Source organism: Nocardioides halotolerans DSM 19273 (assembly GCF_000422805.1).
GTDB classification, from domain to species: Bacteria; Actinomycetota; Actinomycetes; order Propionibacteriales; family Nocardioidaceae; genus Nocardioides; species Nocardioides halotolerans.
This window is the reverse complement of the sequence record NZ_AUGT01000009.1, coordinates 72,727-185,995: the sequence shown is the minus strand read 5'-3', so window position 1 is coordinate 185,995 and position 113,269 is coordinate 72,727. Positions and strand designations below refer to the sequence as shown.

The window sequence follows — 113,269 nt, the reverse complement described above, 5'->3', positions numbered from 1 at the left end:
TGTCCGATTCACACTTGACTGCACGGACGCTAGGCTCTAGTTTTCGTACATGACCTTTGACAATCTGATTCACATGTTCCGTGGTGCTACGCTCTCGTCCACCGACCCATCCCACGACGTGGCCACTCGCCCGCCCCGCCACACCCACCGCACGCACGCTGCGACCATCAACCGCCGCCGCTACACGACCGGACGACGACTCGTTGTCGTCGACATCGAGAACCTGATCGGAGGTGCCGTGCTCCACCACACCGAAGCCCTATGGGCTCGCCGTCGCCTCACCCAGGTACGGGCGGTCACCGAGACCGACCAGGTCGTGATCGGCACCAGCCACATCGGCCTCATCCACGTCGGCACCGCTTGGACCCACCAGCGGTACGTCGTCGGGTCCGGCCCGGACGGCGCCGACCTCGCACTCCTCGAGGTACTGGCCGAAGACCTGCCCACCAAGTACGACGAGGTCGTCCTCGCCTCGGGCGACGGGATCTTCACCGACGCCGTGGCTGCCCTGTGCGCGGCCGGAGTCCGGGTCCATGTCGTGGCCGTCCGCAACAGGCTCTCGCGCCGCCTGCGCTTGGTCGCCAGCCAGATCACACTCCTCGACCAGCCCTACGATGCCGCCGCCATCTCGGCGTCGGCCTGACCAAGGAACAACTTGACTAACCCCGCCCAGCCCACCCCTGACCCAAACGCTCACCCGGACGCTCACTCGGCCACTCAGTCCGCGGCGCTCGTGGCTACCTCCGACATCGCCGAGATGGCCGACGTGTCCCGAGGCGCCGTCTCCAACTGGCGCAAGCGAAGCCCGGACTTCCCTGCCCCGGTCGCCGGAACCCCGACCAAGCCGCTGTTCGACCGCGCCCAGGTCGAGTCGTGGCTCAAGGCCACCGGCAAGACCGTGGCTACGGACGACAACCTGGACACCTGGTCCCTGCTCAACACCTTGCGCGAGGATCTGGCCTATGCAGACATCGGCCAGCTCGCGTTGGACCTTGCGTGTCTGCGCCGGATCCATGAGACCCACGAGGCCGGCGACTCCGCCTGGGCGGCGATCCACCACGCGAGCGTGGACACGCTTATGGACACACTTCGCGCGGGCGTCGAAGAGCTCCGTGAGGTGCTCGACCTCCCCTACGTCCCGCGGCCATACCTGGACATCCGCCCAGAGAAACTGGTGCTCGTCCTGCTGCCGTTCCAGGCGATCGACCTCGACGACCTTCCCGCCGTGACCGACTACGTCCTGGCCCGCGCCGCGAACGCGCAAGTGCGGGCCGGGGTCGAACACGGCTTCGTCGACTCACGCATCTCCCGCATCCTCGGCACACTCGCCGGCCCCGACGCAGGCGGCACGATCTACGACCCGGCCTGCGGCATCGGCGAAGCGTTGAGAGAGGTCATGCGCACCCACCGAGCGGAGCACGACCAGCTCATGGGCCCGATCACTCGGATCGTCGGTCATGACATCAACCCGGCCGCGACCACGATCGCCCGACAGCGCGCCTACCTGCGCGGCGAGGCCTGGGAGCTCACCACCACCGACGTCATCGCCCGCGACCCAGACCCCGCATTGCAGGCCGACATCATCGTCTGCGAGCCCCCGTTCGGACAGCGCCTGGACCACGCCGAGCTCTCCGACCCCCGCTGGGTCTACGGCATGCCGCCTCGCAACTCCACTGAGCTCGCCTGGGTCCAACACGCCGTCGCCCACCTCGCCCCCGGTGGCCGCGCGTTCGTCGTCACCACCATGGGACCCCTGTTCCGCGGCGGCCCCGAGAGCGCGATCCGCCGGAGTCTGGTGGAGAACCACAGGGTCGAAGCGATCATCGGACTCCCGGGGAAGCTGCTCCCGCACGTGGCGATGCCGCTCGCGGTGTGGGTGCTTCGACCCGGAAACAGCGACGGAAGCCCCGCCGGAGTACTCATGGTCGACGGCTCCCAGAGCAGCAACCCCGAAGCCGAGGCTCGCCGCTGGTATCCCGAGCCGCCCAACGGCGTGCCGGCAGAGCTCGTCGCACCGAGGGAACTGGCAACCGCCGCCTACGACCTCACCCCTACCCGCTGGACCGGGGCCCCATCGCTCGACTCCCAAGCAGCGTTCACCAGCTACACGCAGAACCTGGACAGGCTCAACCGCGCCCTCGACCAGGTGGCTGGACTCGACCGCCCTCTGCGCGGATTCGACCCTCTCGACCGTCCCCGGATCGTCACCGTCGGCGACCTCGTCGAAGGCGGCGTCGTCCAGCTCAAGACCGGACGGCTCCGACCCGAGGACGCCGCACCGCACCTCGCAGGGAACATCATCCGGCCCCGCCACCTCCGAGACGGCGAGCTGCCGAACCAGCCACCTGGGGAGGTCTTGGGCGCCACCTCGGACCTCGTCATGGACAACTGGTTCCACGAGGTCGAGAACCACACCGACCGACCCAGGCCCGGCGACGTCCTGGTCTCCACGACCAACCCGATCACCACATTGGTCTACGGAGGCGAGTGGGCCATCCTCGGCGCAGGTGTCCAGTCGCTTCGCATCCTCACCGACCAGATCTCACCGGACTACCTCGCCGCAGTACTGCTCGGGCCGTGGAACAAGCGGTTCCTAGCGGGCGGCACCATCGGCCGCGCCAAGGTCCAAGACCTCGAGGTGCCCCTCATCGCATTGGCCGAGCAACACCTGTATCTCGAGGGATACGACCGCCTCGCCGAAGTCGCTGAACAGGCCCGGTTGCTTGCGCAGTGGGCGGAGGAGACCCGCGTCGCGGTTCTTGACCTCCTGCGCGCCGGCGCCCCCGAGAAGGCGGCCGACTGAGCGGGCCTCCGCCGGTGGCCAGACCGTGCTGAGAGCGGCGTCGACTCGTCCCCTGCTGCCTCACGGCATCAGACACTGGCGGTGGTCCACGACTGGCATGACAATCATTGGATGACCGAGCGGCCGACGACCTGGCTCGGATTCGAACGTCACGTGGCGGACCTGTTCCGCCGCACAGGCGCATACGAGGTGCAACACGACTATCGCGTCGGCGGTGCCCAAGTTGACGTCCTCGTGACGGAGGAGACGTCGACGCGTCGACGTGTCATCACCGTCGTCGATTGCAAGTACTACGAACGCGCGGTCGGGGTCGAGCGCGTGCGCAAGTTCGAGTTGTTGAGCCGACCGCTGTTGTCGACCGGCCGGGCCGACAGAGCGCTGATGGTTTCCGCGAAGGGGTTCACCAAGGAGGCCAAGTCCGAAGCCAGGGATCTAGGCATCGTTCTGTGGGAGGTGAAGGATCTAGAAGCCCTTGCCGAATCATCCTCGTCCGCGTCGATCAGTCTTGACCTGCAGCGGCTCCTGCTCGACGCAGCGAACGGATGCCGTGCAATCCGCGAGCAGCTGAGGGCCTCAGAGCCACCGTCGACGTTCGACATCGAAGGGATCCATCAAGACCTCGCGAAGATGCTTGATGAGATCGGCGGAGTCTTGACCCTGTATCCGCTCACTGGCCCGCTCTCGCCGGGCCAACGACGCGTTCGCCATCTCGCGTCGAGGGTCGAGGACCAGCTTGAGCGGGTTCTCGACGCAGCCACGTACTGGACGAGGATCGCCCGCGAGCTGGACGCCGGCGCTGACGACTTCCCGTCGGAGCAAGCCAGCGCTGATCGCACGTCTGCTCGACTGATGCTCTTCCGCGAGCACGAGCAGGCCCGTCAGCATCTGAGGAACAGGCTCAGAGCCGTCGAGGAGAGCTGCGCCCGGATCAGTATCGAGCCAGCGTTCGAGTCCGGAGCCTAGCTGGCGCGCAGGCTCGAGCCAGGAGAGATCGGGATGCTCGATGCCGGCGGAGGGCCGTCGGTTCGGGGGCACCGAATGTCGATGAAGCTTCCCGTTGCCGTCGAGGTCTCTAGTCGGTGGGGCCGGGCATGGCGCGACCCCAGGCCCAGTAGAGCCGCTCGACTACGCGCTCGATCTGCGTGCCCCACACCACCGATGCCAGTGCCATCGGAGCCGACTCCACGAGATGGAAGGTCATCATCGACTCGGGCTGTGAGAAGAGCCAGTAGGCCGGTTCTTGCGCCCATTCGGTATGGGCGCCGTAGGTGTCGTAGACGTCCTGCAGCTTGTCGTGATGAAGCGAGGCGAACTCACGCAGGCTGGCGCCGTACGCCTCAGGTGGCGGCAGGTCAGCTGGCGCGCCGAGGAGCACCTCGAGAACCTCCAGCGAGAGCAGGTCGTTGCCTGGCTCCGCGACGAACCGAAGGTATTCGGCCTCGACGACCTGCAGGTATCGGGCGACCTCATAGGCCGGGTCAGCTGCCAGCTCCTTCATCGCCGTCCCCACCTCCTGATCGAACATCTCAGTCAACACCGACAGCCGAAGGATTCGACGGCGGGTATGGCGGGCCGGCTTCACCGCGCCCTTGTAGTCGAGCTTGTGGGAGACCACCGCCCACAGGTCTTGGGCGCGGGTCCGCAGCTGAAGCTCGGCCTCGATCGGCTGCCCATCGCTGGTGGTGACCCCTGGCACGGCGATCTGAGCATGGATGCCCGGGTAGTGGAGACGGTCCTCCGAGGCTTCCTCCGACTTGTCGACGATCTCGTGAGCGGCGAATGCCCTCGCCGACTCGTCCTGCTCGAGGGCCGCCCGAAGCCGCTCGAGGTCTCGGGTGTTCTCGACGATGATCCGGGCGCCGACCTTGTCGGTGATCTCGCGCCAGGGGTCGATGTAGTCGTTGAGGAAGATCTTCTTGACGAAGCTCCCGACTCCCTTCTCGCGGGCGTCAACCACCGCCCCGACGCGCAACTCCGTGCACCAGGCCCGCAGCAACGCTTCGATGGCGAGCGCAGCCTCGGCGTACCGCGGATGCTCTTCCGCGAACCGTTGTCGAGCCTGGTCCGGTGTCATGAGCTGGTCACTCAGAGGTCTCGGCTCGCTTGGGTCCGCTCGCTCCGGTGACCGAGGAGATCTTGTCTGTGATGGTGATCGTCGATGTCTCCTCGCCTTCGACGTCTTCGACGGCCACGGACCCGTCTTCGTACATGGGTGGGGGAACCAGGACGGTGGCGCCGCGGCCGGTCTGGAACTTCACCCGGCGGATGCTGCTGGTGATGAGTCCGTTGTCCTTAGTGAACCCCTTGACCGGGAGACCGGACGCGGTGATGCGGGCCAGGTAGTCGTCGCGGTGCTCAGGACGGAGGTGCCGCAGCGCGAACTGCTCGGGCGAGAGTCGGGTCGAGCGGTTCTGCAGCTCGGACAGCAGTGCGATCTCATACTCGGCGGTGGCCTCTGGGTCACCCTTGGTGGCCCGCGCGATGAAGCTCTGTGTGGTCTTGAAGAAAGCCTCGGTCTGCACGTCCGAGCGCTGCACGAACCGGCAGCCGAGGAACTCGACGAAGTACTCCGCGACCCCGCCACCGCCTTGCTGCACGTCAACGACGTGTCCGGCGAGCGTCTCACCGGCCTTGGCGCCGCTTGCCGTGAACACCCCGACCTTGAACACCTGGGTGCCCTCGCCGAGGATGAGGTCGCGCAGGTACTCGGCCCTGTAAGTGCGCTTGCCGTTCACCGTGGTCTGTTGGACCCGCATCCCTTCCTCGTGCTCCATCTTGGCGATGATGAGGCAGCCTTCCTTCTCGAGCGTGCCCCGGATCACCATGACCAGCCCGACGGAGCTCATCCACTTCTGCTTCCGGTGCAGACCTTGGGCGAGCTGAGCAGAGTCACCCACGATGTCGCCGCTGCCCGCGAGCAGCCCCCGGATCAGGTCGGGCGAGGTCGAGGCCTCCTCGGGGTCCTCGACGACCGGCCGAGCCATCCCGCCCAGCGTCGTGCGAAGCCGCAGCTGGATGAAGTCGCGGTCGCGGGTGCCCAGTTCGATCGTCGCTTCGCTGTACTCGATCTGGTCCGGACCATCTTCATCCCGGCGCCCGGCCGGAACCCGGTGGAGGATCACCTCGGAGATGGTGAGAGTGCCGAAGTCGGGCATGAGAGCTCCTGATAGAAGGCGGCGGGCGCAGACTAGCCGACGCGACCGGGCTCTCCTGACAGTTCATGCGCCAATCGCCACAGATCGTGTCGCGAGAGGTGAGCCGAGACGGGCGGTGAGCCCGAGCCGCCCTCGTCCCAACGGCGAGACCGGTGTTAGGTCTCCTCGACACCCGTGTCGCAGCTGGGCTCCCGCGTGACCGGTGGTGGTGACACCTGTGTCGCGGTTTGTGGCGCCTTCGCCAGGGACGAGGGCTCGCTGTGTTCTTGTTGGACTGCGCTGAGTTGCTCGTGATCGGCGCGCCGTCGACGCGACACCCACGAGAAGGATTCGGAACACGCATGAACGATGCAGTCTTGGCCGGTGGCTTCGCCCTCGCCGGGGTCATCACCCAGCAGGTGCTGGCGATGGTCCACGAGGGCCGTAAGCACACTCGGGATCGGACCGCGCAGCTTGCTCGAGAGCAACATGAGGCCCTCGTGCAGTTGGTCACCGCTGGACGACGTGTGCAACGAGCGCTCGTTGACCGCGATCGCTCCGCGGACGACGCATCGGCCAACCAGCGACTCGCCGTCGAGGTGGATCGACTCACAGAAGCGGCCGTCGTGGTGCGTCTTGTCGTGCCGGACAAGTCACTGGTCTCGGCAGTGGAGCAGTTCGAGGACCGGGCGAAGAGGCTTGAAGACAACACCCATGCCCGCGCTGAGCGGCTTGAGCTCACCCAACTGCTCGAGGAGATCAGCCGCTTCGAGGGCCGCGCGAACCAGTCGTAGAACGGTCTTCGCTGATCATCGGGGCGGAGGCGCACCGGGGCGACGCTTGGACAGGCCCGCGTGCGTCTTCCGCGACGACGCCGTACGCGCCGGTAGGGCTTGCGCGCCGGACGACCGACCGACGAAGCGTCGATGCTGTTCAGGGTTCGTCGTACTGGAGGTAGGGGTTGAGGAACTCCCGTCCCCACATCGCCTCACGGTCCGCGGCGCTGACGCGAGCTTGCTCGCACGCCTCGCTGTAGCCGAGCCGGATGCCGGTGGTGACGTGGTCGATGATGTCGGCTGCCTCGGCGTCGTCGAGTGCGAAGTCGGGTGCTGCGGCGCGGGCCAGGTGCAGTTGGCTGGCGTTGCGGCCGTCGCGCGTGATGCCGAGTGCGTGGGACAGCGGGCCGGCGGCGCGGGGGCTGGGTGCGATGTCGTAGGCCGGGGTGAGCTCGAGTATGTGCCCCTCCCAGAACGCTGCGTGGTTGCGCAGGTGGTCGTCGCAGTTGCCGACGCAGATGTTGAAAACCATCCGGGTGTAGAGCTCGCGCAGTGTGTCGTCGGGGTGTGTGAAGGAGGTGCGGACCGCGTCAGCGAACTCTGGGTAGGTGGCATGCCGGGAGGCGAGCTCGCCGTACCCGAGGACGGTCAGCGCGGAGACCATCATCCGGCGGGTCCGGGCTCCGGGCCGGTCGAACCGTTCGACGAGCAGCACGTCGCGACCCTTGACCGGGACCATCTCCACCGTTGCCGCCCGGATCCCCACCCGCCGGGCGAGGAGCATCGCGACCGCTTCGGCGTGCAGCGCCGACCGGGTCTGGGCGATCGAGGGGAACTTCGCGATCAGTGACCGATCTCCGTCGGCCAGGAGGGCCTTGGGTTGTGCGCCGCCCGCTCCGGTGAGGTGTCGGGCTGCGTGCTGCAGCTCGGCCGGGACGTGCTCGTCTCGCTCGATGTGCGCGCTCACCTCCAGCAGCTGGTCCAGGGTCGCCGGCGTCCCAGGCCGGGGGTGGTAGGCCGTGGGCGAGGTGGTGACGTCAAGGGCGCCGACCCGGTCGCTGCCGGCACCCAACAGGTAGGTCAGCTCCGACAACTCGACCGTCCGGTCCTCTGCGAGTTGGGTGTTCAGGACGCGACGTCCCCAAGCGTCGGGGGCTGCGTCTCGCAGGCAGGACGCGATCGGGAGCCGATCCCTCAACGGTGGGTCTTCGGGCTGGGTCGGGTCGAAGACTCCCGGGCGCAAGGGCAGTTCAGGGGTGAACAGCGAGACCGCATCGGGTCGGGACAGGTAGGTGCGGTCGTAGGTGAAGGTGCACACGGCGGCGTTGTCGTAGCGGTGCGTGGTTCGGGTGATGGTCCCGGCGACGACGGGGTCGGTGGCGCCCGGCAGCCACACCCACACGAACCCTTCAGCCGGGTCTGCCGCGATCGGGTCCACCCGGTCAGCCTCGCGCTGAAGACGGCGGTCGGGTTCGCGGCGATCCTGGGGCGGAGGCCCGTGGGCAGGTGTAGGAGTCGGCTTCATCGTCTACCTTCCCGGTGATGCTCGGGTCAGGAACCGCTCGAGCCGTGTCATCTGGGCCGGGGTGATGCCGACCGAGGTGCGGGGGGCCAGGAGCAGGGGCTCGATGCCGTGCCCTGCCAAGGTCATCCTGATGGTGGATATGCCGTACGCCGTGTGGTCGCCCTGGCTGCTTGTCAGGCCCGAGGCGTCGTCGAGCTCGTCGAGCTCGGTGGTTTCGGCGAGGTGGGTGTCGGTGAGGTGGTCATCGCACCAGGCGAGCCGGTTGACTGCCCTTTGCTGGTCGAGCCAGCGCATCAGGGCTGTCCATTTCCACCAGTCGGGGTGGGGGTTGCCGGGGTCGTCGAGCTGGCTCGTGATCTGGGGCCAGGTCCGGCCGGGGAACGGGTCCATGCGGTCGCGGAGCTGGGCGGGCCAGGAGGTCAGCCACCAGGTGGTCAGGTCGGGCCGCGCGGCGAGCTGGTCGAGGCGCCTGCACAGGGTGGGTGAGACCAGGACGGGTCCGAAGACCTCGCCTGCGACGACGTCGTCGCCCCACGCGGTGTGGCCGTGGACCGGCGAGACGACGCCGTCGACGTCGACGATGAGCGCGCGTGCCGGCCGGGGGGATCGATGGGTGGTCGGCATGGCTACGGGGCCGGCCGTGTCTGGGCGTGTTCGGTGTCTGTGATGCGGCTGATCTCGACGACAGCCGTGGAGACCTTGAAGCCGCCGCGCCCGGGGTCGGGGCCGGCTGCTTCGCCACCGTGGTCGGTGACCACGAGCCAGGCACCGATGCGGCATCGGATCAGGCAGTCCAGGTAGGTCCACTCATTGTCATAGGGCAGGGACCGGCTGCCCGGGCCGGGGTGCTCGTCGTCGGTGGTCGAGGGCGGTCGGGGTCGGCGTTGGATGCGGCGGCGGTCCAGGTCGATGAGGTGGTGGGTGCCGCTGTGGGTGGTCACCTGCCACAGGCCGGTGTCGCTGTCGCGGAGCACCTGTGGGTGGTCGGTCTGGTCGGGGCCGAGCAGTGCAGGTGGGGGCCTCAGTGGCTGGGGGCGGGTGTGGTTGAGAACGTGGAGACGTTGACCCAGCGGCGTGTGGTCGGTCCAACCCTCGGTGAGCAGGTCGAGGAGCTCCAGGTGCTGGGCGGTCTCGGCTCCGGAGATGTCGCCGAGGATCGTGGCGGCGACTTCTTCGACGACGGCGTCGCCGATCCACTGCGTAGCTTGTGTGCGGAGGAGGGCGAGGACGTTCGCGCGGTGCTCCTGACTCATCTGCTCGACCCGGTGGGAGCGAGCGTGGCGGTCGACCCAGATCTCGGTCTGGAGGATCACCCGCTTGTCGATCATCTCTACGGCGCGGGTCGGGGGGTCCCCGAACGGCGGGGCGTTCGGGACAGCTCGGTCGCCGGCCACGAGCCGCAGGGCGAGGTGGAAGGAGTCGGAGGGCGGGATCGTGCCGTCTGGTTCGTCTTCCTGGGTGGTCATGGGGGTCCCCTCGGATCATGCAGGGCGTCTTCCTCGCCCAAGCTGTCGTCCCGTTCTGGTGTGGTTGTCGCTGGTCAGCGCGACCGGGCCGCGCTTCCCGGAGGCCGGAGACACGTGAGCGTGGTTGGGTTCACCTCCTGTCGGCTCGGGTTGTGTCTGCGGCGCTCCGGGTGCGGCGGGAGGGCGCGGTGCCCGGGGTTGCTGTTGGTCCGCTGTTGAGTTGTTGGGATCGGTGCCCGTGGTGGGCTGTGGCCGTCCGCCTCCCTTTCGTGAGGCTGTTCAGTCATGGTTCGGCCCGCCGCTGACGGCGCAATCGATCCGGTCGGCACCCGCGACCGCGGCGACTGCAACGGATCCACTGACTCCGGCGGCGGCCTGGTCTGCGTCGTCTAGGTCCTCTGGGACCTCCGGGTTGTCTGGGTCGTCTCGGTCCTCCGCGTCGGTGCCGGACGGGCGCATTGCCCCGTCACCTGAGCCCTCCTCGCGTCGGGTCTCGTCGCGTGGAGCGTCGTCGGGGTTGGTATGTAGGGGGCAGTCGGTGTGGACCGGGACCTGGGCGCGTTGCCAGGTGATCGGCTGACGGCCGCCGGCGGGGGTCCGCAGGTGGGCGACGTAGAGGTTGCCGCCGAGCCCGGGTCCGTCGGTGAGGTGGTCGATGGCTACCTGGGAGGCGTGGTGGGCGATCAGGGCGAGGTCGGGGTTGTTGCCGGTGAAGGTGGGGTCGGCGCACCCGGTGGGTGTGACGGGGCCTGCGGGGTCGGTGGTCGGGACCGGCACCGTGTGGTCGTGGCGGTGGTGTTGGAGGCATGCCCAGCAGGCGGTCTGGGCGGTGGTGAGGAGGACGCAGCCGCCCCACGCGCCGGCGGTGGCGCTGACGTGAAGGAACGGCAATTGGTGGACGTGCCGCACGGCCGCGAGGTATCGGGTCACGGCGGGGTTGGCGGTGGCGTCGATGACGAGGTCGGCGCTGCGCAGCAGCCGGGCGAAGGTGCGTCGCTTCCGCTCGACCACCTCGAAGTCGGAGGAGTCGCCGATGCGCAGCTGCAGCCCGACCAGGTCGGTGTCGGGGCGGGTCAGCCGCAGCTGGCTGAGCATCGCTTCGGCCTTGGGGCGCCCGGCCGCGTAGATGGGGGCGTGCTGGCGGGTGGCGGTGGCTACATCGACGACGTCGCCGTCGACCAGGCTGAGGTGGCCGACGCCGGTGCGAGCCAGGTCGAGGGCGATGTGGCTGCCGATGGCGCCAACGCCGACGAGCACGACGCGACGGTCGATGAGCGTTCGGCTTTCGGGGGTCCGGGTCGCATAGGTCTCCGGGCCGAGGCATTGGACGGGCAGGTGGTCGTAGCGGGTGCCGCCGTCCTCGTCGGTGACCTGACGGACCGCGACCCAGCTCTCCCCGAGCTGCCGGTAGGTGTCCTCGCTGGGCACCAGGAGACAGAGGGTCTCGACCTGGTCGAGCGGCACCTCGAGGCCGCACCGGTCCTCGTCGGCCTCGGCCATCTCGACTTCGAGCGGCTGCAGCCGGCCGGTCACCCGCTGCCAGGTCTCTTCGGGGGTGTGGGCAGGGTCGAAGCCCGGGTCACGCGCCCAGCGTCCGAAGGTGACGATCTGGAAGACCGGTTCCAGTTCGGGTGCCGGCCCCGCGATGTCGAGGCCGTCGCCGAGGATCCGTTCGGCCAGTCCAGCACCGATGACCCGGCCCCGGTTCAGGGTGTAGCGGATGATCACCGCACCCTGGTCTATGCGGGCGGGGATCGGGTGCGTGGGCATGATCAGCGCCTGCTGGCCCGAGATGTGCGATACGAGGCCACCGACGGGCTCGGGCGCCGGCACCTCGAGGCCCTCCGCCGGTCGGATGGTGCTCCGTCCGGCCGCGACCAGGTTCGGCAGCTGCCTGGTCAGCAGGGCCGCGATGGTGGTGTCGGGGTGCCAGTCGGTCTCCTCGACCAGGCACAGCACTCCGTCCGGGGTGCGGTGCCGGCCCAGCTCGAGCTGGTTGTCGCGGTCGAAGACCCGCGGCGGAAAGAAGGGGTACTCCGGCGGGAACCACACCTCGAGCCGCGCCGAGCGATCCCGGCGAGGATCCCGGCACTTGCCCTGGCGGTGACCGGGACCTTGGTCGTGGGTCGGTTCTTGGGTCGACCTGGGGCTCTCAGGCGTCGACTGCTGGATCAGGCCCGGTTGTTCTGTTGCCTCCGGCACGCGTGAGGGTTCGCCGGTGGGCATGGGCCAGTCGATCTCGATGACCACAGTGTTGACACGGGTGGTGATCCGGTGCGGCCATCGGCTGGCGTGGAGCTCGTCGAGCTCGCGCCGCCAGCGGTCGGGGTAGCGGGTTGCCCAGGGCGGGTGCGGGTCGTTCATCGTCGGCTGCCTCGCGTTCTCAGCCGACCGGCGAGGGGTCGGCAGGAGAAGGTGGCGCGTACGGCGAGGGGACGACCGGGTAGGTCTCCTCGATCGTCTCCTGGGTGTCCTCGGTGACCTCGGTTCGGTGCACGGTGCGTCGGGTGACGCGGTGGCCCTCGGCGGTGCGCTCGTAGCTGGTGGTCACCCCCACCGTGCCCTCGACCGCACCACCGGCAGGGGCTTCTGCTCCAGCGTCCCCGTCCCCGTCCCCGTCCCTGTCCCTGTCCCTGTCCCTGTCCCTGTCCCTGTCCCTGTCGCGGTCATGGTCGGACTCGTCGTCGGTCGCCTCACCGGGCTGTTGGTCCTCGAGCTGATCCGGGTTGCCTGCGGTGGCTGCGATGCCGTGCGTGGCGGCAGGGGCCTCGGGCTCGGTGTTCTCGGGTTCGGTGTTCTCGGGCATGGCGGTGCTCCTCTTGTTGTGGTGTGGGCAGGGCTGCCCTGCCCCTGGTCGGATGGCCGGCTGCGGTGGCCCAGGGGTAGGGCGGGATGGGTGTCGGCAGGGCCGGGTGGGTCGGCTGGAGGTTCGGTTCGGTAGGCCGGGTTAGCCGCTGCGGGCGATGCCCGGGATCGGTCGGGGCGGTCGGGCAGCGGTCGCAACTGGGCCGACGGTGGACGTGGCGCCCGAGCGTTGGGCGTGGTGGTACTCGGTGAGTGCGGTGTTGTAGATGGCGAAGCAGTAGAGGTCGATCAGGCCTCGGTAGGCACCCAGGCTCATCGCGCGGTTGACGATCAGGGTGCGCTTGTAGTGGGAGTGGAAGCTCTCGGCGTCGCTGCGGATGCCTTGGAGGCGTTGGGCGTCGGGGTCGGTGGTGGGGATGATCCGGAGGTTCTCGGGTCGCCGGGCATCGGCGTCCTTGCCGGGGTGGGGGCTGAGCCAGACGGTGAACGGCTCGATGGGGCATTCGATGCGGAAGGCGACGTTGAAGTGGAAGGCGCCGGTGCTGCGGCGCACCCTCTTGACCTGGCCGCGGTCGGGGATGCTGGTCACGACCGGGTCGCCGGCCTCGTCGAGATCGATCTCGACGACCTGTCCTCCGACGGTGGCGAGCTGGTGGTGGCAGGGCCCGGTGGGGAGGTGATGGGTGACCGGACCGAGAGGGTAGGAGCGGGCGCGGCGGCCGGCGGGAGTCATCACCAGCTGGGTGGTCGCCACCTCCTCCCCCTCACCCCTGGCGCCGTCGGCGCCCGCAGTCCCGCTCGTCGCGTCGGTGGTGGTGGCGCTGGTGGCCTGTTTGGCCAGGACGAGGTATCCGTAGTTGCGCATGATCTCGTCGATGTGAACCCCGCGGAAGGCGCCGTCGTAGACGACGGCCTGGATGCCGGCTCCGGCGGCGCGGTGTACTTCGCGGAGCAGGGCGACCGCGGTGGCGGCCTCGGCTCCCGGCGCGGGGACGTGCGCGAGCGCCAGATCGATGCGCTGATAGCGGCCCCGGCCGCGGGCGTGCCAGGCGACGTAGCCGTGGGTGAGGACCGGTCCGAGGCGGCCGTGGTGTTCTTGCAGGTCGGGGTCGAAGCGTCCGGGTGGGTGGTCGAGGAGCTCCCCGGTGCGCGGGTCGGGGTAGGCCACCCGCTGACCTCCGTCCGCGTCGGTGAGGCTGACCGTGGCTGGTGGGTTGTACAGGGGGCGGACCAGGGTGCCGTCGCCGTAGGCGGTGCGGGTGCTGTCGGGGTGGCTGAAGGAGCCGGGCCCGGTCGGCAGCAGCAGCCCGATCCGGTTGGCGGCGGCTACCGCAATGGTGGGGTAGACGCGGGCCAGCTCGGCGACGCCGGTCTCGGTGGCCAGGTGGTGGTCGCGCATCCAGCGCCAGGTCTCCCAGTTGGGCGGCTTGGCCCCCGGGGGTGGGAGGTCCAGGCCGTGGCGGGTGATCGCCTCGCTCATCAGCCGCCGCGCGTAGCTCCAGGTCTCGGGTTCGGCGAGGTCGAGCTGGACCCGGATCGCAGAGCGGGCCAGGCGGGCCAGGACCCCGTAGGCCAGCGTCACGTACGGCGGGTTGCGCAGGGGCCGTCCGACCGGGCTGTCCCACTCCAGCGCGGTGGCGGTGTCATACAGGCTGCGGGAGGACAGAACGGCCCGCATCCGGGTCAGCGTGTTCATGTGTTCACGGCCCATCACTCCCCTCCTCTCGTTCCATAACCGGTCTCTGTGTCGTCTTCTGCGTCGTTCTCTGCGGCCGTCAGCGTCGTCGGGGGTGTCGAGCGGCGGATCGTAAGTTGCGTGTGTGCTGTTTCCGGGTTCCCGGGTTCCCGGAAAGTGGGAACCCGGGAATGGTCGTAATTACCTCTGTGGTGTTCTCGGGCGTGCCACCTGGGTGGGAGCCGCAGGGAGAAGCGGGCCGGTCTAGGTGGGGTCTGGATAGGTCGAGGTGGGGTCTGGGTAGGTCTAGGTGGTGTCGCGCCAGGTCAGGGCGATGTCGGCGGCTGCGGAGTCCAGGCTGCGGGCGCCCAGGCGGCGGGCGACGTGCTCGATGGGCATGCCAGCCTCATAGAGGCGGCGGCCGGCCCAGTTGCGCACGGAGGCCGGCCTCACGTCCCTCTCTTCGGCGAGCCCGGCCAGGGAGAGCACGGCGCCGACGGCGTTGCAGGCCGAGGCCTGGGCGACCGCCTCGCCGGGGATGCCGTTGCCGCGGTAGCTGAGCAGGGTGGCCGGGGTGCTGCGCCGCTCGCGGAGCAGCGCGGTCTGGCGGGCCACGATGGTGGCGCCCCAGTCGGTGAGCTCGCCGAGCCGCGGGTCGTGGCGGCGGGTGCCGGCGAGCCGCACCCAGCGGGGCTGGTCGGGGTTGTCGAGGTCGCCGACCCGGACCGCTGTGATCTCGCTAGTCACCGCGGTGGCCTCGGCGAGGGCCCAGCACACCGCCCGCTGCAGGCTCACCCCGCCAGCCTCGCCCAGCCGGGTGCTGGCCCGGCACAGGGTGACCTCCAGGTCCGTGAGCGGCCGGGCCGTGGTCACCGACCGCACCGGCAGGTGCAGGTCCAAGGTGGGGTCACCGACCGGGTGACCCAGCTCGCGCAGCGTGCGGAACAGCATCCGCAGCGACGTACGGCGGGTGTGCCGGGTGGTCAGCTCGGGCGCCTGGCCCTTCAGCGTGGTGGCATCGACGAACCCCTGGCAGTGCTCCAGGGTGATCTCGGCCGGCGCCGTGACGCCCTGGGCGTCGAGCCGGCGGGCGAACCGGGTCACGGTCTCCCCGCACCGCGCCAGCGTCTGCTCGGTGAACTCCCCCGAAGCGGCCCAGTGCGCGACCACCACGTTCACGATCGCGACCATGACCCCGCCGGTCTGCGGCGACGAGCGCTGTCGCGCGTCGGTCTGCGCGTCAGCCGGGTCGTCCTGCAGGCCGTGCTCTGGGCCGTGGTCTGGGTGGCTGGTTGGTGCGTTCATCAAGGTCTCCTGCCTCGACGGTAGGCCGCCCCCGGGGTGCTGTCAGCGGCCAGACGCCGCCGGAACGCGCGTGGAACGCGGCTGGAACGCCTGTGGCCCAGATCACTCCGTGAGTGGCGGATCCCGACTGCGCTCGCGGTGCCGCGGCGGACGGGTCCGGTGCGTCAGACGCTGACCGCCCTCGCGGCGGCGGCACCAACCAAGCACGAACCGGAGAACTCCCAATGCCCATCAACCCCGACGTCCGCAGCCGCGACAACGCCACCGGCTCATCCCGGATGACCAACTCCGACCAGATCGTGGCCCTTCACGGCTTCATCGGGCTCCACCAGTTGGCCCCGGTCTTCGAGCCGGCCGCCGCCACGAACCCTGTCAAGAGTCGCGGTCGCAAGGCTGCCTACCCTCCCACCGCGATGCTCGCCGCGCTTGCCGCGGGCCGCGTCACCAGCTCACTGACCTCGGCCCTGGCCCTCCTGCACGCCGAAGGGGACCTGTGGCAGCGGTGCCGGGCCGCGTTCGAGCAGCGGTCTGGGATCTGCCTGCCCATGGCCCCACCCACCCGCGACCAGGTGATCTACTTCCGGGACAACCTGGTCAAGAACTCGTCCCTGATGTTGCAGCTCCAGCTGCGGTTCCGGATGCTCGCGATCGGCCAGGCCCGGCACCAGGGCAACCTCGAGGCGGGCGTGCAACCCAACGGCGCGGACCCGCTGTGGACGCACTTCATCTACGGCGACGGCACGGTGATCGCCAAGTACTCCGACGTCCGCGAAGTCATCGACCAGACCACCGGCGAGAAGTTCTTCGTGGGCAGCCGCGCCCAGGACCCGGGCCGCGCCCGGGTCCAGCGCACCAGCAGCGACACCGCCACCGAGGACTACAAGGACACCAACGGGCTCAACATGGTCGCGATGCACACCTGGACCGCCAGTGGGCGCATCACCCTGGGCACCGGGGTCGCGTTGGGCGGCGAGGCCTGGGCCGCGCTGGAGATCATCGAGAGCCTCCAGCAGATCGCCGGGGACGGCATCCACGCGGTCGTCTACGACCGCGCGCTGACCGGGTGGCACATCGTGCACCTCATGGCCAACCACCGCATCCAGGTCATCAGCAAGGCCGTCGCCGCCTCCACCGCGCGGCCCGACGACCAGAGACCTGCCCATCCAGAGGACCCCGTCGTCCGGCGGTTCAGCGACAGCGATCTGAACGACGCCGCCAAGCGTCGGCTCGCCGAGCACCATCTTGCCCCCGCCAGCCCTGCCAAGGCCCTGATGCGCCGCTACGTGCTGCGCGACCGGCTCCACGACCTGGACCGGATGCCGCTGGGGCTGACGGTCTACCCGACCGTCAAGGGCGACTTCGAGCCCGTCAACGGCTGGCACCGTGAGCTCGAGCCGTTCACCCACCAGGGCCCCGACGGCCCTTGTGTCCATCGGGTCGCGCTCGACGACGGCGGCCTGTACGAGGTCGAGGAGGACCCCGACCGCGAGGGCAGCCTCATCAAGGTCCGGGTGCTGCGCTGCCACACCAGCACCCCCTTCACGCGCCCCAACGGCCAGTGGGGCACCCACAACGCCTACACCATCCCCTGCCGGCACGGCGAGGCCGAGTACGTCCGCCCATGGGAGCCCGAGGGCATCCGGCACACCCCGGACAGCAACCCCAGGACCCGTGCCCCCAAGGACCCCATTGGGTGGCGGCTGCGGCCGCTGTCGCGGGCCGACGACATCGCCGCCTGGTACAACACCGAGGCCACCGCGCAGCCCCGAGTCGGTGTCTACGACACTCCCCGGCCCTTCAGCGACATCTTCTCCCGCCGCAACGACTCGGAGTCGTTCAACCAGTGGTACCAGCAGAGCCTGAGCCACCACGGACGCGCCAACAGCCTCAGCACCCAGGCGCAGGAGCTCGACTTCCTCCTGGCAGGCGTGCTCAACAACTGCCTCACCTGGGAGAACCGGCGCTGATCGCGCTGTAGCTGACATCACCGATGGGCTCGTTCCGGCACCAGCCGGAACGAGCCCATCGCGCATCACAGGCGCATGAGCTGCGCCACCGAACGGCACGTCCCAACATCCCGCAAGAAGGCACGGATCCTGCGCGGGCCCGCCCCCTGCGTCGCTGGCGAGTCGCCCGCTTCGCCCCCGGGATGTCGCTCAAGAAGAAGAGTTGAGAGATGCCTGCGCGGTGATTGCGCACCCGCTCAGCCTCCGGACATTCCTTCCCGTCCCACCCAACCAAACAGAAAGACGGGAACCCGACATGGCCACCAAGCAGACCGCCAAGCCGACCATCAAGCAGACCAGCAAGACCACCCAAACGATCACTACGAAGAACGTGTCCGCCAAGATCACGCTCTCCCCGACGCTCGAGCAGGTCGCGGCAAGTGAGGGCATCGACAAGCTCCGCGAGCTACAGCGGGCCTACGGCATCATCCCCGCCGCGGCAGTACCCGACATCGAACCCCGACTCGACCGGCTCGAGACCCTGCTGCGCGAGAACGCCGTCACCGCCGGGGAGCTGGCGACGAACCAGCCCAGGTTCTTGTCCATGCTCACCGGCGTCCCGCTCAAGGACGTCACCGGCTACCACGCCACCGAGGTCGCCGAGGAGCTGCATGCCTACCGCAACCTCGCCCTGGCCGTCGCGGCGCTCGCGGCGAGCACCATCAACGTCGACTCCGAGGCCACCTCCCCGAAGGCCGTCTACACCCACGCGACCAAGCTCGCGCTGCGCAGCATCTACTCCTTCCGGCCGTGCGCCCACGACGAGATCGTCCTGCTTCGGGTGGCCGCCCATCTCGCCGCCATCAAGGACCCGCGCGACCACGCCGCCACCGTCTACACCCTCCTCGACGCGGGCCAGGTCCCCGGTGAGACCACCCACGTCACGATCGAGGACTACGACGACCCGGAGATGCCGCAACTGGTGCTGGCCGCCGGGAACCGCCACCTCGAACCACGCTTCCTCACCCTCGACCAGTTCGCCACCCACACCCTGGGCCGTCACCTCGAGCACGCCCTGCGCGCCGGCTACAGCCGCTCAGCCCCCCTGACCTATCGGCCCCGAGTGCGCAAGGACGCCGAGAGCCACGCACCCGGGTCAACCTCGGCGATCGCATCCGCCCAGCGCATCATCGACCGCCTCATCCAGCAGCTCGGCCTGCCCACCGTCGACATCACCGCCAGCAGCATCACCCAGTGGCGCGTCGCCACCACCCTCGCCACCAGGGGCGCCGAGGCCGCCTGGCAGCTCAGCGGCCGATCCAAGGTCGAGGGCATGTACCGCGCCCTGGGCGGCGCCTACCGCACCACGCCCACGGCCCGCCCCGACGACCACGGCATCTCCTTCGCCGACTGACACCGACCGCCAGACCCGACCCACGATCACCGACCAAGGACCACCGACATGAACCTGACCAAGATCTCCCACACCCTGACCACCGTCCTCTACACACGAGACCTGGAGCCCAACTGGGAGGACCTCATCACCGACGCCGGCGTCGAGTACGCCCACCTCGCACTGCGCCGAATGATCGACAACGACTACGCATGGGCCGAGCTCCTCGAAGACTTCTCCTCCGACTTCGCCAACCTGCACCTGCTCGCCCAACACGCAGTCCACGCAGAACTCACCAACGTCGCCCACCACGCGATCACCGAGGCCGAGTCCCCGATGGACCCAGGCGGCTTGGCGCCCGCTCTGCAGTTGCTCGAGGATGCCGCCATCCTCGATGAGCACCGGGTCCTTCGGTGGCTCGCCGAGCTCATCTGGTCAGGTCCCGGCGGCATCTTCGATATGGCTGCCAGCGCAGAGAGCCCGCAGAGCTCCGCCGAGGTCGCGCTGGTGGTCGCCACTCTCGCCCTCTTCGACCGGTCCAATCCTCACGAGGATCTCGACGCCCACTTCGCTCACGCTTTCGCCCTCTGAGTCACGCCACGCATAGACGCCCCGTCCACCAGGACGGGGCGTCTGTGCGCTCCATCGCGCCCCTGCCATCGACCGGGCTCCCACGTGGTGCACGCTCCGCGCGTGGCATCGACAGGCTCGATCAGACACGAGTTCCGCCGCGGCGACATCACCTCGGCGGCACAACCAACGGGTGACCAGCCTCCCGTCGATGCGGCAGCACGACGCATGATGCGGGCCGTTCGGGTGACCGTCGAAGGCAACGCCTCGCGCTCGGCACCTGAAGCACGCACCCGGCACCACGGCCCGACGACCAAGTAATCCCCCGTGAGGCCCAGACTCCGCCGGGCCGAACCACCCTCCCCGACAAGGACTCGCGATGAACCCTGACGAAGCCTCTCGTTCGACGCCCACCCGTCCCGCTCTCCCTACGTCAGAAGACGAGACAGCTCTCATCGAGGCCGGTCGCAAGTACGCTCGTGACTGGGTCCGGGAGATCGACATGAGCGTCGATCCCCGGCCGGAGATGTTCCGGCTGATCTGGGCGCAGTTCTGGGAGGGCTTCGCCGTCGGGCACCCCATCGCGCGAGAGGCCACCACGGGTGAGCTGCTCGCACTCACTCACGGCCTGATCACGGCGCCACGCGTACGAGCCGACCGCCGGCCGCTCGACCTGGAGTACGTCCAGAGGAGCGGGCTGCTCGGCGAGCATGAACCCGAGTGCCTGACCCGATGGTTGGCCGACCTCATCTGGTTGGGGCCCGATGGAGTGCTGGGTCACCTGTACTCCGACGACCCCGATCCCGAGCGCCACTGCGTCGAGATGGCGCTGCTCGTCAAGTGGCTCACCGTTGAGGAGCCGGATGAAGAGGACTACGACGACGACATGGACGGTTTCTAGGTTCAGCGGACACCGGGGCCTCGTTGACCAGGGTCGGGCGCAGTCCCTCCCGGGTCGATTGCCTTCGGCGGACCGCTGGAAACGGTCTGACCCAGTCCTCCTCACCGGAGCCGCGTACGAGGTTCGAGGCTGGCAAGAACCTTGAGAACTCAACAACGAAGTCACATCGATCACAGCGGCGCCACCTCGCGCCGATCGGCTGCCCGCGGAAAGGAGGTGAATGCCCAGGGTGGCCGATCGACACGTGGCACCCAGCCGGCCCCGGCCCGGCTGCCCGCAGGCCGCGCGGCGTCGGGGCCCTGCCTACTGAGCCCGGACGCCCCGCCGGTGGTTCCACACTGCGTGGTCAAGCTGCCACGGGGTCACACGGAGCTCGGCTGCTGCATCCGACAGCAACGCGGTCGCCTCGGGCGGGGCGACCGCCCGGCCGAGGACCTGGTGAAGCCAGCCGAGCACCATCCGGTCCGGCTTGATGTGGTCGTCGTCCCCGGAGAGCATCCACAGGTACGACATCCGTACGCCGTGTGCCCCGTGACCTGGCACTCGCGACAGCTGGGTCTCCAGAGGCGCGAGCCGGGACGGGTCGGTCAGCAGGGTGGGGACATCTGCCAGCCGTAGCACGCCACAATCGGCCAGTGCCGCGGCGTAGTCGTGCGTCGCCTGGGCCTTGGGCACCCCGCCGCGAGGCGAGGTGCGCTGCCGGTTCTGCACTTGAGCGGCGAACGCATCCGGACCTCCGCGCGCGATCGCGTCTCGCAGGCTGGAGACGGGCTCCTCGGTGTCCGCGTAGACACCGGCGGCCACCTCCGCCGCGGGCTCGAGGACGTGCGGCAGACCCTGTAGGTGGGCGTAGGACCACACGGTCCGGGTGGTCGCCGAGTACCGGGCGCCGATCGAGAAGACCGCGTCGAGCACGCACAGCGACAGGTGAGTCCACCGCCGGTCGCGGGCCGGCAGCTCGCCCAGGGAGCGTGCCGCCTCGACCACACCGCGCACGTCGGCTGGAGCGGTCACGATCCCGGCCGTTCAGCGCGGGTCGCGCGCACCGGTCTCATTCACCAGCACCGGCCTCGAGCGCACGCCCGCCTTCGTCGCGGATCTCCTCCTCGAGGAGCTCGGCGACGTCGATGACATCGGCATCGTTGTCGACGACGGTGTCAGCGGTGTCAGCGGTGTCGACGGTGACCTCGACGGCAGCAGGGTCCAGGCCGTAGCGCTCGCGGAGGAACCGCTCCCGGTAAATGTGGTCGGCGTCGTCAATGACGCTCGAGATCAGGCGGGCGTTCATGCCGGCTCCAATGACCGTGCCCAAGACGGGCACCGCCTGTCCGAGCTTGCGTTGGGTGATCCGGAACCCGAGGCGGGTGAAGACCTTCTCGATGACCCGGGTGACCACGCTCTGGCGAAGCTGGTCCCAGGTCGCACCGCGGACGAGCATCTGGACCAGCTTGTTGATCTCGATGTAGGCCGCCGCCTTGCCGGACTCGGCCGCCGTTCCCATGCTGAGCACCGCCAGCGCGAAGAGGCGCTCCTCCGGTTGGTCGACGTTGTAGCCGTAGTAGGCGGCCGTGTGGGCGACGGCGCGGTTGGCAGCGACCAGCACGGCAGCGGCGTCGCCGGCCATCACACCGACGACCGTGCCGATCCCGGGCGCCGCACCGGCCCCGGCGCCCGCCACCGCTCCGCCGGCGGCCACGATCTCCCCGCCGGAGATCATGAACCCCGCGGCAGCTCCCTCGACGGTCGCCGTCGCGGTGTAGGCCAGCGCCAGGTTCGGCTTCACCTTGTCGATATCACGGAGCTCGACCTCAGCGATGTCCTCGAGCTCCTCGACGGCGTGCCCGTGCTTGCGGAAGCCCTTGAGGACCGCCTTCTCACGCACAGTCGCCATCGCCGCTCGCGAGCCGAAGTCGAGCAGGCCGCCCAGGGCCTTGACGAACAGCGCCTCGAAGTCAGCGGCACCTGGGAGTGCCTCGAATCTCTCCTTAGCGCCGTGACCGAGATCCGAGATCTTGTCGCGCGCCTTCTGGGGAAGCACGCGCCGGGTGCGAGCGGTCAACCGCTTCGCGCGCCACCGTTCGATCTCCGTCCAGGCCCGACGGTCATAGGGCGCCATCTCGCCGCTCTTTGGTGACCCAGGGCTTGCCACGGTTCGAGACATCCTCACTCCGCTATCTAGTACTCGAAGGCTTGGCGCACCAGGCCCATCACGTAGGTGAAGTCGCTGCTCTCGTCGAGGCCGACCTCCACGTTGCCGTTGCCCCAGTGGCCGCGGCCGGTGACGTCCCAGGCGAGGTGGCGTTCGTCGTGGAGCGCCTCGAAGGGCAGGTTCAGGCTCAGCCGGAGCCGGGCGACCTGCGGGACGACGTCGACGAAGTTGGTCTCGGCCTTGTAGGCGACGTAGAGCTTCAGGAACTGCTCGGTGACCGTGGGGTCGAGTGCCATGACCTCGGACCGGAACTTCTCAAACAGTGCACGGCGAGGTGCCGGCAACAGGTTGGGATGGTCCTCGATGGAGAATGCAGTCGCGGCGCGGGGCTCCTGGAACTCGGCGATCAACGGTTCCGGAAGCTGAGGCATCTGCCAGATGTCGAGCGCGTTCTTCGCCAGCCGCTCGGCGCGAGCCCGGATCTCTTCTACGGTCCAGGAGTCCAGCTGCGCGAGTCCCTGGTTGAGCCGCAGCGGGCTGTCCTTGAACCCACCCTCCTTGTCGCGCTTGACCAGGAACGGGTGGTCGCTGTACTCGGCGTTGTAGCCGGTCAGGGTGAGGTTGCCCAGGGTGTGTAGGTACTGGGTCTGGATCTCGGCCCAGTTCTCCCCGAGCGCCTTCTGCCACTCCAGGGAGAGGTTCTCGTTCTGCGGGAGGATGTGCTCGATCGTGTAGTCCTCGATCGTCACGTGTTCCTTGCGGTGGTGGTTCTCCAGATGCCGCAGGAAGTACGAACGGCGCTTGAAGTGGTAGAGGTCGGTTGTCTTCAACGCATCGCCGAACTCGGCGTCGGTGGGGAAGGCGCGGTAGCTCCGCATCGAGAGGAAGTGCGCCTTGACGCTGTCGAGGTAGCGGTCCTTGCGCAACCCTTTGGCGAAGGTGGCGAAGGTGGTGTTCAGGGAGTTGGTTGGGATCCGGCACACCGCGCGTCGGAAGATGTAGGAGGTCACCAGGTCGACGATCTCGGCAACCTCCTGCGTGGTCAGGGTGCCGAGCTCGTAGTCGGTGTAGACCTCGAGCAGGAAGGGGTAGACGACGTCGGCCTTGATCTCGCGGAGGTCCTGGAACGCGGCGGCGAGCCGCTTGTCCTTCTCCTGTCCCAGCGCGACCGCGCAGTACCGGCCCGCGTAGTCCCGTAGCTGGCTCAGCAGCGGCTCAACCGAACCGGTGTCGCTGGTCGCGCTCCGGGCGTGGATCTTGAACGCTTCGTAGATGTCTCCGAGGCGCGGGATGTCTCCGGTGACCACGGTCAGGTAGTGGCGCACGAACTCGTCGAACTGGGCTTCGTAGGCCGCCTGGCCGAAGTCGTTCTCCATGGGCCGCCAGTACTGGGCGTAGAACCGCTCTTGGGTGGACGGCTCGAGGCCCATGAGCACGAAGTTGCGGATCAGGTCTGCCTGGGAGAGCTTGCGGCCCGTCGAGTTCATCGACTCGAAGATCAGCTGCGGGTTGTCCTGTGACCGGTCCAGGCGGATGTCGACCACCACCAACTTCGCCAAGCCACGGCACACGACGCCGAAGTCGACACCTGGATCCGTCAGCCGGGACTGGAAGTAGCCGAAGTTGCTCTCGATGCGCTCCGAGCCGTTCTTGGGGAGTTGCGCGGCACGGACGACGGCCTTGAGGGTGTCGCGATCGGTCTGGGACAGCAGCAGCTTGAAGTAGCGCTCGGCCTCCTCGTCGTTGTTGACCAGGTACCGGTTGCGCACCTTCCGCGGCGAGAACCCATCGAGTGGCTCCCGCTCCTCCTCGGGGAGCTGATCGAGACGCTCTGCCAAAGCCGCCAGCAGGAGGGTGACCGTGGTCAGCCGTTGTTGGCCGTCGATGACCAGGTTCGGCTCCTGCGAGGTCAGGTTCGACAGACCCTTCTCGACGTGCACAATCGAGCCGGTGAAGTGCGCGTTCTGCGCCTCGTCGCCGCCGGCCCTGAGGATGTCGTCCCACAGCTGGGCGCACTCGCCCTCGGTCCAGGAGTAGGTGCGCTGGTAGATCGGGATGACGAACTGGCTTCCCTTGGCCAAGAGGTCCAGCAGCTTGGTCTCCGACGCCTTCACAGTTGCTCATCTTCCGGGACTGGGGCTTCAAGAGAGCTCCGACACCCACTGCCGGTGCCCCCATGGTCGTGGCCGGTGACGTCTCTATCGGTCAACGGTCTGCTCTTCGATCGCAGTCTCGTAGAAGGCGTCGGCCAGGGCGAGGATGACGCCGTTGATGCCGGCGCCATCGCTGAAGAAGTAGTCGGCCATGGTGTTGTGGGCGCCTTGGTTGTCGATGACCGCGTCGGTGACCGCCGTCTGGAAGTCTTGGGACTCCATGAACTGCTTCTTGGAGTTGACCTGGGTCTGCTTGACCAGGTCGGGGTAGGCCAGCAGCCGCTGGACGAGGCCCTGGACGAACTCACGGATCTGGGACTCGGTGAACGACTCGGCACCGAAGAGGTCGTTCATCTTGTCGATGACGACCTGGAGGGCGACGTACTTGGGTTCCTTCTTGGTGCCGGTGCCGGCCCCGCTTATGCCCTTGAGCTGTCCGTCTCCGGTCAGTGAGATGTCGACTGCGGCGCCCTTGGTGTGCTTGACCCCGACCAGGACCACGTCGGAGAGGTCGACCTCCGCGGCCCAGGAGGAGTCGTCGATGACCCGTTCGAGGAGGCGCAGGAAGATCGAGAGCATCTCCAGGTAGGGGTCGCCGTAGTCGACGATCTGGCTCATGAAGTCGTAGAGCCGCACGTAGGTGGAGACGTCCTTGCGGAACAGGTCCAGCTCGTTGAGGGTGACCTTGTCGTCCTCCTCCAGCGCCCGAGCGTAGCGGCGCGCGAAGTCGTGCTGGGCAGGGCTGATCGCGGCGGAGAGGGCGTTGTTGCCCTTGCGGGTCACCCACAGCTCGGCGACCTTGCGGACCTGGTCCTCGGTGTAGATGCCGCTCTGGGCGAGCTTGGTGGCCAGGTGCACCACGACGTAGGGGTCGGTCTCGGTCTCCAGGGTGGCGTTCATGAAGTACGGCTCGAACGCGGCCTTGATGTCCTCTGGCTTGTTGACGAAGTCGATGACGAACGTCTTGCGCTTCTGCTCGCCGGTGGCGGTGCGGTGGGTGCGGTTGAGCCGCGACAGGGTCTGCACCGCGGTCACGCCCGACAGCTTCTTGTCGACGTACATCGCCGAGAGCAGCGGCTGGTCGAAGCCGGTCTGGAACTTGTTGGCGACCAGCATAATCTTGTAGGTGTTGCCCTTGAACGCCGCGGCCAGGTCGGCGCCGGCGCCGGGGTTCATGTTGGCCTCGGTGAACTCGTCATCCTTGGCCGGCGCCGGACCCCAGTCCGCGGCCCAGACCTCGTCCTCGTCCATCCGCACCGCACCGGAGAACGCCACCAGCGTCCGGTAGGTGTAGGAGGCATCCTCGGCGGCCCGCTTGGCGATGTAGGCGTCGATGGCCTTCTTGTACTTCACCGCGGCCTTGCGGGAGTCGGTCACGACCATCGCCTTGGCCTTTCCGTCCAGCAGGTGGGCGACGTTGGTGTGGAAGTGCTCGACGATGATCCGGACCTTCTGGCTGATGTTGGTCGGGTGCAGCCGCACCCATCGCATCAGCCCCTTACGTGCCGCTCCCTCTTCGACCTCGCCCTCGGTGTTGGCGTTGCCGGCGATCTTCAAGGCCGTGTCGTAGGCCTGGTAGCCCTTGAGGACGTCGAGGATGTAGCCCTCCTCGATCGCCTGCTTCATCGAGTACAGGTGGAACTCGCGCGGCCTCCCGTCGGGGCCCTTGCGGCCGAACAACTCCAGGGTCTTGTTCTTCGGGGTGGCGGTGAAGGCGAGGTAGGAGATGTTGGGCGACTCGGCCCGTTCGGTCATCTCAGCGGCCAGTATGGACTCGACGTCGACCTCGCCGCCGTCCTCGATCTCCTGGAGCTCCTCCGCGGTCAGGACATGCTTGAGCTTGGAGGAGATCTGGCCGGACTGCGAGGAGTGCGCCTCGTCGGCGATGACGGCGAAGGTCTTGCCCTTCAGGCCGACGTCGGCGCGGATCTCCTCCAGTGCGAAGGGGAAGGTCTGCACGGTCACCGCGATGATCAGCTCGCCGTTCTTCAACGCGGTCGCCAGGAGGCTGGACTTCGACTTCGCGCCGGCCTTGCGGACGTCCTCGGGGCTGATGGTGGCCACGATCTTGCCAGTGCCGTCGATCTGCCGGATGGCGTCCTGGAGCTGCCCGTCAAGGACGGTGCGGTCCACCACCACGATCACCGAGTCGAAGACCTTCCTGTTGTCGACGTGCAGCCGGGCGAGCCGGTGCGCGGTCCAGGCGATGGTGTTGGTCTTCCCCGACCCGGCCGAGTGCTCGATCAGGTACCGCTGCCCGACGCCCTCCTCGGCGACAGCGGCCACGATGTCGGTGACGGCCTCCCACTGGTGGAACCGGGGGAACAGCATGCTCGTTCGGCGCACCGAGGTGCCGGTGGTGAGGTCCCACTCCTCCTTGGTCTCCACGATCATCAACCGGCCGATGATGGTCAGCCAGGCGTCCTTCTCCCACACCCGCTCCCACAGGTACGCCGTGGCCGACCGGCCCTCCGCCCCGGGCGGGTTCCCCGCGCCGGCGGCGTCACCGGTGTTGAACGGCAGGAACTGGGTCTTCTCCCCCTCCAGCCTGGTCGTCATCGCCGCCAAGTCGTTGGAGACCGCGAAGTGCACCAGCGCGCGGTGCCCGAACGACAACAACGGTTCGGGCCGGCCGTTGGTGACCGGGTTGCGGTCCCGGCGGTACTGCTGGATCGCCTCGTCCAGGGACTGGGTGAAGTGCGTCTTCAGCTCCGCCGTCGCCACAGGCAGGCCGTTGACGAAGAACACCAGGTCGATGCTGCGCTGGTCGGCGGTCGAGAAGTGCACCTGCCGCATCACCCGCACCCGCATGGCCGCGTAGTGCGCGTTCGTCGTCTCGTTCAGCGTCGTCTCGGGCCGGAACTGGGCCATCTTCAGCCGGCCGCCGCCGATGTACTGCACCCCGTTGCGCAAGATGTTCAACGTCCCGCCGCCGTGCTCCAGAGGCTTGTCCAACGCCGTGGTCAGCACGTCGAGGAACTTCGCCGGCGACCCGGCCGCCTTCAACGCCTTCGCGTACGCCGCCGGCTGGCTCTCCTCCAGCCACGCGAACAGGTCCTCCGGAAAGAGCGCACGTTCCCGGTCGTAGCCGGCGTCGCCTGCCGAGTACAGCCACCCGTGTGCCGCGAGGTGTTCGCAGATCTCCGTCTCGAAAACCACCTCGTTGTGGTCGGCCATCACGCCGCCTCACGAACGTCGATCTGCCCGGTGACTGCCGCCGTGATCAACGCCGCCCGTCGCTCTCGGGCTAGTGCGATGAACCGTTCCGTCTCCACGATAAGCCGATCGATCTTCGCGGTCTCACGGTCCAGTCGCGCGACCATGCGGCGCTGCTCGTTGACGGGGGGTAGCGGCATCGGGAGATTCACGATGTCGGACTGGCTGACATTGAGCATCGAGTGGCTCGCACCGGTCGCTTCCAGCTCGATCAGGTCCCGCCATCTGCGACTTCCAAGCACCGCAGCCACAAATCGCGGATCGGCGCGGTCTTCGTCAAGCGAGAACGCGTAAAGCTTGTCGCACAGCATGAGGCGTGGAAAGTCGCCCTCGACCACTGCCGCACTACCGACCAGCTCCCGGGTGTTCGCGCGCGACACAATGAGGTCACCGCGGGCTACGACAATGTCTGGACGTGGTGCCTCGTCCTCTGGCAACTCCTTATTCTCCATCGGACGGAAGCGTCCGCCATTGGCCGCCCCGGCCTTGAGAACGGCCCATGTCTCGACACCATCCGTAGGCCATGCATAGCACTGGGGGCTCCACCCTTGTCGAACCGAGCGGATCAGGTGCTTCAGCCGCGGCCCGTTGGTAGCGACGATCGACACCGCCTCCTCAACCGCTGCCTGGCGGCGCTCGTGGAGCATGGCGATCAGGCGCTGCTGTTCCTTGATGAGGGTGTCGATGCGGGCGGTCTCGCGGTCGAGGTAGTCGGCGATGGCGCGCTGCTCGAGGTAGTCCGGGATATGGGCGTCGATCGTCTTCAGGACCGAAAACGGAACTTCGGTGGTCCGCACGTTGGCCTGGTCGCCGGCCCCGATTCCGCGCTCGCGTTTGATGAGCTCCTCTGTGAACCATGACGACTTCATCAGGTACGCGATGAAGTGCGCGTTAGTCCCGTGACGTGGGCGCATGACCTCGTAGTGATACGTGACCAATCCGTCCTCGGCTGCGACACCCATCGCACCGGACCGAATGCTCATCTTGTTGAAGACGATGTCGTTGGCCCTGCACACCTTGTAGTTGTCGAGGGATTCCGCTCGTTGCGGGGCGTCGGTCAGTTCGCTCCTGCGGATGACGCCTCGTGTCTGAGAGACGGACATCAGCGGGAGGTCGGCACCAGGGATGCGCTCGTCGATCTTCTCCATTGCATGCCCGAAACGCGTCACTGCTCCACCTCTCGAAGGAGCTCGAGGATCTTGGCGACCTGCTTCTCGAGGTCAGCGTCGATCTCGGCGAGGGGTCGGGGTGGGACGTACTTGTAGAAGTGTCGGGTGAACGGGATCTCGTAGCCGGTCTTGGTCTTGGTCCAGTCGATCCAGGCGTCGGGGACGTGGGGCTTCACTTCAGTGTCGAAGTAGGCCTGGATGACATCGGTGTTGCCAGCGGCGCCCGCGGTGGAGCCGCCGTAGGTGAAGGGGACGTTCTCGGTGTCGCGCTTCTTGGCGTCCGGCTTGGGCTTGCCCTTGCGGTCGCCGACCGGGTTGCCGGCCTCGTCGAGGAGTGGACGCTCGATGGTGATGGTCCAGTAGCCGAACTCGTCGTTGGACAGGATCTTGGAGTGGTCAGGGTCGGCGTCGTTGAAGTCGGCGTAAAGCCGGACCACCTGCGCGCGGTCGACGTCACTGATCTCACGGCCCTTGGAGCCCAGGTTCTTGCGCATCTTGGTCCAGAAGGAAGTGCCGTCGACGAGCTGGACTGTGCCCTTGCGGTTGGGATGCTTCGTGTTATCGAGGATCCAAATGTAGGTGGCGATGCCGGTGTTGAAGTACATGTTGGTCGGCAGCGCGACGATGGCCTCGACGAGGTCGTTCTCCAGCAACCACTGGCGGATGTTGGACGCTCCGGAGCCGGCGCCGCCGTTGAACAAGGGCGAGCCGTTCATGACGATGCCGGCCCGACCGCCGCCGTCCTCGGGTGCCCGCATCTTGTGGGCGAGGTGGAGGAGGAAGAGCATCTGCCCGTCGGAGGTGGCGGGGAGACCGGGGGCGAAGCGGCCGTAGGGGCCGGCTTCGTCGCGTTCCTTGGTGATGGCCTTGGCGTACTGCTTCCAATCGACCCCGTACGGCGGATTTGACATGCAATAGTCGAATTGGCGGCCTTTGAAGGCGTCGTCGGTCAGGGTGTTGCCGAAGGCGATGTTGGTGGCGTCGTGGCCCTTGGCTAGCAGGTCGGACTTGCAGATCGCGTAGGACTGGGGGTTGTACTCCTGGCCGTAGAGGCTGAGCCGAGCGTCGGGGTTCTGCGCGAGCAGGTGGTCCTCGGCCAAAGTGAGCATGCCGCCGGTGCCTGCGGTCGGGTCGTACAGCGTGCGGACGATGCCGGCCTCCGTGAGCGCAGCGTCCTTCTCGGCGAAGAGCAGGTCCACCAGCAGCCTGATCGCGTCGCGCGGCGTGTAGTGGTCGCCGGAGGTCTCGTTCGCGGCCTCGTTGAACTTGCGGATGGTGTACTCGAAGGCGTCCCCCATGTCGGAGTTCGAGACCTTGTCCGGGTGCAGGTCGATGGCCCCGAACGCCTTGACGACCTCGCGCAGGAGTCCGGCCTTCTCCAAGGCGAGGATCTCCTTCTTGAACTCGAAGTACTCGAACACGTCGACGTCGGCGGAGAACCGGTCGACGTAGTCGGTGAGGTTGTCCGCGAGCCCGTCGGCGTCGGCCAGGAGGTTGGCGAAGGAGTAGTTCGAGGTGTTGTAGAACGGCCGCCCGGTGGCCTTGGTGACCTCGACCTTGAGCCGGTTCGGGTTGTCGTACTTCGCCGCCAGCTCCCGGACGACGTCACGGTCCGGCTCGAGGATGCAGTCCAGGCGGCGCAGGATCGTAAACGGGAGAATCACGGTGCCGTACTGGTTGGGGCGGTAGGGGCCCCGGAGCTGATCGGCGATCGACCAGATGAAGCTTCCAAGCGTGCTCAAGGAGGTTCCTCACGACAGGCGCCAACAACAACCGGGCACAGTCTGCCCCGACTACGCCGCGTCCGCGTGCAGTCAGGGCGAGTTTGTCACTCTCTTCTGACCAGAGGTCCGGCCGCGGCCGCGTACGCAGGGCCTTGCGCCTGGCTCACGGCGCCTCCCGTACAGCCCTGCTGAGACTGGAGGCGACGCACCGGCCAGCCGGTACATGGGAGGCTGGGCCCCGGTGGCTCGATCCTTCCCCCGCATACTTAGCCCGGATCAAGACACCAGCCCAGCCAGTTAGAATCACACGGAGGTTATCCAGAGGGTTCTCCAGAACTAAACCCTGACCCCCCGGGCCCTTAGCTCAGTTGGTAGAGCATCGGACTTTTAATCCGCTGGTCGTCGGTTCGAGCCCGACAGGGCCTACCACGGGTGTGTTACGTCGCATGAGAGGTGACACACGGCCTTCGGTTGATGGGTTCCACGCTTTCGGGTGATGGCTGACAGCTCCTCCGGTTGATTGGTGACACTCCCGATCATGCGGGAGTTGAGGCCACCCGCACCATCGATCGCTCGACAAAGATCCGGGCGAGGTTGAGTCTGATATCATCTGATATCGAGGGGAGTGGCTGCCGATGACTGACGTACTGATCCGCGACGTTCCCGACTCGGTGATAGCAGGAGTCGATGCACACGCGGCACGGTTGGGGCTCTCGCGTGTCGAGTACATCCGTCGACGCCTGGCCGCGGACGCCGCAACCTCGAGCGTGCAGGTCTCGGCCGATGACCTTCTCGCCTTCGGCGAGCGCTTCGCCGACCTGGCCGACGCGGAGGTGATGGACGGCGCGTGGCGATGACCGACTGGCTCATCGACAAGTCGGCACTAGTGCGTCTGGGAGACAGCCCGGACGCAGAGGAGTGGGCGAACCGCATCGAGCGAGGCCTGGTCAGGATCACCACCGTCACCAGGCTCGAGGTGGGCTACTCGGCGCGGACAGCGGCTCAGGCCCGAACAGCCATCACCCGCCCTCCGATCTCGGCCATGCCCGTGGAGTACCTCACGCCGGCCATCGAGGATCGCGCCGTCGAGGTCCAGCAGCTGCTCGCAGGCAAGAAACAGCATCGTGCCCCGTCGATCCCAGACCTGCTGATCGCCGCGACGGCCGAGCTCGCCGGCCTGACCGTGCTACACCTCGACAAGGACTTCGAGCTGGTCGCGAAGCTCACCGGTCAAACGGTCCAGCGACTTCGCGTCTGAACCACCCGACCGAACCCTCACCACCCGACTCCCTAGTCGGCCGGAGGTCGTCAACTGCGGGCGGCCGTCCTTGGGCCGGCAGAGCCGAGCCACTGTCGAGCGAGAGAGAGCCTGTCGTCAGGCGCTCGGCTGCCAGGACCAACGGAGACCCACCACGAACGTAAAGGTTCGCAGCCGCATGCTCGCTGTCGTGGTTGTCGCAGCGCTGCCCCTTGCCGGTCTGGTCGGCTGCGACAGCGCGCGGCTCCTCGGTGCGGCCTAGCCGCGCGAGCTGCGCGCGGTGGCGTACGCCGGCTCGCGCAGGCGGCGCACGACGGCGTACTGCCGCAGGCCCTCGATCTGGTTCCTGACCGGGTCGAACGAGATCTCCTGGTCGTCGTGGCTGCCGGCCAGGATGAGCACGCCGAACTGCGACCAGTCGCCCAGCGGCGTCGCCCAGGTCAGCGCGAAGGTGTTCTCGCCAGTCGCGAACGCACCCACCAGGAGCGGCCCGGAGGCGGTGTCGTAGGGCAGGAGCGTGGTCATCGGGCGGTCGCGCGAGCCGCGGCTCGGCGTGAGCACGAACCTGCCGATCCTGGTGCGCCCGGTCGTGGCGAAGAGGAGGTCGCCGTACCCGTCCTGGGTGTGCACCCGCACGGCGAGCCCGTGGATGTCGGGCAGCGCGGTGGGCAGCCCGACGGCGCGCGACAGGCGGGCGACGACCTCGTCCTCGCCCGCCTCGTCGAGCCAGGCCACACCGGTCGCGGTCTCGGAGCCCTGGCGGTAGATGCGCCCGGTCACCAGTGAGCCGTCGGGGTGCAGCGGCTTGCGGGCCGGCCGCACCGCTGCGACGCCGCGGGTCGCCGCGGCCAGCACCGCGCCGCCGACCGCCCCGCCGGCGCGGGCGGCCCGCCGCTCGAGCTCCTCCAACGTCGTCATCGCGGCCTCATGCCAGCGCCGTCTCGAACCGCTCCCAGACGCGGTGCGCGCCCAAGGCGGTCTGGACGTCGGCGAGGACCGTCATCGCGTCGTCGTCCGCGAACACGCCGGCCGCCCCGGCGACGCGCGCGAGCTCCAGAGCGCTCACGCCCGCACCCCACGCCCCGATCGCCTTGGCGTGCCGGAAGCACTCCTCGACGAGCAGCAGCACCCGTGGGTCCAGCAGGGGCGCCCCTTCCTCGCCGGCCTTGCTGTCCCGCACGGCCAGCGCGTCTGCTCCCGGGGCCGGGGCGCCCGCCAGCAGCACGGCGTCGAACTCGACCGATCGCGTGGCTGCGAACGTCCGCTGCACGACCGTGCCGTCCGGCAGCTTCCCGCCGTGGGGAGCGACGACCAGCGGCACCATCCCGGCCGCGGAGACGGCCTCGCGCACGGCGTCCAGACCGGACAGGTCGCCCTCGGGGTCGACCACGATCCCGATGATGCGTCCGTCGCTCGGCCATTCGTTCTCGGTGACCTGTGCGAGCGCCGGGCTAGGCATCACGTCCGCCAGCGGCTCGGTCGGGTCCGGCGCGAGCAGCCCCAGACCGGCGGCCACCTGGGCACACAGGTCGGGGTCGACGTTGGCCAGTGCGAGCAGCTGACGCTCCTTGATCGCCTGCTCGAAGCACTTCGAGAGCTCGAAGGTGTACGCCGCGACGATGTGCTCCTTCTCGGGCGGTGTCATGCTGAGCCAGAACTGGCGAGCCTGGCTGAAGTGGTCGTCGTACGACGCGGGGTTCTCCCGGGTCTTCAGCGACTCGGCCACGACCGCGGGGACGTCGACGAACGCGCCGTCGCGGGCGCCGCCCGCGAAGAACGGGCAGCCGCCATCGAGCGAGTTCGGCTTGTACGGAGCCACGCCACCATGCACCGCGTGCTGGTGGAAACCGTCGCGGAGCATGTCATTGACCGGCGCGTGCGGCCGGTTGATCGGGAGCTGGGGAAAGTTCGGGCCGCCCAGGCGGGTCAGCTGCGTGTCGAGGTAGGAGAACAGACGCGCCTGGAGCAGCGGGTCGTTGGTGACGTCGATGCCCGGCACCAGGTTGCCCACGTGGAAAGCCACCTGCTCGGTCTCGGCGAAGAAGTTGGTCGGGTTGCCGGTCAGGGTGAGCAGCCCGATCGCCTGCACCGGTGCGAGTTCCTCGGGCACGAGCTTGGTGGGGTCGAGGAGGTCGATCCCGTCGAAGAGCTCGTCCGGCGTGTCCGGGAAGACCTGGACGCCGAGCTCCCACTGCGGGAACGCCCCTGCCTCGATCGCGTCGTAGAGGTCGCGCCGGTGGAAGTCGGGGTCGGTCCCCGCGAGCAGCTGCGCCTCCTCCCAGGTCAGCGAGTGCACACCGAGGACCGGCTTCCAGTGGAACTTGACCAGCGAGGTCTCCCCGGCGCTGTTCACGCACCGGAAGGTGTGGACGCCGAAGCCCTCCATCATCCGGTAGGAGCGGGGGATGCCGCGGTCCGACATGTTCCAGATCGCGTGATGCTGGGCCTCGGTGTGGAGGGAGACGAAGTCCCAGAACGTGTCGTGGGCGCTCTGCGCCTGCGGGATCTCGCGGTCCGGGTGCGGCTTGCCCGCGTGGATGACGTCGGGGAACTTGATGCCGTCCTGGATGAAGAACACCGGGATGTTGTTGCCCACGAGGTCGAAGGTCCCCTCGTCGGTGTAGAACTTCGTCGCGAAGCCGCGGGTGTCGCGAACGGTGTCCGCCGAGCCGCGCGAGCCCAGCACGGTCGAGAAGCGCACGAACACCGGCGTCTCGACCCCCTTGGCCAGGAAGCCCGCCCTGGTCACCGACCGGGCGTTGCCGTAGCCGATGAACGTGCCGTGGGCACCGGCGCCACGCGCGTGCACCACCCGCTCGGGGATCCGCTCGTGGTCGAAGTGGGTGATCTTCTCCCGCAGGTGGTGGTCCTGGAGCAGCGTTGGCCCGCGCTCGCCCGCCTTGAGCGAGTGGTCACTGTCGCGCAGCCGCGCGCCCTGGGCGGTGGTCAGGAAGCGGCCCTGCTGGCCGACCTCGGTCGCGGCGACGTCGGTGGCCGCGCCCCTCGGCGTCCGCCGGTCCGGCGCGGACTGGTCGGGCTTGGGAGGCAGCGGGTCCCGCGGCTTGGTCGGCTCCGCGACGGTGGGCGTGCCCGACCCGGGCGCGCCGGGCACCGCGGGACGCTCGCGCTCCGACAGGAGCTCCGACACCCGCGCCGCGGCGCTCTCGACGGTCGCCCTGACGGCCTTCCTCACGGCCTTGGCCGGCTTGCTCTCAACCACGCTGCCTCCTGGGTAGGTGCCCGTGGTACCCGCCTCCGGGCCGCTCATCCCACCCTTTCGGGCTCAGCCGGGTACGCCGAGCGCCACGACCGCCACGTCGTCGCGCAGCGTGCCGTCCTGGAACTCGAGCACCGCCGCGGTCAGGGCGTCGACGAGCTCGTGCGGACGAGGGCCGATCCGCGCCGCGGTCGCGAGGAGCCGGTCCTCGCCGTACATCTCGTCGCCGCGCCGGCCCTCGGTGATCCCGTCGGTGTAGAGAAGGAGGGCATCGCCCGGGCCGAGGCGGACCGTGCTCTCCTCGAAGGTCGCGTCGTGGAGCACCCCGAGCAGCGGGCCCCGTCCGGCGCAGGGCTCGGGCGCCGAGCCGCGGCGCAGCAGCAGCGGCCTCGGGTGGCCGCCGATCCCGATGTCGATCGACCACCCGTCGCCCTCGCGACGCAGGCGGAGCAGGACCGCCGTGCAGAAGCGGTCGGTCTCGTGGTGCTGCAGCACCTCGTCGAGCGCGGCGAGCACGGCGCTCGGGCTGCGCTCGGTCACGCAGAGCGCCCGGATCGTGTGCCGCACGAGCGAGGTCACGATCGCGGCCTCGTAGCCCTTGCCGCACACGTCGCCGAGCGTCACGACCCACTCGTCGTCGCCGACCTCGAACACGTCGTAGAAGTCGCCGCCGACGTCGGTGCCGTGGCCGGCCGGGTGGTACGCCGCGGCGACCTCGAGCCCGGCGATCGCCGGGACGGTCGGCGGGATCAGCGTGTGCTGGAGCGTGCGGGCGAGCTCCTCGGCACGCTGCTTCGCCTCCAGGAGCTCGCGCTCGTAGCTGCGGCGCTCGGTGGCGTCGAAGACCGCGATCCGGACCGCGCGCGGGCGGCCGTCGTCGCCCCGGGCCAGCGAGGCGTTGACCAGGACGGGCAGCCGGGTGCCGTCCGGGCGCAGGATGTCGAGGGCCACCTCCTGCACCCGCCCCGCCATCAGCAGGAGCGGGCCGAGGTGGGTGCCGTAGTAGAGCCGGCTGCCCACGGTGAGCAGGTCCACGAAGCTCGTCTCGCCGACGAGGTCGGCCGCCTCGCGCTGGACCCAGGTGCGGAACGTCGCGTTGGTCTTCACGATCACGCCGTCCGGGGTGGTCGTGAGGAACCCGCACGGCGCGGAGTCGTAGAGCGCGACGGGGTCGTCGAGGACGAGCGCGTCGAGGAACGCCGCGCGGGCCCGGTCGGTGTGGACGGCAACGGCGTCGTCGGCGGGGTCCGCCAGGCTCACGCGGCCCCGACCCTGCTGCCGAGGAAGTCGCGCATGGCGGCGATGGTGTCGTCGGGCGCGCTCAGGTGCGGGCAGTGGCCGGTGGCGTCGAGCAGCACCATGCGCGCGTCGGGGATGGCGTCGGCGACGTACTGCCCGACCTCGACCGGAGCGATGACGTCCTCGCGGCACTGGAGCACCAGCGTCGGGATCCTCACCTCGGGGAGCGCGTCGCGGCAGTCGCTGAGGAAGGTGACCCGGGCGAACTGGCGGGCGATCTCGGGGTCCATGCGGCAGAAGCTCGCGGTCAGCTCCTCACCCAGCGCCGGCCGCTCGGCGTTGCCCATGATCACCGGCGCCATGGCGGTCGACCAGCCGAGGTAGTTGCTGTCCAGCGACGCGAGCAGCTCCTCGATGTCCGCCGCGCTGAACCCGCCGCGGTAGCCGTCGTCGTCGATGTAGCGGGGCGAGGGACCGATGAGCACGAGGGCCGCGAACCGGCTCGGCTCGGCGACCGCGGCCAGCAGCCCGGTCATCGCCGAGACGGAGTGCCCGACGAGGACGACGTCGTGGAGGTCGAGCTCGCGCACGACGCCGAGGATGTCGTCCGCGTAGGCGTCGAGGGAGTCGTAGCGACGGGGGTCCCACGCCGCCGGGTCGGACCCGCCCGCGCCGACCAGGTCGAGCGTGACGATCCGGTGCTCGTCCGCGAACGCCGGGGCGACCAGCCGCCACATGTGCTGGTCGCAGCCGAACCCGTGGACGAAGAGCATCGGCTGCCCGTCAGCACGGCCGGAAACCTGAACGTTGAACCTGTCAACCAGCGTCACCGACGAAGACTATCGGCCGGTCGGCGATCCTCCAGCAACCGCGACAGCGGGCTTCTTGCGCCGTCAGCGCTCGCGACGCACCCGGCGCCGCAGCTGCAGGATCCGGAGCAGGCCGGCCAGCAGCGCGAGGAAGAGACCCGCGACCGCCGCGATCATCAGTGCGACCGCGACCGGCACCCGACCGTCCCAGGCCAGGAACGACACCGTGACCTGCCGGGTGTTCTGCGCGATGAAGATGATGAGCAGCAGCAGGACGACGCCGAGGCCGACCGTCGCCGCCCACACGCCGCTGGTGCGTGACCCACGCAGCGGGTCGCCGTCCTTGCGGTCCATCCCCTCGCGGAGGAGCCGCTCGCGGTCGGCCTCGGGGGTCTCAGTCATGGTCGCTCAGTACCCACGCACTCGCTGCGCGGACGGCGGACCGTTGCCACTGGTCGCCCCACCGGGTTGCGGGCTAGATTGAACGGGTGACGAGGTCGCGGACGGTGGCGGGTCGCTTCCGCCTGCCGTCCTACGACTCGTGCGACGACGAGGCCTGACGGGCTGACCGCCGGCGCTCGCGACAGCCGGCCGAACACTCGCCTCCGTCCGCCTTCCGAGTGGAGTCACAGTCATGCCTGCGTTGCCGTCGTCCCGTCCTGTCCTCCTCGTCGTCGCTGCCACCGCCTGCTGGGGGTGTGGCACGGTGCTCAGCAAGCAGGTCCTCGACCGGGGAGTGCCACCCCTGACCCTGCTAGCGATCGAGCTCGGTGCCAGCTGCCTGGTGCTCGCGCTCGTGCATGGCCGCGTGGGGCCCACCACCAGGTCGCCCGCCTTGGGTCGCTTGGCCCTGTTAGGGCTTCTCAACCCGGGCCTCGCTTACGGCCTGGGGCTGCTGGGACTGCTGTCGATCACGGCCAGCATGTCCGTCCTGCTGTGGGCGTCCGAGCCTCTCGCCATCATCGTGCTGGCCCGGGTGCTGTTGGGGGAACGGCTCGGGGCCTTCACGACCGCGGCCGTCGGCGTCGCCATCGTCGGGGTGGTCCTGGTGGTCCACAGCCCTGGGGCGTCCGGTTCGGCCCGCGGGGTCGTGCTTAGCCTGGCGGCGGTCGCCACCTGTGCCGTCTACTCCGTGCTGACCCGGCGGTTCCTGCTCGACGACAGCTCATTGAACGTGGTGCTGGTCCAGCAGCTCGCCGCCCTCGGGTGTGCCGTCCTCGTGACCTTTGCGGCGGTGACGACGCAGAGCGTCGAGCTCGGACTGCCGAAGGACCCGACGACCTGGGCGCTGGCGTGTCTGTCCGGCGCGGTCTACTACTGCTTCGCGTTCTGGTTCTTCGTGGGCGGTCTGCGGCGCCTGCCCGCCGCGACGGCGGGGAGCTTCCTCCCGCTGATCCCGGTCTTCGGCCTCACAGCGAGTCACGGGTTGGGCGAGCGGCTCGAGGCCGCCCAGTGGGCCGGGGCGGCGATCGTCGTCGCTGCCACGGCGGCCGTGGCGGTCAGACACGTCCGGCGTCGGCCGGACGTCGACGCAGCCTGAGCCGCAGCGATCAACGCACGTGCGGGACCACCACGTCCTCGGCCCGCCCACCGGCGTTGGGATAGAGCGCGAGGGTCAGCGCGACGCCGACGACCATCCCGACGAGCTGCATGCCGACGAACGCCGGCGCCGAGGCCGGCGCGATCCCGGCGAAGCTGTCGGAGAAGATCCGCCCGACCGTCACGGCGGGGTTGGCGAATGACGTCGAGCTGGTGAACCAGTACGCCGCGCCGATGTAGGCGCCCACCGCCGGTGCGGCGGCCGCGCCGCGGCCGGTGCGGGCCAGCGCGAACACGAGGGCGACCAGGACCGCGGTCGCCACGACCTCTGCGACCAGGTGGCCGCCGGTCGCGCGGTGCTTGGAGGACAGCCCGAAGTCCACGTCGAACATCAGGTTCGCCAGGAGCGCGCCGGCGACCCCGCCCGCGACCTGCGCCACGGCGTACGCGCCGACCTCGTGCGGGCGCAGCCCGGCACCGGTGCGGAGGCCGAGGAACCAGTCGGCGAGGGAGATCGCGGGGTTGAGGTGCGCGCCCGAGACCGGGCCGAACAGCAGGATCAGCACGGAAAGCCCCAAGGCGGTGGCCGTCGAGTTCTCCAGCAGCTGGAGCCCGACGTCGTCGGGCGACAGCCGCTCCGCGGCGATGCCGGAGCCGACGACGACAGCGACGAGCAGTCCCGTGCCAAGGAGCTCGGCGAGCAGCCGCCGGCGAAGCGGGAGGGCGGTCACCGGAAGATCTTGACGGACGCATTTTACCTCAGTCAAGATTGAGGCAATGGACGTTGAGCCGAACGACGTGGCGCGGCGAGCCGCCGTCTTCGCGGCGCTCGGCGAGCCAGGTCGGCTCCGCGTCGCCGAGCACCTCGCGGTCGGGGACGCGACGCCGACGGAGCTCGCCCAGAGGCTGGGCGTGAGCAGCAACCTGCTCGCCCACCACCTCAACGTCCTCGAGGCCGCCGGGCTGGTGCGCCGGGTCCGGTCGGAGGGCGACCGTCGGCGCATCTACGTGCGGCTCGAGGGCAATTCCACCCCGTACCTGCGGCCGCCCGCGCCGGGGAGGCCCGAGCGCGTGCTCTTCGTCTGCACGGCCAACTCCGCGCGCTCCCAGCTCGCCGCGTCGCTGTGGACGGCGGCCAGCGAGGTGCCTGTCAGCTCGGCCGGGACCCACCCGGCGGCCAGGGTCGACCCGGGCGCGCGGGCCGCGGCTCGCCGCCATGGGCTGCGCATGTCGGCAGAAATCAAGCCGCAGAAGCTCGAGGAGGTGGGGCCGGGTGACCTCGTGGTCACGGTCTGCGACCGCGCGCACGAGGCGCTCGGCGCGGTCAGCACCGTTCACTGGTCGGTGCCTGACCCGGTCCGCATCGGGACGGCGGCCGCCTTCGAAGCCGCCTTCGAGGATCTCGACGACCGTGTCACCGGGCTGGCTCATCGCCTGGCCGCCGTCTGCTGAGGAGCAGAGCCATGCCCGATCACACCGACCCTCCGGTCGTCCTCTTCCTGTGCGTCCACAACGCCGGCCGCTCGCAGATGGCGCTCGGGTTCTTCGAGCACCACGCCGCCGGCCGGGCGGTGGCGCGATCCGGCGGCTCCGAGCCGGCCAGCCAGGTCAACCCCGTGGCGATCGCAGCGATGGCCGAGCGTGGCATCGACATCTCGACGGGGCATCCCAAGCGCTGGACCGACGAGGGCGTCCGCGCGGCCGACGTCGTCGTCACCATGGGCTGCGGGGACGCGTGCCCGTTCTACCCCGGCAAACGCTACGAGGACTGGGCCCTCGACGACCCGGCCGGCCAGGGCGTCGACGCGGTGCGCCCGATCCGCGACGAGATCGAGCGCCTGGTGCTCGCCCTGCTCGACGAGCTCGGCGTCCGGCCCGCCTGATCGGCCCCAGGCCCGTCCGACCGGTCAGTCGGCGCGGCGGCGCTCCAGCAGCACCGTGTCGCGCCACACGCCGTCGAGCCGGGCGATCCGCGGGCGGACGGCGAGGGTGCGGTAGCCGGCCGAGTGGTGCAGGGCGATCGAGGCGCGGTTCTCCGGGAAGATCGAGGTCTGCAGGGTCCAGAGTCCGCCCGCGTCGGCCTCGTTGACCTGACGGTGGAGCAGCGCCTTGCCGACCCCGCGCCCCCGAGCCGGCTCGGTGACGTAGACGCTCGTCTCGCCCACCCCGGCGTAGCAGGCGCGACTCGAGACCGGGTTGACCGCCGTCCAGCCGACCACGCGGGCACTGCCCTCGACCTGCGCCTCGGCCACCCAGCGGTGCCCCGGCAGCCACTTCGCCGCGAGCTCCGACAGCGACGGCACCTCGGTCTCGAAGGTGGCGTTGCGGGTGGCGATGCCCTCGGCGTAGATGTCGCGCACCACAGGCAGGTCGGCGTCGGTCATGGCGCGGGTGGTCACCCCGGCCGGCAGGTCCTCCGGGCAGCACGGGGCGGCGGCGAGCGTGCCCATCACGACGTCGGCGGCGTGCGGCAGGCCCGTGCAGCACGCCGGGTTGACCGAGACCACCGAGGACGTGCCGACCCGGTCGACGGCGACGAACCCGACCTCGGCCAGGCGGCGCACGTGGTGGGAGCAGGTCGACTGGCTGATGCCGAGCTCGGCGGCGAGGTCACCCACCCGCATCGAGCCGGAGCGGGACGACGACACCGCGTGCAGCAGCCGGACCCGCGTGGGGTCGGCGAGGGTCGCGAACCACTCGGCGTACGTCGCCGCCGAGTCGGCGTCGAGCCCGGGGCGCGGAGCGACCGACGAGGCGGGCTCGCAGCAGTCGTCGGCCGCGACAAGAGGGAGGTCGGCCTGCGTCGTGGTCATGCGGTCACCTTAGATCGATCGATATCGATGTTGTATTCATCGATGTTGATCGATAGTGTCCTCCATCGACGCCCATCGATCAAGAGGAGCCCATGCCATGACCGCAGCACGCCAGCCCAGCCCGACCGAGCCCCTGGTCGTCGTCGGTGCCGGTCCGATCGGCCTCGCAGCCGCCGCCCACGCCCACGCGCGCGGGCTGCCCACGGTGGTCCTCGAGGCCGGCGGCGAGGCCGGCGCCTCGGTGCGCGAGTGGGGCCACGTCCGGCTGTTCTCCGCGTGGCGCGAGCTCGTCGACCCCGTCGCGGAGCGGCTCCTCGCCGACACGGGCTGGGTGGCCCCCGACCCCGACACCTACCCGGACGGCGACGAGTGGGTCGACCGCTACCTCGCTCCCCTGGCCGCGGCGCTCGACGCGACCGACCTCGTCGAGGTGCGCCTCGACAGCCGCGTGGTCGGCGTGGCCAAGCAGGGCCGCGACCGGCTCGTCGACTCCGGGCGCGAGGAGGCGGTGTTCACCGTGCACGTCGAGAGCGGCGGCGTCCGGCGCCGGCTCCTGGCCGCTGCCGTCGTCGACGCCTCGGGCACCTGGACCGGCCCCAACCCGCTCGGCACCGACGGCCTGCCCGCGCTCGGCGAGGCCGAGCACGCCGACCGGATCTTCTACGGCATCCCCGACCTCTCCGACCCGCGCGTGCGCGAGCGGTACGCCGGCAAGCACGTGGCCGTCGCCGGGCGCGGCGCCTCCGCCCAGAACACCCTGGTGGGGCTGGCCGGTCTCGCGGACGCAGGCACCACGGTCTCGTGGCTGCTGCGCAGGGCCGGCACCGCCGACGCGTTCGGCGGGGGCGACAACGACCAGCTCGAGGCGCGCGGCGCGCTCGGCAAGCGCGCGGAGCGGGCGGTGGCGGGCGAGCACGTCCGGGTCGTCACGTCGTTCCGCACCGCCGAGGTGGTCGGGGGCGACGACGGCCGCCTGACGCTGGTCGATGCCGACGGCCGCTCCGTCACGGGCGTCGACGAGGTGGTCGTCGTCACCGGCTTCCGCCCGGACCTGACCTGGCTCTCCGAGGTGCGGCTCGACCTCGACCCCGTGCTGTCGTCGCCGACGACGCTCGCTCCCCTCATCGACCCCAACGTGCACTCCTGCGGCACGGTCTACCCCCACGGGGTGGCCGAGCTCGCCCAGCCCGAGCAGGGCCTCTACCTTGCCGGGATGAAGTCCTACGGCCGCGCGCCGTCGTTCCTGGCCCTGACCGGGTTCGAGCAGACCCGCAGCATCGTGGCCGCGATCGCCGGTGACCACGAGGCGGCCGCCCGCGTCGAGCTCGTCCTCCCCGAGTCGGGGGTCTGCGGCGGGTCCGGGCAGTTCGACGGCGTGCCGACCGAGGCGAGCGGGGGGTGCTGCGGGCCGGTCGAGCCGCAGCTGGTCACCATCGGCGCACCGACCCAGGCGACGGGCGGCGGCTGCGGGCCTTCCTGCGGATGACCTCACGCCCGCGCGGGCCGGCGCCGGTGGTCCCGCTGGGCGCCGCCGACCTGCGCCGGGTGGTGACGGTGCTGTGCGTCACCGAGATCCTCTCGTGGGGCGTGCTGTTCTACGCCTTCACCGTCCTGGCCGCCGCGATCGGTGATCGTGAGGGCTGGCCACTCACCCACGTGGTGGCCGCCTTCACGGCCGCGCAGGTCGTCGCGGCGGGCTGCGGCCTGTGGGTCGGCCGGCACCTCGACCGCCACGGGCCGCGACTGGTCATGACCGGCGGGTCCGTGATCGCGGTCGTGTCGGTCGCGCTCGTCGCTCTCGCGCCGTCGCTGCCCGTCTTCGCGGCGGCGTGGGTGCTGGCCGGGGTCGCGATGTCCGCGACGCTCTACGCGCCGGCGTTCGCGACCCTCAACCACTGGGCGGGAGCACAGCGGGTGCGGGCGCTCACCACGGTGACGCTGGTCGCCGGTCTCGCGTCGACGGTCTTCGCGCCACTGACCGCCCTGCTGCTCGCGCACGGGACCTGGCGCAGCACCTACCTCGTGCTCGCCCTCCCGCTCGCCGTCACCATCCCCCTGCACTGGTTCGGCCTCGCCCCCCGGTGGACGACCCGCGACGTGGCGGCGGCCGAGACCGGCGGCGACCAGGTCGACCTCGAGCCGCGCGACGAGCCCGGCCCGCTGGAGTTCTGGCTCCTCGCGGCGGCCTTCACGCTCGGCGGGTTCTGCATCTACGCCGTGGTGGTGACCACCGTTCCCCTGCTCACCGAGGGCGGCCTGAGCGTGAGCCAGGCCGCGATCGCCCTCGGCGTCGGCGGCGCGGGGCAGGTGGCCGGCCGGCTCGTCTACGGCCCGGTCGTCGTGCGGCTGCCCGTCCGCCCGCGCACCATCGCCGTGCTCGCGGCCGGCGGCCTCACGACACTCGCCCTGGCTGCCTCGGCGGGGTCGCTGCTGGTTGCGTGTCTCGGGTCGTTCGCCGCCGGCAGCGCCCGCGGGATCTTCACCCTCGTCCAGGCCACCGCCGTCGCCGACCGGTGGGGCACCCACGCCGTCGGTGCCCGCACCGCCGTGCTGTCCGGCGGCGTGATGGCGGCCTCGGCGTTCGCGCCGTGGCTCGGCACCCTGCTCGCGCGGCTGGTCGGCGGGTTCGACGCGGCGTTCGTGGTGCTGGCTGCCTGCTCCGCGGTGGCGGCGGCGCTGGTGCGCGCGACGCCGGCAGGAGTACGCCGGCCGGAGACCGCCGAGCCTCAGCGCACGAGGTAGGCGGACGGGCCCTGGGGCTCGCGGGCGCCGGACTGGAGCCACGCGGCCATCACCTCGGGCTCGCGGCGCTCGAGCTCGTCGAGCAGCACCCCGCGGGCGGCGGCGACGCTCGCGCGCGCGCCCGGGGTGGGAGCCGCGCGCAGCCCGGCGAGGCTCTTGCGCCACAGGGAGCAGAGCTGGGGCGTGGTCAGCGCAGTGAGGGCGGGCACCACGTCGGGCACCGACAGGTCGGGCACCGCCAGGTCGGGCGTGCGACGACGCAGTCGTCGCAGGCGCAGGCGCCTGAACATGCCGACCACCATCACCTGCCCGAGATCCCGAGACGACGTGCCGCAAGCCGCGACGCCCTCAGCCTACGGAGTCCCGCCTGGTACCCGTCAATCGAGATGCCACACCCCGGACGCACCGAGGGACCCTCGGACAGACCTCGGGCAGAACAGGTGACGATTCGGCCAACCATCCGGGCGAGCCATAGACGAGAACACGTTCTAGTTGGCAGAGTGTCGGCGATCACACGGGCCGCCGCGGCCGCTCGGGTGCTCCGAGGGAAGCAGCATCCGCTTTGGGGAGAGGGATCCGATGACTGACGTGCGCAAGCACACCCGCTGGCTCGCCGCCGCGAGCGCCGTGACCCTGCTGCTGGGCCTGGCGGCCTGCGGCGGCGGGGACGACGACAAGAAGGAGAGCTCCGGGCGGCCCTCCCAGGACCCGGACGTGGAGTTCACCGGCGACCCGGTCACCGTGATGACCATCTCGACGTACGACACCGACACCCTCAACGCCAAGGCGGTCCTCGACATCGCGCAGGGCGCCGTCGTGCAGATCAACAACGACGGCGGCCTCGGCGGCCACGAGCTCAAGCTCATCACCTGCAACGACAGCGCCGACCCCAACAAGGCGGCCGACTGCGCGCGGCAGGCCGTCGACGAGGGCGTGGCGGCGCTGGTCGGGGGCTTCACCGCGAACGGCGACGCGATCACGCCGATCCTCGAGGACGCCGGGATCCCGTGGTTCGCGCCCCCCGGCATCTCGGCCGGCGAGCTCTCCAGCGAGATCAGCTTCCCGATCACGTCCGGCGTGCTCGGCCTCGCCGGGCTCGGTCAGATGGCCGCCGAGGACGGCTGCGGCTCGGTGGCGTCGGTCAACTACGACCTCCCCTCGGCAGGCCAGATCAGCCAGCTCGTCGACCTCGCGCTGACCAACCAGGGCCACGACCCGTCCACGCTCATCAAGGTCCCGCCGACCACCACCGACTTCAGCACCATCGCGCAGGAGACGAGCGACTACGACTGCGCCGTGGTCGGCACGCCGCCCCAGCCGTTCCTCGGGATCGCCGCCGCCGGCGCCCAGCTCGGCAGCGAGACGAAGTACTACCTCGTCCCCGGTGGCCTCACCGACACCGTCGCCGCGAACGGCGGCGAGGCGGTCGAGGGCACCAAGACGCTCTCCAACTTCCCCGACAACGACGACCCGATCTGGGACGACGCGAAGGAGTACGTCGGCGACCTCGCCGACGAGGACAACGGCGGCTGGTCGGCGCTCTACTTCCAGAACACGTGGGTCGGCTTCCGCACCTTCCTCTCGCTGATCAAGAACAACGAGGACTTCAGCGCGGCCGGCGTCAAGGCGACCCTCGACGCGACGACCCAGGTCGACACCGATGGCTTCGCGCCGCCGTTCAGCTTCGCGGAGGACTTCCCCGCGCCCGGCCTGAACAGGGTGTTCAACTACTCCGAGCTGACCTTCGAGATCAAGGACGGCGAGCTCGTCCAGGAGGGCACCGAGACCAAGGACATGCGCCTGGCGCTCGTCCCCGCCTCCTGAGCATGACCACCACTGCCACTCCCGGGCCGGCCGCCGCGCCGGCCCGGGTCGGGGAGACGGTCGTCGAGGCCCGGGGCCTGACCGCGGGGTACGCCGGCACGCCGGCCATCCACGGGATCGACCTCGAGGTCAGAGCGGGCGAGGTGGTGGCGCTGCTGGGTGCCAACGGCGCCGGCAAGACCACCACCCTCCTCGCGCTGGCCGGTGAGGTGGCGCCCCTCGCCGGGACCATCACCTTCCACGGCGACTCCCGGCGCCGACGACTGCACCAGCGCGCGCGGCAGGGCCTCGGGTTCCTCACCGAGGAGCGGTGCGTGTTCATGCAGCTCACCGGCTGGCAGAATCTCAAGCTCGGCCGCGGCCGCCCCGAGCACGCGCTCGAGCTGTTCCCCGAGCTCGAGGAGCACCTCGGCAAGCCGGTCGGCTTGATGTCCGGCGGCCAGCAGCAGATGCTCGCCCTCGGGCGGGTGCTGGCCTCGGAGCCGCGCGTGCTGCTCGCCGACGAGCTCTCGCTCGGGCTCGCCCCGATGGTCGTGGAGCGGCTGCTCACCGCCGTGCGCGCCGCCGCCGACAAGGGCGTGGCCGTGATCCTCGTCGAGCAGCACGTCCGCCAGGCGCTCGGGATCGCCGACCGCGTCCACGTGCTGCGCCGGGGGCGGATCGTCATGTCCGGCGCCGCCGACGACCTTCGATCGCCCGACGGGCACGGCGCCGAGACCATCGCCGCCCACTACCTCACAGGTGACGCCGACCCCTCATGAGCACCCCACGATGACCGACCTCCTCCGCTTCTCGCTGCTCGGCCTCGGGACCGGCGGCATCTACGCCCTCCTCGGCCTCGGGCTCGTCGTGATCTACCGCGGGTCCGGCGTCATCAACTTCGCGCACTCCGGCTTCGCACTGGTCGGCGCGTACCTCGTCTACCGGCTGCACGTCGAGGGCGGCCAGGCGCTCCTCGTCGCGCTCGCCCTCGCCGTGCTCGCCTGCGCGGCGCTCGGCGTGGCCGTGCACTTCCTCGTGATGCGGCCACTGGGCTCGGCCAGCCCGCTGGCACGGGTGATCGCCACGCTGGGCGTGCTCACCGTGCTGAGCCAGGCGATCGTGCTGAAGTTCGGTGCCAACGCGGTGATCTCGAAGTCGCCCGTGCCCACCGACGCGGTCGACCTGCCCGGCGACATCGTCGTGGGTCGCTACGGCTTTTACCTCGTGGCGATCGCCGCCGCGGTGGCCCTGCTGCTGGCGGTCGTCAGCACCCGCACCCGGTTCGGCTACGCGATCTCCGCCGGCGCGGAGAACGCCCGCGCGGCCTCCGCGCTCGGCTGGTCACCCGACGCCCTCGCCAGCGTGACGTGGGGTGTCGGCGGCGGCCTGGCCGCGCTGGCGGGCGCGATGATGCCGGCGACCACGGCGGGGTTCATCTCGCCCGTGACGTTCAGCATCCTGATCATCGGGGCGCTCGCGACGGCGCTCCTCGGCGGCTTCAAGTCCTACCCGCTCGCGCTCCTGGGCGGGATCTTCCTGGGCGTCGCGCAGTCGCTGGCGACCCACTGGAGCAACGACCTGCTCGAGGCCACGCACCGGCCCGGCATCCCCGACGCGGTGCCGTTCCTGGTCATCATCGTCGTGCTCGTCATCCGGGGCCGCGGGCTCCCGCTGCGCGGCACCATCACCGACCGGCTCCCCCGCGTCGGCACCGGCCGGGTCCGCCCCGCGGTGGTCGTCGTGGTCGCCGGAGCGGCGCTGCTGTGGGTGGCCTTCGGCGCCTCGAAGGAGTGGTACGCGCCGACGGTCATCAGCGCGACGTTCGCGATCGTGGGCCTGTCGGTCGTCGTGCTGAGCGGCTACACCGGCCAGCTCTCCCTGGCGCAGTACGCCCTGGCCGGCATCGGGGCGTTCGCGGCCGCCAAGCTCGTCGCGGCGCACGGGTGGCGGTTCGAGCCGGCGCTGCTCGCCGGGGTCGTGGTGGCGATGGTGATCGGTTTCCTCTTCGGGCTCCCGGCCCTGCGCACCCGCGGCGTCAACCTGGCCGTCGTGACCTTCGGGCTCGGCTTCGCGGTGCACCAGCTGGTGTTCAGCAACAGCGCCTACACCGAGAACGCCCGCGTGCAGCCCACGGACCTGACCCTGCTCGGCTGGCCGATCGACCCCGTCGGGCACCCGCGCAACTACGCCGTGCTGTGCGTGGCGTTCCTGGTGCTCGCCTCGCTCGCCGTCGCCAACCTGCGCCGCGGCCGCACCGGGCGGCGGCTGCTCGCCGTACGCACCAACGAGCGCGCGGCGGCCGCGATCGGCGTCAACGTCTTCGAGGCCAAGCTCTACGGCTTCACCCTCTCCGCGGGCATCGCCGGCCTGGGCGGCGTCCTCCTCGGCTTCGGGTACGGCGCAATCCTCTTCCAGTCGGTCTTCCAGCCCGGGGCCTCGATCAGCGTGCTGGTGCTGACCGTGATCGGCAGCGCGGGCTACCTCGCTGGCCCGGTCGTGGGCTCGCTGCTCGCCTCGGGCGGGCTCGTCACGCTGACGTCGTCCAACGGCCCGGTGAACGCCGCGGTCGAGGACAGCTCGACCTGGCAGCAGTACCTCCCCCTCATGACCGGTGTCCTCCTCCTGGTCGTGCTGATCCTCAACCAGAACGGCATCGTCGAGCGCGTCGACGCCCTCACCCGCGGGCTCCGCTCACGGATCCCCGGCCTGCGACCCGGCGACCCCGAGCCGCTGCCCGCGGCGGTCCGCACCACGGTGCCGGCGCGCACGCTCGTGGTCTCCGGGCTCACCCAGCGCTTCGGCGGCTTCACCGCGCTCGAGGACGTCGAGCTGCACGTCGGGCCCGGCGAGGTGGTCGGGCTGCTCGGCCCGAACGGCGCCGGCAAGACGACCCTCATCGACTGCGTGTCCGGCAACAACCGGCTCACCGCGGGCTCGATCACGTGGGACGGCGACGACATCACCCGCTGGGCGCCGTACCGCCGCTCGCGGGCCGGGCTCTCGCGCTCGTTCCAGTCGCTGGAGCTCTTCGACGACCTGACGGTGCGGGAGAACCTTTTGGCCGCGGCCGACCCCCGCGACCGGCTGGCCTACGCCACCGACCTGGTCCTCCCGGGCCACCCGCCGCTGCCGGCGCCGGTGGTCGCTGCCGTCGACGAGCTGGCGCTCGCACCGCTGCTCGACCGCCGCGCCGAGGACCTGTCCTACGGGCAGCGGCGCCTGGTCGCGATCGCCCGGGCCGTGGCCTGCAGCCCGTCGGTGCTGCTGCTCGACGAGCCGGCCGCGGGCCTCGACGAGACCGAGAGCGCCGAGCTCGGGCGGCTCGTGCGGCGCCTGGCCGACGAGTGGGGCATGGGGGTGCTGCTCATCGAGCACGACGTCGCGCTCGTGCTCGAGACCGCCGATCGGGTCGTCGTCCTCGACTTCGGCCACAAGATCGCCGAGGGCTCGCCGGCCGAGGTCCGCGAGGACCCGGCCGTGCGCAAGGCCTACCTCGGCGAGGACACCGGGGCGACGGCCACCTAGGCCGTCACCGCCGCTGGGTCGAGCTCCTTGGCCGGCTTGGAGCGCGGCAGGAACCACGCCGGCACCAGGCACGCGGCCACCAGGATCGTGCCGACCACGAAGCAGAACGCGAACGACTCGGTCATGTCGCTGATGACGCCGGTCGGCGTCGTGGCGTCGGAGTCGTTGAAGCCGTTGGTGAGCAGCACCGAGAACAGCGCGGTGCCGATCGAGGCGGCCACCTGCTGGGTGATGTTCATGAGCGTCGAGGCGCGCGCGATCTCGTGGTCCTGCAGCGTCTGCAGCGCCGCGGTCATGATCGGCATCATCGTGCAGCCCATGCCGAGGCCCATCACGAACAGCGCCGCGATGAGGTAGAGGTAGGACGGCGAGCCGGCGGCGAACGAGTCGCCCGAGGCGGCGACGTCGGACGCACTGACACCGACCTGGGTGAACATGCCCATGCCGATCACGATCACCGCGATGCCGCCGAGCACGATCTTGCCGGGGCCGATCCGGTCGGTGAGGATGCCGGCGGCCGGCATCGTCAGCATCGCGCCGATGCCCTGCGGTGCGAGGAGGAGGCCGGCGCTGAGCGTGGTCTCGTTGCGGGTCAGCAGGAAGTACTGGGGGAAGAGCAGGCTGGCGCCGAAGAACGCGATCGCGAACAGCGCCATCGCGACCACCGCGACGGTCAGCCGCGGGTTGCGGAACAGGTGCAGGTCGATCAGCGGGTGCTCGAGCTTGCGGGCGTAGAAGCGCAGGACGAAGAGCACGATCAGCACCAGGCCGACGGCCGCCGAGACCAGGACGCGGGACGCCCAGATCGTGCCCTCGCCGGGGATCGACGAGACACCGAAGAGGAAGAGCGCGAGGCCCGGCGAGAGCAGCACCATGCCGAGGAAGTCGAAGCTCTCCGACGGCGCGACCTCGTCCTTCGGCAGCACCTTGGCGGCGTAGAGCAGGGCGCCGAGGCCGATCGGGACGTTGATGAGGAAGATCCAGTGCCAGCTGGCGACGTCGATCAGCCAGCCGCCGATGATCGGGCCGAAGATCGGGCCGAGCAGCATCGGGACGCCGAGCACGGCCATCACGCGTCCGACGCGGTCGGGGCCGGCGGCGCGGGTCATGATCGTCATGCCGACCGGCATCAGCATGCCGCCGCCGAGGCCCTGCAGGACGCGGAAGGCGGTGAGCATCTCGACGCTCGTGGCCGCCGCGCAGAGCGCCGAGCCTGCGGCGAAGAGGAGCACGGCCAGCATGTAGAGGCGCTTGGTGCCGAACCGGTCGGCCGCCCAGCCGCTGAGCGGGATCACGGTCGCCAGCGCGAGCGTGTAGCCCGTCATCGTCCAGGCCGCTGCCGCCGGCGAGGCGTCGAACTCCGACTGGAACGTCGGCTGCGCCACCGACACGACCGTGATGTCGAGGATCGACATGATCGCGCCGAGCACCACCACGCCGGCCACGAGGAGCACCCCGCGGTCGAGCCTGTCGCCGCTGCCGTCGTCGTCCGTCGTGGGGGCGGGCCCGATCTCCGTCGTCACCCGTCAACGGTACGTCGGGGCGCCGACCGCCCCACACCGACTTTCGGCGTCCGTGACCACGGTCACCTCGTGCCACCCGACGTCCGGCCCGGCATGATGGCGCGCATGACACCGGTCGAGAAGTCGTTCGCTGGCCTGGGCGGCACCAACATCGTCTACGACGTCTACGAGCCCGACGGCATCGCGCCGGTCGGACTGATCCTCGTCACCCACGGCGTCGCCGAGCACGCCGGCCGCTACGCCCACGTGGCGGAGGTCCTCGTCGGGCTCGGGCTGCGCGTGGTCATCCCCGACCACCGCGGGCACGGCCGGTCGGGCGGCAAGCGTCTCCTGGCCCGCGACCTGTCGGAGTTCTCGACCGACCTCGAGACGTTGCGGACCCGCGAGCTGGTCGACGGACGGCCGACGTACCTCCTCGGCCACAGCATGGGCGGCTGCATCGCGCTCGACTACGCACTCGACCACCAGGACTCGCTCGCGGCTCTGATGCTCTCGGCGCCGGCCGTGCTGCCGGGCGACGACATCAGCCCGCTGCTGATGAAGGTCGCCAAGGTGATCGGCAAGGTCGTGCCGGGCCTCCCCGGCCAGAAGCTGAGCTCCGCCTCGATCTCCCGCGACCCGGCGATCGTGGCGGCGTACGACGCGGACCCGCTCAACTACCGCGGCGCCCTCCCCGCCGGCATCGGCGGAGCGATGCTGCGCACGATGGACACCTTCCCGTCCCGGCTCCCGTCGCTGCGCCTCCCCCTGCTCGTGCTGAGCGGCACCGCCGACAAGATCGTCAACCCCGAGGGCGCCCGCCTCGTCGACCGCCTCGCCGGCTCGACCGACAAGACCCTCAAGGAGTACGACGGCCTCTACCACGAAGTCTTCAACGAGCCCGAGAAGGACCTCGTCCTCGGCGACCTCTCCGACTGGCTGAAGGCGCACCTGGCTGGCTGAGCTGCGACGTGCGGCGGGCGTCTGCTGCAGTCCCGCGGTGGTGCGGTACGACGCGCGTCCTACGGTGGCTGAGGTGCGAGGAGCCCTGGCGACGAGCCTCGAAGCCTCCGCAGAGAAGGCACCTGCTGCACCACACGCTGGTTGAGGAGGTCGCGCTAGCGACCGTCTCGAAACCCCTGAAGCGAAGGCACCTGCTTGCGTGGGGGCGGCATGGCTGCGGTCCGGCGGTGGTACGGCGTCCGCGACTGACGGTGGCTGAGGTGCCAGGAGCCCTGGCGACGAGCCTCGAAACCTCCGCAGCGAAGGCACCGCTGCCCCACCGCTGGTTGAGGAGGTCGCGCTAGCGACCGTCTCGAAACCTCTGAGCGAAGGCACCTGCTCGCTTTAGGTGCGGCAACCCGATTGCCGAGTGTCTGACCCTCGCCGGGGCTGTCAAGCCCGGGTGCCTTTGCTGCGGTCCGATGGGCGGGTTGACAGCCCCGGCGAGGGTCAAAGGCTTGGCTGGCTATCGGGTCGCCGCCGCAGGCATGGCTGCGGTCCGGCGGTGGTACGGCGACCGCCACTGACGGTGGCTGAGGTGCGAGGAGCGCTAGCGACGAGCCTCGAAGCCACCGCAGCGAAGGCACCCGCTGCCCCACCGCCGATCGAGCTCGTCGCGATCACCGCAGCGAAGGCACCCGCCGCGCCACCGCTGATCGAGCTCGTCGAGATCACCGCAGCGAAGGCACCCGCCGCGCCACCGCCGATCGAGCTCGTCGAGATCACCGCAACGAAGGCACCCGCCGCCCCACCGCTGATCGAGCTCGTCGAGATCACCGCAGCGAAGGCACCCGCCGCGCCACCGCCGATCGAGCTCGTCGAGATCACCGCAACGAAGGCACCCGCCGCCCCACCGCTGATCGAGCTTGTCGAGATCACCGCAGCCCGCCCTCCCAGCCGCCCCCGCACACCGACGAACGTCCACCTCACGTCCACAACCACAGCGCCGAAACCCCCTATCCACAACGGGATCCGGCCACCCAGCGAGTGTCGGTGGTCAGTGCTGGAATAGGTGCCATGACAGCGCTCGCCCACCACCCCCACCCGGTCACCCGGGCCGTGGCCGACGCACGCAAAGAACTCTCCGCCGTCGCGGACACTCCGGTGTGGTCGATGAACGCCGACGACACCGTCGCCACCATCGCCGAGGTCCAGTCCGCCAAGGCACAGCTCGCCGAGCTCGAAGCCCGACTGCTCACCCACGCCGGCCGTGTCGACCTCCCCGGCCAGACCGGCGCGACCTCGACCGCGACCTGGCACGCCGCCACCACCCGCACCACGAAGACTCAGGCCCATCGCACCATGCGATTGGCCGACGGCCTCGAGCAGCACGAGGCGACCCGGACCGCGCTCGCGCAGGGTCGGCTGCACGTGGAGCAGGCCGAGGCCATCCTCCGGGCGCTGGCCGACCTGCCCGACGACCTCGACGCGGCCATCAAAGCCGGGGCCGAGCAGCGGCTGCTGGAGTACGCACGCGAGTTCGACGCCAAGCACCTCAAGGTCCTCGGCCGCCGGATCCTCGAAGTCACCTCCCCCGAGACCGCCGACGCCCACGAAGCCGCACTGCTGGACAAAGAAGAGCGCCAGGCTGCGGCAGCGACCCGGCTGACCATCTGGGACGACGGGCACGGCACGACCCACGGCCGCTTCACCCTCGACACCCTCACCGGCGCCATGCTCAAGAAGCACCTGCTCGCCCTCGCCGCCCCCAGACACCAGGCCAGCAAGGGACCGGTCGGGGAGCGGAAGCCCACCCCGCAGCGCCTCGGGCAGGCCTTCGTCGAGCTCATCCAGCGCTACCCCAAGAAGCGCCTGCCCAAGGCCGGCGGCCTCAACGCCACGGTCGTCGTGATGATGACGCTCGACGCGCTGGAGGGCCGGCTGAAGGCCGCGCGGCTCGACACCGGCGAAAGGCTCTCCCCCGGTGCCGCACGCCGGCTCGCCTGCGAAGCCGGAGTCCTCCCCGCAGTCCTCGACGGCAACTCCCACGTCCTCGACCTCGGCCGCAAGCAGCGCTTCGCCTCAGAAGCGCAGAGGATCGCCAAGACCATCGAAGCCGCCGGCTGCGAGATCGACGGCTGCGACTGGCCACCCGGCATGACCCACACCCACCACCAAACCCGCTGGACCGACGGCGGCAAGACCAACCTCCGCGACCTCATCTCACTCTGCCCCCACCACCACGCCCGAGCCCACGACCACCGCTACCACCTCGACCAGCTCCCCACCGGCAAGTACACCTTCCACCGACGCACGTGAGCCGCGAGGGCCAGGCCGCTCAGGCGTGCGAGTCGAGCGCGCGTGCCATCTCCACCCTCGACTGGACGTCGAGCTTCCTGAAGATCTGCCGGAGGTGGTAGTCGACGGTGTGCGGAGAGAGGAAGAGGGTCGCCGCGGCCTCCCGGTTGGTCAGCCCGCGGGCGACCAGCCGCGCGATGGTGCGCTCGGCGTCCGTGAGCGATGCCCAGCGCTGCGCGCGCAGGTCCTCCGACGTCTCCTCGCCGCCCGAGCGGGGGACTGGCGCACCGATCGTCACGAGGCAGCCCGCGAGCGACTCGCCGTCGTAGACCGGCTCGACCCGCGCCAGGCGGGGGCCGCTCGAGAGCGGGAGCACCGCTTCGGGAGAAGGTGACCGGCTCTGCAGCCGGCGCTCGGCCCAGGCCCAGAGGACGGCGCGGTCGGCGTGCAGGGCGAGCGGCGTCCCTGCGGCGGTGTTGAAGAACATCGTGCTGCCGCTGATCGCGACCAGCGGGCCCTTCGTCCTGCGGCGCCGGGCGAGGAACGCCGCGCGGAGGGCGGCCGAGGCCACGCCGTGGTCGGTCAGCAGGCGGGAGCGGGTCTCGGCCAGCACCCGGTCGAGCAGCGCGGGCAGTGCGGGGTGGAAGGTGTCGACCTTGCTCGTGATGTTGACGACGCCGAGCAGGTGACCGGTGGCCGGGTCCGTGACGGCGGCCGACGCGCACGAGACGACGGTGAGGTTGTCGGCGTAGTGCTCGAAGCCGAGCACGACGCTGAGCGAGGAGGAGAGCAGGGCCATCCCGATCGAGTTCGTGCCGACGAGCTCCTCGCGGCAGACGTAGCCCGGAGCCGCGCCGATGTCGTCCATGATGCTCGCGGTCCGGGTCGAGCCCGCGAAGCGCTCGACGACGTGGCCGCGATGGTCGGTGAGCAGCAGCGCGACCGGTTCCTCGGCCAGGGCCTCGCTCACGGCGGTCATCGCGGGGCCGGCTGCCCAGGCGAGCCTGCTGTCCGCGTCGACGTCGGCGTCGAAGGGGACGGCGACGTGGTCGGGGGCCAGGCCGGCGCCGGCCGACCGGGCCCACGAGTGGTGGATGGCGTCCTGGACGGCGGCCGGTGGCCGCCCGCTCTCCTCGACCCGGTCGAGGACGTGCTGGAGCGCGGCGTCGCTCGCCGGTACGTCGACGACCTCCATGCGCGCCCCTGACCGCGCGCGACCGGGCCACCATGACGGCGCTCCGCACGCGCTGCGCAAGGACTCTGCTCCCCGTGGGGTGGGCTGGCAAGAGCCCGGACGGACTACGTGATCACGTGAGGTACGCCGACCCGCCGGCGCCCTAACGTCCCGAGGACGGGCTGGCGGCGGAAGAGGTCACACCATGGAGCTGGGGTTGGACGGCAAGGTCGCCGTCGTCACGGGCGCCAGCAAGGGCATCGGCCTCGCGATCACCCGCTCACTGGCGGAGGAAGGCGCTCACGTCGTCGCCGGCGCGCTGCACGGCAGCGAGGAGCTCGACCTGCTCGGGGAGAGGTTCTCGGTGCAGTCCGTCCGCGTCGACCTCACCGACCCCGCCGGGCCGCACCGGCTCGTCGAGGACGCGGTCGGCCGCCACGGCAGCCTGGACATCCTCGTCAACAACGTCGGAGCCGTGCGCCCGCGCGTCGACGGCTTCCTGTCGGTCACCGACGAGGACTGGCAGGGCACGCTCACGATCAACCTGCTCGCGGCCGTGCGCAGCCTGCGCGCAGCGCTCCCGCACCTGGTGCGCGGCGCGCCGTCGTCCGTGGTGACCGTGAGCTCGGTCAACGCGTTCCTGCCCGACCCGGTCGTCATCGACTACAGCGCGGCCAAGGGAGCGCTCACCAACCTCTGCAAGGCGCTGTCCAAGGAGTATGCCGCGCGCGGCGTCCGCATCAACACCGTCAGCCCCGGGCCGGTGCAGACCGACCTGTGGCTTGGCGACGACGGCGTCGCGGCCACCGTCGCACGCACCGGCGCCGGCACCCCGGCCGAGGTCGCGGCGAACGCCGCAGCCCAGAGCCCGACCGGCCGCTTCACCACCCCGCAGGAGGTGGCCGACCTCGTGCTGTTCCTGGCCAGCGCCCGGGCGGGCAACGTCACTGGCAGCGACTTCGTCGTGGACGGCGGCCTGGTCTCGACCGTTTAGGGCTCGAAGCACCTCCACCACGACCGCCTGCGGTCACCCTCAGAAAGGCACTGCGATGACCAAGACACCTGTCGTCTTCATCCACGGGCTGTGGCTCCACGCCTCGAGCTGGCAGCCGTGGGTCGACCTGTTCCGCGACGCGGGCTACGACCCCGTCGCACCCGGCTGGCCGCACGAGCCCGAGACCGTCGAGGAGGCGCGGGCGCATCCGGAAGCCGTGGCCAACATCGGCATCAACGACGCCGTCGGGCACTACGCCGACATCATCGACGGCCTCGGCGCAGCCCCGGTGGTGATCGGCCACTCGTTCGGCGGCCTGATCGCAGAGAAGCTGCTCGGTCAGGACCTCGCCGCCGCTGCCGTCGCCATCGACCCCGCGCAGATCAAGGGCGTGCTGCCGCTGCCGCTCGCGCAGCTGCGCGCCGGCTTCCCGGCCCTGGGCAACCCCACCAACCTGCACAAGGCGGTCTCGCTCACCCAGAAGGAGTTCCGCTTCGGGTTCGGCAACGCCCTCGACGAGGAGGAGTCCGACGCCCTGTTCGAGAGGTGGACGATCCCGTCGCCCGCGCGCCCGCTCTTCCAGGCCGCGGCGGCGAACTTCGTGATGCACTCGCAGGCGAAGGTCGCCACCGACAACGAGCACCGAGGCCCCCTGCTGCTCATCTCCGGTACGGCGGACCACACCGTCCCGGACGTCGTGACCCGCTCGACGCTCAAGCAGTACCGCGACTCCGCCGCGGTCACCGAGCTCCAGCAGTTCGAGGGCCGCGGCCACTCGCTGACGATCGACCACGGCTGGAAGGACGTCGCCGACGCCGTGCTGGAGTGGCTCGGGCAGCACCTGCCGGACGCGGCCGGCGACGCGGGCCACGACGCGAGCCACGACCTGAGCACGAGCGCTCCGGCCTAGCAGTCGCGCCTCAGTCGACGCCCGCCTCGAGCTCGGGCGCCGGCTCGCCGCGCGCCAGCACCTCGCGCACCTCGTGGACCGGCCGCCAGCGGTCGTGCAGCGTCGTGATCAGCGAGATCAGGCTGAGGAAGAAGATCGTGTCGTAGCCGTCGAGGCGGGCGTTGTGCCGGCCGAGCAGCGGGTCGGCGACGAGCACCAGCCCGACGTTCATCACGAGACGCGCGGCGAACGCGAGGGCCGTCGACCTGATCGTCCAGCGCCGGCGGGCGGCGGCGAGCGTGATGCCGGAGTTGACCACGACGACGGCGGCGACGCCGATGAAGACGTCGGTGGTCGAGCCGGTGAAGTCGGGGAGCATCTGGGAGAAGATCACGGCCACCAGGCCGACGAGCATGACCTTCTCGAGGGTGCCCGTGGAGATGACGGCGTCGAAGCGCATCCGCCAGGCGTCCTGCTCCTCGGGCTCGTCGATCTCCTTCGGCAGCGGCTCGGGCCGGAACCGCCACGACCAGTCCGGCGGCCACAGCCGCGGGCGCACGAGCTTCTGGAAGGCGAGGCCCAGCCCGAGCAGGATGACGATGAGCAGTCCCATCAGCCAGTGGTGCCGGCTCATCTCGTCGGTGACGTCGAGCTGCGCGACGTGCAGCCAGTACTCCTGCGGCAGCTTGACGACCACCCAGATCACGGCGGCCGCGCTGAGCCACCACCCGATCAGCAGGTTCACCGGGCGCCAGCGCGACCGGATCGTCTCGTAGGCGATGAAGAAGTACTCGAACACGTTCGGGAAGACCAGCAGCAGCCACCGCGCGTGCGTCAGCTCGAACGCGAGCGCTCCGACGAGGCGGTAGAAGTAGAGGAACCAGCCGATCCGGAACGCCGGCATGCTCTCCCAGTTGCGCAACGTCGAGAGGTAGGCCATGGACAGGTAGAACACGTCCATCGCCTTGTCGTAGCTCTGGTAGTTGGGCGGGTCGTGGCCGAAGACCTGGAAGATCGTCTGGTCGACGCCGTCGAGGATCAGGCAGGCGACGACGGCGGGCAGCGGGTAGTAGGGGATCAGCAGCGGCAGCAGGAAGCGGCCGCCCACCACGACGACGAAGACCAGCGTCGTCATCGCGTCCATGCGGGGATTCTGGCCCCTCGGTCAGCGACCCTTCCAGACCGGCGCGCGCTTCTCCGCGAAGGCGCGGGCGCCCTCCTGCGCGTCCTCGGACACGAACACGGGCCCCATCAGCTCGCCCTGTCTCTGCCAGCGCTCGGCGAAGCTCCAGTCGGGAGCTGACAGCGCGATCTGCTTGGTGACGGCCACGGCGAGCGGCCCGTTCGCGGCGATCGCGCCCGCGAGCTCGACCGCGGCGTCGACCGCGGTGCCGTCGGGGACGACTCGGTTGACGAGCCCGAGCGCGGCGGCGCGCGGCGCGTCGATCGGGTCGCCGGTCAGCAGCAGCTCGAGGGCGATGGCCGGCGGGATGCGCTGCGGCAGGTGCACGGCCGCGCCGGCACCGGCGACCAGCCCGCGCTTCACCTCCGGTACGCCGAGCCGAGCACCCTCTCCGGCCACGACGAGGTCGCACGCGAGCACGAGCTCGAAGCCACCGGCGACGGCGTACCCCTCGACCGCGGCGATCAGCGGCTTGCGCGGCGGGCGCTCGGTCAGCCCACCCAGGCCGCGGCCCTCCACGACCGGCACGTCGCCCGACAGGAAGCCCTTGAGGTCCATGCCGGAGGAGAAGAACCCGCCAGCGCCCGTGAGCACGCCGACCCGGAGCGCGTCGTCGTCGTCGAGCCGGTCGAGGGCGGCCGCGATGCCGCGCGCCACCGCCCCGTTGATCGCGTTGCGTGCCTCTGGCCGGTTGATCGTCACGACCAGCACGCCGTCGCGCTCCTCGGTCAGGACCGCGTCGGCGGTGGGTTCGGTGCGCTCGGAGAGCTCGTCGGGCATGGGCTTCCTCTCGGTTCAGAACGTGCGGCAGTCGTAGGGTGGCGCGCCCCTGCTGCCGGCGTCGACCCAGGCCTCGAACTTCTCGAGCTTGTCCTCGGTGCAGTCGGTGCTGGAGCGGCCCAGGCCGGCGTACGCCGCCGCGGGCAGCGCGACCGGGGTCAGGAGCAGGACGGCGAGCACCAGCGCCCGCAGCCGGCTGCCGCCCCAGCGCAGCAGGGCGATCGTCGCCAGCACCAGGCCGAGCACCCACCCGCCGGGCACCAGCAGGCCCGCGGCGCCGTGCCCGGACTCGCAGAGCGTGGCGCGCAGCGAATCGTCGGCCACGTGCGCCTTCTCGCGGCTCGTCCGGTCGCAGTCGCCGAACCAGCCGGCGGTCAGCCAGACAGCCAGCGCGAAGCCCCCGACCACCGCGAGCATGAACGCCGCCACGACGTACCAGCGCAGCGGCTCGTCGTCGAGATCCGCCTCGAGGTCCACGTCCGTCCCGAGCTCGCCCACCGGTCCACCCTAGGAGCCCCTGCACGAGGTGGAGATGCAAGGACATCCAACTACTGTGAGGTCATGACCGCGCGACGCGTGCTGCCCAGCGAGGAGACCGCCGAGCTCGTGCGGCTCGTGCGGCGGATCGCCGCCGACGAGCTCGCCGAGCGGTCGACAGCGGCCGAGGCCGACGGGACCTTCCCGCGCGACATCTTCCTCAAGCTCGGTCGGGCCGGACTGCTGGGTCTCCCCTATCCGGAGGAGTACGGCGGCGGCGGGGTGCCCTACGAGGTCTACCTCCAGGTGCTCGAGGAGCTCGGCGCCGTGTGGGCGAGCGTCGGCGTCGGGGTGTCGGTGCACGCCCTGTCCTGCTACGGCCTGGCCACCCGCGGCAGCGAGGAGCAGCGCCGGCGGTGGCTGCCCGACATGCTCGGCGGTGAGCTGCTGGGCGCCTACTGCCTCTCCGAGCCGCACGCCGGCTCCGACCCCGCGGCGATGCGGACGACGGCCCGACGCGACGGCGACGAGTGGGTCATCAAGGGCACCAAGGCCTGGACCACGCACGGCGGGTTCGCGGACTTCTACAAGGTGATGGCCCGCACCGGCGAAGGGCGCAACGGGATCTCCTGCTTCCTGGTTCCGGCCGACGCACCCGGCCTCTCGGCCAACCCGCCGGAGAAGAAGATGGGGATGACCGGCTCCACGACATCCGCGATGAACTTCGACGACGTCCGCGTGCCGGCCGAGCGGCTGATCGGCGAGGAGGGCGAGGGCCTCAAGATCGCCTTCGCGGCGCTCGACTCCGGGCGGCTCGGCATCGCGGCGGTCGCCACCGGCCTCGCCCAGGGCGCCCTCGACGCGGCCGTCGCCTACGCCCAGGACCGCGAGACCTTCGGCAAGCGGATCATCGACCACCAGGGCCTCGCGTTCATCCTCGCCGACATGGAGGCCAACACCCAGGCCGCCCGCGCGATCACCCTGCACGCCGCGCGGCTGCGCGACCGCGGGCTGCCGTTCAGCAGGGAGGCCTCGATCGCGAAGATGGTCGCGACCGACAACGCGATGAAGGTGACGACCGACGCGGTCCAGGTCTTCGGCGGCTACGGCTACACCCGCGACTTCCCCGTCGAGCGCTACATGCGCGAGGCGAAGGTGATGCAGATCTTCGAGGGCACCAACCAGATCCAGCGGATGGTGATCGCCCGCTCCCTCGACACCGCCGAGGCGGGTGCGATCGAGCACCTGGACTGACCCGCCACGCGTGAGGCGCGCCCCGGCTGGGTAGCGGCCTGTGAGGGTTCCGACCGTGGGGGTGTCCCGTGCCACCTGACGTGATCGCCGGCCGCTACCGCGTGGAGCGCGAGGTCGGCCGCGGCGGCATGGGCAGCGTGTGGCTGTGCCACGACGAGCGCCTCGGCCGCCAGGTCGCCGTCAAGCAGGTGGGCGGCCTGCCCGGCGAGTCGAGCATGCACCTCGCCCGTGCGCTCCGCGAGGCGCGCCACTCGGCGGCGCTCAACCACCCGAACGTGGTGGCGATCTTCGACGCCCTCGAGGAGGGCGACCACGTCCTGCTGGTCATGGAGTACGTCCCCTCGCGCACCCTCGACCAGGTCGTCCGCGAGGACGGCCCGCTCGAGCCGCGGCACGTGGCAGCGATCGGAGCGGACGTCGCCGACGGGCTCGCCGCGGCACACGCTCTCGGCACGGTGCACCGCGACGTGAAGCCGAGCAACATCCTGGTGCGCACCGACGACGGCCGGGCCCTGATCGCCGACTTCGGCATCGCCCGCACCGTCGGGCAGGAGCAGCTCACGCGCAGCGGCCTGGTGACGGGCACCCCGGGTTACTTCGCGCCCGAGCTCGCCCGCGGCCAGGAGCCGTCCCCCGCCTCGGACGTGTGGGCGCTCGGCGTCTCGCTCTACACCGCGGTGGAGGGAGCGGCGCCGTACGCCGAGCAGGCCAACGCCATCGCGATGCTCAACACGATCGCGAGCGAGTCGCCGCCGGTGCCGGCGCGTGCGGGCCCGCTGACCCCGGTCATCGAGCACATGCTGGAGCACGACCCCGACGACCGGTGGACCATGGCCCGGGTGGCAGCGTCCCTGCGCGAGCTCGCGACCGACGTGGCCGAGCCGCAACCCGCGCCCGAGACCGCGCCGACCGTGGTCGAGACCGTGCCGGAACCGGTGCCCGAACCCGAGCCCGTGCCGGTCCGCGCGGAGCGGCTGCCGGACACCGTGCCGTCGTCGCCGGCGCCCGAGCCTGAGACGGCTCCGCGCCGTCGGGTGCTGCCGGTCCTCGTCGCGCTCGCCCTCGTCGTGGCCGTGGTCGCGGCGGGCTGGCTGCTGACCCGCGACCCTAGTGACGACGACCGCGCCGACCGGCCGGGCTCGGCCGGGGCGGAGAAGCCGTCACGCGATTCGTCTCCGAAGAGCTCCGGCTCGCCGTCAGGGGGCGCCTCGGACCAGTCGGGAGGGACGTCCGAGGAGCCCTCGACCACCGAGCCGCCCACCTCCGAGAGCAGCGCTCCGGAGCCTCCTCCCGGCGGCGCGGACGCGTCGTCCCCGGCCGGTGTGGTGACCGACTACTACGGCCTGCTGCCGGAGGACACCGACGCCGCCTGGGCGCTCCTCACGCCGGCGCTCCAGGATAAGATCGGCCGGGGCACGTTCGACGGGTTCTGGGCGACGATCGACGACGTCCGCGTCGAGGACGCGAGCGAGGTCGACGACGGACGGGTCGAGGTCACGCTGACCTACGACACCGGCGGTCGGCAGGAGCAGGAGACGCGGCAGCTGGACGTCGAACCGGCCGGTGACGGCTACCTCATCAGCGACGACCTCGGCGCCGTGGCTCCCTCGGAGTGAGGACGGGCTCGGCGGTTACCGGGACCCCATGACCAGCAACCGACCTGGAGTGACCGGCATGGCATCGACGCCGCACCCCCACGACGACCCCGTGGGCCAGCAGAGCGAGGACCTTCCTCCCGAGGAGCACATCGACCCGGCGCGGGTCGACGAGGACCTGCAGGACCCCGAGGAGAAGCACAACGCCACCGACGGCTACGCGCCGGCCGAGGACCCCGACGCGCCGGACACCCTGGAGCTCGACGAAGCCAGCGAGAAGTCAGACGACTGAGCGCGGTCGGGTCCGCGAGGTCCGCTGCGGTGTGTTTCGACGCGCCGGAGCGACTTCGTCCCTCAGTCGCTCCGCTTGCTCAACCCGAGTGCACCCACGGCGCCGGCTCGTTCCTCACCGTCGCCTGTGCACTCGCATATGAGTGCTGGCTCGAGCTCGAGAAGTAGTTGATCCCGATGAAGTTGAACCACAGGGTCAGCGTGCCGACCACGGCCAGGATCGCGGCGTTGCGGCCGCGCCAGCCGGCGGTCGTGCGGGCGTGCAGGTAGGCCGCGTAGACGACCCAGGTGATGAACGCCCAGACCTCCTTGGGGTCCCAGTTCCAGTACGACGACCACGCCTGGTGCGCCCAGATAGGCCCGGTGATCAGCACCGCGAACGTCCAGATCGGGAAGCCGAAGGCGTGGATGCGGTAGGAGATCAGGTCGAGCTTCTCCAGTGACGGGACGCGCGCCCAGATGCCGGTCTCGGGGGCGTCGCCGCGGCGCCGCTTGAGCAGGTAGGCGATCGAGGTCATGCCGCCGAGGGTGAAGGCCCCGGTCGCGGTGATCGCGGAGACGACGTGGATCACCAGCCAGTAGCTGTTGAGCGCCTCCGGCAGCGGCCCGGTCGCGTCGTAGAGCCACACGACGGCGACCATGAGCAGCGCCAGCACGAACGTCACGACGACCGGGCCGAGCCAGTCGAGGGCGTAACGACGGCTCATCACGAGGTAGAACGCCGCGACCACGAAGGTGCCCGCGAGCGTGAACTCGTACATGTTGCCCCACGGCACCCGGTTGGGGTCGGCGCTCATGCCCCGCGCGACCAGCGCGAGGAGGTGGACCGCGGCCGCGAGTCCGGTGAGCAGCAGCGCCAGCCGGCCGAAGACGGCGACGCGGTCCTGCTGCCTCTCGACGTCCGGTCGTGGGGCGGTCGGCCGCGCCGGGACCTCGCCCCCGCCCGGACCGACCACGACCATCGCGCGGTCGGTCTGGCGCAGCGACGACCACTCGACGACGTGCGCGAGCAGCGCCAGGAAGTAGACGACGGCGGCGGCCGCGACCGCCTGGTTGCTCAGCGTGCCCCACGCGGCGTCGGTCATCGGTGCTCCTCCTGCAGGTCAGCGACCAGTCCAGACAGTACGGCGTCGGTGTCGGCGCCCCCCGAGCGGTCCAGCGCGGCCACCTCGACGAGGGTGCCGTCCGACCCCTCGGTGACCCGCACCCAGACCCGGCGCGAGCGGATGAACAGCGACCCCATCAGGCCGAGCAGCGCGAGCACGACACCGAGGAGCGCGACGTTCTTGCCCGGCGTGTGGCTGATCTGGATGCGCTGCCACGAGACGACCTCGTCGAACGTGACGCTGCCGAGCCCGTCGGGCAGCTCGGCGGTCTCGCCGGGCGAGAGGTTGAGGCGCAGCGTCTTGCCGTCGGGGCCCTTGAGCTCGGTCGCCCGGGACGTGTCGAGGGTGTAGACCGACTGCGACGAACCGGAGCCGAGGTTGAGGTCGCCGGTGAAGACGGTCAGCGAGACGAGCGGGTTGACGTCGTTGCCGCCGAGGTTGACCGGGGTGCCGTCGACGTTCGCGAACGTCGGGTAGAAGAAGCCCTGCAGGCCGATCTGGCTCGGCTCGGCGAACGGCGCCTTCACCACGCCGAACGAGAACAGGTCGGGTCCGGTCGGCAGGAACGGCACCGGGCCGGACGCGGCGACGTTGCCGTCGCCGTCGCGGACGGTGATCACCGGCGCGTAGCCGTGCCCGATCAGGAACAGCTCGGTGCCGTCGATCGTGAGCGGGTGGTTGACGCGCAGGTCGTAGGACTTCTCGGGCTCACCCGGCCCCTCGGTGTAGGTGAGGTCGGCACTGAAGCCCCGGGCCATCCCGGCGCGCGGCCCCGACGTGAGCCACTCGACGTCGAAGTCGTCGACGGTGAACGTGAACGGGTCCATGCCGTCGACGTCGAAGAGGGTGCCGGGCACGAAGTCGTCGTACTGCGTGAGGCTGTTGGCGAACGGCAGGCCCTGCACCAGGATCACGCCGCCCTTGAAGCCGAAGAGCGTCCCGGTCGCGAAGCCGACCAGCACCACCAGCACCGCGAGGTGGAAGACCAGGTTGCCCAGCTCGCGGAGGTAGCCGCGCTCGGCGCTGACCGCCGGGCCGTCCGGCTCGCGCCGCAGCCGGTAGCGCTTGCGCCTGAGCAGCCGGCGCGCCCGCTCGAGCACGACGTCGGCCGGCTCGGCCGTGGAGTACGCCGCGTGACTGGGCAGGCGGGACAGGTTGCGCGGGGCGGCGGGCGGCTGGGCGCGCAGCCCGCGAGCGTAGACGAAGGTCCGCGGGACGATGCAGCCGAGCAGCGAGACCACGAGCAGGAGGTAGATCGCAGCGAACCACGCCGACCCGTAGACGTTGAAGATGCCGAGCTTCTCGTAGATCGGCGTGAGCGTCTCGTGCGCGTCCTTCCACTGCGACGCCTTGAGCGAGTCGACGCGCTCCTGCGGGACGAGCGAGCCGGGCACGGCGGCGAGCGCGAGCACCAGCAGCAGGATCAGCGCCGTCCGCATCGAGGTGAGCTGGCGCCACGTCCACCGCAGCAGCTCGCGCAGGGTGAGCTCGCCCGAGCGTCGCTCCGGCGCGGGCCTCGGAGGCCGGGTCTCGGTCGCGGTCATCGGGGCGTCACACGCTGACCTGGAAGTCGGACACGAGGTGGTACTGCACCCACTGCACGGCCTGGTCCCACCAGCCGGTCAGCAGCAGCACCCCCACGACCACGAGCATCCCCCCGCCGGCCCGCGTCACCCACTGCTGGTGGCGGCGTACGACGGAGAGCGCGCCGAGCGCCCGCCGCCAGGCCAGCCCGGCCACGATGAACGGCAGGCCGAGGCCGAGCGAGTAGAACGCGAGGAGCACGCCACCGCGGGAGGGGTTCTCGTAGCCGGCCAGGCCCACGATCACGCCGAGCGTCGGGCCGATGCACGGCGTCCAGCCCAGGCCGAAGAGGAAGCCCAGCAGGGGCGCCGCCGCGAGCCCGACCGCCGGCACCTTGTGGATGCGGACGTCGCGCTGGAACAGCGGCACCAGCCCCATGAACACCAGCCCGAGGACCACCGCCAGCACCCCGAGCACGATGGTGAACGTCCGCGAGTTCTCGAAGAACCAGCGGCTGACGCCGGCCGACAGCACACCGAGGCCGACGAAGACGACCGAGAAGCCGAGCACGAACAGCGTCGAGCCCGCGAGCATCCGGCCGCGGTGGGGCGTCGCCTCGGAGTCGGCGAGGTCCGCGCCGGAGAGCCCGGTCGTGTAGGACAGGTAGCCGGGCAGCAGCGGGATCACGCAGGGAGAGAAGAACGACACCAGCCCGGCCAGCACCGCGACCGGCACCGCCACGAGCATCGAGCCGGAGAACGCCGTCTCGCGCAGCCAGTCATCCATCCTCGGCCGCCACCTCCTCGACCAGGTCGAGCAGCGTCAGCTTCGACGGCAGGACGCCCGACACCACCGCGGCCACGCGGCCCCGGCGGTCGAGGACGAGCGTGCTCGGCGTCGCCCGCGGGTTGAACGGCGCGGGGAACTTCAGCAGCGTCTCGCTGCCGGGGTCGTAGAGCGAGGGGTAGGGCACGCCGAACTTGCGCTCGAAGCCCCGCGGCTGGTCCTTGCCGAGGTCGCGGATGTCGATCCCGAGCATCTCGGTGCCGGCCGGCAGCTCGTCTGCGGCGTCCACCAGTAGCGGCGCCTCCTCCAGGCACTCCGTGCACCACGCGCCCCAGACGTTGACCACGACCACCGAGCCGCGCAGGTCCGCGAGGTCGAGCGGGTCGCCGTCCAGCGTCTCGCCCGACACCTCGACCGGCGGCCGCCGGTCGACGGGGGCGATCTCGCGCACGATGCCGTCACCGGGCACGTAGTCCTTGCCCTCGGTGCCGTTGGCGTCCGTGCACGCCGTCGCCGTGCCTGCCGTCACCGCGAGCGCGGCGACGACCAGGGCCAGGCGACGGGCCACCATCAGGGCTTGTTCTCGTCGGGCGCGTTGCCCGCGGAGAACGGCGCGGAGCGGTCCTTGGCCGGGATCAGGTCGCCGGCGGGCTCGCTGTAGGAGACCTGGGTGATCCGGTCGCCGACGAAGTGGAACGACGTGAGCGAGCAGAGCGTGCACTGTCGCTTGCGCGGGTCGTGGACGAACGACCGCTTCTCGACGTGGAGCCGCGTGATCCAGATCGGCAGCTGGTGGGAGACGACCACGGCCTCGTGGCGCTGCGCCTCCACGCGCGCGTCCTGGACCGCGGACATCATCCGCGCCACGACCTCCTTGTACGGCTCGCCCCACGACGGCTTCCACGGGTTCCAGAGGTGCCGCCACGTCGACGGGTTGCGCAGCACGTTGCTGCCGTCGGCGAAGCGCTCGCCCTCGAAGACGTTGGTCGACTCGATCACCCGCTCGTCGGTCACGATCTCGAGGCCGTGGCTCGCCGCGGTGGGGGCGGCGGTCTCCTGGGCGCGCTCGAGCGGCGAGGAGCGGACATGGGTGATGTCGCGCTCGGTCAGCGCGCCGGCGACCTTCTCGGCCATCTGCCGGCCCAGCTCGGAGAGGTGGTAGCCGTCGCGGCGGCCGTAGAGGACGCCCTCGGGGTTGTGCACCTCGCCGTGGCGGAGCAGGTGGACGACGGTGTCAGGGGTCTGGCTCACGAGGCGGGCTTCTCCTGGGCAGCGGCCGCCGCACGGGCGGCCTCGGGCAGGGCGTCGAGCACGGTCTGGACGGCGCGGTCGTCGTGGGCCGCGGACAGGAACCACGCCTCGTAGGCCGAGGGCGGCAGGTGCACGCCGCGGTCGAGCATGGCGTGGAAGAACGCGGCGTACGCCGCCACGTCGGTGCGCCGGGCGTCGTCGAAGTCGCGCACGAGCGGGGCGCTCGCGCCGAGGTGCGAGCTCGCGAGCCTCGAAGGGTCGGTGAAGAAGACCGAGAACATGGTCCCGGTCGACTGCACGACGTGGGCGACCCCCGCCAGTGACAAGGCGTCGGAGACCGCGGTCTTGAGGACGTCGCCGGTCTTGGTCAGGTGGTCGTAGACCTCGTCGGTGGCCAGCCGCAGCGTGGCCAGCCCGGCGGTCGTGGCGACCGGGTTCCCGGACAGCGTGCCGGCCTGGTAGACCGGCCCCTCCGGGGCGAGGTGGTGCATCACGTCGGCGCGGCCGCCGAACGCCGCCGCCGGGAAGCCCCCGCCCATCACCTTGCCGAAGGTCACCAGGTCGGGCCGCCAGCCCTCGTGGGCGCCGTCGATCCCCCACTGGCCGAGCCGGGACGCCCGGAACCCGGTCATCACCTCGTCGCTGACGAACAGCGCGCCGTGGCTGCGACAGGTCTCGGCGAGGAACTGGTTGAAGCCGGGCCCGGGAGGGACCACCCCCATGTTGCCGGGCGCGGCCTCGGTGATCAGGCACGCGATCCGGTCGCCGTGCTCGGCGAACGCGGCCCCGACGGCGGCGCGGTCGTTGTAGGGCAGCACCAGCGTGAGCTCGGTCGACGACACCGGCACACCCGGCGTGCCGGGGACGGCGAACGTCGCGAGCCCCGACCCCGCCGAGGCGAGGAGCGAGTCGACGTGGCCGTGGTAGCAGCCGGCGAACTTCACCACGACGTCGCGGCCGGTGAAGCCGCGCGCCAGCCGGATGGCCGACATCGTGGCCTCTGTGCCGGAGGAGACGAACCGGACCCGCTCGACCGGCGCCCGGGCCACGATCTCCTCGGCCAGCTCGACCTCGGGCCGGGTGGGGGTGCCGTACGACGTGCCGCGGCCCACCGCCGCGCGCACCGCGGCCTCGACCTCGGGGTGGGCGTGGCCGAGCAGCATCGGCCCCCACGAGCAGATCAGGTCGACGTACTCGTTGCCGTCGACGTCGGTGAGCCACGCTCCCCGGGCCGAGGCGATGAAGCGGGGGGTCCCGCCGACCGCGTCGAAGGCCCGCACCGGCGAGTTGACGCCGCCCGGCGTGACGGCCAGCGCGCGCTCGAACAGCGCAGCCGACTGCGCCGTCTGCTCCACCGGCTGCGGCACCGTCTGATGGGGGGTCTCGCGGGGCACGCCTCATTGTCTCCGAGGCACCTGAGAGGGCCGCATCCGCACCGTCCCACCGGGCGCCGGAGTGGTCTGGACCCTGCCCGGAACTGCCCGGTTTCGCGTCACGTCAGAGGGGAACCGTCGTTCTAGCGGTGACAGGCGTCACTCGGGGGTCGTCGGTTCCGTACCAACGCGTAACTTTTACGTGACACGATTCGTTGGGTGCGCGAGACGTCGGAGGGGACGCCTCGCTGGCCCTTGGGAGAGAGCATCAATGTCTGCTAAGCGATTCGGTCGCCTGCACAAGGCGACGGCGCTCGTGCCGATGGCGCTCCTGTCGGCCGCGTGGACGGCCAACCTGCTGGGGGTCAACGCGCCCGTGGCCTCGGCCGGCGAGCGTCCCGACCCGACGCTCCCCGACGGCACCAGCGTGCCCGCCCAGGCGATCGAGGCGCCCGCGAGCGTCTCCGACGGCAGCCTCCTCGCCCTCGGGGTCGGCGACGCCGACGTCCAGCAGATCGTCGCCACCGCCTCGACCTCCGGCATCCCCTCGGCCGCCCTCGCGGCCTACCAGCGTGCCGAGACCGTCATCAACGCCGCCGACGAGGGCTGCCAGCTCAGCTGGCAGCTCATCGCGGCGATCGGCCGCGTGGAGTCCAACCACGGCCGCGCCAACGGCAACACCCTCGACGACGACGGCCTCGCGACGCCCGGCATCTTCGGCGTGGCCCTCAACGGCGCCAACAACACCAGCGAGATCGTCGACACCGACGCGGGCCAGTTCGACAACGACCCGGCCTACGACCGCGCGGTCGGCCCGATGCAGTTCATCCCCTCGACCTGGTCGGTCGTGGGCGTCGACGCCGACGGCGACGGCGTGCGCAACCCCCAGGACATCGACGACGCCGCGCTCGGCACCGCCGTCTACCTCTGCTCGGGCGCCGACGACCTCGGCACCGACGCGGGCCGGCGGAGCGCGGTGTTCCGCTACAACCACAGCCAGTCCTACGTCGACCTCGTGCTCGACATCATGGACGCCTACCTGCAGGGCGACTTCACGTCGGTCCCCAACGGCACGGTGATGGCCGGCCAGCTCACGAAGACCCCGCCGCCGCTCCACGTGCCCGGCACGCCGGCCCAGCAGGACGAGGCGCACTTCACCAAGCCGCCGACGAGCCACTCGACCGACGACACCTTCGACCCGACGACGACCGACGGCGGCGGCGGCACCACCGACGACGAGGACACCGGCGGCACCACCGGTGGCGGCACCACCGGCGGCAGCGGCGGTGGCGGCGGCGTCCATCTCCCCGGCACCCACGTCTCGGTCCCGCCCCTCCCGACGACCAACCTGCCTCCGGTCGACCAGGCGCTGACCCTCGTGCAGGCGACGCTCCAGTGCACGCTCGACGGCATCAACCAGGTGTTGAACCCGCAGGCCTTCCAGACCTGCCTCAACAACTACATGAACCCCTAGGGAAGCACTGAGCCTTCCGGCCCTCAGCCGGCGGGCGGGCCATGATGTCCGCATGCGACTGGTGCAGGTGGCCCAGCGGGCCGAGGACCTCGAGCGGGCGACCGCGTTCTACACCGACCTGCTGGGCACGCCGCCCAGCGCGACGTACGACCCGCCCGGACTGGTCTTCTTCGACCTCGTCGGCACCCGCCTGATGCTGGAGACCAACGCCCCCTCGGCGGTGGTCTACCTCTCGGTCTCCGACATCGAGGGCACGGTCAAGCGCCTGCGCCGCGACGGCGTGACCATCGAGGGCGACCCGCACGTGATCTTCAGCCACGACGACGACAACCTCGGCCCGGCCGGCACCGAGGAGTGGCAGGCCTTCATCCGCGACAGCGAGGGCAACCTCGTCGGCCTGGTGGAGCAGAAGGGCCGCCCCGTCGACGGGTCAACGTGATGTGAGCAGGCTGGCGGCCTCGGCGGCCCAGTAGGTGAGCACCACGTCCGCGCCGGCGCGGCGGATCGAGGTGAGCGTCTCGAGGATGGCGGGCTCGCGGTCGATCCAGCCCTGGGCGGCGGCGGCCTCGACCATGGCGTACTCGCCCGAGACGTTGTACGCCGCCACCGGGACGTCGACGGCGTCGCGGACCCGACGGACCACGTCGAGGTAGCCGAGCGCGGGCTTGACCATGACGAGGTCGGCGCCCTGCTCGACGTCGAGCAGCGCCTCGCGCACGCCCTCGGTCGCGTTGGCGTAGTCCTGCTGGTAGGTGCGTCGGTCGCCCTCGAGCGAGGACGCGACGGCCTCGCGGAACGGGCCGAAGAACGCCGAGGCGTACTTCGCGGAGTAGGCCAGGATCGAGATGTCGGTGTGCCCCTCGGCGTCGAGCGCGTCGCGGACCACGCGGACCTGCCCGTCCATCATCCCGCTGGGGCCGACCATGTCGACGCCGGCATCGGCATGGGCGCGGGCCATCTCGGCGTACAGCTCCAGCGTCCGGTCGTTGTCGACCCGGCCGTCGGGGGTGAGCACGCCGCAGTGCCCGTGGTCGGTGAACTCGTCGAGGCACAGGTCGCTCATCACCGTGAGCGCGTCGCCGACCTCGCCGACCACGTCGGCGATCGCGAGGTTGAGGATGCCGCCGGGGTCGATCGCACCCGAGCCCGTGGCGTCCTTGCGCTCGGGGATGCCGAACAGCATCACCCCGCCCAGGCCGAGGTCGGCCGCCTCGGCGGCCGCCTTGCGCAGGCTGTCGCGGGTGTGCTGGACGACGCCGGGCATCGAGGCGATCGGCACCGGCTCGCCGATGCCCTCGCGGACGAACACCGGCAGGATCAGCTGCGCCGGGGTGACCACCGTCTCGGCCACCATCCGGCGCAGGCCGGGCGTACGCCGCAGCCGACGCGGCCGGACCAACGGCCCGGTCACCTCGGGGACGACGCCCTCGGCCATCAGCGTGCCTTCGACCGCCGTGCCGCCGGCTTGCGCTCCGAGGGCCGGGTGACCGGCTCGCCGGACTCGATCATCGCCGCACGTCGGGTGGCACCGAAGTCGGCCAGCGCGTCGACCAGCGCGTCGACGTCCGGCTTGGGCGCGAGGACGTCGACCCGCAGGCCGTGCTCCTCGGCGGTCTTGGCGGTCGCCGGCCCGATGACCGCGATCACGGTCGAGGGGTGCGGCTTGCCGGCGATGCCGACCAGGTTGCGCACCGTCGAGGACGACGTGAACACCACCGCGTCGAAGCGACCGGACTTGATCGCGTCGCGCGTGGTCGCCGGTGGCGGTGTGGCGCGGACGGTGCGGTAGGCCGTCACGTCGTCGACCTCCCAGCCCAGGTCGATCAGGCCGGCGACAAGCGTCTCGGTCGCGATGTCGGCGCGCGGCAGGAAGACGCGGTTGATCGGGTCGAGCAGCTCGTCGTACTCCGGCCAGTCGGCGAGGAGCCCGGCGGCCGACTGCTCGCCGGAGGGCACCAGGTCGGCGCGCAGACCCCAGGCGGCGATCGCCTGCGCGGTCTTGTCGCCGACCGCGGCGATCTTGAGACCGGAGAACGCACGCGCGTCGAGGCCGTACTCCTCGAACTTCTCGCGCACCGCCTTCACGGCGTTGACCGAGGTGAACGCGATCCACTCGTAGCGGCCCTCGACCAGACCGCGGACGGCCTTGTCCATCTGCAGCGGGTTGCGCGGCGGCTCGACCGAGATCGTCGGCACCTCGTCGGGCACCGCGCCGTAGCCGCGCAGCCGCGAGACCAGCGGGCCGGCCTGGTCCTTGGTGCGCGGCACCAGCACCCGCCAGCCGAACAGCGGCTTGGTCTCGAACCACGACAGCGTCTCGCGCAGGTCGACGACCTTGCCGATCACGATGACCGCGGGCGGCGTCATCCGGGCGGCGCGGGCCTCGGCGGCGATGCCGGTGAGCGTGGACGTGACCGTGGCCTGCTCGGTGGTGGTGCCGACGCGGGTCATCGCCACGGGCGTCTCGGGGTCGCGGCCCGCGGCCACGAGGGCCTTCGCGATGTCACCGACCATGTTGACGCCGGAGAGGACGACCAGCGTGCGGTCGTCGGCGTACGCCGACCAGTCGACCTTCTCGTGCGCGGTGACGACCGCGACCTCGCGGTGGTCCTTGGTGGTCAGCGGGATGCCGGCGTAGGCGGGCACCGCCGAGACCGACGAGACGCCGGGCACGATGTCGAAGCCGATGCCGGCCTTGGCGCAGGCCTGCGCCTCCTCGGGCCCCGAGGCGTAGAGGAACGGGTCGCCGCTCATCAGGCGGACCACGCGCTGCTTCTTGGCGTGGCGGACCACGACCTTGGCGCGCGCGGCGTGGGTCAGTGGCTGGCCGTCCTCACCGAAGCCGCCGTCGACGAAGACCGGCGTCTCGCACTCGGCCGGCAGCGACAGCAGCCGGCGGACCAGGTCGACGTGCTCGGGTGACTCGGTCACCACGACCTCGGCCTGCTCGAGCAGGGTGACGGCCCGGACGGTCAGCAGCTCGGGGTCACCCGGGCCGCTGCCGACGAAGGACACCCAGCCGCGCTCGGTGGCCGCGGCCGAACGGTCGTTCGTGGTGGTCTTGCCTCGCGTCATGCGTCGTGCACCTTGTCTGCGTCTGGGTGTGCGTCTGGATGTGCGTCTGGGTCTGCGGGGTGTTCTGCGGGTGGTGCGTCGAGCTCGGCCGCGCCGTCGGCGAGCATCTCCTTGGCCAGCCGGGACCCGACCCCGGCCGCGTCGTCCGGGTCGCCGGACGCAGACCTCCGCACCGACAGCCCGCCGTCCGTGGAGAGCGCGATCGCACGCACCCACAGCTCCTCGCCGTCCTCGCCCTCGACGACCTCGGCCAGCGCGCCGATCGGTGCCGAGCACCCGCCCTCGAGGGTGGCGAGCACGGCCCGCTCGGCCTCGACGGCCGCCCGGGTGGCCCGGTCGTCGAGCAGGGCCAGGTCGGTGAGGAGGTCGTCGTCGGCGCGGCACTCCACCGCCAGCGCACCCTGCCCGGGGGCGGGCAGCATCTGCAGTGGGTCGAGCACCTCGGTGACCTCCTCGAGCCGCCCGATCCGGGCGAGCCCGGCACGGGCGAGGAGCACGGCGTCGTACTCCCCGGAACGGACCTTGCCGATCCGGGTGTCGACGTTGCCACGAACGCCCACCACGTCCAAACCGAGGCCGAGGGCGTGCAGCTGCGCGACCCGTCGCGGGGAACCCGTGCCGACCCTGGACCCCGCGGGGAGCTCGCCCAGCGTGAGCCCGTCACGGGCGACCACGACGTCGCGGGGGTCCTCGCGCGCGGGCACGGCGGCGAGCGCGATGCCGTCGGCCGGGCCGGTGGGGAGGTCCTTGAGGGAGTGCACCGCGACGTCGACCTCGCCGCGCAGCAGCGCGTCGCGCAGGGCGCTGGTGAAGACGCCGGTGCCGCCCGACTGCTCGATGGGCGTGCCGGCGGACTGGGTGCGGTCGCCCGGGGTGGAGATCTCGACGAGCTCGCTCTCGCGGCCGAGCCGGTCGCGGATCATCGCGGCCACGAGCTCGGACTGCGTGGTCGCGAGCAGCGAGGAGCGGGTGCCGATGCGGACGGGGGGCCTCATGCCAGGCCCTCCGGTCGGGTCACGGCGTCGACGGCCTCCGGGTCGAGCGCGAACAGCTCGGCCAGGGCGGCGGCGTAGGAGACCGCGCCGGCCTCGTTGGCGAGCTCGCGGACCCGGACGGTCGGCTCGTGGAGGAGCTTGTCGGCGACGCGGCGCACGGAGCGGAGCACCTCGGCGCGGGCCTCGGGGCTGAGCTCGGGGAGCCGGTGGTCGAGGCGCTCCATCTCGGCCTCGACGACCGACGTCGCCATCGAGCGCAGCGCGACCACCGTCGGCGTGACGCTCGCGGAGCGGCGGGCGGCGACGAACGCCGCGACCTCCTCGGTGACGATCCGGCGGACCTCGGCGACCTCGCGGCCGGCGGCGGAGTCCTCGAGCTCCTGGGCCAGGTCGGCCAGGTCGATGCGGGTGATGGCGTCGAGCTCGACCACGGACGGATCGACGTCGTGGGGCAGCGCGAGGTCGAGGAAGACCATCGGACGGCCGTCGGGGCGCGCCGCCTCGACCTGGGCGCGGGTCACGAGGACGCCGGTGGCGCCGGCGCAGGCGATCACCACGTCGGCCTCGGCCAGCACGGCGGGCAGCTCGGCGAGGGCCGCCGACCGGCCGGAGTAGTCGGCCGCGAGGCGCTCGGCGCGCTCGCGGGTGCGGTTGACCACGACGACCTCGGCGGCCCCGCGGCGCGAGACCGTCGCGACGGCCAGGCCGGCCATCGCACCGGCGCCGACGACCGCGACGCGGCGCCCGGCGACGTCGGAGCCGTGCCGCGCGGACCGGTCGATGGCCGCACCGACCAGGGTCGGGGCTGCGCTGTCGATGTCGGTCTCGGCGCGCGAGCGCTTGCCGACCCGCAGCGCCTGCTGGAACAGCACGTTGAGCGCCGGGCCGACGGTGCCGAGCTCCTGGCCCAGCCGCAGCGCCTCGCGGGTCTGGCCGAGGATCTGGCCCTCGCCGACGGCCATCGAGTCGAGGCCGGCGGCGACCTGGAACAGGTGCGAGACCGCGCCGTCGTCGTAGTGGACGTAGAGGTGCGGAAGCATGGTGTCGGTGGACGTGCCCGACGGCTCGATGAGCAGGCGGGAGATCTCCTCCACCGAGCCGTGGAAGCGGTCGACGTCGGCGTAGATCTCGACGCGGTTGCAGGTCGCGATCACGGTCGCCTCGGTGACGTGCTCGCACGCCGCGACCGACTGGACGAGCTTGGACACGGCGTCCGCGTCGGGGCTGACCCGCTCGAGCAGCGAGACAGGGGCGGAGTTGTGGGAGACGCCGACGACGAGGACGCTCACGCGGTCACCTCGCTGGCGACGCGGGTCGTGGCCTCGGCCTGCTTGCGCTGCTCGTGGTAGGCGAGGATCTGCAGCTCGATCGAGAGGTCGACCTTGCGCACGTCGACGCCGTCGGCCACCGAGATCACCGTCGGCGCGAAGTTGAGGATGCTGCTGATGCCGGCCTCGACCATCCGGTCGGCGACGTCCTGGGCGGCCGAGGCGGGCGTCGCGATGACCCCGATGGCGACGCCGTGCTCGCGGACGATCGCGTCGAGGTCGGCGAAGTCGCGCACGTCGACGCCGGCCACCCGCTCACCCCGCCGCTCGGGGTCGGCGTCGAGCAGGGCGACGACCCGGAACCCGCGGCTGCGGAAGCCGGAGAAGTTCGCCAGGGCGTGGCCGAGGTTGCCGATGCCGACGATGACCACGGGCCAGTCCTGGGTCACGCCGATCTCGCGGGCGATCTGGTAGCGCAGGTAGTCGACGTCGTAGCCGACGCCGCGGGTGCCGTAGCTGCCGAGGTAGGAGAGGTCCTTGCGCAGCTTGGCGCTGTTGACACCGGCCGCCGCGGCGAGCTCCTCGCTGGAGCAGGTCGCGGTGCCCTGCTCGACGAGCGTCGTGAGGGCCCGCAGGTAGATGGGCAGGCGCGCGACGGTGGCCTCCGGGATCTCCCGGGAGCTGTCGCTCGTCCTCGCGCTCACCAGCCCTACTTTCCAGCCGCTGGGCGGGGCCCGAGAGGGGCCGCTCGCGCCGGCGGCGACTTCCACTCTAGGAGTTTGTGAACGGGAGAACAAAATCGTTCGCGCGGCCTCCGAGCTCGCTCGGAGGCCGATCAGCGAGCGGGTAGAGGTGGCTCGGCTCAGGCCCGAGCTCGCTCGGGGAGGAGCCAGCCGACGACACCACCCGGGCGGCCTCCGAGCTCGCTCGGAGGCCGCTCAGCGAGCCGGTGGAGGACGGTCGGCGACGCCTGCGCCGGCCGGGGTCCTCAGCCGGCGGTGCCCGCGAGCGCGGTGCGCAGCCGGCCCTCGTCCACGCGCCAGAAGTCGTGCTGGCGGCCGTCGACCAGGGTGACCGGGATCTCCTCGGCGTACCTCTCCAGCAGCGCCGGGTCGTCGAGGATCGACACCTCGTCGTAGGTCTCCCCCAGGGCGGCGCAGACGCGCTCGATCACCGCGCGGGCGTCGTCGCACAGGTGGCAGCCCGGCCGGGAGTAGAGGGTGACGCGCGCGGTCATTCGAGCAGGCCGAGCGCCCGGCGGCGCTCCATGCCCCGCAGCCGGCCCTTCTGCACCTTGCCCGTGACCCCCACCGGGAGCTCGGCGACGACCTCGATCCGTTTGGGCTGCTTGAAGCGGGCGAGGCGCTGCTCGCAGTGGGCGCGGACGTCGTCCGCGAGGGAGCCCTCGTCGCCACTGGCCACGACGTAGGCGACGACCGCCTCGCCGGTCTCGGCGTCGTCGACGCCGATCACGGCCGCCTCGGAGACCCCCGGCACCTCCCGGATGACGTCCTCGACCTCGACGGGGTAGACATTGAATCCGGAGACGATGACCAGCTCCTTGAGCCGGTCGACGAGGAACAGGTCGCCCGTGGCGTCGAGGAAGCCGACATCGCCGGTCGACCACCAGCCGTCGTCGTCGGGGCCCTGCGCCCCGTCGGGCCAGTAGCCGCTGAACAGGTTGGCGCCGCGGATCTGGATCTCGCCGGCGTCCTCGCCCTCCGGCGGCAAGCCGGTCTCGTCGACGAGCCGGATCTCGATGCCGGGCAGCGCGGCCCCGACCGACCCCGGCTGGAGGTCCTGGCTGCACAGCGTGCTGGTGACGACCGGCGAGGCCTCGGTGAGGCCGTAGCCCTGGTGGATGGGCAGCCCGACGAGGTCGCTGAACTCCGCGCCCAGCTCTGGCGACAGCGGCGCCGACCCCGACAGGATCAGCCGGACCGGCCCGAGCCGCTCCTGGAGGCCGTCGACGTCGCGCCAGTAGGCGAAGACGGGCGGGGCCACCGGGATCACGCTGCACGCCTCGTCCTCGATGAGGTCGAGGGTGCCCTGCGGCTCGAAGCGGGTCGTGAGCACGAGCTTGGCGCGGTGCCGCATGACGACGCCGAGCACGGCGTTGAGCCCGTAGACGTGGAACAGCGGCAGCACGCCCAGCACGACGTCGTCGCCGTGGATCATCGGCGGCTGGACCTCGGCGACCTGCTCGATGTTGGCCAGCAGCGCCCGGTGGGTGAGCATCGCGGCGCGCGGGCGGCCCGACGTGCCGCTCGTGTAGAGCAGGGCCGCCAGCTTCTCGGGGTCCTGGAGCGGGGGTACGGCGCGCGCGGTGTCGGCGCGCAGGTGGTCGTACGAGCGCTCGCCGGGCTGGAGGGTCGCGCCCACCACGACGACCCGCGGGATCACCAGGCGCGCGAGGAGGTCGCCCTCGATCGAGCCCGTGGGGTGCTCGGCGTCCCGCGCCTCCTCGAGCGCGCTGACCGCACCGCGCACGGCGGTCACGGTGTCGACGTCCGCGAAGACCATCCGCGAGCCGGAGTCGGCGATCATCCGGGCCAGCTCGCCGGGCTGAGAGGTGGGGTTGACCGGCACCGCGACGGCCTGGGTGCGCAGGACCGCGAGGTAGGTCGTGACGAACTCGATCCGGTTGCCGAGCACGATCATCACGCGGTGCCCGGCGACGACGCCCGAGGCGCTGAGCCCCGTGGCGATCCTGCCGACCTCGTCGTCGAGCTCGCCCCACGTGACCCGCCGGCCGCCCGACTCGACGATCGCGAGGCGGTCGGGGTCCTCGGCCGCGGCCTGGGTGAGCAGGTCCGCGACGTCGGTCGCGGGTCCGGCAGCCATGGACGGATACTTCCACATGGCGGGTCCCGTTAGGTTGGGATCGTGGTGCCCTCCGAGCGGCTGCGAACCCCGCGCACGCCGCGCAACCTGCAGCAGCGGTCCACGCTCGCCGGCGAGGCCGCGGCGGCGGCCGCGGAGGTGGAGTCAGCGCTCGTGCTGCCCCAGGACCCGGAGGCGGCGGCGTTCTTCGACGTCGACAACACCGTCATGCAGGGCGCCAGCATCTTCCACCTGGCCCGCGGGCTGCACCGCCGCGAGTTCTTCACGACCCGCGACATCCTCAACGCCGCGTGGAAGCAGGCCTACTTCCGCGTGGTCGGCGTCGAGGACCCGGAGCACGTCGCGGAGGCGCGGGCGTCGGCGCTGGGCTTCATCGAGGGGCACACGGTCAAGGAGCTCCAGGACCTCGGGGAGGAGATCTTCGACGAGGCGATGGCGCACCGCATCTGGCCGGGCACCCGGGCGCTGGCGCAGCTGCACCTCGACCAGGGCCAGCGGGTCTGGCTGGTGACGGCCGCGCCCATCGAGATCGCCCAGATCATCGCCCGACGGCTGGGCCTCACCGGCGCGATGGGCACCGTCGCCGAGCACGTGGACGGCGTCTACACCGGGCGGCTGGTCGGCGACATGCTGCACGGCCCCGCGAAGTCGGAGGCGATCAGGGCGCTCGCCGCCCGGGAGTCGCTCGATCTGAGCCGGTGCTCGGCGTACTCCGACTCCTTCAACGACCTCCCGATGCTGACGATGGTCGGCGACCCGTGCGCGATCAACCCCGACGCGAAGCTCCGCGCCTACGCCCGCGAGCACGGCTGGCGGGTGCACGACTACCGCACCGGTCGCAAGGCCGCCCGCGCCGGGCTGGTCGTGGGCGCCGTGGCGGGCGCCGTCACCGGCGCCGTCGCAGCCGGGGTCTCCCTGCGCGGCCGCCGTCGCTGACCGCCCGCTCCGGCGGTTCGGTCCAGTGTGTCGAAGGCAACGATTCCTACCCGCGATGTGACGTTCGCCTCTACTGTGGGGTACGGAATCTGGGGGAGCCGAGGGAGGGGACCTGGTGCCCGGAACGGGTCACGACGTCGCGCGAGGGCTGCAAGCCCTGCGTGAGGCGGTCGCGTGCGCCCTGCTCGGCGGCCCGCCCCAGCCCGCTCTCGCCCTGGCCGGCAACCCCTCCCGGCGTACGCCGGCGGCCGCGCCGCACCCCTTCGGCCGGCTCCTGAGCGAGGCCGTCGCCAACGACGAGGTCGGCGCCACACACCGCACCCAGGCCGACGGCGGCGGCTTCGGCGACGCCGACCAGGCCGCCTCGTCGGAGGAGACCGAGGAGGAGCGCACCCGCCTGATCGCGCTGGTCGAGCTCGCCCGCACGGGCGACAGCGACGCCTTCGGGATGCTCTACGACCACTACCAGGGCTCGGTCTACCGCTTCCTCTTCTACCGCACCCGCTCCAGCACCCTGGCCGAGGACCTCACCTCGGAGACGTTCTTCCGGGCGCTGCGCAACATGCAGAACTTCCGCTGGCAGGGCAAGGACTTCGGCGCCTGGCTGATGACCATCGCGCGCAACCTCGCGACCGACCACTTCAAGGCCGGCCGGACCCGCCTCGAGCTCGCCACCGAGGACATGGGCCTCCACGACGACGCGACCGAGGGCCCCGAGCACGCGGTGCTCGCGAGCCTCACCAACGAGCTGCTGCTCAAGGCGCTCACCGAGCTGCCCACCGAGCAGAAGGACTGCCTGATCATGCGGTTCCTGCAGGGCATGAGCATCGCCGAGACCGCGGCGGTCCTCGGCCGGAGCGAGGGCGCGGTCAAGCAGCTGCAGCTCCGCGGGGTGCGCAACCTCGCCAAGCTCATGCCGGAAGGGATCCGGTGAGCGGCCGATGACGACGCAAATCCTGAGGAAGTCTCGTTACCGAGCCGTGGAAGTGCCGCGCGTAACCCGGCCCGCAGCCGTGTCGTTGTGCCTGACGTCGATGTCTCATCACGGGGACGGCATCGACAACCACACGACGGGACAGCAGAGATGACCCCCCTGTTCTTGGCACGACGACGTGCCGAGCGATTCGACTCGCTGGTCGAGGGCGGACGACGAGCTGACGTCGATCGCGCCACCGAGGACCTGCTCGAGCTCGTGGGCGCGCTGCGCTCGGCTCCGGAGCCGCAGGCGCGGCCGGAGTTCGTGGCCGACCTGCGCGAGCGGCTCATGCTCGCAGCCGCCGCCGAGCTGACCCCGGCCACGCCCGCCGATCGGCGCGACACCGTGGACCGGCTGACGGTCAAGCCCGGCCGCACCCGCCGCGAGCGCCGCATCGGCGTCGCCGTCGGTGCCGTCGCCATCATCGGGGCCACCACCTCGATGGCGGTGGCCTCCCAGAGCGCGCTGCCGGGCGACGCCCTCTACCCGGTCAAGCGCGCCATCGAGAACACCCAGGCAGGGTTCGCCGTCGGCGACGACGCCAAGGGCGAGACGGTCCTCGGCAACGCCTCCGAGCGGCTGCAGGAGGCCGACCAGCTCAGCCGCAAGGGCAAGCCGGACGCCAAGCTCGTGAAGCAGACGCTCGAGGCGTACGCCGCGCAGTTCTCCGACGGCAGCGACTCCCTGATCTCCGACTTCGAGGAGCACGGTGACCCGGCCTCGATCGCGCAGGTCCACCAGAACGCCTCCGAGGGGCTCGACGAGCTGACTGCGCTCAACGACGTCATCCCGGCCGCGGCTCACGACGCCCTGGTCAACGCCGCGGGCGTGGTCCTCGCGATCGACGCCCAAGCGCTCAACCTCTGCCCCGACCCCGCGTGCGGCGAGGGCATCCTCGACGTCCCCGGCCAGCTGCTGGCCGGCACCACCCAGGCCCTCGGCGACCTCGCCGACGCGGTCGCTGGTGGCGAGCTGGCGGGCACCGACGCCCCGACCGCGACCCCCTCGAGCGCTCCGCAGCAGCCCCAGCACGGCACGAAGGGCCAGGGCGGCAAGCCGAGCGGGCTCCACCCGCCGGAGACCCCGATCGACCTCCCGACCGCCACGAGCACCGCGACCGACGGGGTCGGCGGGCTGCTCGGCGGTGGTGGCACCGGCACCAACGGGGGCACCGGCGGCAACGAAGGCGGCGGCAACGGCGGCAAGGGCGGCAAGCGCCACCCGATCGACCTCGCCCCGGTCACCGAGACGGTCAACCAGGTCGTGACCGGCGTCGTCGAGGGCGTCAACGGCCTGCTCAGCGGCCTCGTCGGCAAGTAGCAGCCCACCCCCCGCCGCGAAGCGGCTAGCGGAAGACCGACTGCCGCTGCACGAGCAGCGAGTAGAGCGTCGACTGGATCGTCTCGCGCACCTCGTCGGTGACGTTGAAGACGAGCATCGGGTCCTCGGCCGCGCCGGCGTCGTACTCGTCGGTGCGGATCGGCTCGCCGAACTCCAGCAGCCACTTCGACGGCAGCGGGACCATGCCGAGCGGGCCGAGCCACGGGAACAATGGCGTGATCGGCAGGTAGGGCAGCCCCAGGACCCGTGCGAGCGAGGGCAGGTTGGCCACCAGCGGGTAGATCTCCTCGGCGCCGACGACCGAGAGCGGAATGATCGGCACCTGGGTGCGCAGCGCCGCCGACACGAAGCCGCCCCGGCCGAACCGCTGCAGCTTGTAGCGCTCGGCGTACGGCTTGCCGATGCCCTTGAACCCCTCGGGCCAGACCCCGACGAGCTCACCGCCGCGCAGCAGCCGCTCGGCGTCCTCGTTGCAGGCCAGGGTGGTGCCGCCCTTGCGGGCCAGGGTGCTGACCACCGGCGACTTGAAGACCAGGTCGGCGCCGAGCGGGCGCAGGAACCGGCCGGTGTGGTCGTGGATCGTCACCATCGTCATCAGCCCGTCGACCGGGATCGTGCCGGAGTGGTTGGAGACCACCAGCGCGCCGCCCTCGGACGGGATGTTCTCGATGCCGCGCACCTCGATGCGGAACCACTTCTGCGCGATGGGCCGCAGCGCGGTCATGAAGAACCGCTCGGTGATCTCTTGGTCGAAGCCGTACTCGTCGACGACGTAGTCGCCGGTGACCCGGCGCCGGAGGAAGGCGAGGAAGCGGGCCAGCTGGGGCTCCCACTGGTCGCCGAACAGCTCGCGCGACGCGCTCTGGAACGCCGCGAGCCAGTCTCGCGCGGGGATGCCGCTGCCGGGCGTCCGCTCCTCGGTGCGGGCTGGCGGGCGCCGCCGCGCCGCGGCCGGGACCTCGCGGACCTCGGCCGCGGGCGGCTCGGTCGTCGAGGCCGGCTGCGGTCGGGGCGAGTCTGCTGATGGGTCGGCTTCGGCGTCGGCCGGGCGGGCGGCCGGGCGCTCCTTGGCGGGGCCGGTCTTGCGGGTGCCGCCGGCCAGGCTGCGTGACGCCGCGGAGGGGCGGCCGCTCCCCTGGCCGCGGCCGGGACGGCCGCGGGTGCCGATCGGGATGATCTCCGCGTCACCCACGGCGGTCTCCGACCGGGTGGAGCGCAGGCGCGTCGTCCGGGACGGGCGGGAGCTGGTCGAGCGCCGCCGTGAGCGCGCGCTCGACCCGACCGCCGGTGGGCGTCAACCCCACGGCGAAGTCGTCGAAGGCCTCGGTGGTCGTGAAGGCCGGCTCGAAGCCGAGCTGCTCGCGCATCCGGGTGGTGTCCACCCCGCGACCGTAGGTGAGGAAGCTGAGCTGTTCCGGAGAGAAGTCCGCGAGCCGGGCGCTGCGCAGCAGCGAGCCGAGGCCGCCGACGGCGAGGCCGGGCATCGGCACCGACGGCCGCTTCAGCCGGCGCAGCGCCTGGGACAGCATCAGGATGCCGTCGCCGGCGATGTTGAAGGTGCCCGGGAGGTCGTGGCGGACGGCGTGGATGAGCACGTCCATGAGGTCCTGCTCGTGCAGGAACTGCAGCCGCGCGTCGAACCCGAGCACGGTCGGGATGACGGGCAGGCGGAAGTACGACGTGAGCGGGCTGACCACGTGGGGGCCGATCACGTTGGCGCAGCGCAGCGTGGTGACGCGGACGTCGGGCCGCCGCCGGGCGAAGCCGCGGACGTAGCCCTCGATCTCGGCGACGTCCTTGGCGTAGCCCGAGCGGGCGCCGCGGCGCGGCTCCATGTCCTCGGTGAACATCGCCGGGTCACGGTTGCTCGCGCCATACATCGTGGTGGTCGACTTCACGACGAGGTGCTGGACACTCGGCGCCTTCTGGCACGCAGCGAGGAGCTGCATCGTGCCGATGACGTTGAGCTCCTTCATCGTGCCGCGCCCGCCGGCGCTGCCGGGCGTCGAGATGACGCTCATGTGCACGACCGTGTCGACGTTCTCCTTGGCGATGACCTTGGCGATCACCGGGTTGCGGATGTCGGCACGCACGAAGGAGACGTCGCCGACGTCACCGCGCGGCGGGACGACGTCGACGCCGATGACCCGGTCGACGCTCGGGTCGGCCGCGAGCGCGCGCGCCGACCGGCGACCGAGGTCTCGCGAGACCCCCGTCACGAGGACGACGCGCTCGCCGGAAGCCATCAGCTGACCGTGGCAGTGGGGTCGGCGGCTACTTGCCGAGCTTGCGACGCTGCACGCGCGTCTTCTTGAGCAGCTTGCGGTGCTTCTTCTTCGCCATGCGCTTGCGCCGCTTCTTGATGACCGAACCCACGAACAGACCTTTCGACGGACGGCTGAGCCGGCCGTCAGGGCCGGGCCAGCGCCCCGCGGGAAGGCCCGCAGGACCGGGCAAGCCTAGCCGCCGTACGCCGAGGCGCCGAACCCGCGATCAAGGGCGGGCACGGAAGGGTTGCTTGTGGGTGTTCAGCCAGCGTTGTAGAAGCTCTTGCGGAGGTACTCGTTGACGTCCTCCTCGACCACCCGGAACGAGCGGCCCACGCGCACGGCCGGCAGCTCGCCGTTGTGCACCAGGCGATAGACCGTCATCTTCGAGACGCGCATCATCGCCGCGACCTCCGCCACGGTCAGGAACTTCGCGTCAGACATGTCTGCAGAACCAGCCATCGGTGCACCGTTCTTTCCTGTGCAGCACGTCATCGGCTTCCCCACCGATGAGCCCCGTGCCGCCCCTCTAGGGAGAATAGGGGCAGTTGTGACTCGTGGGGAAGTGGTTCTGAAAAGTGCTGTGAGTGGTCTGGCGTGTCACCTTGCGCTCGGAGGCGCGATCACTCCCGCCCGCAGTGGTCCAGACCGCCTCAGGGCAGCGGGTCGAGACCGTGCAACGGGAAGACGGCGGTGCGGGTCGCGTTGATCTCCCGGTCGAGCCAGGTGCCGGGGTCGTAGCCCTCGCGCCAATCACGGAACTCCGGCGGACGACCATCGCTCATCGACCGCGGGGCGGTGACGCCGACCCGCTCCTCGACGTACTCGTGCCACGCGTGGGGCGTCGGCGTCTCGGCATCCAGCGGGGCGCCGGAGACCACCGCCAGCAGGTGGGTCCAGGCGCGCGGCACCACGTCGACCAGCGCGTAGCCGCCGCCGCCGGTCGCGACCCAGCGGCCCGACGCGACCTCGTGGGCGAGCTCGTGGAGGGCGACGTACGCCGCGCGCTGGCCGTCGACGCTGAGCACGAGGTGCGCCAGCGGGTCCTCGGCGTGCGAGTCGCAGCCCTGCTGGGTGACCAGGACGTCGGGCGCGAACTCGCGGACCAGGTCGGGAACGACCGCGTGGAAGGCACGCAGCCAGCCGGCGTCGCCGGTGCCCGGTGGCAGCGAGACGTTGACCGCGGTGCCCTCGGCGCCCTCGCCGCCGACGTCGCCGCTGAAGCCGGTGCCGGGGAACAGGAACTGCCCGGTCTCGTGCAGCGAGATCGTGAGCACCCGGGGGTCGTCCCAGAAGATCGCCTGCACCCCGTCGCCGTGGTGGACGTCGACGTCGACGTACGCCACCCGCTGGGCGCCCTGGTCGAGCAGCCAGCGGATGCCGATCGCGACGTCGTTGTAGACGCAGAACCCGCTTGCCCGGTCGGCCATCGCGTGGTGGAGGCCGCCGGTGATGTTCGCGCTGTGCAGCGACTCCCCCGACCACACCTGGCGGAACGCCTCCAGGCTGGCGCCGACGACGTGCGCGGCGGCCTCGTGCATGCCGAGGAAGACCGGGTTGTCCTCGCTGCCCAGGCCCACCTGCAGCTCGGCGGCGCCGGTGTTGCCGGCCCGCTGGACCGCCTCGATCAGCGCGGGGTCGTGCACGGTGGCGATCTGGTCGAGCGTCGCGACCGGCGCCGGGACGACGCGCAGCGGCCCGCCGGTGGTCACGCCGAGCTCGTGGGCGAGCTGCATCGTCAGGTCGACCCGGACCGGCGCCATCGGGTGGGCCGGGCCGAAGTCGTAGTCGGTGAGCGTCGGGTCGAAGACGACCGTGCTCGGACCGGCGCACCGCATGGCTGGGAAGGTATCCTGATCGCGTGCTGAGCAACCGCTGCGTCCAGTGGTGGCCCGCCTGACGGCGGCCCACCGACCAGCTGACGCTTCAGCACTCCTCTCACCGGCCGCCCACGGGGCGGCCGTTCGCATGTCTGCCGTGCCGTGGGCTCTCATCACAAGGAGCACCACATGACCCGCACGCTCTCCCTGCTGACCCCGTCCGGGCGGCTCACCCTCGGCAGCTACCTGGGCGCCCTGCTGCCGATGTCACGCCGCCAGGAGGACGCGTTCTACGGCGTCTCCGACCTGCACGCCATGACCACCGAGCACGACCCGCGCCTGCTCCGGTCGTACGCCGACGAGACCGCCACGCTGTTCCTCGCGGTGGGCCTGGACCGGGCCACGCTGTTCCGGCAGAGCCACGTGCCGGCGCACGCCCAGCTCGCCTACCTGCTCGAGTGCGTCGCCACGACCGGCGAGCTGAACCGGATGATCCAGTTCAAGGAGAAGGGCCGCGGGGTCGACTCGACGCGCGTCTCCCTGTTCACCTACCCGGCGCTGATGGCGGCCGACATCCTGCTCTACCGGCCCGAGCAGGTGCCGGTGGGCGCCGACCAGCGCCAGCACGTCGAGCTGACCCGCGACCTGGCGCTGCGGTTCAACCGGCGCTACGGACCGGTGTTCACGGTGCCCGAGGTGGTCGTGCCCGAGGGCGGCACCGCCCGCGTCATGGACCTCCTGCACCCGGACCGCAAGATGTCGAAGTCCGCCGAGGCGGCCGGCTCGGTCTACCTGCTGGACCCGCCCGACGTGGTGCGCCGCAAGGTGTCGCGCGCGGTCACCGACTCCGACACCGGTCCGGGCGCCGTACGCCGGTCGGAGGCGAAGCCCGGTGTCACCAACCTCCTCGACGTCCTGGAGGCCTGCGGCGGCTCGGCCGAGGGCCTCGACACCTACGGCGCCCTCAAGCGCGCGGTCACCGACGCGGTGGTCGCGACCCTGGAGCCGATCCAGAAGCGGTACGCCGACCTCGCCGCCGACCCGGTCCACGTGACGCAGGTCTTCGCCGACGGGGCCGCCCGCTGCCGCGAGGTCACCGCCCCCGTCCTCGCCGCGGCCTCCGCCGCCATCGGGCTCTGACCGTCCCCGGGCCGGGATAGTCCCTGACGTACGAGCCCTTCCGCCTCCACAACAGGGGCCCAAACGTCAGGGACTATCCCGACGGGGCGGACATGAACCGCGCGACGACGCTGCCCAGCGCGTCACCGGCGTCCTCCTGGAGGAAGTGGCCGGCGTTCGCGATGGTCGGGTGGCCGAGGCCGTGGGCGCCGGGGACGTGGCGCTGCAGGATCGTCTCCATGCCCCCGGTGATCGGGTCGGAGTCGCTGAACGCCGTGAGGAAGGGCCGGTCCCACTCGCCGAGCGCCGCCCACGCCCGCCGGTTGGCGGGAGTGGCCGGGTCGTCGGGTCGGGTCGGCACGAGCGTCGGCATCGCCCGCGGCCCGGCCTTCGACTGCTCGGTGGGGAACGGCGCGTCGTACGCCGCCCGCACCTCGTCGCTCATGCCGCGCGCGCAGCCGGCCGCGACGAGCCTTCCGATGTCGAGCACCTCCGCCTTGGCCACCGCGTCGTGGAACATCCACCAGATCTCCGGCATGTCGAAGTCGCCCGTCGGCAGTCCGGTGTTCGCGGCTACGACGCGCACGAACCGGTCCGGGTGCTCGGCGACCAGCCGCAGCCCGATGAGCCCGCCCCAGTCCTGGCCGACCAGCGTGACCTCGCGCAGGTCGAGGTGGTCGAACGCGAGCGCCCGCACCCACTCGACGTGCCGCGCGAACGTGTGGTCGCCCGTCGCGAGCGGCTTGTCGGACCGTCCGAACCCCACCAGGTCGAGCGCGACGCAGCGCACCCCGGCACCGGTGAGCCCGGCGATCACGTGCCGGTAGAGGAACGACCACGACGGCTCGCCGTGCAGCAGCAGCGCCACGGGGCCTCCGGCGGGCCCGGCGTCGACGTAGGCCATCCGGAGCGTGCCGCCGTCGCCGTCGGCGACCTCGGCGTACGACGGCTGCCAGGGGAAGTCGGGCAGGTCGGCGAACCGCTCGTCGGGGGTGCGGAAGGTCTCCATCAGGCCAGTCTGGCGGGTGCGGCCGCGCACTACGATGACCCGACCATGGACAAGCCGCGCATCTTCCTCGGGTCGTCGGGCAAGCAGCAGCGGCTGCTCAAGTCGCTCACCGGCGGGCTTGCCGCCGTGGCCGAGGTTCGAGCCGTGGACGGGCGTGTTCAACCCCGGGTCGTCCACGCTCGAGACGCTGGTGCGGCTGACCCACGAGGTGGACTTCGCGGCGTTCGTCTTCGCGCAGGACGACTGGACGACCGCGACGCCCGGCGACCCCGGCACCGCCGTGCCCGGCATGGCCTCGCCGCGCGACAACGTCGTCTTCGAGGCGGGGCTGTTCGGCGGGGCGCTCGGCATGCGCCGCACGTTCATCCTGCACGCGAACGGCGCCAAGCTGCCGACCGACCTGCTCGGGCTGACCAACGTGCGCTACGACCCCGACCTGACCCCGCAGGAGCTCAAGAGCGTCAACCAGAAGCTCCGCAAGGCGATCGAGGACGAGGGGCGGCTCGCGCGCATCGAGGGCGACTGGTGGCAGTACTCGCTGAGCGCGCGCAGCGAGGTCGAGCCCTCCGCGGTGAGCCTGCTGCGGATCTCTCGCCACCGCGGAGGCGGCCTCGAGGTCAGCGGTCGCTCGTGGCAGGCCGACGGGACCCTGTCGGCGCGCTACTGGAGCGAGGCCACCCGGGAGCTGACCGACCCGGCAGGGATCTTCTACTTCCACCGCGGCGAGCGGCCCCGGCACGCGGACGCGCCGCGGTTCGAGGGCACCGGCGAGATCAAGCTCGAGTCTCCGAGCCGTGCCGCCGGCGAGTACACGATCCGCCTCGACGACCACGGGCCCGGCGTCCGCACGTCGGGCGTCTACCTGCGCGCCGACCCCGGCGACTGGGCGGTCCTCGACTCCGGCACCTCGGACGAGCGCAGGGCGCTCATCGCCCAGCGCCTGCAGGACTGGGACGGCCACGCGAACTCCTAGGCCGTGTCTCTCAATTGCTGGTGGATGCCGGCGTCGTCCAGGCGCGCGCTGGCAAGGCGCCGGCACGCGCGCAGACTGGGCGTCTCCGAAGTGTCGGCAACGCCGCCAGCGCGTGATCTGGGCGGCGTCCGGCGCCGCCATGAATTGAGAGACACGGCCTAGAGTCGCGCTCGGCGAGCGCCTTCAGGTTCAGCAGCTGGCGGCGCATCATCACGAGGTCGCCCCACGCGAGCGCGTGGCCGCGGAGGCGGGCGGCCGGCCCGCGGGCGGAGACCGCCAGCCGGCACACGATCCGTGAGCCGGCCCCGTCGGGCTCAGCGGCGTAGGTCATGGCGACCGGGCCGAACATCAGCTGCCCGCGGGGCGTGGTGAGCGCCGTCCACCGGTGTCCCTCGTCGAAGGACCGGAGCGTGAAGACCACGGCCATCGTCTGGCCGAGCTCGAGCCGGTCGGCGCCGGGGGTGAGGGTCTGCGGGCTGCGACGGCCGCGGTTGTCGATCCAGTCGTAGCTGTACGGCGCCAGGGCGATCTGGCAGAGCCAGCGCCAGGTCAGGTCGGCCGGCGCGGCCACGGAGATCGCGCGGGTGAGCAGGCGGGCGCCGGGCAGCAGGTCGTCGGCCGGGTAGTGCCGCGCGACCTCGTCGGGCGTCGCGCCCCACACCGTCGGGAGCCGGAGGTCACCTCGAGAGGTCATGCGACCAGTCTGGTGACGGCAGGCCCCGGCGTCGTCCTACCGGGGTCGGAGTCAGGTGCCCTCGGCGAGCTCGCGCGACCGGTCGCGCGCGGACTCCATGGCGGCGAGGAACGCCGCGCGCACCTTGTGGATCTCGAGCTCGCGCAGCGCCGACGCGGTGGTGCCACCGGGGGAGGTGACCTGCTCGCGCAGCACCGTGGGGTGGGTGCCGGTCTCGCGGAGCATCTTGGCCGAGCCGACGAGGGTCTGGATCACCAGCTCGGACGCCGTGGTGCGCGGCAGGCCGAGGTGGACGCCGGCCTCGATCATCGACTCGACGACGAAGAAGATGTAGGCCGGCCCGGAGCCGGAGATGGCCGTGACGGCGTCCTGCTGCCGCTCGGGGATCCGCAGCACCCTGCCGACCGAGGCCATCAGCTCCTCGGCCTCGCGCAGGTGGTCCTCGGAGCAGTGCGAGCCGGGCGAGACCGCGGCCATGCCCTCGTCGACCAGTGCCGGGGTGTTGGGCATGACCCGGACGACCGCGACGCCCTCGGGGACCCGCGACTCGATGTAGGCGGTGGTGATGCCGGCCGCCAGCGACACCAGCAGCTGGCCCGGCCGCAGCGACGGGCCGATCTCGTCGAGCAGGTCGCCCATGTCCTGGGGCTTGACCACGATCGCGACAGTGTCGGCCTTGGCGGCGGCCTCGACGTTGCCGACGACCGCGACGCCGTACCGCTCCTCGAGCTCGCGCGCCCGCTCGGCGCGCTTCTCGCCGACGAGCAGCTGGTCGACGCGGCGCCCGGCACGGACCAGGCCCGACAGCAGGGTCTCGCCCATGACGCCGGCGCCGAGGATCGCGGTCTGCTTCACGTGGTCATCATCCACCACTCACGAGCGGGGCGCCGTCGAGTTCGCCGCCGCCGGACGCCGGCTCACTTCTTCGAGATCAGCGACTTCAGGAAGAACGACAGGTTCTGCGGGCGCTCGGCGAGCCGGCGCATCAGGTAGCCGTACCACTCCTGGCCGTAGGGGATGTAGACCCGGACCCGCTCGCCGGCCTTCACCAGCCGGCGCTGCTCGTCGGGACGGATGCCGAAGAGCATCTGGAACTCGTAGGACCCCTGGTCGCGGCCGTAGCGCGAGGCCAGCGTGGACGCGATCTCGACGAGGCGGGGGTCGTGGGTCGCGATCATGGGGTAGCCCTGCCCGGCAAGCAGCACCTTGAGGCAGCGCACGTAGGACCGGTCGACGTCCAGGTCGGACTGGAAGGCGACCTCCTCCGGCTCGTTGTAGGCGCCCTTGCACAGCCGCACCCGCGAGCCCTCGTAGGCCAGCGCCCGGCAGTCGGCCTCGGTGCGGTGGAGGTAGGCCTGCAGCACGGCCCCGGTCTCGGGGAAGTCCTTGCGCAGCTCGCGCAGGATCGCCAGCGTCGAGTCGGTGGTGGTGTGGTCCTCCATGTCGAGGGTGACGGTGGTGCCGGCGTTGCGCGCGGCGCGGCAGATGGTGCGGGCGTTCTCGAGTGCGATCTTGTGGCCGCCCCCGGCGACGTCGTCGGGCAGCGCCTGGCCGATGGCGGACAGCTTCACCGAGACCTCGGCCATGCGGGTCAGCCCGCGCGCGGAGAGGGCCTCGAGCACCTCGAGGTAGGCCGCCACGGTCGCCTCGGCCTGCTCGGCGTCGAGGGTGTCCTCGCCGAGGAAGTCGAGGGTCACCCGGATGCCCTCGTCGACCAGCCGCGCGGTCGCCTCGACGACGGCGTCGGTCGTCTCGCCCGGGACGTAGCTGCGCACGATCCCCGCCGAGACCGGCATCGTGCTGACCAGGTTCTTGACCAGGTCGCTGCGGCTCAGGAGGAGCAGCGGCCGGCTCATCAACGCCATGCCAGACAGGCTACGACGCCCGCCGGCCCGGGCCGGGGTCCGGCCTACGGCGTACGCCGCCGCAGCGTCGCCGCCCCGAGCGCCAGCGCCGCCAGGGCGAACGCCGCCACGACCAGCACGTCGAGCCAGACCGTGCCGGTGTCGGCATCGCGGGTCAGGTGGTTCATGGCGTCGACGGCGTAGGACAGCGGGAGCACGTCGCTCGCGGCGTGCAGCACCGTGGGCAGCGAGTCGCGGGGCACGAAGAGCCCGCACAGGAGGATCTGCGGGAACACCACCGCCGGCAGGAACTGCACCGCCTGGAACTCCGTCCGCGCGAACGCGCTGACGAAGAGCCCGAGCGCCGAGCCGAGCACGGCGTCGGCGATCGCGACCACGCAGAGCAGCCAGACCGGACCCTCGACGTCCAGCCCGAGCAGCCCGACCGAGACCGTGACCGCGAGCAGCGACTGCACGGCGGCGACGACGCCGAAGGCCACGGCGTAGCCGAGCAGGAAGTCGAGCTTGCCCATCGGCATCGCGAGCAGCCGTTCGAGGGTGCCGCTGGACCGCTCGCGGAGCGTCGTCACGCTGGTCACGAGGAACATCACCGTGAACGGGAACATCGCGATGAGCGCCGGCCCGACGCGGTCGAACGGGTCGCCCAGCGAGTCCTCGAACATCCACCACAGCAGCGAGATCAGCAGGCACGGCACCACGAGCAGCAGCGCGACGGTGCGGGGGTCGCGGCGCAGCTGGGTCAGGACGCGGACGGCGACGGCCCACGTCACGCGAGGAGTCAACGCCTTTCGGGGTCCCCGCGGAAGGCTGCTCCCACCGCGCGGAGCGCGTCCATCCCCAGCGTTTCGTGGGGTGATCACGAGGCGTCCTCGACGAGGGCGAGGAACGCCGACTCGACGTCCGCCGTTCCGGCCTGCCGCTTGATCGCCTCCGGGGTGTCGTGGGCGAGGATCGCGCCCTCGCGCATCAGCAGGAGCTGGTCGCAGCGCTCGGCCTCGTCCATCACGTGGCTCGAGACCAGCACGGCGGCGCCCTCGTCGGCCAGCCGGTGGAACAGCATCCAGAGGTCGCGCCGGAGCACCGGGTCGAGCCCGACGGTCGGCTCGTCGAGCACGAGCAGGTCGGGTGCGCCGAGCAGCGCCACCGCGAGGCTGGCCCGCGACCGCTGGCCACCGCTCAGCCGGCCCACCCGGGCGTCCGCGTGCGACCCGAGGTCGACGGCGTCGATCGCAGCGTCCACCTCGGCGTCGGCGCAGCCGAGGACGCGGGCGAAGAACCGCAGGTTCTCGACGACCGTGAGGTCGTCGTAGACGCTGGGCTCCTGGGTGACGTAGCCGATCCGGCTGCGCAGGCCCGCGCTCCCCGCCCGCTGCCCGAGCACCGTGACCGTGCCGCCCTGGACCTGCTGGACGCCGACGATCGCGCGCAGCAGCGTCGACTTCCCGCAGCCGCTCGGCCCGAGCAGCCCGGTCACCCCGGACCCGATCGTCACGTCGAGCCCGTCGAGCACCGGCCGGTCGCGGACCACGGTCAGCCCGCGCACCTCGACGAGATTATTCACCACGTGATGAATTGTCGCAGGGGCCGGACGGCCGGGCAATGCGGGTCACCCCAGCACGCCGTCCAGGTAGCGCTGCAGCGTGGGGGCGTACGCCGCCACGAGCTGGTCGTGGGAGGCCGAGGCGAGCGGCTCGACCTGCACGACGTAGCGCGCGAGCACGATGCCCATCAGCTGCGAGCCGACCAGCGACATGCGCAGCTCGACGTCCTCGACGCCGAGGGCCGTGCCGATCGGGCCCAGCACGACCCGCATGTACCCGTCGCGGACCAGCGGCTGCCGCTCGGGGTCGAAGACGCTGCGCACCATGGTGAGCAGCGGCAGCCGGGTCGTCTCGTCGTCCCACACCGAGAGGAAGGTCCGCAGGAGCCGCTCCCCGGCGCCGTCGATCCCGCCCTCCGCCACCGGCGCGAACACCTGGCGCGGGTCGATCGGGGCCTGCAGCGCGGCGAGGAAGAGGTCGTCCTTGGTGCCGAAGTAGTGGTGCACGAGGGCGGCGTCGACGCCCGCGGCGGCGGCGACCGCGCGGACCGACGTGCCGGCGTACCCGGCGGACGCGAAGAGGGTGCGCGCCTCCGCCAGGATCGCGGCGCGGGTGTCCGGGGAGCCCGGTCGGCGCCCCCGGCGCGTGGTCGACATGCGCGAGGAGCCTAGGCCGACTGGAAGAAGTGGTCGCGAGCGAAGTCGAGCGACTCGCGCAGGTCCTTCTCCCGCTCCTCGCGCGAGGACGCCTTCCGGGTGTTGATCTCGACGACGATCTCGCCGCGGAAGCCGGTGCGGGCGACGTGGCGCAGGAACTCCCCGGCACCGACGCTGCCCCGGCCCGGCACGAGGTGCTCGTCCTTGGCGGAGCCGCTGCCGTCGGTCAGGTGGATGTGTCGCAGCCGCGGGCCGAGGCGGTCGGCCATCGCGATCGGGTCGTCGGCGGCGATCGAGGCGTGCGAGAGGTCGATCGTGGTGTTGGCGTAGGGCTCGGCGGACGGGTCCCAGCCGGGGAGGTACATCTCCATGCCGCGCTTCGACGAGGCGCGCCAGGGATACATGTTCTCGACCGCGAACGCGATGCCGGTCGACTCCTCGAGGGCGGCGATACCGTTGACGAAGTCGCGGGCGTACTCCTTCTGCCAGCGGAACGGCGGGTGCACGACGACCACCTCGGCGCCCACCGCCTCGGCCATCTCGGCCGACCGCTCGAGCTTGCCCCACGGCTCCGTGCCCCAGACCCGCTGGGTGAACAGCAGGCACGGCGCGTGGATCGCGGAGACCGGCATCTGGTGGTGCTCGGAGAGCTGCTTGACCGCCGAGATCGACTGGCTGAGCCCGTCGATCACCATCACCTCGACGGCGTCGTAGCCCAGGCTGGCGGCGTACCCGAACGCGTGCGCCGACGACTCGGGATAGACCGAGGAGGTGCTCAGACCGATGCGGCTCACGCGAGCACGTGCCCGGTGTCCGAGCAGAGGTCCGGCACGCCCACGCGCATGGCTCCACGGTACCTGCGTAGCCTTGGCCGGGTGCCCGAGGTCGACCTGGTCTTTCCCCGTGCCTACGTCGAGTTCGTCAACCCCGACGACGAGTCGGAGGTGATGCGCTGCGACCTCACGTGGCTCACCTCGAGCTACCAGTGCATCTTCGGCCAGGGCTGCAAGGGCATCTATGCCGACTCCCCCGACGTGGGCTGCTGCGCGCTGGGCGCGCACTTCGCCGACAAGGACGACGAGAACCGCGTGGCGGAGTACGTCGGCATGCTCGACGAGACCCTGTGGCAGTTCCGCCCGGCCAAGGCGAAGGTGAAGAAGCGCGACTGGGTCGACGTCGACGAGGACGGCGAGCGCAAGACGATGGTCGTGGAGTACGCCGGCCAGTCCGCGTGCATCTTCCACAACCGCACCGATTTTCACCTCGGCGCCGGCTGTGCGCTGCACGCGCTCGCCTACGTGCTCGAGAAGAACCCCCTCGAGACCAAGCCCGACGTCTGCTGGCAGCTGCCGATCCGGCGCACGTTCCGGACCGTCAAGCGCCAGGACGGCACCGACTACACCGAGGTCTCGATCGGCGAGTACGACCGCCGTGGCTGGGGACCCGGCGGCCACGACCTCGACTGGTACTGCACCGGCAACACCGAGGCGCACAACGCGCCCGAGCCGCTCTACATCACCAGCGCGGCCGAGCTGACCGAGCTGATGGGCGCCGCGGCGTACGCCGAGCTCGCCCGGCACTGCGAGGCGCACCTGCTGTCGCGCTCGGCGCTGGCGATCCACCCCGCGGACCCGCGGACCTGACGGGGCTCTGACCTGACCCGCCGTCCGACCTTCCTGGGCGCGGTGGCGTCCGGCGCGCTGGCTGCGGAGGGTTTCGACCCGCGGTCGCGGCTTCGCAGGCTCAGCCGCGCGCTCGCTCAACCCCTTCGCGTCGCGCCGCGCTCGTTCCTCGCGCGACCCGGCTCAGGCGCCGGAATCTCGACATCAAGAGACACCGACCCCGCTTTGGTCGAGCGAACCTTCGCCGTTCACAATCTCTGCATGCGTCTCGACCACCTCTCGTTCGCCGCGGGTCCCGACGGGCTGGCCTCGACGGCCGCGCGCATCGGCGCCCTGCTCGGCACGGAGTTCGTCGACGGTGGCGTGCACCCGCGCTTCGGCACCCGCAACATGGTTCTGCCGCTGGCCGACCACACCTACCTCGAGGTGGTCGAGGTCCTCGACCACCCGGCGTCCGACAAGGCGCCGTTCGGCCAGGCGGTCCGCGCGCGGTCGGCGCTCGGCGGCGGCTGGCTCGGCTGGGTCGTGGCGGTCGACGACATCACGGTCGCGGAGCGCCGCCTCGGTCGCGAGGCCGTGGTCGGCAGCCGGCACCGCCCCGACGGCACCGAGCTGCGCTGGAAGCAGATCGGGGTCAACGGCCTGATCGCCGACCCGCAGCTGCCGTTCTTCATCCAGTGGGACGTGCCCGGTGAGCTGCACCCGAGCTTCGGTGCCGACGAGAGCTTCTCGCTGGCCTGCCTCGAGATCGCCGGCGACTCCCAGCGTGTCAGCGAGTGGCTCGGCGAGACGGTCGAGGCGCCGCTCGAGGACGTGAAGGTCGAGTGGGCGGCCCCCAACGGCATGCCCGGCATCATCGCCGTCCAGGTGCAGACCCCGCACGGCCTGGTCCGGATCTGACGCTCCCCGAGGGCACCCGCCCCAGCCCCAACATCTGGCACCACCCGGCGACCTACGAGGTCGAGAACCGCGCCTGCGACCCCGGCGGTCGGCTCTGGGAGGCGATGAGGTCGCTGGCGGGCGAGGCCGGCTGGGCCGGCCGCGACGTGCTCGACGTCGGCTGCGGCACGGGCTTCCACCTCCCGCGGTTCGCCTCCGAGGCGGCGACCGTGACCGGGGTGGACCCGCACCCCGACCTGGTCGCGCTCGCGCGGCGCCGGACCCGCGCGCTACCGAACGTCACCGTCCACCACGGCACCGCGCAGGACCTGCCCCTCCCCGATGCCTCCGTCGACGTCGTCCACGCGCGGTGGGCCTACTTCTTCGGTCCCGGCTGCGAGCCCGGTCTCGCCGAGCTCGACCGCGTCGTACGCCGCGGCGGCGTGGCCCTGGTCGTCGACAACGACCCGACCCGGTCGACGTTCGGCGGCTGGTTCCGGCGCGGCTACCCGGACGTGCCCGACGCGGACACGGTCGAGCGGTTCTGGTCGACGCACGGCTGGACGCGCACCCCGGTCGACATGGGCTGGCGGTTCTCCTCGCGCGCCGACCTCGAGTCGGTCGTGCGCATCGAGTTCGACGGCGCCACGGCCGAGGCGATCCTCGCCGAGCACGAGGGTCTCGAGGTCGACTACGCGGTCAACCTGTGGTCGCGGGAGTTCTGACCGCCCGTCGCGACCTCGTTGCTCGCGCGGCCTCCGCTAGCTCGACCCACGGACCACGAGGGTGGGCGTGAGCAGCACGCCGGGGGTGACGACCGGGGGCGTGTGGAGCAGTCCTTCGAGGGCCTTCACGACCTCGATGGCGACCTCCTCGAGCGGCAGCCGCACCGAGGTCAGGCCGGGCGGCACGGTCTGGGCGACCTGGGAGTCGTCGAAGCCGGTCACGGCGACGTCCTGGCCGGCGCGCAGACCGCGCTCGGCCAGCGTGTGGAGCACGCCCATCGCGAGGGTGTCGGAGGCGCAGACGAACGCCGAGGGCTGCGCCTCGTCGAGCAGGACGGCGCTCGCCTCCTTGCCGGAGGCGACGGTGTCCTCGACGCGCGAGGCGAGCCCGGCCGTGGGGATGTCGCGCGAGCGCATCGCGCGCGACCAGCCGGCGCGACGGTCCTCGCCGAGCAGGGAGTCCTTGCGCCAGCCGATCCAGGCGATGCGGTGGTGGCCGCGCTCGATCAGGTGGGAGGTCGCCATGTCGGCGCCGGCCGCGCCGTCGACGTCGACCCACGGGTGCCGCGCGGCGTCGTCGTTCCAGGGCCGGCCGAAGGCCACGAACGGCGCGCGCCGCTGGTGCAGCCACGCCGCCTGCGGGTTGCCGAGGTAGGTGTCGGTGACGACGAACGCGTCGACCGCGGTGGAGCGCAGCAGGTCGTCGTAGGCCGGCAGCTCGTCCTCGGCCTTGCCGGTGCGGGTGCCGGAGAAGAGCAGCACGTGGTAGCCGGCCTCGCGCGAGGAGTCGACGAGCGAGTGGACGAAGCGGTCCATCGCGGCGTTGGCCGTGCCCTCCTCGGCCGCCTTGATCGGCAGGCCGATGAGGTGGCTCGCGCGGGTGCGCAGGTTGCGGGCGGCGCGGTTGGGCAGGTAGCCGAGCTCGGCGATCGCCTGCTGCACCCGGCGGAGGGTGTCCTCGCGGAGCAGGTCGGGGTTGTTGACGGCGTTGGAGACGGTCTGGCGCGAGACTCCGGCGCGCTCGGCGACGTCGGCCAGCGTGGGCGGGTTCACCGGCGGACGGCTCATCGTGTGCGGCACCGCCCCTCCCCCCACTGCTCGACTGAATGACCGGGATCCGTGCGCTCTGGATCGTTCCAAGTGAGGATATCGCGAGGCTCACCCGCAAGGGTGCGGTCCCGCAGGATGCCGCCGCGGAGCGGCTCCCGGGCGCTGTCGGCGGGGCCGCCTAGGTTGCTCCCGTGCCCAAGACCACGACGCGTCCCGCCTACCGCTGCACCGAGTGCGGGTGGGAGACCGCCAAGTGGGTCGGCCGCTGCGGCGAGTGCCAGGCCTGGGGCTCGGTCGCCGAGGCGTCCGCCCCCACCTCGCGCGCCTCGGCCGGACCCGTGACCGTGCCGGCCGTCCCCATCGGCACCGTCTCGGTCGAGGAGTCGACGTCCCAGACCTCCGGCGTGCCCGAGCTCGACCGCGTCCTCGGCGGCGGGCTGGTGCCGGGCGCGGCGATCCTGCTGGCCGGCGAGCCCGGCGTCGGCAAGAGCACGCTGCTGCTCGAGGTCGCGGCGCAGACCGCGCGGGTCCGGCGTCGGGTCCTCTACGTCACCGGCGAGGAGTCCGCCTCCCAGGTCCGCCTCCGCGCCGACCGCACCAACGGCGTCCACGACGAGCTCTACCTCGCCGCCGAGACCGACCTCGGGGCGGTGCTCACCCACATCGAGGAGGTCCGGCCGACGCTGCTGGTCGTCGACTCGGTCCAGACGATCGGCGCCTCGGGGCTCGATGGCGTCCCCGGCGGCGTCACCCAGGTCAAGGAGGTCGCGGCCGCGCTGATCCGCGTCGCCAAGACCCGCAACATCACCACCGTCCTCGTCGGCCACGTCACCAAGGACGGCGCGATCGCCGGGCCGCGCGTGCTCGAGCACCTCGTCGACGTGGTGCTCCACTTCGAGGGCGACCGCAACTCGCGGTTCCGCATGGTCCGCGCCATGAAGAACCGCTTCGGACCGGTCGACGAGGTCGGCTGCTTCGACCTCGGGCCCGAGGGCATCACCGCGGTCACCGACCCCACCGGCCTGTTCGTCGAGCACCAGACCGGCCGGGTCGCCGGCACCTGCGTGGCCGTGACGATGGAGGGGCGCCGGCCGCTGCTCGCCGAGGTCCAGGCGCTGGTCACGCCGTCGCCGCTGGAGCGCCCGCGACGCACGACGTCGGGGCTCGACTCCGCGCGCATCGCGATGGTGCTCGCGGTGCTCCAGCAGCACTGCCACATCCGGCTGCACTCCCACGACGTCTTCGCCTCCACGGTCGGCGGCGCGCGCCTGCACGAGCCCGCCAGCGACCTCGCGGTCGCCGTCGCGATCGGCTCGGCCACCCTCGGGGTCGCCCCACCGTCCGGCGTGGTGGCGATGGGCGAGATCGGCCTCGCGGGCGAGCTGCGTCGGGTGCGCGACCTGCCCCAGCGGCTCGCCGAGGCCGCCCGGCTCGGATTCCGGGTCGCGGTCGTCCCGACCGACCGCAGCAAGACCGGCCCGCGCTCGCCGGAGTCGTGGGTCGTCGACGGCATGCGCGTGCTCGACGTCCCCGACGTCGCCTCGGCGCTGCGACTGCTCCAGCTCACCCAGGAGGGCGGGCGCGCTCCCCTGCGCGCCGCCGACGACGACTACCGCTAGGACGTGCTGGTCAGCTGTGCGTCAGGTCGGCCCGGCCGTAGTCGTCCTCGAGGCGCACGATGTCGTCCTCGCCGGTGTAGGAGCCGCGCTGCACCTCGATGATCACCAGCTGCTCGTCGCCCTCATTGGCGATGCGGTGCGCCTGCCCGACCTCGACGTCGACGGTCGCGCCGGGCTTCAGCACCACCGTCGCGTCGTCGACGGTGCAGGTCGCGACGCCCGTGACCACCACCCAGTGCTCAGAGCGGAGCTCGTGGCGCTGGTAGGACAGCCGGCACCCGGGGTCGACCACGATCCGCTTGACCTTCCAGCCGTCACCCTCGTCGAGGACGTGCCAGGAGCCCCAGGGGCGGGTCTCGGAGGTGGTCACGGCCGAAATCCTAACCAGTGCGTCAGCACGCCAAGCCCGGAACTCGACAAGCGGTCGCTCGCGCCGGACGTCGTCGGCCCCCGGACGCCTTAGGCTGCACCCGGAGCCCACGAGGAGGTGCGCCATGGCAGAACGGTCCGACGAGGTGCTGCGCCTGCGCGCGACCCTCCAGGCGATCGCGCCCGGCACGTCGCTGCGTGACGGCCTCGAGCGGATCCTGCGCGGACGCACCGGCGCCCTCATCGTGCTCGGCAACGACCGCACCGTCGACTCGATCGCCACGGGCGGCTTCGACCTCGACGTGCCCTTCACCGCGACCGGGCTGCGCGAGCTGGCCAAGATGGACGGCGCGATCATCGTCGACCGCGACATCACCCGGATCCTCAAGGCCGCCGTGCACCTGATGCCCGACCACACGATCCCCTCGGAGGAGACCGGCACCCGCCACCGCACCGCCGACCGGGTCGCCCGCCAGACCGGGTTCCCGGTCATCTCGGTCTCGCAGTCGATGCAGATCATCGCGGCGTACGTCGCGGAGACCCGCCACGTGCTCGAGGACGGCGGCCAGATCCTCGCGCGCGCCAACCAGGCGCTGGCGACTCTGGAGCGCTACAAGCTGCGGCTCGACGAGGTCTCCAGCACGCTCTCCGCGCTCGAGATCGAGGACCTCGTCACGGTCCGCGACGTCGCGGTCGTCGCGCAGCGGCTGGAGATGGTCACCCGGATCGCGCGCGAGATCGAGGACTACGTGCTCGAGCTCGGCACCGACGGCCGGCTGCTCGCCCTCCAGCTCGAGGAGCTCATCACCGGCGTCGACGTCGAGCGCGAGCTGGTGATCCGCGACTACGTCCCGGGCGGTCGGCGCGGCAAGCGGCCCGAGGTCCTGCTCCAGCGCCTGGAAGCCCTGACCGCCACCGAGCTGGTCGACCCCGCGTCGGCCGCCCGCGTGCTCGGCCTCGGCAGCGTCGAGCACCTCGACGGTGCGGTGGCCCCGCGCGGCTACCGGCTGCTCGCGAAGGTGCCGCGCCTCCCGGGGGCGGTGGTCGACCGGCTCGTCGACCACTTCGGCACCCTCCAGAAGCTGCTGTCGGCGGGCGTGGAGGACCTCCAGGTGGTCGAGGGCGTCGGCGAGCTGCGCGCCCGCAGCGTCCGCGAGGGTCTCTCGCGCCTGGCCGAGTCGACGATCCTCGAACGCTACGTCTGACTGGGGCGGCGGCTGCTACCGGCCGTTGTTGCCCTTGTTGTCGTGCTTGCCGCCCTTCGGGTCGGCCGTCGCGGTGACCGTGGGCGGCGCCGGGGCCAGCAGCTCGAACTGGACGTCGGTCGGCTCGCCGCCGAGGGCCGTCGCCTTCACGTGGTAGTAGCCGGGCAGCGCCCACGCCGTCCGGTCGGAGCAGTCCTCGTCGGAGCGGCGCGAGTTCCACACCACCGGCACCTGCGTCACCGAGGCGAGGCGCACGACGACGTCCTGGGGGACGATGGCGTCGGGACACTGCTCGCTGCGCCAGATCTGGTCGCGGCCCGAGACGATGTGCATGGTCACCGTCTCCGGGGAGACGTGCCAGGTGCAGGCGGCGGTCGTCCTGGTCTGCAGGTTGAGCAGCACCGTGATGTCGGAGCCGCCGATCGGCGTGGGGATCGTCGGCGTGATGAAGACGTCGTCGTCGGCGCACGGCCCGGTCGGGTCGGGCAGCGTCGGGGTCGGCGTGGGGGTGGGGGTCGGCGGGGGCGTCTGGTCGCCCTTGCCGCCGTGCCCCTTGCCACCGTGACCTTTGCCGCCGTGGCCCTTGCCTCCGCGACCCTTCCCGCCCTTCTTCGTGGGCTCGTCGGCGGGGACGGTCGCGGTCGGGCTGGTCAGCGTCGCGGCACCCACCTGCTCGGCCTTGTCGTCGTCCGACGAGCCGTCGCTCCCGTGGTTCAGCACCTTGCCGACGCCGAGGAAGACCACCAGCGCCACGCTGAGCACCGCGAGCCGGCGACGCCAGTAGACCCCCGGGGGCAGGGGACCACGCGTGCTCGCAGCCATGCCCGGCACGGTAGGGCGCGAGCCCGGCCGGGTGGGGTACCCACGCCGCACGGGTTAGCGTCTGGTCCGATGCACCCCCTCCACCGGCCGGTCCTGCAGTGGTACGCCGACCACGCCCGCGACCTGCCGTGGCGCCGCCCGGAGGCCTCGGCCTGGTCGGTCCTCGTCTCCGAGCTGATGCTGCAGCAGACGCCGGTCGCGCGGGTGCTCCCGGTGCACGACGCCTGGATGGAGCGCTGGCCGACGCCGGCGGCGCTCGCCGCGGAACCGGCCGGCGAGGCCGTGCGGGCGTGGGGCCGGCTCGGCTACCCGCGCCGGGCGCTGCGGCTGCACGCGGCCGCCGTCGCCATCGTGGAGCGCCACGGCGGCGAGGTCCCCGACTCCTACGACGACCTCCTGACCCTGCCGGGCGTCGGCGACTACACGGCCGCCGCGGTCGCGTCGTTCGCGTTCGGGCGTCGCCACGTCGTCCTCGACACCAACGTGCGCCGGGTGCTGGCGCGGGTGGTCGCCGGCGTGGAGCTCCCCGGCAGCTCGGTGACCCGGGCCGAGCGCGACCTGGCCGCCTCGCTGCTCCCCGACGACGACGCCACAGCCGCCACCTGGGCCGTGGCGGTCATGGAGCTCGGCGCGCTCGCGTGCACGGCCGCCCGGCCGCGCTGCGCGGACTGCCCGGTGGCGCACCTCTGCGCGTGGCGGGCGGCCGGCCACCCGGCGTACGCCGGCCCGCCCCGGCGCACGCAGGCCTGGGCCGGCACCGACCGCCAGTGCCGCGGGCGGCTGATGGCGGTCCTCCGCGAGGCCGACGGACCGGTGCACGCGAGCGTGCTCGAGGCCGCCTGGCCCCACGACGACGCCCAGCGGTCGCGGTGCCTCGAGACGCTGGTGTCCGACGGTCTCGCCGCGCGGACGGGGCCGTCCTGGGGCCTGCCGGCCTGACCCGGCACAATGGGGGCGATTCGACCGCGCGAACGTCGGTCCGCAGCTACCGTGCTACGAGCCCCCTCGATCTGAAAGTCCTCCCCTTCATGCCCCACCTCCGCTGGCCGACGCTCGTCTCCGGCCTGGCAGCACTGGCCCTGCTCGCGACCGCCGGCAACGGCGCCGCGGCCGAGCCCCACCACCCTCGCGGCCACGACGGGCGCGCCGAGCTGCCCACCTACCTCGCCCGGGACGCCCAGGGAGTGGTGACCTCGCCGCAGGCCAGCGGCAGCTTCCAGGGAGCCGACGGGCTGCTCTACGAGTACGCACCGATGGTCGTGGGCGGCTGGGACGGCCAGGTCTTCTACGGCCCCGACTTCGACACGGCCTGCGCCGATGGCGCCAGGTTCAAGCAGGGCCTGCGGCGTCTGGCCAAGCTGGCCAAGCTCATCGAGAGCACCGGCCGCCGGGTCGTGCTCACCGTCGCCCCCAACAAGACCTCGATCTACGACGACCAGATCGACTGGGTCGGCCTGCCGCACGGTGCGTGCACGCGACTGGGCCTCGAGCGCCAGGACGACCTGCTGGACGACTACGGCAACCGCAACTACCTCCCGCTGCGCAGGGCGCTCTCGAAGGACCCGCGCGAGACCTACTGGAAGACCGACACCCACTGGACGTCGGTCGGGTCGTCGATCTTCGCCGAGCGCCTCGCCGCCAGGCTCGACAAGAAGCTCGCGGGCCGGCAGCGCTACGCCCTGACCCAGGCGGAGTTCCAGGGCGACCTCTTCTCGCTGCTCGGCATCCCGCAGCCGGAGACGGCCCAGGCGGTGGTCCCCACCAACAACGTGTCGGTCCGCATCGGGCCGCCCGACCCCAACGTCGAGCTGCAGCAGACCTGGACCTCGTCGCCGCGCAAGAAGACGCTGCGCGGCAAGACGGTGCTGATCGGCGACTCCTACAGCTTCGTGGGGCTCAGCACGCTGCGGCCGCTGTTCCACAAGGGCCACTTCGTCTGGATCACCCAGGAGAATCTCGACTACATCGCCCAGAGCCTCGTGGCCTCCGACACGGTCGTCATCGAGGTGGTGCAGCGCTTCGTCTCGAGCAGCCTGCTGGGCACCAAGGCGTTCCGCGCCCAGGTACGCCGCACCCTGCGCTGACGACCGCAGGCCGGCCGGGCGGATGCCCGGGCGACACGTCCTCGCCCGACCGGGCGAGGATGTCGCACACCGCCCGTGCCTGAAGTAGTTTGCGCAGCGTCCGTTCTCGCGAAGGTTCCCCCATGTCGCTGCGTCTCCGCGCCCTGATCGCCGCCCTGTGCTGTGGCGTGCTCGTGCCGCTGCTCGTCCTGGACGGCGCGCACGCCGACCCGCGGCCCGACGTCCCGAAGGGTGCGCACGAGACGTCGACAGCGATCCCGGACCCCGACTACCGGCTCACCCGCAGCCCGCGGAGCGGCCAGGTCCTCGGCCTCGACGGCAACAGCTACCCGCTCGCCCCGATCGTCGTCAAGGGCCGCAAGGGCATGCTGTTCTACGGACCCGACTTCGACATGGCCTGCCACTACGGCACCAAGCTGCGCAAGGGCCTCAAGCACCTGGCCCAGCTCGCCCAGGTGATCCGCAAGTCCGGACGCCGCGTGGTGTTCACGGTGGCACCCAACAAGTCGATGGTGGAGAACAGGTACATCCGGCGCGAGACGCTCCCACACGGCGCCTGCGACACGGTCGGGCTCCAGCAGCAGGCCAAGGTCCTCGACCACTACTCCGACCGGCGCTACCTGCCGCTGCGCAAGCTCCTCGTCCGCAGCCCGGTCCAGGCCTACTGGAAGACCGACCCCCACTGGACGACGGTGGGCGGCTCGGTCTACAGCGGACAGCTCGCCGCGGCGCTCGACCCGCGGGTCGCCGCCGCCCAGCGGCTGGTCGCGACCACCCAGACGATCCTCGGCATCTTCAGCGAGTCGATGGCCAGCGACGCGACCGAGACGGCGCCCGCGGTCGAGCCCGGCCGGGGCGTCAAGGTCCGCACCGCACCGGGCAGCACCGAGTGGAGCGGCCTCCCGCAGCTCGTCACCGACCACGAGTGGATCTCCACTCCGGCCCGCAAGACCATCAAGGGCAGGACGCTCCTGATCGGCGACTCGTTCACGCAGTACGCCCTCGGCACGATCCGGCCGATCTTCCGCCACGGCCACTTCATGTGGATCGGCCACTTCACGCGGCCCGACCTGCTGGCGGCCCTCGGCTCCTCGCGCACCGTGGTCATCGAGGTCGCGCAGTTCCTGGTCCAGCGCAGCGAGATGGGTTCGAAGGACCTGCGGCGCGAAGTCCGCCGATACCTGCGCCACCACCCCCTGAAGAGCAGCTGACCCCCGCCGGATCGGCGGGGGCCAGCAGCAGCGGCTGTGACGTCAGTCGTGGTCGGGTGACTTCGGCACGTCCACCGGGCCCGGCTCACCCTCGGCCGGGTCGCCGAGGGCCTCGCCCACGCCGGCCGGCTCGAACGGCGGCAGGTCGGGCAGCTCGCCGACCTTCTGGCCGGAGAACGTGAAGCTCGCCGTCGGGCCCTCGCCCTCCACGTCGACCAGCACGATCTGACCGGGGCCGACCTCGCCGTAGAGCATCTTCTCGGCGAGGATGTCCTCGATCTCGCGCTGGACCGTGCGACGCAGCGGGCGGGCGCCCAGCACCGGGTCGAACCCGCGCTCGGCCAGGAGGTTCTTGGCCGCCTGGGTGAGCTCGATGCGCATGTCGCGGTCACGCATCCGCAGCTCGACCGATGCGATCATGTTGTCGACCATGTGGACGATCTGCTCCTGCGTCAGCGGCGGGAACACGATGATCTCGTCGACGCGGTTGAGGAACTCGGGACGGAAGTGCTGCTTGAGCTCGTCCTGGACCTTGTTCTTCATCCGCTCGTAGGAGCCCGCCGAGTCGCCGCTCTGGTTGAACCCGAGGTGGACGCCCTTGGCGATGTCCTTGGTGCCGAGGTTGGTGGTCATGATGATCACGGTGTTCTTGAAGTCGACCACCCGGCCCTGCGAGTCGGTCAGGCGACCTTCCTCGAGGATCTGCAGCAGGCTGTTGAAGATGTCGGGGTGCGCCTTCTCGACCTCGTCGAACAGGACGACCGAGAACGGCTTGCGTCGCACCTTCTCGGTGAGCTGGCCGCCCTCCTCGTAGCCGACGTAGCCCGGAGGCGACCCGAACAGCCGCGAGACCGTGTGCTTCTCGCCGTACTCGCTCATGTCGAGCTGGATCAGCGCGTCCTCGTCGCCGAACAGGAACTCGGCCAGCGACTTCGAGAGCCACGTCTTGCCGACGCCCGAGGGGCCGGCGAAGATGAACGACCCGCCGGGGCGCTTGGGGTCCTTGAGGCCCGCCCGCGTGCGCCGGATCGCCCGGGAGAGCGCCCTGACGGCCTCCTCCTGGCCGATGACCCGCTTGTGCAGCTCGTCCTCCATCTTGAGCAGCCGGGTCGACTCCTCCTCGGAGAGCTTGACGATCGGGATGCCGGTGGCCACGGCGAGGACCTCGGCGATGAGCTCTTCGTCGACCTCGGCGACCTCGTCCATGTCGCCCGCGCGCCACTGCTTCTCGCGCTCGGACTTCTTGAGGATCAGCTGCTTCTCCTCGTCGCGCAGGCGCGCCGCGGCCTCGAAGTCCTGTCCGTCGATCGCCGCCTCCTTGCGCTGGCGGACGTCGCCGATCTTGTCGTCGTACTCGCGCAGGTCGGCCGGCGCGGTCATCCGGCGGATGCGGAGCCGCGAGCCGGCCTCGTCGATCAGGTCGATGGCCTTGTCGGGAAGGAACCGGTCGGAGATGTAGCGGTCGGCCAGCGTCGCCGCCGAGACCAGCGCCTCGTCGGTGATCGTGACGCGGTGGTGGGCCTCGTAGCGGTCGCGCAGGCCCTTGAGCATCTCGATCGTGTGCGCGATCGAGGGCTCGGCGACCTGGATCGGCTGGAAGCGGCGCTCCAGCGCGGCGTCCTTCTCGAGGTACTTGCGGTACTCGTCGAGGGTGGTGGCGCCGATGGTCTGCAGCTCGCCCCTGGCCAGCATCGGCTTGAGGATGCTGGCGGCGTCGATCGCGCCCTCGGCCGCACCGGCGCCGACGAGGGTGTGGATCTCGTCGATGAACAGCACGATGTCTCCGCGGGTGCGGATCTCCTTGAGGACCTTCTTGAGCCGCTCCTCGAAGTCACCGCGGTAGCGCGAGCCGGCGACCAGCGCACCGAGGTCGAGGGTGTAGATCTGCTTGTCCTTGAGCGTCTCGGGCACGTTGCCCTTGACGATGTCCTGGGCCAGCCCCTCGACGATCGTGGTCTTGCCGACGCCGGGCTCGCCGATGAGGACAGGGTTGTTCTTCGTGCGGCGCGACAGGATCTGCATGACCCGCTCGATCTCCTGCTCGCGCCCGATCACCGGGTCGAGCTTGCCCTCGCGGGCGTCCTGGGTCAGGTTGCGCCCGAACTGGTCGAGCACCAGCGACGACGACGGCGCGTCGCCGCCACCGGCGGCCGCGGCCGCCGAGGCCGTCGACTCCTTGCCCTGGAAGCCGGAGAGCAGCTGGATGACCTGCTGGCGGACCCGGTTGAGGTCGGCGCCGAGCTTCTGCAGCACCTGGGCCGCGACGCCCTCGCCCTCGCGGATCAGGCCGAGCAGGATGTGCTCGGTGCCGATGTAGGAGTGGCCGAGCTGCAGCGCCTCGCGCAGCGAGAGCTCGAGGACCTTCTTGGCACGCGGCGTGAAGGGGATGTGGCCGGACGGGGCCTGCTGGCCCTGGCCGATGATCTCCTCGACCTGGGCGCGGACGGCCTCGAGGGAGATGTCGAGGCTCTCGAGCGCCTTCGCGGCCACACCCTCGCCCTCGTGGATGAGGCCGAGCAGGATGTGCTCGGTCCCGATGTAGTTGTGGGAGAGCATGCGGGCCTCTTCCTGGGCCAGCACGACCACCCGACGGGCTCGGTCCGTGAACCGCTCGAACATGCGTGTCTCCTCGAAAGCGTGTGTGGGGTCGCTCGGGACAACCCCGCTGCCAGCCTACGCGTTCCCGGCAGGCACACGAGAGGATCCGCTATCAGCGAACAAGCGCGGCGACGGCGTTCTCCCGTCGGGGCGCGACCGCGATGACGTACCCTCACATGGCCCGTTCGGGCCTCCTTCCCCCGCTCCCACCCACTCGAGGACTGCATCGTGTCGAGGCCGCTCCCTTCGCTGGCCGCGCTGCTCACCGCGGTGACGCTGGCGCTCGGCGTGGTCGGCGTGGTCGGCGTCGAGGCGACCGGAGCGCCGGCCGCCCCTCGCGACCCCGGGCGGGCGCACGCGCCCGTGCTCGACCACCGGTCCGGGGTGGGCCCGGCGACCGTCGCCCGCGCCCAGGGTCCCTATGGCCGGCTCGTCAGTGGTCGCGGTGCGGCGTACCTCCCGGCACCGATGAGCGTGGAGGGCCGCGACGGCTACCTCTTCTACGGCGAGGACTTCGACTCCGCCTGCCTCGACGGCGAGCAGTTCGACCTGGGGCTGCGCAGGATGCGGGCGTTCGCGCGGATGCTGCGCGCCGCCGGCAAGCGCGTCCTCTTCTCGGTGGCGCCCAACAAGTCCGGAGTCCTGCCCGGCGAGCTCGCCGGTCTCCCCCACGGCTCGTGCGACCGGTCAGGGCTGCGCCACCAGGCAGCCGCCCTCGACGCCTTCAGAGACGCCGATTTCATCGCGATGCGGGCCCGGCTGGCGCGCATGGCCGCCCGTGGGGTCCAGCTCTACTGGCACATGGACACGCACTGGACCACGGTCGCCAGCACCCGCTACGCGTTCCAGGTCGCGCGTCGGCTCGACCTCCGGCTGGCCAAGCGACAGCGGTACGCGCCCGCGCGCCGCACGATCCTCCCCGACCTCATGCAGCTGCAGGGCATCTACGACGTGAGGGAGACCGCCCCGGCCCGACGCACGACGACCCGGGTGCGGGTCGCCGAGGGGCCGTCAGGCGCCGAGGACCCGGCCGCTCCGGGCTGGGCCGACCAGTCGTGGGAGTCGCGGCCGGCGGCGCGGACCTGGCGGGGCAGGTCACTGCTGGTCGGCGACTCGTTCACGTTCACGGCGCTGGAGAGCCTGCGGCCGCTGTTCAGGCACGGCCGGTTCCTGTGGATCGGGCTGGCCAGCCTCGACGAGATCGCCGCAGCGATGGCCGAGGCGGACACCGTGGTGCTGGAGGTCGTCCAGCGCTACGTCGGGCGGAGCGTCCTGTTGCAGCCGTCCTTCCGGAAGACGCTGCAGCAGGCGCTCGCCGAGCGCTCCTGACGAGCGGCCCGTCGTCGCTCAGTGAGCGGCGTCGAAGGCCTCGCGGACCGACGCGGGGATGCGGCCCCGCTCGGGGACGTCGTGCCCGTTGGAGCGGGCCCAGTCGCGGATCTCCTTGGCGCTGTGGCCGCCGTTGCTGGAGGCCGCGGACGAGCGCCGGCCGCGGCGGCCGGCGGTCACCTTGCGGGCGTGGCCGACGTAGGTCGCCATCGCGTCGCGCAGTGCGGAGGCGTTCTTGTCGTTCAGGTCGATCTCGTAGGACGTGCCGTCGAGGGCGAACGAAACGGTCTGGGTGGCGTCACTGCCGTCGAGGTCGTCCTCGAGGACGATGTGCACCTTCTGCGCCATGGAATGCGGCCTCCGGTTCGGGAAATAGGAATGTGCGGGCGTCGCGAATTGCGTCGACGCGAAAAGGACATTGCAAATGCCGGAGCAATGATGACACACAAAGAACGTCGCCCTGAATTGCGCCGCCTTTTATCAAGCAGCGCTTGACGTCAATCGGCGAAACGCAATTCTCGCCACTTCTTCAAATGCGCGTCGAATGCGTCGCCGCGGATATCAGCGGCCGCGGCGCGGCAGCCGGCGCGCCAGCTTGTCGACGAGGCCCGGCTCGGGCGCAGCCTGCTGCTCGCGCAGCTCGGCGATCGTCGAGGTGGCGGCCTTCAGCTCGCTGCGCAGCCTCGCCACCTTCTGGCGCTGCTTGTCCTTGTCGCGGTCGACCTTGACGCGGAGCTGCTCCAGACGGCGCTCGGCCAGCGCCTGGCTGGCCTGGGCGTGCTCCAGCAGCGCCTCGAGGGTCGAGATGCGGTCCTCGAGGGTGTCGGTGCGGTGCCAGCTGGCCTGCTGCTCGACCCACTCGGGACGATCGCCCTCGGCGACGATCTCGCCGGGAAGGTCCTCGACGGTCGCGTCGGCACCCCGGGGGATCCGACGCAGGCGCACCCGGAACTCGATCTCGTCGCGCGGTGTCGGCACGATCGCGTCGACGAACCACTCCGACCGCCCGCTCAACCGCAGCTCGCGGAGCTGGCGCAGGAGGCTGTCGGGGGTGAACAGCCAGACGTGGCTGTCGACGTACTCCCCCGCCAGCGTGCGCTCGAGCTGCTCCTCCGCGATCGCGGCCCCGAACCGCGGGCCGTCGAAGAACGGTCGCTCGCCGCGCCACAGGTTGCCGTGGTTGTAGTCGACCGTGCCGGCGTAGTGGTCGTAGACCGCGCGCGTCGAGGGACGGGTGTCGCCGTCGAGGTGCGCCTGGACCATCTGGCCGACCGTGGTCAGCGGCCGGTAGGCGTCGAAGGTGAAGCGCCGGTCGGGGACGGCCAGCACCACCCGCCCGTCGTCGGCGACGAGCTCGGCCAGCTCGGCCAGCCACCCGATGAGGTCGGGGACGTGCTCCACGACGTGCGAGGCCATCACCCAGTCGAACGGCGCACCCTCGCGCGCCGCCTCCACCATCGTGACGGTGCGGCCGTCCGGCTGGATCAGGACGTAGTCGACCTCGACGATGTCCTCGACGACCACGTCGGGGTCCATCTCGGTGTACCACTCGACGAGACCGGCCCGGTCGCGGACGTCGAGGTAGCGCACGTCCGCCTCGTCGCGGCGGACCAGGGCGCGGTGCAGCGGCCCGATCTCCAGCCCGCGACCCTGGCCGAAATCGCCCAGCTCCCAGTAGAGAGGACGCCGGCGCTCGACCTCCGCCGTCTGGTCGGGCGGGCCGCCCGGCGCCGCGTCGGCCGTCTCGACCCCCGGCTCGACCTCCGGCTCGACGCCGGGCGCCTCGACCTGGCCCGGGGTCTCCGGAGCGTCGGTCATCAGACCCGGCTGTCGAGAACCGAGTCGATGAAGGTGCACAGGCGGCGCACGCCCTCCTCGACCATGACCTGCGGGTGCCAGTCGAGTGCCGCCTCGGCCGCCGAGATGTCGCAGCTGGCAGCGCGGACGTCACCGTTGCGGAACATCCCGTTGACCTGCGGGGCGGGCGCGCCGTAGTTCTCGGCGATCAGCTCGGCGAGCCGCATGATGCTCGTGCCCTCGCCCGAGCCGATGTCGTAGGCGTGCCGGTTGGCACCGGAGTGCAGGACGCCCTGCACGATCGCCCGGGCGACGTCGTCGATGTAGACGAAGTCGCGGATGATCTGGCCGTCCTCGTAGACCGGGATGACCTCGCCGGCCTTCGCGCGCTGGGCGAAGAACGAGACGATGCCGGTGTAGGGGTTGCTCAGCGACTGGCCGGGGCCATAGACGTTCTGGAGCCGGTAGAGCACGGGCGTCACGTTGAGCGCCAGGCACCAGGACGTGAGCACGTTCTCCTGGGCCAGTTTGGTGGAGCCGTAGACGCTGGTCGGCGTCGGCGTCACGCGGGAGGACTCGAACGGCGTGGGCGTGAGCCCCGGGAAGTCCCACTGGCCGGCCTCGAGCATGGCGTCGCTGCGCTGGCCGGGGTAGGTCAGGCTGCCGTCCGCCGCGGCCCAGGCCCCCTCGCCGTAGACCGCGCGCGACGAGGTCAGCACGACCTTCTCCGGCAGCGCGTCGTGACGGACGAGCGCATCGAGCATCTCGGTGGTGCCCACGACGTTGACCAGGGCGTGCCGGGTGGCCTCGGTGAGCGACTGCGCGGTGCCGGTCTCCGCGGCGAGGTGGACCACCACGGTCGGCTTCACATCGGCCAGCAGCGCGTCCCAGTCGGCGGCGGAGGTGACGTCGCCGACGACCAGCTCGACCCGCTCGTCGAGCGCGGCGGGCCGCTCCGGCGACTCGTGCACCTGCGGGTGCATGTTGTCGAGCGCCACCACGCGGTCGAAGTGCTCGGGCAGGACCGAGGACAGGGCGCAGCCGATGAAGCCGGCCCCGCCCGTCACCAGGCAGGTCGTCACGTGGGCCTCCTCAGGACTTCGGCGGGAGGGCGAGGTAGCGCTCGGTCATGACGAACAGAACCACGTCGGGGTGCTCCGCGGCCAGGACCTGCGCCAGGGGGGTCGGCTTGACCGTGGGGAGGTTGCCGATCTCGTGGGCATACTGGACCGTCGTGCCGAACGACCAGCTCCACAGCGGCGAGAGTGCGCTGCCGGTCGAGTCGCGCAGCGCCAGCAGCTTGAGCGGCGACTGCGCGCCGGTGGTCGACGTGCGGATCGGGAGGTCGGTCATGTCGACCGAGTCGTCGGGCCGGAACGGCACCGTGGCGCCGTCGGGGATGTGGGTGACGGTGTAGGACGGGTGCGCCCCCGTGTAGACGGGGTAGGTGCGCCGCGGCTTGCCGTCGGCCACGCCGTCGGCCGCGAACTCGTTGGAGTTGGCCTCGATGCCGACGCCGCTGATCGGGGGAACGGTGACCGCGCCCAGGGCCGGGTCGTTGGCCCGCAGGCACTTGGTGATCGCCTTCCAGGCCACGTAGCCGCCGTAGCGGGTCCAGTGGCTGTTGAGCGGCTCGTAGGTGTCGTGCTTCTTGGCGGCCTTCTGCAGGGCCTTGCGCGTGTCGATCCAGGGCAGCTCGGGGTGGTCCTTCATGAGCTTCTCGAGCGAGGTGGTGCCACGCAGCCGCTGCGCCCAGGTCGGCAGCTTCTGGGGGTAGATGTCCCAGTTGGCCGGCATGACGACGACGTAGTACTTGCCGCCGGCCTTCTTGACCGCCTTGGCCTGCTTCTTGAACAGGTTGGCCCAGGACCGCTCCTGCTTGGGCGTCTGCGTGACCCGGCCGAGCGCCTGGGAGAAGTTCTGCGCCTGGTAGTCGGTGAAGAACAGCCAGCCGTTCTTGCCGCGGACGTAGCCGGGCTTCTCCTTCGCGAGCGCCCTGGCGTAGGTCTTCTCGCTCTTCGCGGCCCGG

104 protein-coding genes and 1 tRNA gene are annotated in these 113,269 nt (G+C 71.2%); 43 read left to right on the top strand and 62 right to left on the bottom strand.

Features of this window, described 5'->3' with window-relative positions:
- Positions 1-118: 118 nt before the first annotated feature.
- From G514_RS24095 to G514_RS0100850, 3 genes are all read left to right on the top strand, one after another.
- Positions 119-643, top strand: a complete 525-nt coding sequence (locus G514_RS24095; RefSeq protein WP_051246566.1) for an NYN domain-containing protein — start codon at positions 119-121, stop codon at positions 641-643.
- Positions 644-733: 90 nt separating this feature from the next.
- Positions 734-2,803 carry an N-6 DNA methylase gene (locus tag G514_RS0100855; protein WP_028650221.1) on the top strand — a complete coding sequence of 690 codons (2,070 nt, stop codon included), beginning with the start codon at positions 734-736 and terminating at the stop codon, positions 2,801-2,803.
- A 111-nt stretch (positions 2,804-2,914) separates the two neighbouring features.
- Entirely contained in the window at positions 2,915-3,766 is an 852-nt protein-coding gene (locus G514_RS0100850; RefSeq protein ID WP_028650220.1) for a restriction endonuclease, read from the top strand.
- A 109-nt stretch (positions 3,767-3,875) separates the two neighbouring features.
- Here the strand turns inward: G514_RS0100850 and G514_RS28805 are convergent, their stop codons facing one another.
- Both G514_RS28805 and G514_RS0100840 read right to left on the bottom strand, forming a co-directional pair.
- On the bottom strand, positions 3,876-4,877 hold the full coding sequence (locus tag G514_RS28805) for a nucleotidyltransferase family protein (protein WP_051246378.1): 1,002 nt from the start codon (positions 4,875-4,877) through the stop codon (positions 3,876-3,878).
- A gap of 7 nt (positions 4,878-4,884) precedes the next feature.
- Entirely contained in the window at positions 4,885-5,958 is a 1,074-nt protein-coding gene (locus tag G514_RS0100840) for a nucleoid-associated protein (RefSeq protein ID WP_028650219.1), read from the bottom strand.
- A 341-nt stretch (positions 5,959-6,299) separates the two neighbouring features.
- Here G514_RS0100840 and G514_RS28800 point away from each other — a divergent pair, with 341 nt between their 5' ends.
- The gene (locus G514_RS28800; RefSeq protein ID WP_028650218.1) at positions 6,300-6,731 is read left to right on the top strand and encodes a hypothetical protein; all 432 of its coding nucleotides are present in this window, start codon (positions 6,300-6,302) and stop codon (positions 6,729-6,731) included.
- A 139-nt stretch (positions 6,732-6,870) separates the two neighbouring features.
- Here G514_RS28800 and G514_RS24080 read toward each other — a convergent pair whose 3' ends face one another.
- From G514_RS24080 to G514_RS0100800, 7 genes are all read right to left on the bottom strand, one after another.
- On the bottom strand, positions 6,871-8,151 hold the full coding sequence (locus tag G514_RS24080) for a type II toxin-antitoxin system HipA family toxin (protein WP_051246375.1): 1,281 nt from the start codon (positions 8,149-8,151) through the stop codon (positions 6,871-6,873).
- Between the two features lie 90 nt (positions 8,152-8,241).
- Complete coding sequence (locus tag G514_RS0100825; RefSeq protein WP_028650217.1) at positions 8,242-8,862, bottom strand: HAD domain-containing protein; 621 nt, start codon at positions 8,860-8,862, stop codon at positions 8,242-8,244.
- 2 nt (positions 8,863-8,864) lie between these two features.
- Positions 8,865-9,704 (bottom strand): hypothetical protein, encoded by an 840-nt coding sequence (locus G514_RS0100820; protein WP_028650216.1) that lies wholly within the window; start codon positions 9,702-9,704, stop codon positions 8,865-8,867.
- Positions 9,705-9,983: 279 nt separating this feature from the next.
- Positions 9,984-12,068 (bottom strand): HesA/MoeB/ThiF family protein, encoded by a 2,085-nt coding sequence (locus G514_RS31250; protein ID WP_084151680.1) that lies wholly within the window; start codon positions 12,066-12,068, stop codon positions 9,984-9,986.
- A 19-nt stretch (positions 12,069-12,087) separates the two neighbouring features.
- Positions 12,088-12,255 (bottom strand): hypothetical protein, encoded by a 168-nt coding sequence (locus tag G514_RS30060; protein ID WP_157544531.1) that lies wholly within the window; start codon positions 12,253-12,255, stop codon positions 12,088-12,090.
- Positions 12,256-12,651: 396 nt separating this feature from the next.
- Positions 12,652-14,220, bottom strand: coding sequence for a hypothetical protein (locus tag G514_RS0100805; protein WP_157544530.1), 1,569 nt, complete (start codon positions 14,218-14,220; stop codon positions 12,652-12,654).
- A gap of 270 nt (positions 14,221-14,490) precedes the next feature.
- Positions 14,491-15,489: a tyrosine-type recombinase/integrase gene (locus tag G514_RS0100800; protein WP_028650213.1), complete on the bottom strand. Its 999-nt coding sequence runs from the start codon at positions 15,487-15,489 to the stop codon at positions 14,491-14,493.
- A 224-nt stretch (positions 15,490-15,713) separates the two neighbouring features.
- Between G514_RS0100800 and G514_RS0100795 the strand changes: the two genes are divergently transcribed.
- The 4 genes from G514_RS0100795 (at position 15,714) to G514_RS0100780 (ending at position 20,299) form a co-directional block, all read left to right on the top strand.
- Entirely contained in the window at positions 15,714-17,456 is a 1,743-nt protein-coding gene (locus G514_RS0100795; protein ID WP_028650212.1) for a hypothetical protein, read from the top strand.
- Between the two features lie 295 nt (positions 17,457-17,751).
- Entirely contained in the window at positions 17,752-18,849 is a 1,098-nt protein-coding gene (locus tag G514_RS0100790; RefSeq protein ID WP_028650211.1) for a hypothetical protein, read from the top strand.
- A 48-nt stretch (positions 18,850-18,897) separates the two neighbouring features.
- Complete coding sequence (locus G514_RS0100785) at positions 18,898-19,419, top strand: hypothetical protein (protein WP_028650210.1); 522 nt, start codon at positions 18,898-18,900, stop codon at positions 19,417-19,419.
- A 358-nt stretch (positions 19,420-19,777) separates the two neighbouring features.
- Positions 19,778-20,299 carry a hypothetical protein gene (locus G514_RS0100780; RefSeq protein WP_157544529.1) on the top strand — a complete coding sequence of 174 codons (522 nt, stop codon included), beginning with the start codon at positions 19,778-19,780 and terminating at the stop codon, positions 20,297-20,299.
- A 303-nt stretch (positions 20,300-20,602) separates the two neighbouring features.
- Here the strand turns inward: G514_RS0100780 and G514_RS0100775 are convergent, their stop codons facing one another.
- The 6 genes from G514_RS0100775 to G514_RS0100750 form a co-directional block, all read right to left on the bottom strand.
- The gene (locus tag G514_RS0100775) at positions 20,603-21,313 is read right to left on the bottom strand and encodes a hypothetical protein (protein WP_051246372.1); all 711 of its coding nucleotides are present in this window, start codon (positions 21,311-21,313) and stop codon (positions 20,603-20,605) included.
- 37 nt (positions 21,314-21,350) lie between these two features.
- Entirely contained in the window at positions 21,351-22,415 is a 1,065-nt protein-coding gene (locus G514_RS24070; RefSeq protein ID WP_169576254.1) for an EcsC family protein, read from the bottom strand.
- Positions 22,416-22,474: 59 nt separating this feature from the next.
- Positions 22,475-24,562: a DUF262 and DUF1524 domain-containing protein gene (locus G514_RS0100765; protein ID WP_028650207.1), complete on the bottom strand. Its 2,088-nt coding sequence runs from the start codon at positions 24,560-24,562 to the stop codon at positions 22,475-22,477.
- A gap of 84 nt (positions 24,563-24,646) precedes the next feature.
- Positions 24,647-27,778, bottom strand: a complete 3,132-nt coding sequence (locus tag G514_RS0100760; RefSeq protein WP_028650206.1) for a type I restriction endonuclease subunit R — start codon at positions 27,776-27,778, stop codon at positions 24,647-24,649.
- Entirely contained in the window at positions 27,778-28,965 is a 1,188-nt protein-coding gene (locus G514_RS28795) for a restriction endonuclease subunit S (protein WP_051246366.1), read from the bottom strand. Before G514_RS28795 ends, G514_RS0100760 begins: the two co-directional genes overlap by 1 nt.
- A 17-nt stretch (positions 28,966-28,982) precedes the next feature.
- Positions 28,983-30,728, bottom strand: coding sequence for a type I restriction-modification system subunit M (locus G514_RS0100750; RefSeq protein WP_028650205.1), 1,746 nt, complete (start codon positions 30,726-30,728; stop codon positions 28,983-28,985).
- Positions 30,729-31,063: 335 nt separating this feature from the next.
- Here G514_RS0100750 and G514_RS0100745 point away from each other — a divergent pair.
- The 3 genes from G514_RS0100745 to G514_RS0100735 all read left to right on the top strand — a co-directional run bounded on the left by G514_RS0100745 (position 31,064) and on the right by G514_RS0100735 (position 31,968).
- Positions 31,064-31,139: transfer RNA gene (locus tag G514_RS0100745), tRNA-Lys, on the top strand.
- A 206-nt stretch (positions 31,140-31,345) separates the two neighbouring features.
- Positions 31,346-31,567 (top strand): type II toxin-antitoxin system VapB family antitoxin, encoded by a 222-nt coding sequence (gene vapB / locus G514_RS0100740; protein ID WP_028650204.1) that lies wholly within the window; start codon positions 31,346-31,348, stop codon positions 31,565-31,567.
- Positions 31,564-31,968 (top strand): PIN domain nuclease, encoded by a 405-nt coding sequence (locus tag G514_RS0100735; protein ID WP_028650203.1) that lies wholly within the window; start codon positions 31,564-31,566, stop codon positions 31,966-31,968. Before vapB ends, G514_RS0100735 begins: the two co-directional genes overlap by 4 nt.
- A gap of 258 nt (positions 31,969-32,226) precedes the next feature.
- On the opposite strand, the gene G514_RS0100730 is transcribed toward G514_RS0100735, so the two are convergent.
- From G514_RS0100730 to G514_RS0100710, 5 genes are all read right to left on the bottom strand, one after another.
- Entirely contained in the window at positions 32,227-32,886 is a 660-nt protein-coding gene (locus G514_RS0100730; RefSeq protein ID WP_051246363.1) for a hypothetical protein, read from the bottom strand.
- Between the two features lie 7 nt (positions 32,887-32,893).
- Entirely contained in the window at positions 32,894-35,188 is a 2,295-nt protein-coding gene (locus G514_RS0100725; RefSeq protein ID WP_028650201.1) for a catalase, read from the bottom strand.
- A 63-nt stretch (positions 35,189-35,251) separates the two neighbouring features.
- On the bottom strand, positions 35,252-36,445 hold the full coding sequence (locus tag G514_RS24060; protein ID WP_169576252.1) for a PP2C family protein-serine/threonine phosphatase: 1,194 nt from the start codon (positions 36,443-36,445) through the stop codon (positions 35,252-35,254).
- Positions 36,442-37,197, bottom strand: coding sequence for an alpha/beta fold hydrolase (locus G514_RS0100715; protein ID WP_211222005.1), 756 nt, complete (start codon positions 37,195-37,197; stop codon positions 36,442-36,444). Before G514_RS0100715 ends, G514_RS24060 begins: the two co-directional genes overlap by 4 nt.
- Positions 37,198-37,317: 120 nt before the next feature.
- The gene (locus G514_RS0100710) at positions 37,318-37,635 is read right to left on the bottom strand and encodes a lipopolysaccharide assembly protein LapA domain-containing protein (RefSeq protein WP_084151678.1); all 318 of its coding nucleotides are present in this window, start codon (positions 37,633-37,635) and stop codon (positions 37,318-37,320) included.
- Between the two features lie 232 nt (positions 37,636-37,867).
- On the opposite strand from G514_RS0100710, the gene G514_RS0100705 reads away from it, so the two are divergent.
- Complete coding sequence (locus tag G514_RS0100705; protein WP_084151677.1) at positions 37,868-38,773, top strand: DMT family transporter; 906 nt, start codon at positions 37,868-37,870, stop codon at positions 38,771-38,773.
- A 10-nt stretch (positions 38,774-38,783) separates the two neighbouring features.
- Here the strand turns inward: G514_RS0100705 and G514_RS0100700 are convergent, their stop codons facing one another.
- Positions 38,784-39,503: an aquaporin gene (locus G514_RS0100700; protein WP_028650197.1), complete on the bottom strand. Its 720-nt coding sequence runs from the start codon at positions 39,501-39,503 to the stop codon at positions 38,784-38,786.
- Positions 39,504-39,549: 46 nt separating this feature from the next.
- Here G514_RS0100700 and G514_RS0100695 point away from each other — a divergent pair, with 46 nt between their 5' ends.
- Together G514_RS0100695 and G514_RS0100690 are read left to right on the top strand one after the other, a co-directional pair.
- Positions 39,550-40,224: an arsenate reductase/protein-tyrosine-phosphatase family protein gene (locus tag G514_RS0100695; protein ID WP_028650196.1), complete on the top strand. Its 675-nt coding sequence runs from the start codon at positions 39,550-39,552 to the stop codon at positions 40,222-40,224.
- Between the two features lie 11 nt (positions 40,225-40,235).
- Positions 40,236-40,655, top strand: a complete 420-nt coding sequence (locus tag G514_RS0100690; protein WP_028650195.1) for an arsenate reductase ArsC — start codon at positions 40,236-40,238, stop codon at positions 40,653-40,655.
- Between the two features lie 24 nt (positions 40,656-40,679).
- Here the strand turns inward: G514_RS0100690 and G514_RS24055 are convergent, their stop codons facing one another.
- On the bottom strand, positions 40,680-41,585 hold the full coding sequence (locus G514_RS24055; protein WP_084151676.1) for a helix-turn-helix domain-containing GNAT family N-acetyltransferase: 906 nt from the start codon (positions 41,583-41,585) through the stop codon (positions 40,680-40,682).
- A 97-nt stretch (positions 41,586-41,682) separates the two neighbouring features.
- Here G514_RS24055 and G514_RS0100680 point away from each other — a divergent pair, with 97 nt between their 5' ends.
- Both G514_RS0100680 and G514_RS24050 read left to right on the top strand, forming a co-directional pair.
- Positions 41,683-43,071: an NAD(P)-binding domain-containing protein gene (locus tag G514_RS0100680; protein WP_028650194.1), complete on the top strand. Its 1,389-nt coding sequence runs from the start codon at positions 41,683-41,685 to the stop codon at positions 43,069-43,071.
- Positions 43,068-44,327 (top strand): MFS transporter, encoded by a 1,260-nt coding sequence (locus tag G514_RS24050; protein WP_051246564.1) that lies wholly within the window; start codon positions 43,068-43,070, stop codon positions 44,325-44,327. The genes G514_RS0100680 and G514_RS24050 overlap by 4 nt, the downstream gene beginning before the upstream one ends.
- On the opposite strand, the gene G514_RS24045 is transcribed toward G514_RS24050, so the two are convergent.
- Positions 44,312-44,617, bottom strand: a complete 306-nt coding sequence (locus G514_RS24045; protein WP_157544526.1) for a hypothetical protein — start codon at positions 44,615-44,617, stop codon at positions 44,312-44,314. The genes G514_RS24050 and G514_RS24045 overlap by 16 nt on opposite strands.
- Positions 44,618-44,906: 289 nt before the next feature.
- Here G514_RS24045 and G514_RS0100665 point away from each other — a divergent pair, with 289 nt between their 5' ends.
- From G514_RS0100665 to G514_RS24035, 3 genes are read left to right on the top strand one after another with little or no spacing between them, the layout of a single operon-like run.
- Positions 44,907-46,151 (top strand): ABC transporter substrate-binding protein, encoded by a 1,245-nt coding sequence (locus tag G514_RS0100665; protein WP_028650192.1) that lies wholly within the window; start codon positions 44,907-44,909, stop codon positions 46,149-46,151.
- A 2-nt stretch (positions 46,152-46,153) separates the two neighbouring features.
- Positions 46,154-46,912 carry an ABC transporter ATP-binding protein gene (locus G514_RS24040; protein ID WP_051246353.1) on the top strand — a complete coding sequence of 253 codons (759 nt, stop codon included), beginning with the start codon at positions 46,154-46,156 and terminating at the stop codon, positions 46,910-46,912.
- Between the two features lie 10 nt (positions 46,913-46,922).
- Positions 46,923-49,658 (top strand): branched-chain amino acid ABC transporter permease/ATP-binding protein, encoded by a 2,736-nt coding sequence (locus G514_RS24035; protein ID WP_036563160.1) that lies wholly within the window; start codon positions 46,923-46,925, stop codon positions 49,656-49,658.
- Here G514_RS24035 and G514_RS0100650 read toward each other — a convergent pair.
- On the bottom strand, positions 49,655-51,181 hold the full coding sequence (locus tag G514_RS0100650) for a DHA2 family efflux MFS transporter permease subunit (RefSeq protein WP_051246350.1): 1,527 nt from the start codon (positions 51,179-51,181) through the stop codon (positions 49,655-49,657). The two genes, G514_RS24035 and G514_RS0100650, sit on opposite strands and share 4 nt — an antisense overlap.
- A gap of 69 nt (positions 51,182-51,250) precedes the next feature.
- Here G514_RS0100650 and G514_RS0100645 point away from each other — a divergent pair, with 69 nt between their 5' ends.
- From G514_RS0100645 to G514_RS0100635, 3 genes are all read left to right on the top strand, one after another.
- Positions 51,251-52,123 (top strand): alpha/beta hydrolase, encoded by an 873-nt coding sequence (locus G514_RS0100645; protein WP_281167587.1) that lies wholly within the window; start codon positions 51,251-51,253, stop codon positions 52,121-52,123.
- Between the two features lie 568 nt (positions 52,124-52,691).
- Complete coding sequence (locus G514_RS0100640) at positions 52,692-53,174, top strand: hypothetical protein (RefSeq protein ID WP_157544525.1); 483 nt, start codon at positions 52,692-52,694, stop codon at positions 53,172-53,174.
- A gap of 5 nt (positions 53,175-53,179) precedes the next feature.
- A complete protein-coding gene (locus tag G514_RS0100635) occupies positions 53,180-54,421 on the top strand; it encodes a DUF222 domain-containing protein (RefSeq protein WP_028650188.1) in 1,242 nt (413 codons plus the stop codon).
- A gap of 19 nt (positions 54,422-54,440) precedes the next feature.
- On the opposite strand, the gene G514_RS0100630 is transcribed toward G514_RS0100635, so the two are convergent.
- Positions 54,441-55,595 (bottom strand): LuxR C-terminal-related transcriptional regulator, encoded by a 1,155-nt coding sequence (locus G514_RS0100630; protein ID WP_028650187.1) that lies wholly within the window; start codon positions 55,593-55,595, stop codon positions 54,441-54,443.
- Between the two features lie 184 nt (positions 55,596-55,779).
- On the opposite strand from G514_RS0100630, the gene G514_RS0100625 reads away from it, so the two are divergent.
- Together G514_RS0100625 and G514_RS24030 are read left to right on the top strand one after the other, a co-directional pair.
- Positions 55,780-56,568, top strand: a complete 789-nt coding sequence (locus G514_RS0100625) for an SDR family NAD(P)-dependent oxidoreductase (protein ID WP_028650186.1) — start codon at positions 55,780-55,782, stop codon at positions 56,566-56,568.
- A gap of 55 nt (positions 56,569-56,623) precedes the next feature.
- A complete protein-coding gene (locus G514_RS24030) occupies positions 56,624-57,478 on the top strand; it encodes an alpha/beta hydrolase (RefSeq protein WP_051246347.1) in 855 nt (284 codons plus the stop codon).
- A 10-nt stretch (positions 57,479-57,488) separates the two neighbouring features.
- On the opposite strand, the gene G514_RS24025 is transcribed toward G514_RS24030, so the two are convergent.
- Genes G514_RS24025 through G514_RS0100605 form a run of 3 tightly spaced genes read right to left on the bottom strand, consistent with a single transcriptional unit; the run spans position 57,489 to position 59,918 of the window.
- The gene (locus G514_RS24025) at positions 57,489-58,601 is read right to left on the bottom strand and encodes a hypothetical protein (protein WP_051246343.1); all 1,113 of its coding nucleotides are present in this window, start codon (positions 58,599-58,601) and stop codon (positions 57,489-57,491) included.
- 21 nt (positions 58,602-58,622) lie between these two features.
- A complete protein-coding gene (locus tag G514_RS0100610; RefSeq protein ID WP_051246341.1) occupies positions 58,623-59,420 on the bottom strand; it encodes a crotonase/enoyl-CoA hydratase family protein in 798 nt (265 codons plus the stop codon).
- Positions 59,421-59,435: 15 nt separating this feature from the next.
- On the bottom strand, positions 59,436-59,918 hold the full coding sequence (locus tag G514_RS0100605) for a hypothetical protein (protein ID WP_028650184.1): 483 nt from the start codon (positions 59,916-59,918) through the stop codon (positions 59,436-59,438).
- A gap of 63 nt (positions 59,919-59,981) precedes the next feature.
- Between G514_RS0100605 and G514_RS0100600 the strand changes: the two genes are divergently transcribed.
- The 3 genes from G514_RS0100600 (at position 59,982) to G514_RS0100590 (ending at position 63,038) form a co-directional block, all read left to right on the top strand.
- Positions 59,982-61,151, top strand: coding sequence for an acyl-CoA dehydrogenase family protein (locus tag G514_RS0100600; protein ID WP_028650183.1), 1,170 nt, complete (start codon positions 59,982-59,984; stop codon positions 61,149-61,151).
- A gap of 68 nt (positions 61,152-61,219) precedes the next feature.
- Positions 61,220-62,767, top strand: a complete 1,548-nt coding sequence (locus G514_RS24020; protein ID WP_157544524.1) for a serine/threonine-protein kinase — start codon at positions 61,220-61,222, stop codon at positions 62,765-62,767.
- 28 nt (positions 62,768-62,795) lie between these two features.
- Positions 62,796-63,038 carry a hypothetical protein gene (locus G514_RS0100590; RefSeq protein WP_157544523.1) on the top strand — a complete coding sequence of 81 codons (243 nt, stop codon included), beginning with the start codon at positions 62,796-62,798 and terminating at the stop codon, positions 63,036-63,038.
- 79 nt (positions 63,039-63,117) lie between these two features.
- On the opposite strand, the gene ccsB is transcribed toward G514_RS0100590, so the two are convergent.
- Genes ccsB through hemL form a run of 6 tightly spaced genes read right to left on the bottom strand, consistent with a single transcriptional unit; the run spans position 63,118 to position 69,098 of the window.
- Positions 63,118-64,122: a c-type cytochrome biogenesis protein CcsB gene (gene ccsB / locus G514_RS24015; protein WP_051246337.1), complete on the bottom strand. Its 1,005-nt coding sequence runs from the start codon at positions 64,120-64,122 to the stop codon at positions 63,118-63,120.
- Positions 64,119-65,687, bottom strand: a complete 1,569-nt coding sequence (gene resB / locus G514_RS0100580; RefSeq protein WP_028650181.1) for a cytochrome c biogenesis protein ResB — start codon at positions 65,685-65,687, stop codon at positions 64,119-64,121. The genes ccsB and resB overlap by 4 nt, the downstream gene beginning before the upstream one ends.
- A gap of 7 nt (positions 65,688-65,694) precedes the next feature.
- Positions 65,695-66,453, bottom strand: a complete 759-nt coding sequence (locus G514_RS0100575) for a cytochrome c biogenesis CcdA family protein (protein ID WP_028650180.1) — start codon at positions 66,451-66,453, stop codon at positions 65,695-65,697.
- Positions 66,446-67,024 carry a TlpA disulfide reductase family protein gene (locus tag G514_RS24010; protein WP_036563159.1) on the bottom strand — a complete coding sequence of 193 codons (579 nt, stop codon included), beginning with the start codon at positions 67,022-67,024 and terminating at the stop codon, positions 66,446-66,448. Before G514_RS24010 ends, G514_RS0100575 begins: the two co-directional genes overlap by 8 nt.
- On the bottom strand, positions 67,024-67,704 hold the full coding sequence (locus G514_RS0100565) for a histidine phosphatase family protein (RefSeq protein WP_028650179.1): 681 nt from the start codon (positions 67,702-67,704) through the stop codon (positions 67,024-67,026). The genes G514_RS24010 and G514_RS0100565 overlap by 1 nt, the downstream gene beginning before the upstream one ends.
- Positions 67,701-69,098: a glutamate-1-semialdehyde 2,1-aminomutase gene (gene hemL / locus G514_RS0100560; protein WP_425411422.1), complete on the bottom strand. Its 1,398-nt coding sequence runs from the start codon at positions 69,096-69,098 to the stop codon at positions 67,701-67,703. Before hemL ends, G514_RS0100565 begins: the two co-directional genes overlap by 4 nt.
- Before the next feature lie 250 nt (positions 69,099-69,348).
- Between hemL and G514_RS28790 the strand changes: the two genes are divergently transcribed.
- Positions 69,349-70,551 (top strand): lytic transglycosylase domain-containing protein, encoded by a 1,203-nt coding sequence (locus G514_RS28790; protein ID WP_051246335.1) that lies wholly within the window; start codon positions 69,349-69,351, stop codon positions 70,549-70,551.
- A gap of 52 nt (positions 70,552-70,603) precedes the next feature.
- Positions 70,604-70,990 (top strand): VOC family protein, encoded by a 387-nt coding sequence (locus G514_RS0100550; protein ID WP_028650177.1) that lies wholly within the window; start codon positions 70,604-70,606, stop codon positions 70,988-70,990.
- Here G514_RS0100550 and hemB read toward each other — a convergent pair.
- The 7 genes from hemB to G514_RS23995 form a co-directional block, all read right to left on the bottom strand.
- On the bottom strand, positions 70,982-71,986 hold the full coding sequence (gene hemB / locus G514_RS0100545; protein ID WP_036563158.1) for a porphobilinogen synthase: 1,005 nt from the start codon (positions 71,984-71,986) through the stop codon (positions 70,982-70,984). The genes G514_RS0100550 and hemB overlap by 9 nt on opposite strands.
- On the bottom strand, positions 71,986-73,626 hold the full coding sequence (locus G514_RS0100540; protein ID WP_028650175.1) for a bifunctional uroporphyrinogen-III C-methyltransferase/uroporphyrinogen-III synthase: 1,641 nt from the start codon (positions 73,624-73,626) through the stop codon (positions 71,986-71,988). The genes hemB and G514_RS0100540 overlap by 1 nt, the downstream gene beginning before the upstream one ends.
- Positions 73,623-74,621: a hydroxymethylbilane synthase gene (hemC, locus tag G514_RS0100535; RefSeq protein WP_028650174.1), complete on the bottom strand. Its 999-nt coding sequence runs from the start codon at positions 74,619-74,621 to the stop codon at positions 73,623-73,625. The genes G514_RS0100540 and hemC overlap by 4 nt, the downstream gene beginning before the upstream one ends.
- A complete protein-coding gene (locus tag G514_RS0100530) occupies positions 74,618-75,910 on the bottom strand; it encodes a glutamyl-tRNA reductase (RefSeq protein ID WP_028650173.1) in 1,293 nt (430 codons plus the stop codon). The genes hemC and G514_RS0100530 overlap by 4 nt, the downstream gene beginning before the upstream one ends.
- Complete coding sequence (locus G514_RS24000) at positions 75,907-76,593, bottom strand: redox-sensing transcriptional repressor Rex (protein WP_157544522.1); 687 nt, start codon at positions 76,591-76,593, stop codon at positions 75,907-75,909. Before G514_RS24000 ends, G514_RS0100530 begins: the two co-directional genes overlap by 4 nt.
- 284 nt (positions 76,594-76,877) lie before the next feature.
- The gene (locus tag G514_RS0100520; protein ID WP_028650172.1) at positions 76,878-77,126 is read right to left on the bottom strand and encodes a glutaredoxin family protein; all 249 of its coding nucleotides are present in this window, start codon (positions 77,124-77,126) and stop codon (positions 76,878-76,880) included.
- Positions 77,123-78,733: a class I adenylate-forming enzyme family protein gene (locus G514_RS23995; RefSeq protein WP_036563157.1), complete on the bottom strand. Its 1,611-nt coding sequence runs from the start codon at positions 78,731-78,733 to the stop codon at positions 77,123-77,125. Before G514_RS23995 ends, G514_RS0100520 begins: the two co-directional genes overlap by 4 nt.
- Positions 78,734-78,775: 42 nt before the next feature.
- On the opposite strand from G514_RS23995, the gene G514_RS0100510 reads away from it, so the two are divergent.
- From G514_RS0100510 to G514_RS28785, 3 genes are all read left to right on the top strand, one after another.
- Positions 78,776-79,669 carry an HAD family hydrolase gene (locus G514_RS0100510; RefSeq protein WP_245582057.1) on the top strand — a complete coding sequence of 298 codons (894 nt, stop codon included), beginning with the start codon at positions 78,776-78,778 and terminating at the stop codon, positions 79,667-79,669.
- A gap of 115 nt (positions 79,670-79,784) precedes the next feature.
- On the top strand, positions 79,785-80,603 hold the full coding sequence (locus G514_RS0100505) for a sigma-70 family RNA polymerase sigma factor (RefSeq protein ID WP_028650170.1): 819 nt from the start codon (positions 79,785-79,787) through the stop codon (positions 80,601-80,603).
- 150 nt (positions 80,604-80,753) lie between these two features.
- Positions 80,754-81,965 (top strand): DUF5667 domain-containing protein, encoded by a 1,212-nt coding sequence (locus tag G514_RS28785; protein WP_028650169.1) that lies wholly within the window; start codon positions 80,754-80,756, stop codon positions 81,963-81,965.
- 25 nt (positions 81,966-81,990) lie between these two features.
- On the opposite strand, the gene G514_RS0100495 is transcribed toward G514_RS28785, so the two are convergent.
- The 5 genes from G514_RS0100495 to G514_RS0100475 form a co-directional block, all read right to left on the bottom strand.
- Positions 81,991-83,178 (bottom strand): lysophospholipid acyltransferase family protein, encoded by a 1,188-nt coding sequence (locus G514_RS0100495; RefSeq protein WP_028650168.1) that lies wholly within the window; start codon positions 83,176-83,178, stop codon positions 81,991-81,993.
- On the bottom strand, positions 83,171-84,232 hold the full coding sequence (locus tag G514_RS23985) for an NAD-dependent epimerase/dehydratase family protein (protein WP_051246333.1): 1,062 nt from the start codon (positions 84,230-84,232) through the stop codon (positions 83,171-83,173). Before G514_RS23985 ends, G514_RS0100495 begins: the two co-directional genes overlap by 8 nt.
- 28 nt (positions 84,233-84,260) lie before the next feature.
- A complete protein-coding gene (locus G514_RS29660) occupies positions 84,261-84,362 on the bottom strand; it encodes a 30S ribosomal protein bS22 (RefSeq protein ID WP_008356322.1) in 102 nt (33 codons plus the stop codon).
- Between the two features lie 152 nt (positions 84,363-84,514).
- Positions 84,515-84,697, bottom strand: a complete 183-nt coding sequence (locus G514_RS0100480; RefSeq protein ID WP_245582056.1) for a helix-turn-helix domain-containing protein — start codon at positions 84,695-84,697, stop codon at positions 84,515-84,517.
- 209 nt (positions 84,698-84,906) lie between these two features.
- Positions 84,907-86,091: an acetoin utilization protein AcuC gene (locus G514_RS0100475; RefSeq protein ID WP_028650166.1), complete on the bottom strand. Its 1,185-nt coding sequence runs from the start codon at positions 86,089-86,091 to the stop codon at positions 84,907-84,909.
- Between the two features lie 171 nt (positions 86,092-86,262).
- On the opposite strand from G514_RS0100475, the gene trpS reads away from it, so the two are divergent.
- Positions 86,263-87,213, top strand: coding sequence for a tryptophan--tRNA ligase (gene trpS / locus G514_RS0100470; protein ID WP_028650165.1), 951 nt, complete (start codon positions 86,263-86,265; stop codon positions 87,211-87,213).
- A gap of 73 nt (positions 87,214-87,286) precedes the next feature.
- Here the strand turns inward: trpS and G514_RS0100465 are convergent, their stop codons facing one another.
- Entirely contained in the window at positions 87,287-88,201 is a 915-nt protein-coding gene (locus G514_RS0100465; RefSeq protein WP_028650164.1) for a haloalkane dehalogenase, read from the bottom strand.
- Positions 88,202-88,355: 154 nt separating this feature from the next.
- Here G514_RS0100465 and G514_RS0100460 point away from each other — a divergent pair, with 154 nt between their 5' ends.
- Positions 88,356-89,174, top strand: a complete 819-nt coding sequence (locus G514_RS0100460; RefSeq protein ID WP_028650163.1) for a TIR domain-containing protein — start codon at positions 88,356-88,358, stop codon at positions 89,172-89,174.
- Positions 89,175-89,184: 10 nt separating this feature from the next.
- On the opposite strand, the gene G514_RS23980 is transcribed toward G514_RS0100460, so the two are convergent.
- The 7 genes from G514_RS23980 to G514_RS0100425 form a co-directional block, all read right to left on the bottom strand.
- The gene (locus G514_RS23980; RefSeq protein WP_051246330.1) at positions 89,185-89,868 is read right to left on the bottom strand and encodes an SRPBCC family protein; all 684 of its coding nucleotides are present in this window, start codon (positions 89,866-89,868) and stop codon (positions 89,185-89,187) included.
- 51 nt (positions 89,869-89,919) lie between these two features.
- Positions 89,920-90,723 carry a pyrroline-5-carboxylate reductase gene (gene proC, locus G514_RS0100450; protein ID WP_028650162.1) on the bottom strand — a complete coding sequence of 268 codons (804 nt, stop codon included), beginning with the start codon at positions 90,721-90,723 and terminating at the stop codon, positions 89,920-89,922.
- A gap of 62 nt (positions 90,724-90,785) precedes the next feature.
- Positions 90,786-91,733: a proline dehydrogenase family protein gene (locus G514_RS0100445; protein ID WP_245582055.1), complete on the bottom strand. Its 948-nt coding sequence runs from the start codon at positions 91,731-91,733 to the stop codon at positions 90,786-90,788.
- Positions 91,734-91,777: 44 nt separating this feature from the next.
- A complete protein-coding gene (locus tag G514_RS0100440; RefSeq protein WP_245582054.1) occupies positions 91,778-92,503 on the bottom strand; it encodes an ABC transporter permease in 726 nt (241 codons plus the stop codon).
- Positions 92,504-92,589: 86 nt separating this feature from the next.
- Complete coding sequence (locus tag G514_RS0100435) at positions 92,590-93,297, bottom strand: ABC transporter ATP-binding protein (protein WP_036563156.1); 708 nt, start codon at positions 93,295-93,297, stop codon at positions 92,590-92,592.
- Positions 93,298-93,339: 42 nt separating this feature from the next.
- Positions 93,340-93,930, bottom strand: coding sequence for a TetR/AcrR family transcriptional regulator (locus G514_RS0100430; RefSeq protein WP_028650158.1), 591 nt, complete (start codon positions 93,928-93,930; stop codon positions 93,340-93,342).
- 11 nt (positions 93,931-93,941) lie between these two features.
- On the bottom strand, positions 93,942-94,724 hold the full coding sequence (locus G514_RS0100425) for a sugar phosphate isomerase/epimerase family protein (protein ID WP_028650157.1): 783 nt from the start codon (positions 94,722-94,724) through the stop codon (positions 93,942-93,944).
- 81 nt (positions 94,725-94,805) lie between these two features.
- Between G514_RS0100425 and G514_RS0100420 the strand changes: the two genes are divergently transcribed.
- From G514_RS0100420 to G514_RS0100410, 3 genes are all read left to right on the top strand, one after another.
- The gene (locus G514_RS0100420) at positions 94,806-95,573 is read left to right on the top strand and encodes a DUF3109 family protein (protein WP_028650156.1); all 768 of its coding nucleotides are present in this window, start codon (positions 94,806-94,808) and stop codon (positions 95,571-95,573) included.
- Between the two features lie 240 nt (positions 95,574-95,813).
- Positions 95,814-96,452 (top strand): VOC family protein, encoded by a 639-nt coding sequence (locus tag G514_RS0100415; RefSeq protein WP_028650155.1) that lies wholly within the window; start codon positions 95,814-95,816, stop codon positions 96,450-96,452.
- Positions 96,453-96,556: 104 nt separating this feature from the next.
- Positions 96,557-97,156: a methyltransferase domain-containing protein gene (locus tag G514_RS0100410; protein ID WP_157544521.1), complete on the top strand. Its 600-nt coding sequence runs from the start codon at positions 96,557-96,559 to the stop codon at positions 97,154-97,156.
- Positions 97,157-97,192: 36 nt separating this feature from the next.
- Here G514_RS0100410 and G514_RS0100405 read toward each other — a convergent pair whose 3' ends face one another.
- A complete protein-coding gene (locus G514_RS0100405; protein ID WP_245582053.1) occupies positions 97,193-98,209 on the bottom strand; it encodes a LacI family DNA-binding transcriptional regulator in 1,017 nt (338 codons plus the stop codon).
- Positions 98,210-98,397: 188 nt separating this feature from the next.
- Between G514_RS0100405 and radA the strand changes: the two genes are divergently transcribed.
- Positions 98,398-99,825: a DNA repair protein RadA gene (gene radA, locus G514_RS23975; RefSeq protein WP_051246328.1), complete on the top strand. Its 1,428-nt coding sequence runs from the start codon at positions 98,398-98,400 to the stop codon at positions 99,823-99,825.
- A gap of 10 nt (positions 99,826-99,835) precedes the next feature.
- Here the strand turns inward: radA and G514_RS0100395 are convergent, their stop codons facing one another.
- A complete protein-coding gene (locus tag G514_RS0100395; protein ID WP_245582052.1) occupies positions 99,836-100,195 on the bottom strand; it encodes a phosphomannose isomerase type II C-terminal cupin domain in 360 nt (119 codons plus the stop codon).
- A 124-nt stretch (positions 100,196-100,319) separates the two neighbouring features.
- On the opposite strand from G514_RS0100395, the gene disA reads away from it, so the two are divergent.
- Entirely contained in the window at positions 100,320-101,399 is a 1,080-nt protein-coding gene (gene disA, locus G514_RS0100390; RefSeq protein ID WP_028650151.1) for a DNA integrity scanning diadenylate cyclase DisA, read from the top strand.
- Between the two features lie 15 nt (positions 101,400-101,414).
- On the opposite strand, the gene G514_RS0100385 is transcribed toward disA, so the two are convergent.
- Positions 101,415-102,221: a hypothetical protein gene (locus G514_RS0100385; protein ID WP_028650150.1), complete on the bottom strand. Its 807-nt coding sequence runs from the start codon at positions 102,219-102,221 to the stop codon at positions 101,415-101,417.
- A 69-nt stretch (positions 102,222-102,290) separates the two neighbouring features.
- Between G514_RS0100385 and G514_RS23970 the strand changes: the two genes are divergently transcribed.
- The 3 genes from G514_RS23970 (at position 102,291) to G514_RS0100370 (ending at position 105,516) form a co-directional block, all read left to right on the top strand.
- A complete protein-coding gene (locus G514_RS23970; protein WP_036563155.1) occupies positions 102,291-103,160 on the top strand; it encodes an HhH-GPD family protein in 870 nt (289 codons plus the stop codon).
- Between the two features lie 89 nt (positions 103,161-103,249).
- Positions 103,250-104,305 (top strand): alginate O-acetyltransferase AlgX-related protein, encoded by a 1,056-nt coding sequence (locus tag G514_RS0100375; protein WP_028650149.1) that lies wholly within the window; start codon positions 103,250-103,252, stop codon positions 104,303-104,305.
- A gap of 122 nt (positions 104,306-104,427) precedes the next feature.
- Positions 104,428-105,516 carry an alginate O-acetyltransferase AlgX-related protein gene (locus G514_RS0100370; protein ID WP_028650148.1) on the top strand — a complete coding sequence of 363 codons (1,089 nt, stop codon included), beginning with the start codon at positions 104,428-104,430 and terminating at the stop codon, positions 105,514-105,516.
- A 42-nt stretch (positions 105,517-105,558) separates the two neighbouring features.
- Here the strand turns inward: G514_RS0100370 and G514_RS23965 are convergent, their stop codons facing one another.
- Positions 105,559-108,135 (bottom strand): ATP-dependent Clp protease ATP-binding subunit, encoded by a 2,577-nt coding sequence (locus G514_RS23965; protein WP_036563154.1) that lies wholly within the window; start codon positions 108,133-108,135, stop codon positions 105,559-105,561.
- 207 nt (positions 108,136-108,342) lie between these two features.
- On the opposite strand from G514_RS23965, the gene G514_RS0100355 reads away from it, so the two are divergent.
- Positions 108,343-109,443 (top strand): alginate O-acetyltransferase AlgX-related protein, encoded by a 1,101-nt coding sequence (locus G514_RS0100355; RefSeq protein WP_028650147.1) that lies wholly within the window; start codon positions 108,343-108,345, stop codon positions 109,441-109,443.
- Between the two features lie 18 nt (positions 109,444-109,461).
- Here G514_RS0100355 and G514_RS0100350 read toward each other — a convergent pair whose 3' ends face one another.
- The 4 genes from G514_RS0100350 to G514_RS0100335 all read right to left on the bottom strand — a co-directional run.
- Positions 109,462-109,791, bottom strand: coding sequence for a histone-like nucleoid-structuring protein Lsr2 (locus G514_RS0100350; protein WP_028650146.1), 330 nt, complete (start codon positions 109,789-109,791; stop codon positions 109,462-109,464).
- Positions 109,792-110,004: 213 nt separating this feature from the next.
- Positions 110,005-111,261: a methyltransferase domain-containing protein gene (locus G514_RS28780; protein ID WP_051246326.1), complete on the bottom strand. Its 1,257-nt coding sequence runs from the start codon at positions 111,259-111,261 to the stop codon at positions 110,005-110,007.
- A complete protein-coding gene (locus tag G514_RS0100340; protein WP_028650145.1) occupies positions 111,261-112,322 on the bottom strand; it encodes an NAD-dependent epimerase/dehydratase family protein in 1,062 nt (353 codons plus the stop codon). Before G514_RS0100340 ends, G514_RS28780 begins: the two co-directional genes overlap by 1 nt.
- A gap of 10 nt (positions 112,323-112,332) precedes the next feature.
- The coding region (locus G514_RS0100335; protein ID WP_211222004.1) for an alginate O-acetyltransferase AlgX-related protein at positions 112,333-113,269 on the bottom strand (937 nt) is incomplete at its 5' end.

What these genes read in the sequence shown, in the direction of transcription:
- G514_RS0100850 (WP_028650220.1), top strand. Translation starts at nt 2,915, where the DNA reads ATGACCGAGCGGCCGACGACCTGGCTCGGATTCGAACGTCACGTGGCG.
- G514_RS28805 (WP_051246378.1), bottom strand. Translation starts at nt 4,877, where the DNA reads ATGACACCGGACCAGGCTCGACAACGGTTCGCGGAAGAGCATCCGCGG.
- G514_RS0100840 (WP_028650219.1), bottom strand. Translation starts at nt 5,958, where the DNA reads ATGCCCGACTTCGGCACTCTCACCATCTCCGAGGTGATCCTCCACCGG.
- G514_RS28800 (WP_028650218.1), top strand. Translation starts at nt 6,300, where the DNA reads ATGAACGATGCAGTCTTGGCCGGTGGCTTCGCCCTCGCCGGGGTCATC.
- G514_RS0100825 (WP_028650217.1), bottom strand. Translation starts at nt 8,862, where the DNA reads ATGCCGACCACCCATCGATCCCCCCGGCCGGCACGCGCGCTCATCGTC.
- G514_RS0100820 (WP_028650216.1), bottom strand. Translation starts at nt 9,704, where the DNA reads ATGACCACCCAGGAAGACGAACCAGACGGCACGATCCCGCCCTCCGAC.
- G514_RS31250 (WP_084151680.1), bottom strand. Translation starts at nt 12,068, where the DNA reads ATGAACGACCCGCACCCGCCCTGGGCAACCCGCTACCCCGACCGCTGG.
- G514_RS0100805 (WP_157544530.1), bottom strand. Translation starts at nt 14,220, where the DNA reads ATGGGCCGTGAACACATGAACACGCTGACCCGGATGCGGGCCGTTCTG.
- G514_RS0100800 (WP_028650213.1), bottom strand. Translation starts at nt 15,489, where the DNA reads ATGAACGCACCAACCAGCCACCCAGACCACGGCCCAGAGCACGGCCTG.
- G514_RS0100795 (WP_028650212.1), top strand. Translation starts at nt 15,714, where the DNA reads ATGCCCATCAACCCCGACGTCCGCAGCCGCGACAACGCCACCGGCTCA.
- G514_RS0100790 (WP_028650211.1), top strand. Translation starts at nt 17,752, where the DNA reads ATGGCCACCAAGCAGACCGCCAAGCCGACCATCAAGCAGACCAGCAAG.
- G514_RS0100785 (WP_028650210.1), top strand. Translation starts at nt 18,898, where the DNA reads ATGAACCTGACCAAGATCTCCCACACCCTGACCACCGTCCTCTACACA.
- G514_RS0100780 (WP_157544529.1), top strand. Translation starts at nt 19,778, where the DNA reads ATGAACCCTGACGAAGCCTCTCGTTCGACGCCCACCCGTCCCGCTCTC.
- G514_RS24070 (WP_169576254.1), bottom strand. Translation starts at nt 22,415, where the DNA reads ATGGCGCCCTATGACCGTCGGGCCTGGACGGAGATCGAACGGTGGCGC.
- G514_RS0100760 (WP_028650206.1), bottom strand. Translation starts at nt 27,778, where the DNA reads ATGGCCGACCACAACGAGGTGGTTTTCGAGACGGAGATCTGCGAACAC.
- G514_RS28795 (WP_051246366.1), bottom strand. Translation starts at nt 28,965, where the DNA reads ATGGAGAAGATCGACGAGCGCATCCCTGGTGCCGACCTCCCGCTGATG.
- vapB (WP_028650204.1), top strand. Translation starts at nt 31,346, where the DNA reads ATGACTGACGTACTGATCCGCGACGTTCCCGACTCGGTGATAGCAGGA.
- G514_RS0100735 (WP_028650203.1), top strand. Translation starts at nt 31,564, where the DNA reads ATGACCGACTGGCTCATCGACAAGTCGGCACTAGTGCGTCTGGGAGAC.
- G514_RS0100730 (WP_051246363.1), bottom strand. Translation starts at nt 32,886, where the DNA reads ATGACGACGTTGGAGGAGCTCGAGCGGCGGGCCGCCCGCGCCGGCGGG.
- G514_RS0100715 (WP_211222005.1), bottom strand. Translation starts at nt 37,197, where the DNA reads ATGCTCTTCGTCCACGGGTTCGGCTGCGACCAGCACATGTGGCGGCTG.
- G514_RS0100710 (WP_084151678.1), bottom strand. Translation starts at nt 37,635, where the DNA reads ATGACTGAGACCCCCGAGGCCGACCGCGAGCGGCTCCTCCGCGAGGGG.
- G514_RS0100705 (WP_084151677.1), top strand. Translation starts at nt 37,868, where the DNA reads ATGCCTGCGTTGCCGTCGTCCCGTCCTGTCCTCCTCGTCGTCGCTGCC.
- G514_RS0100695 (WP_028650196.1), top strand. Translation starts at nt 39,550, where the DNA reads ATGGACGTTGAGCCGAACGACGTGGCGCGGCGAGCCGCCGTCTTCGCG.
- G514_RS0100690 (WP_028650195.1), top strand. Translation starts at nt 40,236, where the DNA reads ATGCCCGATCACACCGACCCTCCGGTCGTCCTCTTCCTGTGCGTCCAC.
- G514_RS24055 (WP_084151676.1), bottom strand. Translation starts at nt 41,585, where the DNA reads ATGACCACGACGCAGGCCGACCTCCCTCTTGTCGCGGCCGACGACTGC.
- G514_RS0100680 (WP_028650194.1), top strand. Translation starts at nt 41,683, where the DNA reads ATGACCGCAGCACGCCAGCCCAGCCCGACCGAGCCCCTGGTCGTCGTC.
- G514_RS24050 (WP_051246564.1), top strand. Translation starts at nt 43,068, where the DNA reads ATGACCTCACGCCCGCGCGGGCCGGCGCCGGTGGTCCCGCTGGGCGCC.
- G514_RS24045 (WP_157544526.1), bottom strand. Translation starts at nt 44,617, where the DNA reads ATGTTCAGGCGCCTGCGCCTGCGACGACTGCGTCGTCGCACGCCCGAC.
- G514_RS0100665 (WP_028650192.1), top strand. Translation starts at nt 44,907, where the DNA reads ATGACTGACGTGCGCAAGCACACCCGCTGGCTCGCCGCCGCGAGCGCC.
- G514_RS24040 (WP_051246353.1), top strand. Translation starts at nt 46,154, where the DNA reads ATGACCACCACTGCCACTCCCGGGCCGGCCGCCGCGCCGGCCCGGGTC.
- G514_RS24035 (WP_036563160.1), top strand. Translation starts at nt 46,923, where the DNA reads ATGACCGACCTCCTCCGCTTCTCGCTGCTCGGCCTCGGGACCGGCGGC.
- G514_RS0100635 (WP_028650188.1), top strand. Translation starts at nt 53,180, where the DNA reads ATGACAGCGCTCGCCCACCACCCCCACCCGGTCACCCGGGCCGTGGCC.
- G514_RS0100630 (WP_028650187.1), bottom strand. Translation starts at nt 55,595, where the DNA reads ATGGAGGTCGTCGACGTACCGGCGAGCGACGCCGCGCTCCAGCACGTC.
- G514_RS0100625 (WP_028650186.1), top strand. Translation starts at nt 55,780, where the DNA reads ATGGAGCTGGGGTTGGACGGCAAGGTCGCCGTCGTCACGGGCGCCAGC.
- G514_RS24030 (WP_051246347.1), top strand. Translation starts at nt 56,624, where the DNA reads ATGACCAAGACACCTGTCGTCTTCATCCACGGGCTGTGGCTCCACGCC.
- G514_RS24025 (WP_051246343.1), bottom strand. Translation starts at nt 58,601, where the DNA reads ATGGACGCGATGACGACGCTGGTCTTCGTCGTCGTGGTGGGCGGCCGC.
- G514_RS0100610 (WP_051246341.1), bottom strand. Translation starts at nt 59,420, where the DNA reads ATGCCCGACGAGCTCTCCGAGCGCACCGAACCCACCGCCGACGCGGTC.
- G514_RS0100600 (WP_028650183.1), top strand. Translation starts at nt 59,982, where the DNA reads ATGACCGCGCGACGCGTGCTGCCCAGCGAGGAGACCGCCGAGCTCGTG.
- G514_RS0100590 (WP_157544523.1), top strand. Translation starts at nt 62,796, where the DNA reads ATGACCAGCAACCGACCTGGAGTGACCGGCATGGCATCGACGCCGCAC.
- ccsB (WP_051246337.1), bottom strand. Translation starts at nt 64,122, where the DNA reads ATGACCGACGCCGCGTGGGGCACGCTGAGCAACCAGGCGGTCGCGGCC.
- resB (WP_028650181.1), bottom strand. Translation starts at nt 65,687, where the DNA reads ATGACCGCGACCGAGACCCGGCCTCCGAGGCCCGCGCCGGAGCGACGC.
- G514_RS0100575 (WP_028650180.1), bottom strand. Translation starts at nt 66,453, where the DNA reads ATGGATGACTGGCTGCGCGAGACGGCGTTCTCCGGCTCGATGCTCGTG.
- G514_RS24010 (WP_036563159.1), bottom strand. Translation starts at nt 67,024, where the DNA reads ATGGTGGCCCGTCGCCTGGCCCTGGTCGTCGCCGCGCTCGCGGTGACG.
- G514_RS28790 (WP_051246335.1), top strand. Translation starts at nt 69,349, where the DNA reads ATGTCTGCTAAGCGATTCGGTCGCCTGCACAAGGCGACGGCGCTCGTG.
- G514_RS0100550 (WP_028650177.1), top strand. Translation starts at nt 70,604, where the DNA reads ATGCGACTGGTGCAGGTGGCCCAGCGGGCCGAGGACCTCGAGCGGGCG.
- hemB (WP_036563158.1), bottom strand. Translation starts at nt 71,986, where the DNA reads ATGGCCGAGGGCGTCGTCCCCGAGGTGACCGGGCCGTTGGTCCGGCCG.
- G514_RS0100540 (WP_028650175.1), bottom strand. Translation starts at nt 73,626, where the DNA reads ATGACGCGAGGCAAGACCACCACGAACGACCGTTCGGCCGCGGCCACC.
- hemC (WP_028650174.1), bottom strand. Translation starts at nt 74,621, where the DNA reads ATGAGGCCCCCCGTCCGCATCGGCACCCGCTCCTCGCTGCTCGCGACC.
- G514_RS0100520 (WP_028650172.1), bottom strand. Translation starts at nt 77,126, where the DNA reads ATGACCGCGCGCGTCACCCTCTACTCCCGGCCGGGCTGCCACCTGTGC.
- G514_RS23995 (WP_036563157.1), bottom strand. Translation starts at nt 78,733, where the DNA reads ATGGCTGCCGGACCCGCGACCGACGTCGCGGACCTGCTCACCCAGGCC.
- G514_RS28785 (WP_028650169.1), top strand. Translation starts at nt 80,754, where the DNA reads ATGACCCCCCTGTTCTTGGCACGACGACGTGCCGAGCGATTCGACTCG.
- G514_RS23985 (WP_051246333.1), bottom strand. Translation starts at nt 84,232, where the DNA reads ATGGCTTCCGGCGAGCGCGTCGTCCTCGTGACGGGGGTCTCGCGAGAC.
- G514_RS0100480 (WP_245582056.1), bottom strand. Translation starts at nt 84,697, where the DNA reads ATGTCTGACGCGAAGTTCCTGACCGTGGCGGAGGTCGCGGCGATGATG.
- G514_RS0100475 (WP_028650166.1), bottom strand. Translation starts at nt 86,091, where the DNA reads ATGCGGTGCGCCGGTCCGAGCACGGTCGTCTTCGACCCGACGCTCACC.
- trpS (WP_028650165.1), top strand. Translation starts at nt 86,263, where the DNA reads ATGACCCGCACGCTCTCCCTGCTGACCCCGTCCGGGCGGCTCACCCTC.
- G514_RS0100465 (WP_028650164.1), bottom strand. Translation starts at nt 88,201, where the DNA reads ATGGAGACCTTCCGCACCCCCGACGAGCGGTTCGCCGACCTGCCCGAC.
- G514_RS23980 (WP_051246330.1), bottom strand. Translation starts at nt 89,868, where the DNA reads ATGACCTCTCGAGGTGACCTCCGGCTCCCGACGGTGTGGGGCGCGACG.
- G514_RS0100445 (WP_245582055.1), bottom strand. Translation starts at nt 91,733, where the DNA reads ATGGCGTTGATGAGCCGGCCGCTGCTCCTCCTGAGCCGCAGCGACCTG.
- G514_RS0100430 (WP_028650158.1), bottom strand. Translation starts at nt 93,930, where the DNA reads ATGTCGACCACGCGCCGGGGGCGCCGACCGGGCTCCCCGGACACCCGC.
- G514_RS0100415 (WP_028650155.1), top strand. Translation starts at nt 95,814, where the DNA reads ATGCGTCTCGACCACCTCTCGTTCGCCGCGGGTCCCGACGGGCTGGCC.
- G514_RS0100410 (WP_157544521.1), top strand. Translation starts at nt 96,557, where the DNA reads ATGAGGTCGCTGGCGGGCGAGGCCGGCTGGGCCGGCCGCGACGTGCTC.
- disA (WP_028650151.1), top strand. Translation starts at nt 100,320, where the DNA reads ATGGCAGAACGGTCCGACGAGGTGCTGCGCCTGCGCGCGACCCTCCAG.
- G514_RS0100385 (WP_028650150.1), bottom strand. Translation starts at nt 102,221, where the DNA reads ATGGCTGCGAGCACGCGTGGTCCCCTGCCCCCGGGGGTCTACTGGCGT.
- G514_RS23970 (WP_036563155.1), top strand. Translation starts at nt 102,291, where the DNA reads ATGCACCCCCTCCACCGGCCGGTCCTGCAGTGGTACGCCGACCACGCC.
- G514_RS0100375 (WP_028650149.1), top strand. Translation starts at nt 103,250, where the DNA reads ATGCCCCACCTCCGCTGGCCGACGCTCGTCTCCGGCCTGGCAGCACTG.
- G514_RS0100370 (WP_028650148.1), top strand. Translation starts at nt 104,428, where the DNA reads ATGTCGCTGCGTCTCCGCGCCCTGATCGCCGCCCTGTGCTGTGGCGTG.
- G514_RS23965 (WP_036563154.1), bottom strand. Translation starts at nt 108,135, where the DNA reads ATGTTCGAGCGGTTCACGGACCGAGCCCGTCGGGTGGTCGTGCTGGCC.
- G514_RS0100350 (WP_028650146.1), bottom strand. Translation starts at nt 109,791, where the DNA reads ATGGCGCAGAAGGTGCACATCGTCCTCGAGGACGACCTCGACGGCAGT.
- G514_RS28780 (WP_051246326.1), bottom strand. Translation starts at nt 111,261, where the DNA reads ATGACCGACGCTCCGGAGACCCCGGGCCAGGTCGAGGCGCCCGGCGTC.